Raw genomic sequence first — 94,656 nt, forward strand, 5'->3', positions numbered from 1 at the left:
CGGATTTTAGCCCTTAACTTTTATATGTGGAAAAGGTTTACCGGACAGCAATAATTTGTAATATTCTATCCTCTTTCATTCCGTTTCTCTGCTTTCTTATAACAAAGCAATTTCTACAAAATAAGTTTTCCTGTCATTCCTATCATCTAATTTAACCATGCAACCTACTGATTTACAACACATTTAAACAAAGTGTTAAAAGTGACAGCAAAACAAAAATAAAACTACTTTGTTGCATTTTCGTAAGATGGAAAAGATTCTACTTCTTACTTTACCTCTCATTTCCTAAAGAATAGAATAAGCCCTCACCTATCCACATGATAATATTCAGATTGGACAGATGAGGGCTTATGCTACTAAAATATAGTATTTTAAGAGTTAGCGATTAAAGCGGAGTGGTAAAAATATATGTACGCATAATCCAGTATGAAAGGATACCAGCAATATAACCTAAGAAAGCAATCCACGTAATACGCTTCATATACCAACCGAAGGTAATCTTCTCAAGACCCATAACAACAACACCTGCTGCAGAACCAACGATGAGCATTGAACCGCCCACACCAGCACAATAAGCAAGCAACTGCCAGAAGATACCATCCACTGCCATATCTGGCTCTATTCCGATAGGATACATACCCATACTACCAGCTACGAGTGGAACGTTGTCAACAATAGCTGAAAGTACACCGATAATACCGGTCACAGCATAATGATTGCCATTGAAGGTTGTGTTCAGACCACTACCTAACTCCTTCAACACACCTACTTCCTCCAAACAAGCCACAGCCATCAAGATACCAAGGAAGAAAAGGATAGTAGACATATCGATACGACTCAGCAAACTACTTACACGCTTTGAGAATTGAATCTCATCACCTCTTTTCTTATGAAGATTACGATAGAATACTTCTGTCACAGTCCATAAAATACCCAATACGAGCAAAATACCAGCAAAAGGAGGTAAATCAGTAAAGAAGTGGAACAAAGGAACAGAGCAAAGACCACCTACACCGATAGCAAAGACAATCTTACGCTGGAACCCATTAAACTCCAAGACTTCGCGATCACCCGACATATCACTTGACATATCATCATACTGGATATTACCTTTCAAAAGCATCTGAAGCAAGAATGCTGGTATCAACATTGAAACTAATGAAGGAATAAATATCTCACTGAGTACACCACCTGCAGTTATCATACCTGCATTCCACAACATAATCGTAGTTACGTCACCAATTGGAGAGAAAGCTCCACCTGAATTAGCAGCAATAATAACTAACGAAGCATAAATCATTCGGTCGTGCTTATCCTGTACAAGCTTACGCAAAATCATAACCATCACAATACTTGTCGTTAGGTTATCAAGGATAGCTGAAAGGAAGAAAGTCATAAAGGCAATCTTCCACAACAGACTACGCTTTGTCTTAGACCGCATTACATTCTTTACCCAGTTGAAACCACCGTTCTGATCAACGATTTCCACAATCGTCATAGCTCCCATAAGGAAGAAGAGTGTGGTAGCTGTATCGCCTAAATGCTCCGTTATCAAAGTATTTACAAACGACACAACCTTATCACCTGTTCCCGTAAAGTCTGGGTGCATCAGCTGTACAAACGGTGCTGGATCAAACATGTAAAGTGTCCAACAGAAAACAAACATCAATAAGGCAACTGCTGCCTTGTTAACCTTAGTAAGGCTCTCCATTGCAATGAGCGCATAGCCCAGCACGAAGACTACAATAATCGCAATTGTTAGTGTAGACATAAATGATTATAATTTCTAATATTTTATTAGTGTACAAAGATACGCAAAAGATATGAGTTGCCTATAAAGAATTGAAATTAATTCTAAGAAAGATAGACTTATTTGGCAAATTGTAGTATATTTGCAAATAAAGCAAGAAGTAAGAGGTCGAAAATAACCGAACGATAGATAAAATTATGGAAAAGAAGCATCTCAACGTTGTCTGCGCTGTTATTCATGACGGAGACAAGATTCTATGTACACAGCGATTGCGTAAAGGTCCTAATTACATTGCTGAACATTGGGAGTTTCCAGGTGGTAAAGTCAATGAAGGAGAAAGTGATTACGAGGCTTTGCGTCGTGAAATACTTGAGGAAATGGACTGGAACATCTATGTCGGAGCAAAACTTGGGAGTGTTGAATATAACTATCCAGACTTTACCATCACCCTTACTGCCTATGACTGTATGGCACATGACAATGATTTTAAGCTTCTCGAACATATCGATTCCTGCTGGTTGAAACCAGAAGAGTTCTCAAAACTCAACTGGACTGAAGCTGATGCGGCACTCATCAAACAGCTTTGGAAATAATAGTAAGAAGTTTGTCTTTGCCTATTTCTACTTTTATTCATTTAGTACGATTTACTATCGTCTATCAACAAACAAAACAATGAACAAAGAGATACAATCACTTGTTAATCAACTTAATGCTGCATCCGACGCTTATTACAATGGTCGTGACGAACTTATGACAGACTATGAATGGGATGCAGCCTTTGATAAGCTAAAAAAGTTAGAAGAAGAAACAGGTATTATACTCCCCGATTCTCCAACACAAAATGTATCTGCCGATAATGTTGCCGGTAAAAAAGAAGAACATGAGTTCCCTGCACTCTCCTTGGCAAAAACTAAGAAGGTAGAAGACCTTGCTAAATGGTCAGAGAATAGACCTATATGGCTCTCATGGAAGTTGGATGGATTGACACTTGTTGTTACATACGACAATGGTAAACTGACAAAGGTTGTCACACGTGGAAATGGTCATATTGGCACCAATATTACTCATCTTTCTACGGCTATTGATGGTATCTTGCAAACCATTCCCTATAAGGGACATCTTGTTATCCGTGGTGAAGCTGTCATCAGTTATCCTGACTTTGAGCAGTTTAACATGGAAGCAGAGGAAGAATATGCCAACCCTCGCAACCTCGCATCAGGCTCACTCACACTGAAAGACATCAATGAAGTAAAAGCCCGCCACTTGCGTTGGATTCCTTTTACACTCGTTTATACAGAGGAAGAAATAACTTCTTGGGGCAAAAGAATGGAGTGGCTTGAACAACAAGGATTCAAAGTTATAGACAGAGAGCTCATTGAACAGCCTACCATTGACAATATAGAAGCGGTCATTCATCATTGGACAGAAAGAGTTACTGGTGTGAGTTCATCACCATTCCCCTACCCTGTTGACGGCTTGGTAATCTCATACGACGACACCGTTTATGCTGCAACAGGTTCTGTTACAGGTCATCATGCCACACGTGCAGGCTATGCCTTTAAGTGGCAAGACGAGAGCGCTGAAACAGAATTAGACTATATAGAATGGTCATGTGCTGCTTCAACAATCTCGCCAGTAGCTGTTTTTCGTCCTGTAGACTTAGAAGGAACAACCGTTAAACGTGCTTCACTCTGTAATATCTCCGAGTGTGAGAGATTAGGGATTGGTGATAAAGGAACAAAGATAGCTGTTATAAAGGCAAATAAGATTATTCCAAAGGTTATTAACGTTATTGAAAGCGTTGGTACTTTCCATATTCCTGAGACTTGCCCAGTATGCCATTCTGCTACAGAAGTTAGCGAAAGCGAGGTTAGTGGAACACGCACACTACACTGTACCAATACACATTGTCCAGCTAAACAGCTGAAGAAGTTTGGTAGATTTGTATCAAAAGAAGGTGTAAACATTGACGGACTCTCTGAACAAACCGTGCAGAAATTTATTAACCTTGGCTGGATTCGTGAATATGCCGACCTTTTCCATCTTACAGAACATGCCACAGAACTGCGTACAATGGAAGGTTTCGGAAACAAGAGTGTCACTAAGTTATTGGCTGCTATTGAAAAAGCGCGTAATGTTGAAGCACGTCGTCTGCTCTTTGCTTTAAACATTCCCCTTGTTGGACAGGATGTTTGTAATCGTCTTTTATCAGCATATCCATTGGAAGAACTTATTAAAACGGCTACAGAAAGTGCTGCAGAAGATGTCTTCTCAACGATTGCTGGTATTGGACCAGAGAAGAGTGCAAGTTTTGTACGCTGGATGAAAGATACTGATAATCAGTCTATGCTACAGCATCTGTTAGTTGAGCTAAACGTTAGTCAACCTTCATCAGCACCAACTGGTGATAGTTGCCAGGGATTAACCTTCGTCGTTACAGGTGATGTTCATCATTATAAGAATCGTAACGAACTGAAAGCGTACATAGAAAGTCAAGGTGGTAAGGTAACTGGTTCTGTTTCTAAATCAACAAATTATCTTATTAATAATGACGTAGAAAGTACTTCTGGAAAGAATCAGAAAGCAAAGGAACTTTCCATTCCTATTATCTCTGAAGATGAATTCATAGCTCGCTTTACACAGGTTACAGCACCAGAAACACCTTCACAACCAACAGAAGGAAGTTTATTCTAACAACATCAGATTTTACTAAACATAGCAAAAGGAGACGACATACATATCGCCTCCTTTTCTTATCTTAAAATAATTCAGTTCTATTTATCTGCTTAGAATGTCCATTTAGCTGCCACTGTAGGGATAGCGTAGAAACGATTATTCTGACCTTTGTCATTCCAAACGAAGTTATTGCTAATCTCAACCTCAGTACCCAAAGAGAGGTTTACATCTTTCATTCCCTTTAGCGTATTGAGATTAAACCAGAACTGAGGCTCAGAGAGAAGAATCATTTTACCATTAACATTTGGATCATACCAAAGGTCACAGAATCCAGAGAATGTACAAAGACCCTTAGCGAAGGTTGTACCCCACACCTCTGTCAGCTGAAAACCACTGAAAGGATGTGCACCAGTGTGAGCATTCTTAAACTGATACTTATACATTAACTGAAGACTGAACGTTTTTGAAAAGTCTTTTGAAGCCCAGTTCCATGCTCCACCAAGAAGAACAGCATGCTGATAACGGTTACCATAATAGCTATCCATAGTTTTACCAGAACCTAAACCACCGTCATACTCAACGTGTGCAGCCCACTGCTTATTCTTCGTAAGATTAAACTCACGTGAAATCTCCCAATAAGCTCCCATTACTCCATCGCTCTTGTAATCAATATCAGTAAACATATAGGTAGAACCCCATGTGTCAGGTTTGAACATTTCTACTGTTGTTGTTACCGACGTACGAGAACTTAGGTTCTTGTAAAGACTATGACCTAAGTCATAATGCAACTGGACATCTTGTGCATTTGCACAACAAAAAGCTGCTACCATAATAGCGAGGGTAAAGAATCTCTTCATAACTGTTCTTAGTTTATATATTAGAATCTACGGCAAAGTTACAAAAAAATCCTAAACTATCAACGTAATAGCAAAAGATTAGTTAACTTTGTGCCTATATGAGAATAGATATCATCACCGTATTACCAGAGATGCTGGAAGGATTCGTACACGAGAGCATCCTTGCCAGAGCTGAAAAGAAAGGATTGGCAGAGATTCGTCTACATAATCTTCGTGACTACACTAAGGATAAATGGCGCCGTGTTGACGACTATCCTTTTGGTGGACAAGCTGGTATGGTCATGCAAATTGAGCCAATCGACCGCTGTATCGCTGCTTTGAAGGAAGAGCGGGAGTACGATGAAGTCATCTTTACATCTCCTGATGGCGAACAGTTCAATCAGAAGATTGCTAATGACCTCTCATTGGGAGGTAACTTCATTATTCTTGCAGGACATTATAAAGGTGTTGACCAACGTGTACGCGACCATCTTATTACACGTGAAATATCTGTTGGCGACTTTGTTTTAACAGGTGGCGAACTACCAGCAGCCATCATTGCTGATGCTGTTGTACGACTGGTTCCAGGTGTTATCAGTGACGAACAGAGTGCACTCTCCGACTGCTTTATGGACGATATGCTCTCAGCACCAATTTACACCCGCCCTCGTAGCTATAATGGTTGGGATGTTCCAGAGATTCTGCTAAGTGGAAACGAGGCGAAGATTAGACAATGGGAGTTTGATCAGGCAATGGAACGTACTAAACGACTACGCCCTGACCTCCTGAAAGAATAAGACAAATGAGCATTTAAGATTAACAAATAAAACTATACTAAATTATGTCACAGTACAAAGAATTACCACAAGTTGAGTTTGCTGTAGCAGCACAGAACGCATTCAAGAAATTCTTTCAGTTCAATGGACGCATCCGTCGTTCTGAGTATTGGTGGGGCTTTCTTACCCTCTTCATCGCAGCTTTTGTTATATCATTAGTTCCCTTTGTTGGACCTCTTGTAGCACTTGTTCTTAGTATTGCAGGTATTTCTATGCAGTTCCGTCGTTTACATGACACTGGAAGAAGCGGATGGTGGTGGGCTGCCCAAGCTTGTGTGGGAACAATTTCTTGTACACTTTTCTTTGTGTCTTTCAACTTCAGCGCATATTTAGAAGCCATACGATCACAAGATATTCAGGCCGCAATGAACGTTTTGATTAGTGCTATAACAAGCATAACAGGTATCTTAGCTATCGTTTTCTATCTAATAAACATCGCCTTAGGTATTACAATTCTGGTTTTCCTTCTACAAGATAGTCAGCCAGAAGCAAACAAGTATGGTGAGTCTCCGAAGTATGTTCTTCAGAATACAGAGGTGTAAAAAACATTATTGTTGGGTAACGTAGTTAAAAGAAAAGAGACGACTTACCGTCCGACTAATAACTTTCCAGCCGACGTTACACTAAGAAACAGAACGTAAGCTACTACTTTGCTCAACATCTTCATAGAAACGTAATGGGTAATCTTCCATGTTTCAAAAGAACCAGTAAAGTAATAAAAAATCATTACATAACATCGTACAAAACATCTTCACCGAAAGGATATAACATCTCCAACAACCAAGCTCATAACATACAACAAATCAGCATATTACAGATTGCATCATAGAAGACGTCCCTCTTGCAGCAAGAAGGGCGTCTTCTTCATATAAGAAGAGCATGTTCTTGAACGTAGTTAGGCCTCTTCTTCCCTCATATACAGCCTTTTCTCTGAATGAAGAGGGAGTAATTACAGAAATATCCTTACAATTTATACTTACCCGTTTAGCGTCCCCTCTTCAGCTAACAGCTTTTTCATAAGGGTAAACTAACATTCTATTTCTCGCTACATTTGGAAAGATACGGAAGTTAAACCATTCTTTCTAACTTTTACAAGTGCTCTCCCACAACACATAAGTAGGGACTTATTATTACATATTGTCACTCAATAACCTAACAGAAACTAATTTATACCAACTCTTAGGTATTGTGGTATTCATATTTTATATATACTTTTGCACCGCTTATAAATTATTTCAGGATCATTATATTTATCAATATGGTTAAAAGATTACACTCTTATCTTTTATTGACAGGCACCTTATTATATTCAGCAGCCCTGCCAATAAATGCACAAGGGAACACGGTGGGTAAAGTTCCAACAGACAGCCTTACACAAGACACATTGTTCTCAACTCCTTATCTGCACGACCAAGTGTTGCAGACGGTAGAAGTAATTGGACGTAACGAACGTTCATACAAGAATACCAACTCTTTCATCGGTACAAAGACAGAGACACCTTTGAAAGACATCCCACAATCTATCGGTTACGTAACAAAGGAGTTAGTGCGCGACCAAGGCGCAACCACAGTTAATGAGGTGGTAAAGAATATCAGTGGTGTAAACCAATATACCTTCTATAATGACTTCTCTATCCGTGGTTTCCGCACTACTGGTAACCGCAATTCAGGAAACCTTGTCAATGGTATGCGTGCACAGACAAGTCTTTGGAAACAGCAGTCATTGGCAAATATCGAGCGTGTTGAAGTCATCAAAGGTCCTGCTTCTGCTCTCTTCGGCAATGCTGCACCGGGTGGTGTTATTAATCGTGTAACTAAGAAACCACTACCTTATCAACGCAATACAGTATCAACAACTGTTGGTAGCTTTAACACACTGAACACCTACGGAGACTTTACTGGTCCATTAGACAAGAAGAACACCCTGCTATATCGCCTTAACATCGGTTACGAACATACTGATTCTTACCGTGACCTACAGGAAAATACAAACTATATCGTTGCACCATCTTTCTCGTTTCTCCCAACACAAAGGACACGCTTTAACGTCGACATCGTTTATCAGCGCACTGATGGTAAGGTTGACCGTGGTCAGCCTATCTTTGGAGATGGTGACCTCAATTCAGTACCAATTAGTCGTTCGCTCTCTGCAACAAATGACTATCTAAAGGAGAACCTCGTGAATATCACGCTTGGTGTAACTCATAAGTTCACGGATAACCTCTCTTTCAATGCTACCTATCTGAACTCTTCCTATGATGAAGACCTCCGTGAGCACAATCAGGCTAATGCGTATGTGAAGTTAGCCGATGGTACACAAAGTCCGTCACGCATCCTTATGCAGTGTCTTATACGCCAGCGTCACTTCCGAAACAATAGTTTCAACACCTATTTTAACTATAATGTAAGCACGGGGCCAGTCAATCATCGTATCCTCTTGGGCTATGACTATTTCCAAATGGCACAACAAGCAGGCTCATCAGCAATGACTGCTGGAGGCTACCTATTGAAGGACGGTACGACAACAACGGCTTTCAAGCCTGCAAACATTGCTAAATACGTACTCGACAAGGATGGTAATCCACGAACGAATGTGCCTTACTATGACTTGACAAGTAATAATAACAACATTGAGCGTGACTATTCAAAGTATATCTTTGTCTCAACAGCACTCTCTCCTTACCTGCAGTATTCTCATGGTATCTACCTTCAAGAGCAGATGGAAGTAGGACCAGTGAAGCTTCTCTTGGGTATTCGTCAGGAGATATTCACCGATGTACTAAATTATAAGACTAATAAGGAAAGCCGTACTACACAGCATGCGTTCATTCCACGTCTTGGTGCAGTCGTTGCTATCAACAAGAATCTGAATGTGTATGGTACATGGGTAAAAGGCTTTGAACCACAGAGTGCATCCGTACAGGGTAACCCTAACACCGGTGGACCATTCGACCCAGAATACAGCCAGTTGTTGGAGGCGGGCTTGAAAGGTGAATGGTTTGACAAACGACTCAGTACAACCCTTTCTTTCTTCCATCTTCAGAAACGCAATACACTCTATAATGCCAACGATGCAAACAACCCTGAGTTGTTAGAACAGGTGGGAGAAGAAACTTCAAAGGGTATTGAATTTGATGTAGTAGGTTTCATTCTTCCTAATTGGAGTATCGTTGCTAACTATGCCTACACCCATGCTGCTATCACAAAGACTGCAACCAACTCAGAGAAAGACTATGGTATGCAACGACCAAATACACCACGTAACTCTTTCAACATTTGGTCAAAGTATATCATTCAGACAGGTGCGCTACGCAACTTTGGTTTCGGTCTGGGTTTCAATGCAGTAACAAAGCGTTACGGACAGGTTGGAAGACGTGAGAATACCATTATCTATCCTGGCTATGGACTCCTCAATGCAGCACTTTACTATCGTCTCCGTAACCTGCAGGTACAACTAAATCTCGACAACGCAATGAACAAAGTTTATTGGGTGGGTGGATATGACAAGCTCCGTTCCTTCCCAGGTGCTCCACGCAGCATAAAAGCTACAGTGACTTACAAGTTCTAAAGAGTTAATAAAACATCCTAATTAAAAAGCCTTCATCCATCTACAGAGCTATAGCTTTTGTAAAAGGATGAGGGCTTTTTCTATAAGTAACACATGTTCATAAATAAATAGGCAAATCCCACTTAACTTAGAAGCCATTTATTACACATTACCATCTTAGATTTTTATTTTCAAGTTGCTGTCATTTTAACATTTAAAGAGAACTCTCTGTATAACAGCCTATTACCTCTTCACAAAGAATGACAGCAGTGACAGGAAAATTGATTTAAAGAATTGCCTATCGGGTTTAAGAAGAAATAGGTAAGCCTCCAAAAAGTACAAAACAAAGTAGCTGAAGGACATTAAAACAATGACAGCCAAGAAAAACTTTATTCGTATAATCACGATGCCGAATGGCTTGCACTGCTGAGCAGATATAAATAACAAGAATAGGTATTGAAATAAACCAACTTCCAACTACAAATATCATTAATAAAAAGCAACATTCGGCTGCATCATCACCTGCAAACGAAGCAAGTAACATTAAAAACAAAAAGGCAGTAACCAAAGCCAACGACACCACACGTAGGGACATCCAAAAAAAGGAGCGCCAGTTCTTTTTGTAAAGTGTTTCTATTTTTACCGACTCCCCACTCTTCGCACCATTATTCCAATGACTCACTAATAGTGATACACCAAGAACAAGAATACAAATTAGTATAATGATAGTAAATGTTAACATAATTAATTTATTGTGGCAAAAACCTACGTATAAATATCAAAAAGATATCTTGCAAAGATATCCTTTTATTCTCACATATACAAGTGAAGCGTCTATAAAAAAATGACTTCAACAACTTATAAGGCTGTTTTATGAAATATATCTTGTTACTCGTCACACATGGGGTTGAGCATTAACTCCTTACAACATACTATAGAAAGAGGGTGTATCAATCGCTTGACACACCCTCTAACATTATTTGTAATCTAATTGATTATACTTTATTCAGCATAAACTTACTTGATAGCTTCACCATTTGCCTGAACTGGCCAGTAGATATTCTGGTACAAATTAGAGTTCTCTGCAGTACCATCAGGTGAACAGAGCTGCATCTCCTGATAAGAGAATGGAGACAAGTAATGTGCCTGATAGAAGGTGTAACCATTATAGAGAATGTTGTTAGTCTTCTGAATCTGGTAAGGACGAACATACTTTGAAAGTGTCTTAGCTGACATCGTAGCATTAGACTCACCATCAGCAATAATCAGACTCACACCCTTATCATTTACGAAAGAAGGATTCTGATAAATCTGATCCCAGAAGTTAACACCCTCAATCTGATAGTTCTTCACCTGATCCAAAGATGCCCAACGAATCAAGTCATCATTACGAAGACCTTCACCTGCAAACTCGCTACGACGCTCACGACGGATAGAATAGAGTGTTGCATCCACTGGATGACCAGCAGAGAATGCTGCCCAGTCGTATGATGGACGATTCACATCAGCCTCCTTACTCATATCAGTTGCAGCAATAGTTGTTGAGATTGGAGCAGTGATACCAGCGCGTGCACGCAAAGCTGTCCAATAACCAGTTGCTGTTGCATCCAATGAACCTGTACGGAGGTAAGAAGCCTCAATATAGTTGAGCATAGCTTCCTCAACACGGATGATAATCTGACCATCAACATCTGAGAAAGTCTGACCTAACTGCATTGCAGGATCGTAGTTGTAGAACTTACGCTGGCGATAACCAGTTACGTCTCTACTTGCCTGGTCTGTTGCAAAAAGTGTTGCAGCATTGAACAAGATCTTAGTAAGTGGAGTTGCTCCTGCAGCCAATTTCTTGTTAGCCAAGTCAATACTCTTTTGGTCAATACCAAGAACGTCAGACTCACCAAACATAAAGAGCTGTAGACGCTCATCACGATCGGTCTTAGTCATATCAACAGTAGTATCACCATGATAGCCTGAACCAGATGCGTAGATAGGCAAACCATTCTTCATAAGGAATGACTCTACGAGTCCACGTGTCCAACCTGTAGACGCACCACCACGAAGCTTATTAGAAGTGAGGTGAGCAAGAGATGGTGTCAAATTTGAATTAAACTGACGCCACAACAACACCTCAGGGTACTTAGACAAGTCTGGACTTGCAAACATATCATAGTATGAATTCCAACCATTGTACTGACCAATAGAACTTGGATTCATCACATGGCTGTTTTGAGTCTTCAAAGGCACAGCATCACACACCTTCTTAGCAGCATCAATAGCTTGATCAAGGAAGAAGTTTACTTCATCATCCTGATTGATAGTGAAGTTCTTGTTCCATTCCTTGTTCTTACCTGGCCAGTTAGCATCACCTGGCACACGACCAGTTCCTCTGTGATACTTCTCGAAGGTAGCTTCATAGAGTGCCATTCTTGACTTCATAGCTAAAGCAGCATTCTTATTGATGCGAACCTTATTAGCAATTGTCACTTGCAACTTATCAATAGCCTTATCCATATCAGAAAGAATCTGACGTGCAACAAGGTTACGAGGCTGACGCTTACTTGCTTCTACGAGGTCGTTGTTAACGTTAAGTTCTTTCAACTCAATAGGGAAGTCTCCATAATCTTGGAGCTTACTATAATAGAGCATAGCTCTGATGAAGTAAGCCTCACCCATATACTGGTTAATCTGTTCAGGAGTGCCTGTCACCTTTCCAGCTGCAATCTTTGCTTCACTTTCATTGATGAACTTATTGACATTACGAATAGCGTTCATGCCAATACCACCAGATGTAGGTACCTTCCATTGATCTTGTAAGTACATTCCAGAGTTACCGCCTCTTGAAGCTTGGTTATCTGTTCCATCATCAAATGTCGCTACACCTGCAAACCATCCACTGTTGTTAGGGAAGATAGATGTATAGTAGTTGATAGTGAACGTACCCAGCTGATCAGCTGTTGTATAGTAAGAGTCAGGAGAAATCTGATCGAGTGGCGGTCTGTCAAGGAAATCGCTACATGACGTAACCGTCATGCCTAAGCAAAGAATTGGCAATCCTCCCCTCAATATATTTGAAATTATATTCTTCATAATTGCTACGAATTAAAAATTAAGATTTAAACCGAAAGAAATTGTTCTCTGGAGTGGGTAGAGCTTACCTGGTCCCCAATCACCGCCAGTAGCCTCTGGGTCAAAGATCTTGTTCATCTTTGTGAATGTTACGAGGTTCTCAGCAGAGAAGTATAAACGAACGCGGCTTGCACCAATCTTGCTTGCGATAGCAGCAGGGAGAGTATAACCAAGCTGAATATTCTTGATTCTCATATAAGCTGCATTCTGCAAGTAGCGGTCACTTGTCTGGAAGTTCTTAGAACCCTGACCAAAGAGAGGACGTGGGTAGTAAGCATTAGTGTTAGGACCGAAGTTAGTGTCTGTTGCTGGACGCCAGTAGTCAAGGTGATCCTTAAATGCTGCACTCTGCCACAAACCTGTATTAGCACCAACGCTATAAGGAGAAGCATCCCAGAAGTCACGCTTACCAACACCCTGCATAAAGATGAGGAAGTCAAAGCCTTTCCAGTTAGCATCCAAAGTAATACCGAAACGATAACGTGGCAAAGAGTTACCAATCTTGGTCAAGTCACCCATATCATCGTATGTGCTCTTGCCAGAGTTCACCTTCTTGTCACCATCAAGGTCCTTGTACATAACGTCGCCGGCAGCCCAGTTAGAACCCCATGATGGTTTGTTATTAACCAACCACTCGTCCATCTGCTGGTTAGTCTGAGCAATACCCTCTACCTGATATCCGTAGATGTCACCCATACGCTTGCCTTCGCACCACTGTGAGAGTAGACGGTTAGGGTTGTAGTAACGTGTAATAGTCTGGTAGTCATCAGAGAGAACAAGCTTGATACCATAGCCAACCTGACCAATTCTATCACGCCATCTAACTTCCAAGTCCCAACCATTAGAACGCATATCACTATTATTCTCAGCTGGCTGTGTTGCACCCAAGATAGAAGGCTTAACTGGAGCTGGACCTACCATATCCTTTGTTGTACGAACAAAGTAGTCAAAAGTACCCTGCAATCTGTTGTTGAACAAACCGAAGTCAAGACCAATGTTCCATGAACGAACACTTTCCCATGTCAAGTTAGGTGAAACCAAACCAGGAACATTAGAGATATTCACACGCTCGCCATTAACAAGCCATGAAGATGCAGATGCACTTGCAGGCTGTCCCAAGAACCAAGGATAGAGTGCTGTGATATTGGTGTTACCCAAAGCACCATAAGTAGCACGGAGTTTCAGCGTATTAACAGTCTTTGTCAAAGGCTTGAAGAACGCTTCGTTAGCAATGTTCCAACCCAATGCGAGTGAAGGGAATGTACCCCATGTCTTATCGCCAATAAAGCGTGAAGAACCATCGCGACGGATAGAGAATTCTACAAGGTAACGTGAATCGTATGCATAGTTGATACGACCGAAAGCACCCATTGTAGCCCACTGAGTATTTGAGAAGCCTGGCTTCACATCCTTGTTAGTAGCATTGTTAAGTGTAGGAACAGTTGGAGTAATCAAGTCTGCACGTGATACACCAAGATAAGTGTAAATGTTAGACTCCATATCCAAACCTGCCAAGAACTTAAAGTCATGCTTATCGTTCAATGTGAATGCGTACTCTGTAAAGAAACGACCATTATAATAGTTGTTCTTTGACATAGACTCACCTACGTTTGACTTACCAGCTGCGTAGTCACCACTCCATGCAGCAGCTACTGGATGCTGATCTGGATCATAATAGTAGATAGGCAATACATCCCAATGGTTGTGGTAGTTAACAGTATTGTAGTTACCCTCCAAACGAATCTTCCAACCCTTGATTGGACGGAATTCGAGAGCTAACTGCTGATAAAGCTTATCGTTCTGTGTAGCGTCAAGACCACCATTCTCCATCTGAAGAATCTCATTACCATGAACATAGTGTCCGTTTGGATCGAAAACAGGGTTAGTCGGCCAACGACGAGCAATGTTATGGAAGAAGAGACCTGTCATGTAAGAAGGACGACTATAGTCCTCACGTACCCACTTTGAGTTGTAAGAAACTGTTGCCCAATTAGTGAGATTTGCAGTAACCTTAGCAGAGAAGTTATATCTCTTGAGTTTATCCTTACCATGACGAATAAGTCCACGCTGGCTGAGGAGTGCTCCACTGAGATAATAGTTCACCTTATTACCACCACCACTTACAGAAATATTATGTTCTGTTGAAGGTACGCCAGACCTATACATCTCCTTGAACCAGTTGGTATTGTCCCAAGAACCTGTGTACATACTCCAAGGCTCATTAGCCTCAGTACCCTGCCATGTTGTAGTAACCTCTTCACCTGGTGCAGGTGTGCCATTGATATGGTTTTTAATCTTGTTCAGCATATCCTGGCTGAATGGAGCATTACCACCACTATTAGCAGCAGCATCATTCCAATAGCGTGCGAAGTCATATGAGTTAGGCATCTCAGGAATCTGAGTTGCTGTAGAGAAACGTACGTTACCATTATAAGAAACGTTTGTACGACCCTCTTTACCACTCTTGGTTGTAACAAGAATAACACCGAAGGCTGCACGTGAACCGTAGATAGCACTTGAAGAAGCATCCTTCAATACAGAGATACTCTCAATGTCATTTGGAGAGATTGAGTACAAATCACCCTCAGAACCGTCGATAAGAACGAGAGGGGCAGCATTTGAACCAGAGCCGATGGTACCAATACCACGGATGTTCATACTCATACGGCTGTTAAGTGAACCACCCGCATTACCTACGCTGAAGTTCAAACCAGGAACCTCACCCTGCAATGCCTGAGCAACACTCGTTACAGGACGAGACTCAAGTTGCTTAGAATTAACAACAGAGACAGCACCAGTAAGGTTAACCTTCTTCTGAGTACCGTAGCCGACAACAACAACGTTATCAAGCATCTCACTGTTCTCTTGGAGAGTAACCTTAAGGTCCTTACCACTCCAAGTTACCTGCTGGGTCTTGTAACCAACATAAGAAATAGTAAGTGATGAGCCAGAAGCAACGCCTGCAATCTCAAAATTACCATCAAGGTCAGTCACACTTCCCTTTTTCTGTCCATTACTTACGACAAAGACAGAGGCACCAACAACAGGGTCTCCATTATTGTCGACAACAGTTCCTTTACATACAGACTGCTGTTGAACAACAGCTGCATTCGCTTCGTACGTAATGTTGGCATGCAGTAAACTTGTACTGAACAAAGCCACCATCAATAAGCTCGTAGTCCTTTTTCTTTTTAGGTACATAGGCTTTAAGTATACTTTAGGTTAAAAAATGCTTTTAGGTTTATTAATCGCAAAGTTAAATCATTTTAAACGTCCGTTCTACAATTACACATATAAAAGATGTTAAATATGTGTTTTGTTTAGTTTATTGTAAAAAAAACAACCACAAAACAGGCCTTCTTTTACATTTTTCTACATTCATCAGTACTTAGAAAAGCTTTATCATATACTTTGAGTATTCATAAACACCTCCCTAAGCACAGAACAACAAGCATAAAGACCATAGCCATCTATGCCCTATTATTAAATAGGTGAGTTATACTTTTGCATATCATCTTCTTTATGCTCCTAATCTTTCTTAAGCTATAACTCTTTTATTTCTCCAGTTTTCGAATCACCCTACACGGATTACCAGCAGCTACGACACCACTTGGAATATCATGTGTAACGACAGAACCAGCACCAATCGTAGTATTATCGCCTATCGTCACACCCGGCACGACGACGACATTGCCACCTATCCACACATTATTCCCAACATGAATAGGTAGTGCATACTCTATCTTCTTATTACGCTGCTCAACATCAAGTGGATGACCAGCAGTATAGAAGGCGCAATTAGGTGCAATAAAAACATTATCACCAAATGTCACCTTAGCCTCATCAAGAATCACACAATTAGTATTGGCAAAGAAATTCTCACCGACTTCAATGTTATAACCATAGTCACAGAAGAACGGGGCAACAATAAACATTCCCTCGCCTGCCTTACCAAACAACTTTCTAAGGCGTTCCATGCGTTCCTCCCTACGTGAAGGAGGAATCTGATTAATTTCAAAACATTCATTCTCGCAGTAGTATAAGTCTTTTAAAACTTCTGGGTCGTTTGCTTGATAAAGCATCCCTTTCTGCTGTTTCTCCTTCTCTGTCATAATCTTGACTTTAGCGTTTATGCTCACAAAGATACAAATCAATTTCTAAGAAACAGAGAATTTCATTCATGAAAAAATAATTTTAGGGAAGAAAAGAGTGAGATGCGTGAAGTTTTTTGTATTTTTGCGACAACGATTTATTCATTACATAATAAAGAAAGAACATGAACATAATAACTTATGAATTTGTACTGAGACTATTCGTAGCTGCTATGTTAGGTGGTGTGATTGGCTTGGAGCGTGAGTATCGTGCAAAGGAGGCTGGTTTCCGAACCCACTTCCTTGTAGCATTAGGTAGTGGTTTGTTTATGATTCTATCACAGTTTGGCTTTGATGATGTACTCGGCCATTACGAGCAAGTGTCACTCGACCCCAGTCGTATAGCCTCACAAGTAGTAACGGGTATTGGTTTCATTGGTGCGGGAACAATTATCTTTCAAAAGCATGTGGTACGTGGACTGACAACTGCAGCAGGTCTATGGGTAACATCGGCTATTGGTATGACTGCAGGTGCAGGAATGTATGTACTCTCTATTGCTACAACTGTCCTCGTCTTGCTCTGTTTGGAAGCACTTTATTTTATACTCCAACACTTTGGAACACGCAATATAACCGTTACTTTTAGTACTCCAAAAGAAGAAAACATTCAACCTGTCTTGCAACGATTACGCGATAAGGAGATTATTATTGATTCCTACGAGATGACACGCAAAGACACTTCTTCAGGTCATTACTTCGTCGTAACGATGGAAATGAAGTTCAAACGGAAACGTTATAAGAATCATCTCCTTAACTTTATGGCTGAATTTGAAAACGTAACTGTTGAAACTATGGAGTAAATAGGAGCTGAAAAAATGGTTCTTCCGGAATATGGAGTGATAAACTAAAAGTCTTATATAATAGGCACACAGAGTCACGGAGGGGACGGAGGTAACGCAATGTCACGGAGGTGCCGATGGCACAAAGAGCGACGGAGATGTAGCGTACAAATTCTTAATAACTATTTTGGGATAAACGCTTTGCATATAAATTGCTAATAGAATTGGCAAACAAACTCCGTTGCTCTACGCACCAACGGTGCCTCCGTTACTTCCATTGCTTTGTTTTAATAATCCTCCGTCCTCTCCGTACCTCCGTGTGACATTTCCTAAGAAACCTAACCTTAAGTGGCAAACCTTATCACTCAAAAATCCTGAAGACCCCAAAAAAATGGTTCTTCTGTTAAACCCAAATCGATGTTTAACCTCTAATGACCGATTTTAGTTTAATACATAGATTGAAAATAGAATAAAGACTTGATACATTTGCATAGTAAGACTATCCTAAATAGATAGTCTTACATAGAAGACAAACTACAAGATAAAATGCAAATAGATACTATGTCTTTCTGTATTCTACAAATAGCTTATTCCCACATCATTGGTATTTGTAAACTATTTTCATGCAACTCAAAACCAATACATGCTCTTTTGGCTTCTTATAGACGCCCTTTAAGCTTGCAAAAGGTGCCCTTTAAGCCCCTTACTAACGCCCTTTTGAAGTCCAATTAAGCACCTTTTTTCAAACTACTTCATAAACAACTGATTTACTATTGGTTACAAACTTGCTTTTTACACATGATTTTGCCGTTATTTATAGATACTTTACCAGAAACTATGTAATGATTTTTCAAAGCTATATCTACAAAAATTTCTTCATGTAAATGATTTCTTCTTTTTACAAAATAGCTCAGCAGTAGGGCTTAGCTATCCCCCAAAGTTACTAAAATGAAGGAGTAAGATTTAGACGATCAAGGAGTAGATAACCACTAACAAAATACTAAAAAACGCGCTGAAAAGCTAATCTACTATCTCCATTCTCAACATAGATAATACCACAATAAACGAAACCTAAACGAATCAAAGAAGCCTGCATCGGGCGATTATCTGCATGGGTATCTATACGAATAGAAGAGGTAAATGCCGAACAATAGTTGACTATGTCAGCCATTACACCATGTACACCTTCCAAAGAAGCTACACGATGGATGACATAATAAGGTTGGTCATCAAGCCAACTACCATTATCAATACGGTGGTAATTAGGTTCTGGACCCGCCTTAGCTACAAAGGTTGCAATAGGCTTCCCACACTCATAAAGTAGACAACAATCACCTTGTGCAATGTCACGCCTTATAGTACTCTCCGCAGGATAATTTGCTGACCATTGATTAGGATTACCAGTTTTAATCATCTTTGCTTTCCCCTGCTCAATTAGGTTCGATACTATAGTAAAATCATCTGTTGATGCTTTACGGATAGTACGATTAGATGACAGATTTATTGTTTTCTCCTTTGTCATAAGATTTATACTTTTCTATTTCTAACGAGGCAAAAATACGAAGAAAAACTAACATCAAGTTCCTAATATAAAAGAAAGTTGTACAAAACGAAAAATAAAGAATACCACAGTGATAATAAATAGAGAAAAATAGTATGAAAAATAATTGCGAATAAAGAAATTAATATGTATTTTTGTCCTCATAATCAAATACTAATCTTATAAAAGCTACGACAATGGAGAATAACCTTTTTAAGTGTTCAGCAAATAGGCTGGAAGCACACTTGGGCAAAGACTCACATGAATTTACTAAAGATGATATCAAGCAAGTTGTCAGTGACTTGAACATCAGAATGGTCAACTTTATGTATCCTGCTGGTGACGGACGATTGAAGACACTAAACTTCATGCTTCACACACCCGACTACTTGGAGACAATACTTACAAGTGGCGAGCGCGTTGATGGTTCTTCACTCTTCAACTTTATTGCAGCTGGTAGTAGTGACCTCTATGTAATGCCACGCTTCTCTACAGCGTTCATCGATCCTTTCTCAGAGATTCCAACACTTTGCATGCTCTGTTCTTTCTTCGATCGAGATGGTAATCCATTAGCATCATCTCCAGAATATACACTCCGCAAGGCTATGAATGCCTTTAAGAAAGTAACTGGTATGGAGTTCCATGCTATGGGTGAGTTAGAATACTACGTTATCCGAGAGGATGAAGGTGTATTTCCTGCTGACGACCAACATGGTTATCACGAGAGTTCTCCTTTCTCAAAAGGCAATGACTTCCGTATGCGTTCTATGCAGCTGATTGCTGAATGTGGCGGTAAGATTAAGTATGGACATTCTGAGGTAGGTAATTTCATTGAGAATGGGCGCTGCTACGAACAGAATGAGATTGAGTTCTTGCCTGTCCCAGCAAATGAATGTGCTGAACAGTTACTCATTGCTAAATGGGTGATTCGTAGCTTAGGTTACGAAGAAGGACTTGATATTACCTTCGCTCCAAAGATTACTGTGGGTAAGGCTGGTTCTGGTATGCATATTCACATGCGTATAATGAAGGACGGAAAGAGCATGATGCTCGAAGGAGGAAAACTTTCTAAGGATGCTCGTCGTGCTATTGCTGGTATGATGGACTTAGCTGAGAGTATCACAGCCTTTGGCAATAAGAACCCAACATCATACTTCCGTCTCGTTCCACATCAGGAAGCTCCAACAAATGTATGTTGGGGTATGAGTAACCGTTCTGTACTTGTTCGCGTACCATTAGGTTGGACCTCTGGCGAGGATATGTGCCACAAAGCTAATGATATAGAACCACTTACAGCGCGTGACTACTCTATCAAGCAGACTGTTGAGATGCGTTCTCCAGATGCTTCAGCTGATATCTATCAGCTTTTAGCAGGTCTTTGTGTGGCTTGTCGTCATGGTTTTGAGATGGCAAACGCTGAGGCTGAAGCTGAGAGAACCTTTGCAGACGGTGATATCCACGACCCAAAGAATGCAGAACGCTATGCTACCTTGGCTCAGTTGCCTGATAGCTGTGCCGCTTCAGCAGACTGCTTGGAACGTCAGCGTAAGGTTTATGAAGAGTATGATGTATTCTCTCCTGCAATGATTGATGGTATTATCAAACAGCTTCGCTCATACAATGACCGTACACTACGTCAAGAGATAGAAGGCAAGGAGATGATGATGGAGAAACTTGTTCGTCAATACTTCCACTGCGGATAAAGCAAACATCATTCTAATATGTGACTACTATTAGTCCAAATATAAAATCCCAGGCAACGAAAAGGTTGTCTGGGATTTTTCAAACAGAAATGTTTTACTTAGTAATATATACATCTAATCTCTTGTTTAACATATTATTACAAGACTATCATACAAACCTATCAGAAGAGAAATAATGGCATACACTTTGCTCCTTTTACATCTATTAAAGATTAAGAAATTATGAGTTTACAAGAAATATTAGACCATAGAAGGGCTGTCAGACATTTCGACCCAAAGAAACCAGTCGATAGCACAGTTGTAAAGAAATGTATTGAACAAGCGACATTGGCTCCAACAAGTTCTAACTTACAACTTTGGGAGGCTTATCATGTAACTGACAAGAAGGTTTTGGAGAAGTTGGCGCCAGCATGCTTAAACCAGTTGACAGCACGTTCTGCACAACAGATTGTTGTATTTGTGACTCGACAGGACCTCTATAAGAAACATGCACAGGCGACACTTGCATTTGAAAAGGAGAACATCAACAAGTACAGTCCTACAGAGAAGAAGGAAAAACGCATTAAGAAATTAGAACTATATTATGCAAAAGCAATGCCATTTATCTATTCACGTTGCTTTGGATTGTGGGGACTTGTTCGTAAAGGCTTAGCACAAACGATTGGACTTTTCCGTCCAATCATTCGTCAAGTAAGTGAAGGCGACATGCGAGTTAGTGTACACAAGAGTTGTGCTTTGGCTGTTCAGACATTTATGTTGGCTATGAGTGAGGCTGGTTATGACACTTGTCCACTTGAAGGTTTCGATAGTCTGTTGGTAAAGAAGGCACTGAATCTACCTTACAATACAGAAATAAACATGGTTATAACCTGTGGCGTTCGTATGCCAGATGGCGTTTGGGGAGATCGTTATCGCCGCCCATTTGAGGAAACCTATCATTTGGTTTAGTACCCCTTCTGTAAATTATCATTGCTGTATGATACTCCTTCATTGCAAGAAGAAAACATACAGAATAGTTAACGGATAAACAAAAAGCAATAAGAAGGGATTTAGTAAGGATTTTATCCTTATCCATTGTCTTATTCGAATAGAAATACGTATCTTTGCAAACAATCTGAACAAGACAATGGATAAGGATATTAAAGACTTAAAAATAGCTGTAGCTGGAACGGGCTATGTAGGTCTCAGCATTGCAACACTGCTGAGTCAACACCATCATGTAACGGCTGTTGACGTAGTAAAAGAAAAGGTTGACCTCATAAACAACAGACGTTCGCCTATTCAAGATGATTATATTGAACAGTATTTGGCAGAGAAGGATTTAGAACTTACTGCCACATTGGATGCAGAGACTGCTTATAGGGATGCGGACTTTGTAGTCATCGCTACGCCAACTAATTATGATCCTGTGAAGAACTACTTTGACACACGACGTGTTGAGGAAGTTATCGAAATCGTAATGAAGGTGAATTCAGATGCTATCATGATTGTTAAGTCTACGATTCCGGTTGGTTACACTGAGCATATTAGAGCAAAATACAAGTGTAATAACATTCTCTTTGCTCCAGAATTCCTACGTGAAAGCAAGGCGCTTTATGACAATCTTTATCCAAGTCGCATTATCATTGGTCGTCCAGAAGGTGACAAACGCTTGGAACAAGCAGCACAGCTATTTGCCCAATTACTACAAGAAGGAGCAATAAAGGAGAATATCCCTACTCTATTTATGGGACTAACAGAGGCAGAAGCGGTGAAACTCTTTGCTAATACTTACCTTGCACTACGCGTAAGTTACTTCAATGAGTTAGACACCTACGCTGAGGTAAAAGGTCTTGATACATCTAACATCATTCAAGGTGTATGTCTTGACCCACGTATCGGCTCTTTCTATAACAATCCTTCTTTCGGTTATGGCGGCTATTGTCTGCCTAAGGACACTAAGCAGTTACTTGCTAACTATGCCGATGTGCCCGAAAATCTTATTCAAGCTATCGTTGAGAGTAACCGTACACGCAAGGACTTCATAGCTGACCAAGTATTGCATAAAGCTGGATATTACGACTATTACGACCGTGGTGACTATAGCCCAGAAGATGAGAAGGAGTGCGTCATTGGTGTCTATCGCCTTACTATGAAATCTAATAGTGACAACTTCCGCCAAAGTTCAATTCAAGGAGTAATGAAGCGTATTAAGGCAAAGGGTGCGCAAGTCATCATCTATGAGCCTACGCTTGAAGATGGCGCAACCTTCTTCGGTAGCCTTGTTGTCAACAACCTTGCTGACTTCAAACAGCGTTGCCATGCCATCATTGCCAACCGATACGACAAATGCCTTGATGATGTAAAGGAAAAAGTGTACACAAGGGATATATTTAGAAGGGATTAATATAATCCCAAATGCGGTCATTAGACACAAAAGCATAGCTCTTAGTACTATGGTATTGTTTCCTAACATCTTTTATTTCCTTATCGGCATATTGTTTGCCTTTGTAACTTGACGTAGATCGCTACGCCTGTGTTATAAAGCCAAACAATCTACTCGATAATAAAACAAAATATGTTTAGGCTCTAATGACGGATTTGGGATAATCCCATTCTCCACCCTCAGCCAATGTATTCATACTCATCACTCATGGTGCTAACAGTAAACACCATGAGTGCTAATGATATACACCCTCCGAGAAGTAGATAGGAAGACCTTTACCCATTTGTTAGTAAATAAGATTTACACCACCAAGAGAGAGTATTTATTACTTGGTTATATTGAGAAATACCCCTCCCAAGTAAACACAAAATTACCTATATAAAAGAGAGCCCTCAACGAATTATATACTAACTAAACACTGTTAATATTAGCCCTCGTCCTTTCATTTAGAGTCTTCTATTGCCCTCTATAAACTAAACATCACTATATCAACTTTTAGGTAAAACTATTTTTCCTGTCATATCTGTCACATCTTATATACTCATAACCCTTTTATCATCAATAAAATACGGCAACTGTTAAAAGTGACAGCAACGTACATTTAAACTAAATGTGGTGTTATTCACAAGATAAATACGCTTTATAAAAAGATTACCCAGACCTATAATTATATAAAGATAAAAAGGCTTGTCTCCCGACAAGCCTATTTATAATACAAAAACATTATGAAATAATTTATTTCGCGAACAAGATTATCATTTAATAATTCTGGCTTATGTCGCACATTTACAAGTGCGGCACTTGCGTTCACAGTACCGCTCGCACTGTACGCGAATGTCATATCCCAACATTGCACCGAGAATAAAATCCTCTTCTGGCGTTAGTTGGTTAAGAGGTTTGGTAATCATCAGCCGGATGGCATCAAGACACTCCTGACGACCAAAGAACAGGTTCATACGGTCACGACCCACCGGCTGGATGATATATGGGATATTCTGATGCTCGAGACGGAGCGTAGCGAATGACTCATACTTCTTATTACAAGTATACAAGACCATCTGTCGAACACCCTTCTTGTACTCATAGATGTGATTCATCAACACCTTCATATCGGCGGTCATCATATCTGTCATCATAGTTATCCCTTCGTGTGAATAGTTATAATGTAAGCACTAAGTTTATTTATCTTACAATGAAGGCTTAATATCTGCCAACCATGCATCAATACGACCTTCTGTCTGATCCTCTTCGTTTACATCATCCAAAGCAAGACCTATGAACTTACCATCAACAACAGCCTCGCTGTCATCAAAAGTATAGCCATCTGTTGATACACCAGGGAGGATATTTGCACCCTGTGCTGCATCATAAATCTCCTTCATTGCACTACAGAAAGTATCTGAATAGCTCTCGCTATCACCGCAACCGAAGATTGCAACAGTCTTACCAGAGAGGTCAGCACCCTTCAGTACGTTAATACCATCATACCAATCATCCTGCAACTCACCTGCGCCCCATGTTGAAGAGCCAAGGATAAGATTGTCATTCTCTGCTACTACTTCTGCAGAGAAATCTGACACGTTAATAGCTTCAACGCCGAGCTTCTCAGCGATGGTATTTGCAATGCTTTCGCATGTACCGGTTGATGAACCGTAAACAACAATAGTCTTCTTCATATTTTGTTACTGATTTAATTTCTGATATTATTAATCTTTACGGTTGCAAAGATACGATGAAAAAGTATTACCTGCAATACCTAAAAATGATGGTTTGTGCAAAATACCTACTTTTAGTGAGTACTTTCTTTTACTTTACAAACTTCTTTCCATTTCTTATATATATACCTTTAGGTAGATTCGCATCAGAAGTTCCTACATAACGACCATCTAAGAGGTAAATACGGTTATCATATAGCTCTGATACCTTCTTTTGACCAATCGTATTAATACCCAAAGCCTTTCTACGTAAAACTTCTCTCAGTCCTGCAGCAACGTCAATCTGCCCATATCCATAAAGATTATTAGGATAACTGAGTGACGTATCATAATGAGAACAAGTCTTAGCGAATATCTCCAGACAATCAGCTGGCGTCAACGTTGGATCAGCTTGTAACCAAAGTGCTATCGCACCCGTCACAACTGGTGCAGACATTGACGTTCCTGCATTAGCATTCCAAGCATAGGTACGATCATTATATTTAAAATGACGCACATCACTTTTTACAGAAGCATTTACATTCTTTGGATTATTGATAAAGAAGGTACTATAAGATGAGATGATATTCTGACCTGGTGCCATTACGTCTGGTTTTATACGCCCATCCAATGTTGGTCCCATAGCTGAGAACGGAGAACGGATGCCCTTCTGTCCACTATCATACACCTTCTTTTCACCTAAATAATTAACAAACTGTGTACGATAGCTTGTCGAACCAACACATATCACATCTGGCGCACTGGATGGTGAGAAGATTGTATATCTACAATTCCCTGCATCCAACACAGGGTCAAGTGAATGTGGAAACATATAGCCCGACATACGGTAAAGTTCTATATCGGCATCCCTACCCATAACTTGAAGTGAAACTTGCGGACTATCTCCAAGCTTCGACGGACTACTAATTTGAAAATCATAAGCCGTCTCACGTGTATCATAACTATTCGGATATGCCAACACACGCCATATATATTTCTTTCCACCAACTAATAAGGAATCAGTAAGTAGTGAGTCTTGAGCATTACAAACATTAACCGTTGAAATATCAACGATTTGCGGGGAAGCTACGTTATCATATACACTTACTCGAAAAGTAAACGTCTGCTTAGACTTTGCCGTACAACTAAAGCGTTTCTCATTACCCATGATAAAAGCTCCAGCTCGCTCTTTTCCTATATTCTTATGTATATACGAATTTCTTGCTCCATCGTTACCAGCAGAAGAAACAATGATTCGTCCTGGTCCTATTAGTTTAGCAAGTAGCTCATAATATAATTGGTCATAGCCATGAAAATCCTGCGAACTACCCTCACTAAAATTGATGACACACGGTTGATGCATACGTTCCGCATAATCGAATATATACTTAAAACCAAGTGCATCTGTGGCATAGGTAAACTTATAATAATCTTTTGGATCTATCAAAGATGCATTATCTGCAGCATTGTCAACCAATACCAAGTCGGCATCACAAGCCATACCACGATAAGGAGAAACGGCTCCATTCCCTTCTGCCCCACTACCGGCAGCAATCCCAGCTGTATGCGTTCCGTGTGTCTGTGTCTCACCATCAATGGGATGTTTCAGTTCTAACAAGGCTTCACGACCTACATAATCGCGACCTACATATAATGTTGAACCGATAGTATCGCGCGACAACTGGTCCCATAAAGCTTTGATACGATACTTGCTCATATCAGCTGAATAAAAATTAGGATGTGTCAAATCAAAACCAATATCTTGTACACCAACAACGACACCACTTCCAGTATAGCTCTGCGATAGTCCTTCACCCGTATAAACTTTCTCAGCATTAACAACTAATCGAGTAGTATCCATTTGTATGCTGCATCGTCTTCCTGTCTCAATTCGCTTCACTTGTCTGCCACACGACAATGCCCCGAGCTTACTAAGAGGAATGGCTGCTATACTAATATCCCCCACACGTGCCAACTCCTTACAGCCATACTGCCTTAGAACTTCTGCCGAATTACCATCAATACGTACAAAAGCTGTCAACAATCTATCATCACTCTGACTACGAGTAAGCTGCTTCGTTGCCAATGCCGATGCCATTGCTTCGCGAACAAATGGCGACATCTTCTCATAGCGAGGACGCTGAGCAATAATGCCAAGAGAGGTAAATATAAAGAGTAGAAAAACTATTAAACGATTCATTTCTTTATGGGCTAATTACAAATAATGTATTATATAAGTAATGTATTCTGCCACAAAGGAACAAAAAAAAACTGACATATGCAAGATGTATTAGAGCTCAGTACCATATGTACGAAGCATCAACATGGCTCTTCTACAAACAACTTATTCCCATGTTATTGATTTTTGTAAACTATTTTTGTGTAGCTCAAAACCAATACATGCTCTTTTGGCTTCTAAGAGATGCTTAATTGACTTACAAAAGACGCCCTTTAAGACCCTTACTAACGCCCTTTTGAAGTCCAATTAAGCACCTTTAAATTTACCACTTTATAACTAATTGATTTACTTATGGTTACAAACCTACTCCGTATATCTGTTTTTACCGTTAGTTATAGATATTTTCCTTGAACATATGTAATGTTTTTTCAAAGTCTTATCTATTGATTTTCGAAGTTTAAAAAGAAATGATTTTCAATGTCAGAGGATAATAATAGAATAGATAGACGACTGTTTTAGTCCTATTTTTGTTTAGTGAGTAACCTTGGTTGTTTCGTTAAAGCAATACGAAAAGCATCCACATATTTAACGGAAGAACCAAAAAAAAAGGCTATAAGTCAGAATCTGACTCATAGCCTTCCATTTACATATATGAAACCTTCTCTACATGAGAATATGTTGATTTCTTACTTGTTCAAGCCACGGTTGTTCAGCGTAACGTTGAGAAGCTTTACATACTCACGGTACTGACGGTCGCTCAAAACATAACGCATATAAGAAAGATCCTTCTTAATAGCACTCTGAACCTTAGCGTCACGCTCTGAATTATCAGCAACAGAAGCATTCATCATCTCTGTAGCAAAAGTGCGATTAATATCCTCAACAACATCAACCTGATCATAATTAAGATTCAACGCACGACTAAGAGCGTATGTGCTTACATTGAACTTATATGCGTTAGCATTTGTAGTTGTGTTGTTGTTATCGTTCTCACCTGCTGCAAAAGCCATTGTCATACTCATCACTGCTGCTACTGTCAATACAATCTTCTTCATATTCATTATCCTTTCTTAATTATTTAAAGTCTTATTAAAAGACTTATCATTATCTTTTATTCTGTAATTAATTTCCTTATTACGAATGCAAAGTTACAAGATTATTCGGACACAATATAACTATTCGTTACTTATCATTAATTTTTGCTTATATTTTTGACACACATCAATGCATTTGATTTATATCAGTTACAAAAAAAATAGATACGACCCTACCCTTCCTAATAAACCATATATAATAGTAGTACGAAAAAGAAAAAACAGTAACTAAGCAGATTTTATTCCGTTTTAAATCATTACCTTTGCAAATACGTATAATAAATATAGATTAATAAAAATAACAATGGAGAATAATAAACATCGACTCGTTGTAGTCAGCTACGAACTATATAGTATCGAAAATGGTGAGGAGCAATTCCTCGAAAAGACAGAAGATATGCAGCCAATGCAGCTCTATACAGGTTGCAACATGGCGTTACCAGCCTTTGAGCAGGAGATTGTTAAGTTTGAAAAAGACGCAGACTTCAAGTTCTCTCTCACTAAGGAGCAGGCTTATGGGGAGCATGACGATAACAGCGTATTAGCTCTCGACAAGGCTACTTTCTCACCTAACGGAGTTTTTGATGCTGAGAACATCTATAAAGATGCAGTCGTTCCTTTGCAGAACGAAAATGGTCAGCGTTTCTTAGGAAAGGTCTTGGACATATCAGATGATAAAGTAACCATCGACCTCAACCACCCTCTCGCAGGCAAGGACCTTGTTTTCTATGGTCATGTCTTCGAGAATCGTGAGGCAAGTGAAGAAGAAGTAAAAGACTTCTTTGAGCAAATGAATCAGCATCACTGTGGTGGTGGATGTGGCGGAGGCTGCGGTAGCGACAACGGAGGTGGCTGTGGTTGCGGAGGCCATGAAGATGGAGAAGGAGGCTGCTGCGGCTGTCATTAAGATAAATTCTCCCTCTCCCGTCCAGCTATTTACTATGGAACATATAAAGAGAAGGAGATGATAGGAAAGTCTACAACATATTTTTCTTTCCTATCAATCACGCATCACGATTATCATTCATAGGAACTTTGGCATGAATACATTCGGAAAGCTCTTCACACTTACCACCTTCGGCGAAAGCCATGGAGCTGCCGTGGGTGGTATAGTTGATGGTATGCCAGCTGGTGTAACCATTGACACAGACTTCATTCAGCGTGAATTGGCACGTCGCCGACCAGGTCAAAGCCATATCACAACGGATAGAAAGGAAGCAGACCAAGTAGAACTGCTGAGCGGTGTGTTTGAGGGAAAGTCAACAGGTGCGCCCATTGGTTTTCTTGTTCGCAATACCAATCAACATTCAAAGGACTATGATAATATCCGTGACATCTTCCGTCCGTCACATGCCGACTATACATATTACAGCAAATATGGTATTCGTGACTATCGTGGAGGCGGTCGGGCGTCTGCTCGCATTACACTTTCACGTGTCGTAGCAGGAGCCTTAGCCAAACTTGTGTTGCGCCAACAGGGTATCAGTATCTCTGCCTACACTTCACAAGTGGGCGACATTCTACTTGAGAAAGATTATTATAAATATGATTTAAATCTCATTGAGTCAAACCCAGTTCGCTGTCCCGACCCATTAAAAGCAAAGGAGATGGAGAACCTAATAGCACAGGTAAAGCGCGAAGGAGACACCATCGGTGGCGTTATTTCTTGCGTTATCAAAGGCTGTCCAGTGGGCTTAGGCGAACCAGAATTTGGAAAACTTCATGCACAATTAGGTGCTGCTATGCTTAGTATCAACGCTGTGAAGGGTTTTGAATATGGTGAAGGATTTGCTGGTTCTTCATGGAGAGGTAGCCAGCAAAACGACACTTTCCTACCAACTGGCGATGGTATGCAATACCCAAGATGCAATGTAGAAACGAACCATAGCGGTGGCATACAGGGTGGAATCAGTAACGGAGAGGATATTTACTTCCGTGTTGCATTCAAACCTGTTGCAACCCTACTTATGGAACAGCAGACAGTGAACATAGAGGGTGAGGCAACAACGATGGATGTACGTGGTCGACATGATCCTTGTGTCTTACCTCGCGCAGTCCCTATTGTTGAGGCTATGGCTGCAATGACCATACTTGACGCATTGCTAATAAGTAAGACTAACAGACTGTAGACAATTTCTTTCGTAAGGACTTACTTCCCACAGCAGTGATAAAACAACATATTAGAAGGAGTTAAATCTTATCTTCTCACGCTTACATTCTGTAGATAGTAGCGGAGACAGACATGGACTTAACTCCTTCTAATTTGTCTTAGCTCTATTTCATTTTAATAATACAGAGCTAACCAATCTTCTTCTCGTTTGTTATAGGCTTGCAATAAAAGCACTTAAAGCCGTTCCACCGTCCAAAGAAGGCGAATATGATTCAAGTACATTGAGCTTTGTACTACCAATAACGTCCTTTAAATCCTTTGCAGTATTCAGTACACAGATATCTCCAGCCAAGCCACAAACATCTATCTGTTCTATCTTCAAAGCCTTAATTAATTGATGGAGAACACCCGCAGAAGCTTCATTTTGCATAATAGAATACTCATCCTTCTCTATGCTATCGCCCTTATACAATAAGGTGAAGCCACCCTTTGATTCATTAAGAGCAACCAATAGTGATTGCCAAAGAGCTGCTCCAACAGAATGTTGTACACAATGGCGTGGCCACATTCCACCCTCATCAGCAAACGAACTATGATGATAAGGATGCCAATCTGCTGTAACAATCTTCACGGTATATTCATTACCTTTTTCCTTTACATACTTTGCCAGCGCATCCATTGCCTCGGCTGCGCCTCCTACAGGAAGTGTTCCTGTAATAAAGTCGATTTGTGGATCGACTATTAACAATAGCTTTTTCATATTTTATTGTCCCTTTAAACAATAAGACCTAATAGTTTCATTATCTATATTACAAAGCTAACAGAATATAAATCGTAGCTTTATAATATCAACGTTAATACGCTACAGATATTTTCTGAACACCCCAAACTTAATATAAAAATAGCGATACACAACCCATGTATCACTATTTTCCTCTTAAATTTCTATACTTGTGCGTTGTCTGGCTCAATCTCATGAGCATCTACTTCTATCACTCCACGCTTAACGTGACCATCGTAAGTAACAAAGTAAATACCCGTACCCGGTGTCCATTCCATACAGAAGAGTTCTCCTGGACCATTAAAACCATTCTTCTTGATAACGCGTAATGCCCATGCCTGTGAACGACCACTCTGCTTAAGACCACTCGCAACAAACTCACCATTGTTAACAAGCAAGAATGAATCTGATGTCTTGCCTGTTGGTAGAACTGTCACCGCACCATTTGCTTCAAACAAAACATCCTCAACTTCAAACATAGAGAAGATTCCCTTTTGTCTTAAAAGCAAACGGAATTGCTCCATTTCAAGGCTATTACGCTTAAAGTTCTTAAAGTTAATAACGCCATTCTTCACCAGGAAAACGCTCTCTCCCTTAATAATATGACGTAGACGGGCAGAACGCATAGCAAAACGAACGAGCATATTAAAGCCTGTCCATACTGCCAAAGCAAAGAGAAGATGCCACACAGACATATCTGGATTGTACAAGACACCACCGACTAAAGCACCAATTACAAAGGCACTTACAGTATCAAGTGGCGTAAGTTGTGCCATCTGAGCTTTTCCTGTAATACGTAGAAAAGCCAAAATACCTATCATACCCGTAACAAGTTTCAAGGTAATGCCTATATAAGGCTGAATAAACTCAATCATTTTTTGTTCTTAAAGCTGTTATTATAAATTGAATTTTTATTCTACAAAAATACGTCTTTTATACTTAACTCGCAAATAACATGACTAAAAAAAACTACGAAACAATTAATTCTATTTACAGAAAGCCTAAAAACAAGTCTTTTATAGCTATAAAGCCATCTGCAGAAATTAAAAAAGAAAGCAACTCCTTTGCCAGTTCAGAAATAATATATAACTTCGCACCGAACAAACTGGTAGAGTGATTAACAGATACCTAAATAATAGGGATTTCCACCTTTACCATAAAAGAAAGATAAAAATGGAATACTATATCAAGATTAATGAAGAAAAGAGAGGTCCTTATAGCCTCAACGAATTAGCCGAAAGAAAATTGGATGCTACAACGTTAGTAATGCCAACAGATGGTGTAGAATGGGTTCCTGCCAACCAGATAGAAGAACTTCGCACACTCTTTGAGAGTAAAGAATCTATCAATAAGACAGAGAAAACAGAAGAGATACCTTTTGTTGAGGCAAGACCTATCATACAAACAGCACAACAAGAAGCAGTTCAGCAGCCACAACCAGCACCTAAGAAGAAGAGTCACACTGGTTGTCTTATCGGTATTTTGCTCACATTGGTTGTCTTGGTTGCAGTGATGGTTGTCACTTGCCCAAAGACAGAACAACACAAGGAAGTACTCTCTACCGTTATCACTACTACTGTAAATGATGCTGTAAATGACAACGATAATCTTACAGGCAACACCTTCATCGACAACGCTTTCAAAACAGTCAGCAATGCCTTTGCAGGTAAGGTGATTGAGACTGCTGTTGATAACCTCGTCACTGTCGATAACTATGTTGTATGTTCATTAGGTAAGGTACACTATGATGGCAAAGATCATATCGTATCTTTAGGTATCTTCGGGCATATCTTTACTGTAGATGAAGATGACCTTCAAGAAGCTGCAGAACAGTATTACAAGAAAGAAGAAATCAACATGAAGGAACAACTTAAGAAAAAAGCACAGAAGATGTTGCAGGAAAACATCATTGCACCTGCAACCTCAGCCATCGAAGGACTCTTGGGAAGTGCTATGGATGGTCTTCTGGATGAAATCGGTTTAGACAATCAACCCTCAAAACAAAGTAAGAAAAAGACAGTGAAAGCTGATTCTATCTAAGTAAATATTAGGCTTTCAGATAGACTTATAGATGGATAATAACGCAAAAGATAGTTGTTAAAAAACAATATTTCTACATAAAAGGAAAGGTTTTACATATTATCTTTTGCATATAAACAATATTTTATATACATTTGCACAATTAATTTAAATAGAAAACAAGTATGAAGAAATTATTTTTTTTAGGGTTAATAACGTTGTTTTTTGTGTCTTGTGCCTCTTCTTTAAATAGTGAAAAGATTGACACTCTGAAAGAACAGCAGAAGGTGCTCAAGATGACTACAGAGTTAAACAAACTGCAGTTAGATTACGAAAAAGAGAAGGCAAACAATGCCGAACTCAGCAAGAAAGCAGCTGACATCAATGTTGAAGCAAATATAGCAACAACAGAATTCAGCACAACCAACGCATCAAGCACTGTTAAGGATGCAAAGACCACTATCAAGCGTCTGAAGGAAGCTAAGTCTATCAACAAGAAGTTGGCTAAGAGTCAGAAGACTTTAAGCAAGATGGAAAGAAAGATTGCTAAGCTTCAGGCAAAGATTGATGACTCTAACAAACGTATCAAGTTTGTTAACAATTAATATCGTCAAAAATATTATCGAAAATAAAGGACGCACATTTTGTGCGTCCTCTCTTATGTATAGTCCGTTTAACAGACAACTATACTTTTTTACCTCATAACTAATAGTCTCTACGAAAAACCATCATTTTACTCTCGTAAAAATATCATATAATGAAAAAGAAAATACTTCTATCACTATTGGTACTATTGGCTCATTTACCAATATACTCCCAAATGCTCTTTTCAGAGAATCTAACATTAGATATAGATAGTACAAAAACAATACAAGGAACTTTATTACCTGTACTGGATTTTAAGACAGAAAAGGAAAATGTTCTCACACTCAAGAATACCGCTAATCTCAACCTCTTAATAAAGCACAAGCGTGTTATTAACTTAATAAACAAGTTGGAGTTTTCAACTTACGGCAAGAAAGTAACAGTAAGTGGCGGATTTGTACACGTTGAATATCGTTATCTCCTCAGTCGTGCTTTTGAGGTTTATCCTTATGCTGAGTCACAATGGGCAGAAAGTCGTGGAATGGAATACAAGATTTCAACTGGCTTACTATCACGCTATAGGATTATAAACAAAGAAAAATATCTTATGTTTGCATCAGCGGGTATGTTCTATGAATTTGAGAAATGGGAAGATCCAACTCCTAATGCAGCCCCATCACATGTTTATAGTCGTAGCATAAAAAGTCACCTATCAGTAAGTTTCAAACAGCATTTAGGAGAACACTGGGAACTAACAACCACAGCTATTCATCAGGCGAAGCCAGATAGTTACTTTAAGGAAGCACGATTCGGTGGCGCAGCAGACTTAAAGTATAATATTACACCAAACATTGGCATAAATGGTGCCTACCGCGTTATCTACGACACAGCACCAATTGTACCAATTAGAAAGACTTATACAACCGTAGAGGCGGGGCTTAGTGTATCATTCTAAGTAGTACAACAGTGATAAATTAGCAAGAAGGCAATACTTTTCTGCATCTTTTTCTGCTATAAAATATGGTTCTTCCGTTAAATGTGCGGACGCTTTTCGTATTGCTTTAATGGAAGAAGCGAAGTTACTCACTAAACAAAATATGGCTAAGACTGTCATCTATCTATCCTATTATCATCCTCTGACATTAAAAAACTTTTTGTTTTAAGACTTTGAAAACAACAGATAATGATTTGAAAAATCATTACATAAATTCAAATAAGACATCCATAAATAACGACAAAAACACATATAAAAGCCAGGCTTGTAACCATAAGGAAATCAATTAGTTATAAAGCAGCAAAGTGAAAGGTGCTTAATTGGACTTCAAAAGGGCGTTAATAAGGGTCTTAAAGGGCACCTATTGCAAGTCAATTAGGCGTCTTTTAGAAGCCAAAAGAGCATATATTGGCTTCGAACAGCATAAAAACATTTTACAATAAAATGTGTATATTTTAATATTGGAGACGCAGAACAAGTGGTAGATGGTCGCTAAATCCATTATTAAAACGCATACCATTATAATTACGGCGGGGCTTTACTCCACCGTATTTTGTATCTTCTTCTAATAGAAACGGCGCATCATTGATACGGCAATCTGTTACCCAAGAACGCAGGTTTACACTTATGAGTATCTGGTCCAGACTTCCCCATTCTCCATGATAACGATAAGTTCCTTTCGCCCCATTACGTCCGTGCACTCCCGCAGATATATTAATCAATCCATATTCGTACGCACGTTGTAGCGAAGGGCTATCTGCATAATCATTAAAGTCGCCCATCACTAACAGTTTCGGGGCTGTATACGCACTACGAAGAGAGTCTATAGCACTACACAATCGCTCCATTACGTGCATTCTAAAAGGACGAGAATAAAGTTCACCACCCATTCGACTTGGTGCATGAAGTAGGAAAACGTGTAGCGTATCACCGCTTTCTATTTCACCTTCTACATGTAGAATATCTCGAGTTGGGCGCATTTCCTTCATAGGTATGACACAAATCGTATCGGCTTTTATCAATCGGAAGGAAAAAGGAGAATACAATAACGCCACATCTATACCACGAGTATCATTCGAAGCTGTCATCACATATTCATAACGAGCCTTACGCAACAAAGATCGACGAGTAAGGTCAAAGAGTACACTATCGTTCTCTACCTCGCATAAACCTACAATATCTGGCAGTGTCCAACCACTACTATCTTCACCACAAGCAATGATTGTCTGCCCTATCCTATTCAGTTTTTGCCAATACTTCGTACGTGTCCAATGTCGAGGAGAGTCTGGTAAGAATTCATAATCATTCTTCAAAGTATCGTGTCGAGTATCAAACAAATTCTCAGTATTGAGTTCAACAATCGTCAAACGAGTTTGAGCTTCAGATAAAAAAGAGCTCAACAAGAACAAAAAGATTGACAATATACGCATAAGTTTCAGGTTTATAGATAAGTAAGTTATTATTTCTTTATATCAATGTCTCGTGCCACATGATTACGTTTTTGGTCTGACACGTCTTCATATCAGCAGTATCCTTTTCATCAATATCTACATAAAACCATAATAACCTCCTTCTCGCTATTCATCTACACTCACCACCTATCACTCTACTTATTCACAACCTCCAACTGCTGACGTACACTCTCCTCATGTATTAATTCGAAGACCTGAGCAGCAAAGTTGGCATCCATACCGCATAGGCTCGCTTGTGCGCCACGCTTTTCGAGGATTTCACCATATCTACCAGTTTGAAGAATGGTCATATTATGCTCTTTTTTAAAGGCTCCTATCTCACGACAAATGCGGAAACGCTTGGCAAGAAGTCCCATTAAAGAGTTATCAAGCTCGTCTATTTGGGCACGAAGAAGTCTAAGTCCTTCGGTTGTAGAGGTATGATCGCGTACTACCAAAAGAGAAAGAATATAATCAAGAATATCAGGAGTTACCTGCTGTTCTGCATCGCTCCACGCCTTCTCAGGCGTACAATGACTCTCAATTATCAACCCATCAAAGCCTAAGTCCATAGCCTGCTGACATAGTGGTGCTATTAAATCGCGACGACCACCGATATGGCTTGGGTCACAGATTATAGGAAGTCCTGGTATTCTTCTACGCAACTCTATAGGAATCTGCCACATAGGGGCATTTCGATAAATTTTCTTTTCATAGCTTGAGAAACCTCGATGAATAACTCCTAAACGTTTCAAGCCGGCTTGATTAAGTCTTTGAAGTGCACCTATCCATAGTTCAAGGTCAGGATTGACAGGGTTCTTTACCAATACAGGGATATCTATTCCTTGCAAAGCATCAGCCAAAGCCTGCATAGCAAAAGGGTTAGCAGATGTTCTTGCACCTATCCAAAGAATATCCATACCATATTTCAGAGCCACTTCAACATGCTCAGGTGTCGCCACCTCGGTTGAAATCATCATACCAGTCTCTTCCTTTACACGCTGCATCCATGGTAAAGCCATCTCTCCATTACCCTCAAAACCACCCGGTTTCGTACGTGGTTTCCATACACCAGCACGGAAGATATGGCACCCTTTGGCAGCAAGATTACGTGCCGTAGACATCACTTGTTCTTCTGTTTCAGCCGAACAGGGACCTGCAATGACTAATGGACGTTCCTTGTCGCTCGGAAGTCGCAAAGGCTCTAACTCTAATTCCATAATCATATATCTTTTATTCCTTATTTACTTAATTGTTCCCCAAAGGTAATACAAATGATGCATAAAACCTTATTTTACCATTCTAAAGATGCAATTTGATTGTATGCTTTTATCATCAACTTGTCTTTTACACGTTGGAGAATACGCACATGACAACGATCATACGTCTCTCTACAACATACTTCAAGGCATTAAACGCTCATCATATCTTGTGCTTACCCTCAACACCATTGGTGCTTACCAACAACACGATATGTGCGGGGCATTAACACCATTATTGAAAATGGCAAAAAAGAATCAAAAAGAATATGAATTAAAGACAGAAAAACGCTAACAACTAACTCATAAGACGAATTCTATCACTAAAATACGTTATACTCTTCTATTAAAATAAAGAAATTCTGAGTCACATATCATCTTTTTTACTATCTTTGCATAAACATATAAAGAAACCTATGAAGCAGTTATATGCAATACTGACAGTAGCTATGCTTAGCGTTGTTCTCTGTTCACACGCACAAGAGCAGGTACAAATCCGACTTGTGAACGGAAACGGTATGGAGGCAGTTATCAGTAACTATGGTGCTCGCCTTGTCTCGCTTACTGCCCACAACTGGAATGGTAGGTTGGAGCCTGTCGTAAAAGGATATACTAATAAGGAGGAGTATCTGAAAGATAGAACCTTAGGTGCTACGCTTATATACTTTGGCAAGAATAACGAGGAGACACTATCAGGCAAGATGTGGGAACTTGTTAGTTCTGACAACCAATCAGTTACACTACGATATGTGACTTCACAAGGAGAGAATGGATTAGATGGAAAGTTAAACGCCACAGTTACTTACACCCTATCTGACCAAAACGCCCTTGATGTAGACTATCGTATTGCAACGACAGCTGAAACCAAGTTGGAAGTAACAAATGGTATTTGCTTCAACTTATCAGGAGAGATGCACCGCTCTATCCTCAAACAACATCTCTGGGTTGATGCTGTTCAGATAAACACCTACAACGCTAAAAGACAGTTGACTGGTGTACTTCAACGTATAAAGAACACCCCATTCGACTTTACAAAACCAAGAGAAATTGGTGAGCGTATCAAGAGTACGAGTAAGGGATACGACAATGCCTATCAGTTGCGACATCCTGATAACATGCAGAAGGCTGCAGCAATCCTCTTTGATGCACAGAGTGGACGTGCTATGACAGTCTACTCAAGTGAACCAACACTCAATATTAACACGTATGGTAAGGAGAGTTGCGGTATCTCATTACAGCCAGTCCATGCTGGATATAACAGTGGTATGGAGAAAGTAAGTAACGAATTGCATCCTGGTCAGGTATTCCATGGTGCTACAGTATTCTTCTTTACAACTGATCCTCCATTGATAATGCGCACCAAATAAAACTATAAGGGGTAAGAACTTTTAGATTACGCGGACGTTAATATCCCCAGTTTGAAAAAGCACTAATTATCTTTAAAATCCTTGGCAGTTGACTGCCAAATATTTATATTTGCAAGTAAATGAGGAAATATAGTTTCATAATAGCGGCTATTCTCTGTATACCATTGTATGCACAGAATACAAAAGGAGATCACAATGGAAGTACTTCCACTGTGGAACCTATAGAGTCTGCACGTCTGCAAGGACCACGCGAAGCCACAGAGGCTGAGAAGGAGTATGCCAGACGATTGGCTGAAGACCGTGCACAACAGGCACAGATAGACAACAATCTACCTCTCATTACAGAGAATGGACAAACCGTTACACCCAATGATTTCTATTATCCGGCTTGGGGTTATGGTGTTGGAGCATGGAGATTACATAAGGGGTTGAACATCAACCTTGGTGCATCAGCCTTTGCAAGCTTTGGACACGGAAACAATCATGGTGCAGGCTTCTCACAGGATGTGTCATTAATGTATGTAACAAACCTATCAAAGAAGGCTACATTGGCTGTGGGTGGATATGTAAACCATCTTACCTATCGTGGCGACAACTACTTCGTAGGTGGTATCAATGCTGTCTTTGGATATCAGTTCAATGAACATTGGAGTGCATACGCCTTCGTGCAGAAAGCTTTTACATCTAACAACTTCGGAGATGCCTTTGGCTACGGAGGTTATGGTTCACCTTATTGGGCAGGCTATGGTGGCTTCGGCTATTCACCTTTCGGCTATGGTTATGCTTCAATGGGATACGGATATGGACCAATGGCTTGGGCTTACGGTACCGGGGGTAGTCGCTACATGGATAGAATTGGTGGTGGTGTAACCTATCAATGGGGCTCAAACAATCAGAATTCAATTTCTGTTAGCGTAGAGTTTGACCGCCTCCCTTCTCAACGTAATGGTTTCTATAATAACAATCGATACGATTATCCTGTAAGATAAACAGTCAACAGGTTTACATAAGGAAATAGAGTTTACAATTACTACAGCTCATTGCTGAACGAGTAATTAGTAAACTCTATTTTTTATAATACTAAATTCATATTATTTCATCCACCGTAAGCGAAGACTGTTAAGTACAACACTAACACTGGAGAATGCCATCAGCGCACTTGCCAATGATGGAGTAATCTGCCAATCAATGCCAAAAGCATAAAGCAAACCTGCTGCTAATGGGATACATACGATGTTATAGATGAAAGCCCAGAAGAGATTCTCCCAAATCATACGTACTGTATTGCGACTCAACTGTATTGCTTCTGGGATAGCAGACAAATCATCTCCCATGAGTGTCACCTGTGCTACGTCCATAGCTACGTCCGTTCCCTTACCAATAGCAATACTTACATCTGCCAAAGCCAAGGCTTGTGTATCGTTAATACCGTCACCAACCATTGCTACTCGCTTCCCTTCGGCTTGCAACTGTCTAACAAGATTCTCCTTATCTTGTGGCAACACCTTACTATGATAGTGTTTTATACCAGCCTTTTCAGCCCAATAACGAGCCGCCTCGTCCTTATCTCCACTCATCATATAGACCTCAATCCCCTTCTTCTGTAGCTCATCCATAGCCTCACGAGCATTAGGTTTTAGTGTTTCACGCTCTTCAAAAGGAAGATTATCAGCCTTTGTAAAATCGATGTTCTTATTCGGAATGGTCAATGTACCAGTCTTATCGGTCACCAACACATCTACCTTACGCAGACTCTCTAAGGCTGCAGCATCCTTAATAAGGATTTGCTTCTGTGCAGCTTTACCAATACCAACCATCAGGGCAGTAGGTGTTGCTAATCCCATTGCACATGGACACGCAATGACTAAGACGGCTACAGCCGACATGATTGCCTGTGGTAAAGCACTATTCCCTCCTATCAACCACCATAAAAGGAAGGTAACAAGAGCAATACAAGCTACCACTGGCACAAATACTAAGGCTGCCTTATCAACGATTCGTTGGACTGGAGCCTTTGAACCTTGTGCTTCTTGCACCATTTTAATTATATGAGCTAAGGCTGTGTCCTCACCAACTTGACGAGCACGCATGCGAAACTTACCTTGACTTGGTATTGTTCCTGCCAACACCTTTGAGCCTTTTTTCTTCTCCGCAGGCGTTGGTTCACCCGTTATCATACTCTCATCAACGTAGGCTGCATCAGCTGTCATAAAGCTTTCTGCCCATATTACTTCACCATCCACAGGTACCTTTTCACCAGGGCGAACCTCCAAAACATCCCCAACCTCAATGGTTGAGAGTGGAACCTCCTCTATCTTGTCGCCATCAACAATATGTGCTGTCTTCGGAGCCATACCCATCATCTGACGAATAGAAGATGCCGTACCGTCTTTAGCCTTCTCTTCTAACAGTCTACCAGTCAAAACGAAGGTTATAATCATTACCGAAGCATCAAAGTAGGTGTGCCATACAACTCCCCTACTTGCCCATACGGCGTCTCCCCAAAACGTGTTAAACGCACTGAAAAGAAAGGCAATACCCGTAGACAAAGCCACCAATGTATCCATGTTTGCACTGCCATGACGCAACTGTCTAAACGAAGATACATAGAACTGGCGACCGCAATAAAGCATGTTTGCCAAGGCTATCAATAATGCAACCTGATTGGTAATATCACGAGAACCCAAGTCTATCCATCGCATAGACACACACATCACAGCTATTGAGAACAACCATGACAACACTGTCTTACGCTTTAGGAGTACATACTCACGCTTCTCTATTTCTTCTACCGACGTCTCCTTATCTATCACTAAGTCATATCCGAGTGCATTGATTTCAGCCTTCATTTTCTCAAGTGAGATTACCTGAGGATCGAAATCAATCAAGGCTGAACGACCAGGTAGCGAAACAGAAGCAGAATTAACACCCTTGAGTGTATTCAACTTCTTCTCTATATTGGCTGAACAGGAGGAACAAGCCATACCTATAACTGGAATTGTCTGTTTCATAATGATACTATTTTTATCTTCCCCTTACCAACGAAGGGGAAGGATTCTACAAATGAAAAGAGCATAAAATATGCTCTTTAGAGTATAAATAAGCTGTTACAAACTCAGCTCATAGCGTCCGCTGTTGTCTACAGCTCCCTTGATTTCAGAAGGATTAACCTTACTTTCGTCATATTCTACTGTGACATTAGCATCTTCAAGATTAGCTTCAGCAGACACTACACCATTGAGTGCTTTTAAGGCATTCTCAACATTTGCCTTACAATGTACACACTTCATACCACTTACTGCATAAACATTCTTTTTCATAAGTCTTTCCTTTCTATTAATATTATGTGATTACTATTCTATTTTCTTCTTATCGTTTGCAAAGTTACACATATATTATCTATCATGTCTTATAGAATTATGGATAAAGATTATAACTTCTCGCATCAGTTCTACAAGAAGTTCATTCATAACATGGTAAGAAAAGAGTCTGAAATATCATTATCCATATGTTGAAAAATTATTACATAATTTCGAACTAAAGCCTTAGAATAATGCTAAAAGATAGACATAAAAGTCGAGTTTATAACCAACAGCAAATCAATTAGTTACAAAATTGCATTTCAAAAGGTGCTTAACAAGGGTGCAAAAGGGCGTTAGTTCGCTTCCTAAAGGGCGTCTTTAAGAAGACAATTAAGGCTTAATTGAAACGCTATTAGTGCTCTATTAAAATATAACGAGTAAAATATTACAACAAAACATTCTTCTTTGCATCATTAAACATATGCTCACTCTCCTCCTAACATCTGTCTATTTTCCATCCCGAAAGTAAGAACAAAAATTATATTCCACCTATAAGCAGTAGACTTAACTTTGTAAATAGCAGCCTAAAGTTTATCTAAGGACGTTCGAAGATTATCTTTCATCCCCTTGAACTGACTGGGAGTCATGCCAGTTACAGACTTAAACTGGCTGGAAAGATAAGCCACAGAAGAGTAATTCATACGAAGCGCTATCTGCGTCAAAGTCAACTCATCATAACGAATGAACTCTTTCACGCGCTCTATACGCAACTCAATATAATATCTTTCGATAGTCTTTCCTTCGACCTCAGAGAAGAGTTTTGAAAGCGCACTATAGTCTTGACGAAGTTCAGATGACAGATAATCACTAAGATTAGTTGAACTTTGATTATCATGGTAATGTACAAGTCTGATTAAAGCAGACTTGATATGATCGATGGTTTGCTGACGACGGTCGTCAAGAAGTTCGAAACCAAGCTCTTTAAGGGCTGTCCGAAGGGTAGAAAGTTGGACAGAAGAAGGGTCTTCCTCAATACTAACCTCACCTAATTCAACCTTTTGGGGGTGTAGCCCAACCTGCTGCAAAGTTTGGCTAACAGCCATTTTACAGCGATCACAAACCATATTCTTAATATAAAGTGTACTCATACTATTGTTTTCTTTGCTGCTGCTTCACGTGAAAACTCACGGAAGGTATAAATAACAATAGGTACTGTAAGCGTGAAAGAGAGCACATCACTGACGGCTTGACACATCTCAACACCTAACAGCCCAAAATAAGATGGAAGAATAAATATCAGCGGAATAAAGAACAAACCTTGTCGGGCTGCTGCCAAAATGTTCGCACGCCACGGCTTGCGGCAGGTCTGAGCAAGCATATTGCTTGCCAAGATAAGAGCATTAACAGGAAAAACACAAAGCTGCCATCGCAAGGCTATAACACCAATAGCAATCACCTCGGGGTCATCACGGAAGACACCTATCAACGTTCTGCTTATCATCCAGCCAATAATAGCTAACACGATAAGAAAAATCGTACCAATAGTTACAGTAAACTTATAGGCTTCCTTCAACCTGTCGTATAAGCCTGCTCCATAACAAAAGCCACAGACGGGCTGAAATCCTTGTCCCAATCCGATGACAACAGCAAAGGAAAGCATTGCGATACGTCCAACGATACTCATCGCTGCAATAGCTGAGTCACCATAAACACCTGCTGCTAAGTTTAATGACATCGTTGCTATACAAGCCAATCCCTGCCTCATCATGGAAGGACTGCCACCATAGAATATCTCCTTATAACGCTGTAATGAGGGTGAGAAATTACGAAAATGAATGGCTATATTCTCTCCTCTGCGCGTCATTAAGAAAAGAATAACGAAGGACACAGCCTGTCCTATCACTGTTGCCCACGCAGCACCGCTAACACCCAAACCGCAAGTAAAGATGAGGATTGGGTCAAGAACCACGTTCAATATAGCACCTGTCACAATACCATACATCGCAAAATTGGCGTTTCCTTGCAATCGCATCTGGTTGTTTAAAGTAAGTGATGAGGTTAAGAAAGGTGCACCAAGTAGGATGACTTGCATATAGTCTTCCGTGTAAGGAAGAATGGTAGGTGTACTACCAAGCATCAAGGAGAGGGGAGTGAGGAATATCTCACCAAGAATAAGAACAATTACTCCAACAAGAAACGAACTAAAAAAGCCTGTTGATGCCATTTTCACAGCGTTCTCATGGCGACGTGCCCCCAACTCACGAGAGATATAATTGCCCGAACCATGCCCAAAGAAAAAGCCCATTGCCTGCACAAAGAACATCAGAGAAAACACAACACCTACTGCTGCTGTGGCTTGTGTATCAATCTTACCAACAAAGAACGTATCGGCAATATTGTATAATCCCGTCACAAGCATAGAGATGATAGTCGGTATCGCCATTGTGATAATGACACGATGAACTGGTGCTTGCGTCAGATAAGTATAGTTATCTATATGTTCGTGCATAAACTTTTGCTATTTAAAAACTTATGCAAAGGTACTAAATAATTCAGAATCCATAATTCAAAATTAGTAATTATGATATTTCTTTAATTCATAATTTATAATTCACAATTCATAATTATGAATACTGGAAAGGAGAGATTCTTGGATTAAGAAACACATCTGTCTGGCAAACAATTACAATATTAGACAAACATTAACGTCATACTATTTTCGTAATGATAACCATAACATCCCTATCCTCCCACATTCAGCCGACGTGTTAGTACTCCGCACATATCGTGCTGGTGGTAAACACCAATGGTGCTAAGCACTAATTACCGTGCAATCTCTTACTAACCTAATTACTTAATACAGCATACATAAAAGCAACATTTAGTCTTTTGCACTTTTATCCTATAGAAACAATAAGGACAGATATCCTCTATTGCCCGACTATTCTATAATAATAGCGAACAACAAGAATATCTGTCCCTACATTAAGAGCGTTAAAGCCCCTCTCAATATAAATGCAAATTAATGACGTTCGAGTAGGATTTGAACAACACGTTCAGCTGAACGGCCATCCCAACGCTCAGGTACACCACACTTCTTCCATGTTCCTGCAACCATATCACTCAATGAAGAACGGAGCAGTTCTGGGTCTTCACCAACCAAAACGTTAGAACCTACCTTTGCCGTTTCAATGTGTTCAGTATAGCTATTAAGCGTAATACATGGCACACCATTGAATGTTGCTTCCTCTGCAACATTACCTGAGTCAGTAATGATACCCTTAGCATGAGCTGTAAGATAAGCAAATTCAAGATAACCCAATGGTTTTACGATATGGAGGTTATGGAGTTTGATGTTCTTCTTCAAGCTAAGTGCCATGATAACCTGCACTGCTGAGTCGCGAAGAGGAGCAATGATAGGGGTATCACCTGCTGTTTCACTCAACACGTGTAACATTCGTTCAAGATTGTCTTGGTCAGCCAACAACGCCTTACGGTTCAATGTAAAGACAAGGTAGTTACCCTCTTTCAAAGGTAAGCCAGCCAACTCGTCAATATCCGAAAGCCTCATACCCTCAATACGCTCACGGTCATAGCGGATATTATCAATGAGAATATTACCCACCATATAAACCTTTGACAACTCTGCTCCTTCCTTGTTAGCAATGCTGTTGTTGCTAAATCCGGCTGTAAAAAGTATATCAGAAAGACCGTCAATTACCAAGCGATTGATTTCCTTAGGCATCGTTATATCAAATGAACGAGTACCAGCTGCAATATGCGCAAGAGTGATTGCCTGCTTCTTTGTCACAATAGCAGCCGCCATTGTAGAAGCAAGATCGTCCACAACGATAACCACATCAGATGGATTCTCTTGTAGATACTTCTCAAACTTAGACATCACCTGACCTGTAAGTTCATTCAAGTTCTCACATTCAACACCAAGATAAACATCTGGCCTGCGAATAGAGAGATTATCAAAGAGCTGATCTTCGAGTGTAGGATCATTCTCACTACCTGCATAAACCAATGAATAAGAAACCTTATGAGAACTATTCTCCTCAGAAAGTCTATTGATTACCCTGATGATTGGTGCTACCTTTATAAAGTTAGGACGTGCACCACAAAAGATACAAAGTTTTTTCATTTCTTCAAAGACCCACTCCGTAAGTCCCTTTATAGCAAGAGAAGCTTACGGAGTAGTCATCTATTTTAGTGTTTATATTTAATTATTCGCAGCAAAAGCGATGCTTAAAAGAAGCCTTACTTAAACATATCCTTAATCCCACCGATAGAACCCATGAGATTACTTGCCTCAAATGGGAGATAAACAGTCTTCTGATTGTTATTCTGTGCGAGTTCTGTAAGCATCTGAATGTACTTCTGTGCAATAAGATAGTTTGCTGGATTCGTACTCTGACCAACAGCATCTGTAATCTTCTGAATGGCAATAGCCTCAGCTTCAGCCTTACGAATGCGAGCTTGTGCCTCACCTTCTGCAATCAAAATCTGCTGCTGTTTGTTAGCTTCAGCTCGGTTGATAGCTGCTTGTTTCTCACCTTCAGACTGGAGAATAGCTGACTGCTTCTGTCCTTCACTGGTAAGAATAGTTGCTCGTTTGTTACGTTCAGCCTGCATCTGCTTCTCCATTGCCTCAGAAACACTTGCTGGAGGAGTAATATCCTGAAGCTCAACGCGATTCACCTTGATACCCCACTTATTTGTAGCATCATCAAGAACGGCACGCAATTTAGTATTAATCGTATCACGAGAGGTCAGTGTTTGGTCAAGTTCCATCTCACCAATGATATTACGAAGTGTAGTCTGTGTCAACTTCTCAATAGCATTTGGCAAGTTATTAATCTCATACACAGCCTTGAATGGATCGATGATTTGGAAATAAAGCAGTGCATTTATCTGCATCTGAATATTATCCTTTGTAATCACATTCTGGCGATCAAAGTCGTACACCTGCTCACGCAAGTCAATTGAGTTTGTATAAGTATAACGTCCTGCACGCAATGCCACAATATCCTTTGCATGGTCAATAAAAGGGATAATAATATTGATACCTGGTTGAAGGGTTGCATAATACTTACCAAGACGTTCGATAATCTTTGTCTCACTCTGTGAGATAATCACGATTGACATCTTAGCAAAAACGAGTGCTAACACAACAAATGCAATCAGCACATAAGCTATTATATCCATAAGCATTAAAGTTTTTAATTCCCCACCCCAAGTATTTTATTATCTTAATGAGGCAAGAAACCGAAGGTTATTATTTGTTATTTAATTATTTTCAGATTACTGTTTAACAACGTTCTACCGTTGCGATAATAGAATCAAGTCGTAAAATACGCACAGCAGCACCCGAATCTATTTCCATTCCATCAACAGACTGCGCCTTCCATGAGTCACCGTCTACCTTTACTCTGCCGTATCCACCAGCCTCAATCGTATCTGTTACCTTTCCCTCACGACCAATCAATGCTTCAGCATTACTTAATCTTTTATCCGCACCTTGATGAAGATATTTAAGCGCAATGGGTCGCACTAAGAATATACTCAATACCGAGAAAATGACAAAGACTATCACGTGAACAACTATGCTATCCGTAAATGCAGAAGCAAGTGAAGCACAGAAACTGCCTATTGCAAAACACATAATGTAGAAATCTCCGTTCATCATCTCTAAAATCAGACAAACAAGACCCACTAACAACCATGTTAACCACAGGTTTTGTATCAGATAATCCATCATAGCTATAAAGGTTTAAATTCGCTTGTAAAGATAATAAAAAAAGATGATTCTATCAAATCTTTCAATGAAAAAATAACACTATAACAGCTACTTACCACTATCAGAAAAGTATGTCTTTGCAAGATGACAATATAATACGAATCATAACGCCTAATAAACATATCGCATAAATTAGCCGTTAGTGGCTTCTGATATTCTTGAAGATGACCATTGTGCTCGTATCTACAGATATCCGACCAACGTATTTGTGCTTAGCACATGACGTGCTGATACTTAGCACATGTCGTGTTAGTGCTTAGCACCAATGGTGCGGAGTACTCATCAGCTTATAATATACCGTCAAAAGGGAGTTATTAAAGTATCAAACAGCATTGACTATATAAAAAATACGGCTATTTGCCTTCGTTCTTGAAAAGGCAAATAGCCGTAATAAGGTATCATAAAATGATGGTCGTTCAAATTATCAACGTCTGTTTGAACGTTTAGAAGACGAAGAACCACCTATATGCAATGTTCTTGATGACTGTGAATATCCCGTAGAAGAAACACGATTAGAGCCACGACCACGATAATATTTCTCTGCTTCTGGCAGCCACTTCTTGATATTCTCAATACGACGAGCATCTGAAGGGTGGTCGCTCAGAATCTCAGAACGGCTACTATTCGTTGCTGCAGCCATTCGTTGCCAGAATGTTACGGCATTCGCAGGGTCATATCCAGCCATCGCAGCAAAGATAAGTCCCATGTAGTCAGCTTCACTTTCATTATCGCGACTGTACTTCAAGTTACGGAAAGAGAAGTATCCTCCCGCTACCTGTGAAGCGATATCGCCTACTCCACTACCAACAGTAGAGTTCAAGACAGTACCCAATATATTGGTTCCCATCTGCTGATTCATCTGCTTTGTAATCTGCTCAGCACTATGCTTAGCCACAGCATGCGCAATCTCATGACCTAAAACGATTGCCAAACTTGCCTCATTCTGTGTGTAAGGCAATAATCCTTCGTAAACAACTATCTTACCTCCAGGCATACAAAAAGCGTTAGCCTGCTTGTCTTGAACAAGATTAAACTCCCACTTGAAGTTATTAATCTCATTAGCATAACCATTATTACGTAAGTAAGTCTCCACCGCATTGGCAAGGTTGCGACCTACACGCTGAACCATAGCAGTATTCTTTGCATCAGTAGAACGTTTTGCTGATGCCATAAACTTTGTATATTCTTGATTACTGAGGCTAAGAAGCTGCGCATCAGAAATACTGATACGATGTGTACGACCCGTCAATGGAACTTTAGAAGCCGTACCACAGGCTGTCATCAAAGCGACAACAGCTGCCATTAAGAAATACTTAATCTTCATTTTATTTACTGTTTTTTTTATAACTATCTATTTGCGAAAGTACAACATTTTTCGTGAGGTACAAATAAAATCATGACTTTTTTATAAAGGTTAACGGCTGAAAACAAAGCATCAGAACCATCGTTTTAAATGGATTTAAACCATCCTTTTTCGTTTTCCTATCTCCTTTGTTACAGGGAGAAAGTAGGTCACTATAAAACTGATAACACCCAACATTGCCACAAGAAGGAAGAATAGACGATAGCCCACATACTCCTGCAAGAAACCTGTAAACCATCCTGTCATCACCAACGAGAAGGCTGTTATTGCCGTACCTATTGAATAAGTAAATGTGGAGTGCTCCCCTTTTGTACAATGAGCGAGCCATACAACATAAAACGTTAATCCCAAACCAGCTCCAAACTGTTCGATAATCACACACAAATTGATAATTGATAAGGTGGAGACAAAGTAATAACTGAGATAAACAAAAACAAACTTTGGCAAGGTCAAGGCTATAACAAACAGCCACAACCAACGCTTCAAGCCGTCACGACGTACCAAATTAGCACCTAAGGCACTGCCTCCAATTAACGAGAACGTACCCACTGTCCCCAATACTAATCCTAACTCCTGTGGTGAAAGAGCCAACCCTGCATTACTTCCTGGGTCTATCAAGAAGAGTGGTGCTATTCTAAAAAACATCCCTTCGGGTATTAGAAAGGCAAAAAGGAAACACAAGTTTGCCACATAATGAGGACGGCGGACAAAGGCAGCCTTGACATCATGCCACCATTGACGTGTCACCCCTGTCCATATAGGGAGATTCGCATGAATATTATCTTTGGGAAGTATGATAGCATGAAGTAGCATCAAACAGGCCAATAAGACTGACAGAACTCCAAAAATAGTTGCCCACGAAGGCGCTACTGTCCTATAAATGACCTCTAAGTTTCCTGCTATCGTAACAGGGATAGCCATTCCCACGATGATAGAAAGCATATAAGAAATGGCTCGCGTACCCATAAAAGCAGGACGATTATGCAAGGCAGCTTCACGCTTATACAGTCTTTCGATAGCCACATCATGCAAGGCAGCCATCGTTGCGATTATCATTAAGAAGAAGACTGTCCACTCAAACCAATCAACAGATGATGCCATAAACGCCAATCCACCAAGGCTCAGTGCCATAACAAACTCTGTAAGAATTATCCATGCATACTTACTCCAATAGTCAACGACCAATCTACCTAACAAAGGTCGGAGGATAAAGGGCAGTATTAACCACGATGTCGTCAGCGTGATAGCACCATTCGACAAGCCCATTCTGTTGAAATAGACTAATGAAGTCATCAACAAGATAACATACGGTAGTCCACGTGTCAAATAGAGCGTAGGAAGCCAGAGCCAATAGCTACGCCACTGGTCTACAATAGGAATTCCATTGATTATCTTCTGCTCCTCGTGCATCTTCTTATGCGTTATTTGTATTGTGCTTCAATAGCTGCTGTCTGATAATAATGATGAAGGATTTCGTCATATCGATAGCCTTTCTCGCCCATTACAGCAGCACCAATCTGACACAAGCCAACACCATGTCCCCACCCTGCACCAATAAGACGGAAGTGCTGTGGGATGTCATTCACAATCTCACTACGTTCTACCACAAAAGCAGAACTGTAGAGATGGCTCTCACTTAACGTACGTCTTATCTCTAATTCCTTACCGATAATACGTGTGAACTTTGTTCCTACAATCTTCAAACGCGTGATACGACCACTCTTACCACGCTCTAAAGGTTGGAGGTCAATAATCTCTCCGAAATCAAGACCACTCTTACGAAGGATTAGCTCAGCAAGTTCTGACTGTGTGAAGTCTACTGTCCAGCGATAAAAGTCTTGTGTTTCTTGATCGTAGTTATTAAGCACCTGCCCCAAGACTGCCGCATCTTTTGTATTACAGAAAGCCTCTGGAGACGACAGAATCCACTCCTGTGCCGTCTTCTCATCAGTAAGATCAATCTCAGGGGCTGTTCCCAAAGGTGCATTATCTACTACAGAGAGCAGGTAGGGCTTATGAGTATTGTCCCAACAGTACTCATATTCCTCCGAAACACCTCCGCAACACTTACTGAAACGAGCATCGCAGATTTCCTTTCCATTCATCAACAACTGTCCACGGGTAGCCTTTATTGCCTCTTCAACATGTGGACTCGTTGCCTTCGTAATGCCCTGATAACGTTGACAATGGTCGTCTGCACAGACATCAAACAAAGTATGTGCATCACTATCATACCATACAACACCTTCTTCATCTGACACTTTTACTGGTGCAGATGCTGTCTGAACACCCATTTCAATGGCTTTTCGTCTTCTCATCTGTACCAAAAGCCAACTGCGAGAGATTACAGCATGTGCCTTCAAAAGCTCTAATGAAGAGGTAGCACTCATCTCACTTGAGATAACACTTGCTAAATAATGTTCTACAGGTAGTTCATTAATAGCCCAGAGCTTATCTCCATCGACAACAAAACGTAGCTTTCCGAGGAAGGTTTGTGCCTCTTTGCGCTCCCAATGGAAGTCTACTCCGATAGTAACATCTTCTAAAGTAAAGGATATATCATCATTTTGCGGGGTAAAGCAAAGTTCCTGATAGACTGCAGAATCCCACAGAATCTGTCCGCCTTTGAACTTTACAATCTGCTTACCTGTCACCTCTTTGTTTCCTATTGTATAAGTACCATTCAGCTGAAAACGAATTTCGTCGCCACGAACGATACCTACAGAAACTATAGGTTCGTGCTTCCAATCATCGAAAGCGAGGTCAACTGCCTTATTGCGAATCCGTTTCACGACTTCATTCATTGCCTCATCTGACAGTGAAACCTCACGTAAAATCGCCTTGGCAAGCTCTGCTGTCATCCCTTCGAAGTCGCTCTGGCGGGGCAATATCAGCAACCCTGCCATATCCAAGCTACCTGGACTGACCAGACACTGTGCCTCTCCATCTGTAGAATAACAATCAGGGCGATGCTTCTCACGTGGGAATACAACTGAAATAAACGCATCTCCATTACGCCATGCCACGATATTCATCATCGGCTCGGTCTCATCTTCCTTTAATGGAAGTGCTTCATATAAACGACTGAATAGCTCAATATCGTGTTTCTCAGTATGGCTCACGATGGCTAAAGCCGGGCAAATATAATCCTTTATCTCATAAATTCCCTCTGTACCATTCAGTTTTAAGAGCGGAAGAGAGGTTTCATAAAGCCGTTGCCAGTCACGTTGTAAAGGAAGAATACCGCTTGTTCCTGCCTGAAAGTGCAAGTGGTCAGGTGCACTGGCACCACACTTCGGTCCATTATAGAACACCATTAGCTGCGGATAAGCCCTCAATAAGCGATGTATCTGTACATAATTCTCTGCTATTGCCTGCAGTTGATGATGACGAGAAGGTATCGTGAAATGAACAGGGAGAATTGGGAAAGGGTTGACAAGGATATCAAAACCTTCTCCAAAAGGCAGAACAATCTGCTCTACTGGGCGATTCTTTTCACAAAGAAAGCAAGGTCGCTTAGCCAATGTAGCCTTATCAATCTTCGCCCCTGTACTCACCAAGCGTGCAGGATTGAATTGCGCAAGGGCTGAACCCACCTCACGCGTCTGCACACCCTTCAACTCTTCAAAACGTTTTGAAACGTCTTGCCATTGGTTCAGCTGGTTATGAAAAAAATCAGTTAGCCCTTTCTCTCTATCTTGATTCTGTTTCTGACGTGCTAAAATCTCAACTGTACGCAGCTGATCTTTATAATGATTGTTGGCATTTACCTTGTCAATGCTCAGTACGGCATCACTATTTCCACCCCAACGACGGCAAAGATAAAGTTCATCATAGATTCGTCCGATACGGAAACGACGACTGAAAGCCAATCCCATAGCATAGTCTTCGCCATAACTTGTGTTAGGGAATTGATGCTGACGGACCAAAGGAGTGAAGAAAGCACGTGGTGCACCGAGTCCATTAATACGTAAGGCGTTGTTGCAACCATTATCCTCTGTCCATTCATTATGGCTAATCAAGCCCGGTGGAAGGGTATTAAGATCGAAGTCGCACATACGATAAGAGCCTACTATCATCGCTGCCTTCTGTTCGTGGAAAGCATTGACAATAGTCTGCAAAGTATTCTCTGAAGAATAAAGGTCATCACTATCCAACTGAACAGCAAAGCGACCACAATGCGCATCATTGATAGCATAGTTCCAACAGCCACCTATACCGAGGTCTGTACGTGTAGGAATAAGATGCACAAGGCGTTCATCTGCAGCCAAAGAAGACAGTATCTCCGTCGTACCATCTGTAGAATGATTGTCGACAACGATAACGTTAAAAGAAAAATCTGTCTTCTGTGAGAGGGCCGAAACCACCGCATCGCGCACAGTCTTCTCACGATTAAAGACAGGAATTACCACCGATGCCTCTACCGGAAAAGCCTCACCAGAGAAGTCAGGCTGTACATATTGCGTTGTATCAACCAAGGCTTTGATAGCAGAGAGATGTGCCGTTGCTGCCTGTTCCATCTCAATCTGTACCTCACGATTGCGTGGATTCACATAATCAAACTGCTTCTCACCACTTGCACGTAGGTCATCTTCTTCCTCTGTATAGAGATATTCATTCAGATGAAAGAGTTCTCCCACACGACTTAAGAAAAGACGAAGGTCATACCAACCTGCAAACTGATAATCCTTTGCCACCTCTTTCGCTGCGTACTCCTTTAGACACTCTGTCTTGAGAAGTACAACAGAACCAAAATCGAAGTCATCACGGATACTACCCAACTGATAGTCTGTAACAGGATGCTTCACAGTCTTGCCAGCTTCCACAGAGTAATGGTCAGCATAAACCATTGCTGCACCAGTCTCCTCAGCTACCTGCAGCATACGCTCAAGCGCATGATAACCTAACGTGATAGGACCTTGCTTCAAATAAAGCAGGGCATAATCGGCTGTTGCTGTTGTCGCAATAAGGCGCATAGTAGCAAGGGAAAGCAAGCTGCCTGCCTGCAGGTGATGGGTGTACTGAGGCAGTGCCTCAGTAGGTGGGACATCGGCTGATAATGTGTATATACTCTTCACCACACCTGACTCGTGTAATTGCGCAGCAAGTGACTGCATCATTGCAGTTGTGCTATACGGTAGAAAGCAATCTATCTGTTTCTTCTTTTCCATCTAAAATGTATTCTTTTATCTACTTGCAAAGATACTATAAAATCCCGTCTTACGTACGAAGATTCGAAAGAAAACAACTAACTGCGAATTATTTTCATGAAAAGAAATTATTGCTGTCCGGTAAAAATAAGCTGAAAGCTCTATATCCCTTTATCCATCGGTGTTGCAGCCGTTTTACTTATTCATGGGCTTGGTTTTCAGTTTTAAATTATAAGCATTATAAAATGTGCTTATTTTGACAAGGGAAGCCCTATAATAACCAAATAAATTAATGAAATCATAAGTTTAAGCCTATTTTATCTAACACAGATAACTCCAAAAAAGTTTTATCGGACACCAATAAAAAGAAATATTTATTTACGTGAAGAAAAATATTTTTTTTCATGAAAAGAAAATCTTTTCTTCGTGAAAATAATTTGGAAGCGGTGGTCATACTGAACTTTTTCTGTAACTTTGTACACATAAAAAAGACATTAAAAGATAGCCAAAAGATGGAAAAAGAAAATCATATAGACCGTGCATTAGCATTTATGGAGAATCTTGAAAAGCTTGGTGCACAGCTTCAGAAGGCTGACGAACAGCAGAAACTAATGCTGCAACAGATGCTGACAAAAAGCCAGAACAACGAAACAAACACGGATGAATACCGCGAACTGGAACAAAGAAGCAAGGACCTTCAAGCAATGATTAACAAGTGGCGTCCCATCTATGAGGAACGTCTGAAGATGGTGAAAGAGGCACAGAAGGCTGCAAAGAAGTAAGGCTGACTGTAGAAGAACAAGACTTAAAGAAGTTCGTTTCCCCTCTGAAAAGGAAATATGTGTCCCTTACTGCTACCCACTATCTCATATTCAAGATTGCAGAACTCCGCATATACAAACAAACTCCTTTAACTATCAAGAACAAATGAAGAAAGACTTATACAAAGACATCAGACTGTTCTTATTAGCTATCATAGCTGTTAGCTTGTTTTTCTCATGTTCGTCTGTTCCTCCTGGAATAGCCGAAGAGATAAACTATCACGGAGAACAACTGCATCGTTATCTGACGATTATCAAAGACGTAACAACGAAAGCGGAGAAGAGTAAGGATACTATCACCTATTATTGCAACAAAAAAGGACAGCTCATCATAGAGCGTGTGGGTACAGACAGCTTGGATGATTACACCTACTCCTACGTCGGTGACACGATTTTCATTCATAAGAAACATAATCAGAACCCGATAGAAAGACTCTTCAAGAGCTATTACATAGTAAAAAACGGACTTATCGTAGAAGCAAATGACATTCCTCAGTTCTACACATACACCTACGATAACAAACGAAGACTTGTATGTCGTGACACACCTAATGTTATCTGTGGCAGAACAACCTACAACCTCCAATGGAAGGGAGAGAAGATGTTCCCTTATAAACCATTTAATATCAGCTACAGAGAGACTGGGCAGAAGGCAACCTGCCACAACTTCTATTTCTTGTGGATGCATGGCAGTGGCATAAGAATACCCATCCCCTTCATCAGCTTGGGCTATATGGGTGTTATTCCGAAAGGAGATATTAGCAGCTATAGCTTCAGTTCAATAAAGAAAGAGTATGATTTCAAGTCGCAACTGACAACGGAGTATGATAAGAAAGGACGTCCCACACGCATTGAAGAAACGGTGACAACACTAAATAAAAATAACAAAGAGGAAAATAGTAAGTACGTTACAGAATACATCTGGTAAACATATACCAATATCAAAAAACTTAAAACAGGATATGGAAAAGGAAAAGAAAAGTGGAGGAATGATGAGTGTTATCGCTGCCTTAGGTGCAAACATCTTGGTAGCGATATCAAAGTTTGTTGGTTTTGCTGTGTCTGGCTCAGCCGCTATGTTGAATGAGTCAATCCATAGTATCGTAGATTGTGGCAATGAAATACTACTGTTAGTAGGCAACCGACAGTCAACAGCGAAGATATCAGATAAACATCCGTTCGGACAGGCACGTGCTAAGTATTTCTATAGCTTAGTTGTTGCAATGATGTTGTTCTTCGCCGGTGGTGCATTAGGTATCATGGAAGCTGCTGAGAAGCTATTTCACCCAGAACACAGCTTGGAGAACACATGGCTCGTCATTGGTATTCTGGCCTTCGGACTCTTAGTAGAAACTGTCAGTCTAAGGGTTGCCTTCAAGGAGATTAAGGAACTGAACAAGGACAATCTGTCACTTTATCGTTTCCTACGAGAGAGCCGTCACAGTGAAATTCTCATTATCTTTGCAGAAGATAGTTGTGCTGTCATTGGTCTGCTAATAGCCTTAGGAGGTACACTTCTGACCCACTTTACAGGTAATCCATTCTATGATGCCCTTTCAGGTGTACTGATTGGCGTGCTCCTCTGTGCAGCAGCTCTTTTCCTCGCACGTGAGTTCTACAGTCTGCTTATTGGTGAGAGTGTCACGCAGAAGGATTTAACTCGCATCAAAGAGACATTCCACAGAACAGAAATCAACCGCCTCATCAATGTTAAGACCATTCACCTCGGTCCTAATGACATCCTTGTCACTGCAAAGATTGATGTTAAAAGCGAATACGAAGCGCAAGCACCTCAGTTGGTTAACGACATCGAAAAGAATATGCGTGCAGCTTTCCCTGAGTACAAGATTTATATCTATATTGAGACGGATAAATATAAAGAGGATTATTAAAGACCTCTCCCCCAACCCCTCTCCGAGAGAGAGGGGAGTGCTGGACACAAGAGAAAATAATTTCTGTTACTATGTCTATTCGTCGTCCACAAACAATTTATCCCCTTACAAAGCGACATTTGTAAACCATTTTCATGTGATTCAAACCCAAAACATGCTCTTTTGGCTTCTAAAAGACGCCTAATTGACTTGCAATAGGTGCCCTTTTGAGGGCTAACTAACGCCCTTTTGAAGTCCAATTAGGCACATCTTTCTATGTTACTTTACAACTAACTGACTACCTGTAAGTTACAAACCCACCTTTTAGACGTCTTTTTGCCGTTATTTATAGAGCCTTTACTTGGAAATGTGTAATGATTTTTCAAACACATATTTTTGCTTGTTAGTATGAAAAGAAAAAGGTTTTCTGTGTCATAGGATAATAATAGAATAGACTATTAACGGTCTCAGTACATCATGTACAAAGTCAAAAAAACAGAGGTGCACTCTTGGTACACCTCTGTTTTATTAAATTTACTTACCATTAATTACTTAAAAGTATGCTTACCTTCTTGCGCAGCAGGCTTGACAATAATCTCACGCTGCTTAGCATTTGTCATCACTTTCATAGCTACAGCAGTGATATCTTGTGGTGTGAGGGTCTTGAATACTGGTGCGGAAGCGGCATTATCATTTGGAGATAGCTCGTTGCCAGTCTCAGCATAGATGTTCAATAAAGCCATCCAAACTGATGGGTCACTGTTTGACTGTGATGCTGCACCTGATTGTTCCTCATCAACAGCCAAAGGTACCATTGCAGCCTTGAACTCATCAGCAGTGAAACGGCCAGCCTTCACATCATCAAGAATACTATAAACAAGGCTAACAGCTTTGTCAGCATTCTCTTTCGCAGTAGAAAGATGAATGTTAAGGTTCTCGCCAGCTACTGGCTGTGAAGTATAGTTGCTCTGTACACCTACGGTATAAGTTAGGTGCTCTTTCTCACGCAATACATCAAAATAACGACGCTCCAAGAGTCCACGCATCACTTCCAAAGCAGCTTGCTCACGCTCAGACAGTTTCTGCTTATTGGCAAATGAAATCTCAATCTCTGCCATACCACCTTCTGTCTCAGTCTCGAAAGTGCGCTTGATAACAGGCGTAGATGACGAGAAATCCATTGGCTGGATAGCAGTCTTCACAGGCTTACCTTCACCCTTGAGAGAACCGATATAGCGAAGCACCAACTCTTTTGCCTTTGCTTCTGGAATGTCACCAATAAGACAATAGGTGAAACGTGATGCATCTCCAAGGTGTGCCTGGAACTGTTCCTGTAACTTATCAAACTGAACTGACTTAAAGAAAGCCTCATCCTGACGTGGATTCATCGCACTAACTGGATAGAGCAACTGCTGGATAGAATCCTGTACGGCAGCCATACCTGTTGTTGCACGATTCTCATAAACATAGAGGTTACGCTGGACATACTTATCAAAGGCAGACTTTGAGAAGTTCTGACGTGACAGAATCAAATACAGATAGCTGAAGAAATCGTCAGCCTTGTCAACAGGTGCATTACCACCGATACCATCACTGTAGTCTTCCAATGAGAGGGAGAGATTGATATTCTTACCCTGTAGCCACTGCGCCAACTGATTTCGGTTGTAATTATATACACCTGACTGCATCAAGAGTGAACGCATTGCATTATAGTTGGCAAGTTCTTGTGCAGGAACAATAGACTTTCCACCTTCTGCAGAACCAGCAAAGAGGAACTTACCACTCAGTTCTGGAACGTAACGATAAAGAACTTTCGCACCATTAGAGAGTGTCCACTCCTTTGCCTGCAAAGTCTTCAACTGCTTTTCAGAAACAATCTTTCCTCCTGTCAGAGGGAAGTCAATCAACTGACTGATAGGCTTCATACCATCAGCATGAGCCATATCGCTGAATGAACTCTTTTCCTTCAATGCAGCCATAAGGTCATTCTCGGTAATATTCATCTCACTCTGTGACTTAGAATAAGTGACAAAAGCAAGGTTATTATCATTAAGCAATGACTTCATCCAAGCATTCATATCCTCAACCTCTAACTCAACCAAAGTCTCAAGGTTACGGTTAATCTGTCCGCGGAAGTCTTGTACAGGAATATCATAGAGGAAGTTCTGACGGAAAAGCATTAAAGCATTGTCTGGTGTACCTAATCCCTTTGCTTCGAGAACATCCTTCATTCCATTGTACATCTTCTCCTTCTCAGTATTGAACTCAGCAGCAGTAAAGCCTTGGTCGCGCAAGTTATCACGTACAGCTAACATCTGCTGAAGCGCCTTCTGTTCATTACCCTGATAGGGAACCATATCCCATGCCATCTGATAATAGTTTCTTACCAAAGGAGATAGACTCACCTCAGCGGCAATATAACTCTCCTTATCAGCATTCTTCAACATCACAAAGCGCTTTGGAGCCAATGTGTTGAAGAACTTAGTGAAGATAAACTGACGTACTCGGTCCTCTTCTGGAGCGTTGCCCTTCACCTCATAACGTTGATAAAGACCAAAAGAAGCACTCTTGTTCTCTGGATCAATGAAACGCATATAGAGCGGTGTGGTATTGTCAGGAATCTGTCTTGTCTGTGGATTTACAGCAGGGGCTTGCTTAGCTGGCAATGTCTTGAAAACTGTCTGGATATTCTTTTCAATCTGGTCGACATCAACATCACCGATAACAGCAATAAACTGCATATTAGGACGGTACCACTTATCATAGAACTGCTTTACCTGCTTCTGCTGGAAGGTCTCCAATATCTTCTGTGAACCAATCACATTATGAGTAGCATAACCGGCATGATTATAAACAACAGGGGCAATGGCATCTGTCAGACGACGGTCTACTCCCGAACGATGACGCCATTCCTCAAGGATAATACCACGTTCCTTTTCAATGTCTTTAGGAGTCATCTTGACGCCATGGCACCAGTCACGGAGCACCCAAAGCATATTCTCATTTAGCTTCGCATCATTGGTTGGTACGTTATGAACGGCATAACGCGTATCATCAACACCTGTGAAAGCCTCAAAGTCATTGAGGTTGTTACTGCGAAGGAAGTTCATCACACCATTAGGGAAGTGGTCTGTCGTATTAAAAGCCAAATGCTCCAACACGTGCGCCAATCCCATTTCCTCATCATTCTCCAAAATAGCACCTACATTCTGGTAGAGGTAGTATTGTGCCTCACCAGTAGCAGAACCATCATTATAGATATAATAAGTAAGCCCATTTGCCAGTTTTCCCTTTCGCAATCCATTCATCTGTGCATTGACAGGACTAAAGGGAAAAAACAAAAAGCCTATGAGCAGTGCCACTGGCACGCTCGATAGGCATTTAGTGATATTCTTGAACATAGTCATTGTTTACTTTTCAAGGAGTTCGAGCGTAGAGAGCTTCTGCTTGATTGCACCCTGCAACATAGCCTGTGGCATCTCCATATTCTCTAAACGGAGTGTCTCAGCAAATGCCTGGTTATAGTATTCACGTGCCTTGGTATAGTTCTTCAATTCACGATAAGAGTCACCTATCATTACCATATAGTTGACACGGTCCATCACAGCATCTTCCTGTGACAAAGCCTTCTCAGCCCACTTGATAGCTACCTCATGATCCTTAGCCTTCAGACTCTTGCCTGCTGCCATGTAGAGGTTCTGTGCTGCCTTACCATAGTCGGCTGAACGGAGGTTGTTCTCCATCTTGCCAAAATAGGTTTCCATAGCTTTCACATAGCCATTTACATCCTTATTCTTATACAAGTTGTAGAGAGCATCAAAGTAGAGCTTTGCTTTCTCGTATGGAGTAATACCTGTCAAGCCTACAACCTCGTATGCCTTTGCATACTGGTTCTTAACTTTCTCTACATAGTCTTTATACTTTACGTTGCCATCTTTTGCCATATCCTCGGCAAAGATGTCGTTAGCCTCAACAATGTAGTAGGCAGGTGCCTTACCAAGTTTCTTCATCCAGTCATCAAGGTGGTCGTTCATAAGGTCAATCATATACTGCTTGTGCTCCTTATCTTCATCACCCTCCAATGTTAGAATGATACGATAGTCATTCTCATTGATAAGCTTCAATGGTGCCTTAGCAGCTACATAGTTCTTATAAAGTTTCTGTAGACGGGTTACCCACTTATCTGCATCCATACCCTCCTGCGCCTGCAAAAATGATGGTGCCTTGAGAAGAAGTTGTTGCTGAACGTCAAGGTCGTTGTTATCAGCCTTGTACTTATTGTAAAGTTCCTCAAAACTTACACTCTCACCTGCTGCAATCTTAGCAGCCTCCATGAGTTCATCCTTATCCATCGCACCTGTATTCACAGACAAGGCCTTACCATCTGGTGCAATGAAAGCTACTGTTGGATATGCTGCTACCTTATAGTTCTTAGCGATATCAACATTCTCACCCTTCTCTGCATCTAACTGCAGACTGATAAAGTGTTCATTGAAATACTTTCCAACTTCCTCTTGTGTGAAAACTGTCTTTGCCATCTTCTTACAAGGAACACACCACACTGCGTAGAAGTCAATAAACAGAATTTTATTCTCTTGCTTAGCTTTTACCAAAGCTTCACTGAAAGTTCCCTTAAAGAACTTAATACCATTTGCGGCTTCTGTACCCTGCTGTGCACGAAGCTGTACTGCCATCATCAAAAGAGATACAAGCAGTAAGATATATCTTCTTCTTTTCATATTTAATCTGTTTTTAATGGATTATTTTATTCAATCTATTCATTAAATTGTATCCTACTTACAGCATTGATATTATTCATATCTATCTTTTTAATACATGAGAGGAATACGCCTAAAGTCAATGCTGAACGTAGTATATACATCTACAATATACCTTTATCGAAATTACTCGACAGGCAGCTCATCATCTGTTACTACCACCTTAAAGATGTTTTCCAAGACTACCTCATGGTCTTGATTATACACCTTAAGAGAAAGACGATATCTGCCGTTTGCCAACTGTTGCGTAGCTTCTTGTGTGACAACAATCAGACCACCAGTAACAGAAATCTTGCCCTCCTTATAGAGTTTCATAAACAACTGTGCTTGTTCCTGATTGTCAGCCTTAACCCCAAACAACTCATAATTGATAGGGTTGGTTCCTGCAACACCTTGGATACGTGTTGAAACGAATGGTAACTTATTGATACCACGCTCACTCGTTGCATCAACGTTATGGAAGGCATTAAGAGAATCGGGAGTAAAAGATGCTCCAGTTGTTCTCAGATAGCCTACATCCATTTTGCTACATGATACCATAAAACCTATTGTAAGGGCCATAAGGCATAGCAATGCGATTCCTTTCTTCATCTTTTTCATTTTTAAAAGTCGGTTAAGTTGAAGTCATAAACAAGTGAGTGAACCACTCCTGTGTTTGTTTCAATATTACATGAAGCAACGTCAGAAGTCTTAGTTGTCGTAGGAGAGACCAAGTGGATACGCAAAGGTCCAGCAGCTGGCACACCGTTGTAAGCCTCACGGAACGTGTAAATCCACAACTGATTGCCTGAAGCCATCTCTACAGTCTCACCACCCTTACCAATTGGTGTTGATGCATCAGAAGATTTAACACCTTCCTTAAAATCATCAAGCATCACTCGCTTGTTAGGTAAAACACAATTTAAGATAAACTTCTTACAGTCAGCAACAGGAATATCAGACACTCTCGTCATTCCATTATCATAGAGATAACGATTGATACTATGATTGGTAGGACCAAAGAACGTGAAGTTCTTGCCATACTGACTTGTACCTTGGAAAAGAGAAACTAAACCTGCACGCTCAGTCATCACGCAAAGAGAATCCCAGTTATAGCTATCGCCTTTGAAGTATTCCCACATCGTCATATCGTGCTTACCATTAGCAAGACCTGTGTCATCAAAGTTATACTTGGTACAACTGGAGAGTACTCCCATTGTCAGACACACAGCTATTATATATATAATCTTTTTCATATATCAAACAATATATTTATTGTAACGTTCCTAACCCGTTATTAGTTATAAGCCTGCCAATATGGCTTCTGGCGCAACTGGGTATTAATAACGTGTCCATCTTTATCCTGCCATGCATCCTTTGGAAGTGGAAGGAAGAGTGCACCGCCTTGAATGTCTTGATTGGTCAGCAAAAGGAACTTACCTTGCAGTTCTTCTTTCACATATCCATTACGAATGACATCAGCATAACGTGCATCATTTTCACCGATAAACTCTTTCTCTCTTTCAAGGAAGATAGCCTTCTTCAGTCCCTCTGTATCGTAGGTTGATGGATAAGAAAGTGCACCAGCACGTGAACGAATCACATTAAGGTCAGCGATAGCCTTTGCATCGTTGCCTAACTTCTGATAGCACTCTGCTCTCAACAGATAGAAATCAGCAAGACGCCAGTAAACATAGTCAGCATCTACCGTACGGTAAGTCTTACCACTTGCAGAATACTGATCGGCATCCATAATTGCTTTTCTGAACTTATACATAATAGCGTAATCAGTTCCATCTACCTCATGTGAGGTACCCCACTGATAGAAAAATGACTGTAGACGCTGGTCAGAAGCATCAGGAAACAAGCTTTCTATTGTTGAAGTATAAAGCTGATAGGTACTACTTGATGGTAAATCAGCTAATGTCTGGTCCTCTCTTACAGGCCAGCTCACAAAGTTCTGTGCCACTTCATTAGGAGAAACAACATTCTCTGAGCGCGTCTTATCAAAGTACAAACTGAAGATTGCCTCTGGATTAGGAGACTTCTCATTAGACAGATACGTACAGAGTTCCTCTGGTGAAGAGCAAAGCTGATAGTTACCTACCTGACCATCGATAAGCTGTGTTGAGTAATCGATAGACTTCTGATAATCTTCTTGCGCATTACCCTGCAACTTATAAAGTTCTGTCACACTACCCTTCCACGCATAAATCTGTGCAAGTAAGGCTGCAGCAGTACCCTTTGAAGCAGTCTGACGATTAGTGATAGAAACACCATTCAAGTCTGTCAACTTATCCCATGTAGGCAGAATATCCAATGCTTTCTTTGCATGTTCTATTGCAGCATTAAGCACATCACTCTGTGAAGAGAGAGAGTAAGGCTTTATCTCTGAAGAATTATCAGTGATGATTGCCTCACCATAACGTTGTGCCAAAAGGAAATAAGACAATCCAAGAGCGAATTCAGCTTGTCCTACATGATACTTCCGACGATCTTCAGCCAAGTCTTTTGTCTTATCTATATTATCAAGCAATAGATTTGATTCAAAGATAATGTCGTAAAGACCCTTCCATGAATACTCACTTGTTATTACTGTTCGTGGATTCCACTGGCGTAACTGCTTGCCATCAAGAATCTCGTCAGCCTTCATACCTGCTGTTGAAAGAACATAGTTATTGCCAACAACGGTGTTGATATAGTATTGAATAGAAGTGGTTGTCGCATTCAACTCTTTCTCTGTATTGAACGAGTTGCTGTAAGTCAATCCGTTCTCAGGCTGCAAGTCAAGGCTGCAAGAGGACAGAAGACAACCACATATTGAGAGCATTATAATCTTCTTCATTTCTGTTAGAATTTTAAGTTGAGACCCAAAGTAACCTTTCTATTCAATGGATACTGTGTTCCATCGTCCTTACCAGAATAAGGATTAATAATTTCTGGGTCTACTCCTGAGTAATTGGTAAGCAAGAACAAATTCTCTCCGCTGAGGTAAACATTAGCATCTTTGATGAATGAACCCTTCAGCCAGTTCTTAGGTATCTGATAACCAATAACCAACTGCTTGAGTCGTAGGAAACTAATATTCTCAATGTTAGAATCGACGTTACCATCAAACTGACCTACATAATCCTTATCAGCAAACTCAAGTGATGGATACTTCGCATCTCTATTGCTTGTTGTCCAGAAGTCACCAGCATGGAAGTAATTCATGATTACACCGAAGTCCTTTGTAAAGGTGAAGGCACTGTTCTTATACATATTCATAACCTTACGGCTAATGGTATAGCTGAAGAGTACATCAAAGCTCAATCCCTTCCACTCCAAGTGGCTATTCAAACCACCATAAACTGCAGGAAGTGTGCTACCAGCATAATAGAGGTCCTTATCATCGATCACACCATCATAGTTCTGGTCCTTAATCTTTCTTCCGCCCACACGCAATGGATTATTGATTGATTGGAAGTAAAGTGGAATCTGCTTACCTGATGCATTAAGATACATTGGGATATCTTCTTCCTTCTGAACGATTCCCTCATCCTTGAAAGTATAGATACCATAGACTGGACGACCTAAGACTTTATCATTAAGGTCTTCGCCATTGTATGTCTTACGCAGCATGTTCTTATTATGAGAAAGGTTGAAGCCTACGCTCCAGTTCCAATTCTTCTTGCGGATAACATCATACTGAGCCTCGAACTCGATACCTTCGTTAGAGATAGCAGATGCATTATCCCACATATTTGTAGCAAGGAAGACATTACCTGGAAGATAAGATTGCATCAACAGCTTGCTTGAATACTTATAGTAATAATCGAGCTTGAGTTTCAAACGATAATCCAGCATCTGCAAGTCAAGACCGAGGTCATACTGGTCACTCTCCTCCCAAGTCAACTTCTTATTAGCCATAGATTGCGGGATAAGACCTAACGACCCGTTAAAGATGTTACTCTCCTCCATCACACCCAATGCCAAATAAGGCTCCTGGAACTTCTGTCCAGACTTACCCCAAGAAGCACGAAGTTTACCGAAGCTTAACCACCAGAACTTCTTCATGAAGTGCTCTTCACTGAATGCCCAACCAAGACCAACAGAAGGGAAGGTTCCCCAACGTACATCCTTACCGAACACACTTGATCCATCTGCACGGATAGAAAGTTCAGCCATGTAACGCTTCTTATAGCTATAAGCAGCACGACCTAAGAAACTAAGCAATGACTGTTCCTGCTGGTTAGTAAGGAAGCTCTGTGCTGCTCTTACTGTTCCACCATCATTGAAGAGTGAAGGCCATCCCTCACCTGCATACTTAATAGAGTTGGTAGGACCGCCCTTTGCAGTACCGCTTAAGTTCTGCAACAAGTCATAGTTATATGTCATACCAGCCATCAACTCCAACTTATGCTCACTTGGTAATGCCAAGTTGTAAGTAAGAATATTCTCTGTCTGAATATTCGTCATTGCAATATTGGAAGCCTGAACCTCAGACTTCTTATCATACTTCAAATAGTCAGGTGTGAACGTGTACACACGTGTGAAGTAATGGTCAAGCGAATAAGTAGAAGAGAACTTCAGACCCTTCAAGATGTTATAGTTCAAACCGACACTCAAACGAACATTATAATTTGAGTTGTTCCTATCAATATCCCTCAATTGCCTCAATGCCACTTGCTCAGCAGTACTACCCTTACCAGGCAAGAGAGTTGATGTACGCTTCGGATCGAATGTCAATCCCTGCACACGACCTCCACCTGCTCCAGATTTCTGCGTAGCATATGTAAGATTAATACGTGTGAAAGCACTCAACTTTGTTGACAGATTGAAATCAAGATTACTCAACAAACTAAAACGACGGAAGTTAGAACTAATCATAATACCAGTCTCATTATAGACACCAGCATTAACCATATATCGAATATTGTCAGTACCACCAGCCAACAACATATCAGCCTTGGTCACCTTACCGACACGGAAGGCATACTTCCACCAGTTTGTTCTGTTATTATAGAAGGTGTTAAGTGAATCTTGTGCAATACCTGGCAGTCGACGTTCTGAGTCTAACACCCTACCATTACGCCACAAATAGTCGTAAGCACCATCATTATCAGCATCCCAACCATAGGAATCCTTATAAGAACCTGGATAAATCAACTTATCTGTGATATAATCATAATGTGCACCTCTCTGACTCTTTGCAAGAAGAAGCGCAATATCGCGTTCACCCTTACCAAGGGTTTGCATTGGTGTACTTGGCAACCAAGAAAGAGACTGTGAGAAATTAAAGCTCACTTCAGAACGTCCAGACTTACCCTTCTTCGTTGTAATAAGGATAACACCATTACCAGCACGTGAACCATAGAGGGACGCTGATGCAGCATCCTTAAGTACCTGTACAGACTCAATACTTGAAGGATCGAGTCCTGACAATGGGTTGATACCACTTGTTTCATCTCCTGCAGTACTTGACACAGGAATACCATCAATCACATAGAGAGGGGATCCATCATTGATACCCTTCTGATTAAGAGAGCTAAAACCACGAATAGTAATACGAGAACCACCACCACCAGGTGAACCTGAGAGGTTAGTTACATCTACACCAGCCATACGACCCTGCAAGAGGTTCTCAATACTTGCCGTTGGTGCCTTCTGCAAATCCTCAACTTTTACAGAAGCTACAGCACCCACTTGCTCACGTGTATTACGCTTACCATAGGCAACAACCGTAACCTCACCCATTGCGATAGCTGAAGAAGTCAGGATAACGTTCATAGCTTTACCAGCATGATACTTTAGCGTTTTAGCATCATAGCCCACGCTGGAGATAGTAATCGTCCCCTCCTCTTTCTCTACAGGCATTGAGAAGTTACCGTCAATATCAGCGGTAACACCTTGCGACGTACCCTTAATTTGCACAATAGCAAAAGGCACTCCCAATCCGTCTTTGTCTTTTACTGTGCCACGAATCGTGTATTGTCCTTGTGTTGCGTTCTTCATCTTGAACACATCAATCACCTTGCCATCAATATTATAGACGAAAGATGAGTGAGACAATAGATTTTCCACAGCACTCAGTTCGTCTACATCCTCAAACGATATCGTAAGAAGCAACGTGTCGTTCTTAACATCGTCAGAGTAATTAATCTTGTAGTCTCCCTTTGTAGAAATGAAATCCAAAATCTGAGCAACACTCTTATCCTTAAACGAAATCGAGAATTTCTTACCCGCTACTTGTGCAGAAGCAGGAGAACTCCACGAAAGCATCAAGATAAAAGTTGTCAGAAACACCAAAGAAGGTAACCTTCTTAAAGTTCTAAACATGCGTTGATGATACTTCATTGATTAGTCTTTATTGTTATTATTTTTGATATTAACTTATTAAAAGAATTAGATTCCTTCACAAATGTGCGCTCAATAAAATCTACATAAAAACGGTATTAATATTGATTACGATGCAAATGTACATAAAAATCTTGAATCACAAAGTCTATTGATTATAAAAAAAGTAAAAGAAATGCAGTTATAATAACACAAACTATCCCCCTCTCTGTACGAGAAGGGGATGGTTAGTATTTACGTTTCAAGTTTTAGATACTCCGCTACGTTCATCTTCCTCTACGTTTAAGGTTATATTGATGATAGAACCCACGAAACTGCCTCTATACCTTTTAACTTGCATCATTCAATTAGAAACTATACTGGAAGCCTATAGAAGCAAACTCCTTCAACTGCCAAAAGGCATAATGGTCATCACGACTTACACCATCATCAAAACGAGGATAGATAAACACACGACTTGATATATAGCGATTAAAGCGGAAGGTAAAGGTATTCTCCCATTCTAACTCCGTACGCTTATAAGTCGAATAGCCATAAAGGCGTGTCTTCCAAGTAAGCGATTCCATCAACTGCCATTCTAAATCAACCGTAAACTCAGAACCGAAGTCATGTAGGAAATGATTACCATCCTTGATACCCAAACGACGCGTCAACTCTAACATACGAGTATACTTCATATTATAAGCTAATGGTGCCAAGTGGAAGTTACCCTTCAAACGATGGTTCATCCAGTCTACCGAGTAATCCATACCGATAGAAAGGTTTATGTTCAACGGAGCTGCAAAAGCTGAATAAATCTTTGGATCATTTGAACGGTAAGAATGGCTAAATTGCGTATTGCCAATAAACTGAACCGTATAATACCAACGCTTTGTTGCCTGCAAACCGAGTTTAGAGGTGAGACGAATCAGGTCCTCTGTACTCTTAAAACTGTGTAGGGAGTCGGAGCGACTGCTCTGCATACCATATTTTAATTCCAAACGGTTCTCCCACTTCACTTTCTGCTTATTATTATAATTAGCTTGCATGACCAATGAAACCAAAGCAGAATAATTGCTTTCGCCACCTTTATACCAGTTTCCAGATACGTAATTCTGCAGGAACTGTAGAGCATAATCACCACTAAACGTCCAGAAATTAGGACGCTTTACCAAAACATCTACAGGTACATTTGTTGGCTCAACAGGACGATCAGCCACTTTCTCTACCAATGTAGGATCATGATGTATTGGTGCTTTAATATCATCTAATTTCGTCTGCTGTTGCTGTACCATACGATCAGTACCCTCCACAAGGTCAGGACGTGTCAAGTAAAGGTGCATCAACTCTGAGAGAATTGGACTTTCCTTTCTATCACGTGTAAACAGTCTTTCTGCCACATTACCATAATAGGTCAGTGGTAAAAACAATCGCATATCATTCCGACGAAGCCTCTGCCCGCGTTGAACTTTCGGCATCTTACGTGTAAACACACTATCCTTCAGCGATTTTAGTGAATCAATATACGCTTGAATCTTATCCATTGACGGCCGTTCATCACTACGAACAGAGATAGGATGATTCACTTGAGCAATAGCACCCAACCTCACTATTAGAAATAATGTGATTAAAAAATTCCGTTTCATCATATTTATTATAATGTGCAAACTTACGGTATTTTTTTTAAATTACAGCCCTATTTACTGAAAATCTTAACCACTATAAGCAATTTACCTATATAATTAGTTGTCTTCCACTTCTTCCTGAAATGAAAGACAACGAACAACGATATTACATGGTTATCCTATTTCTTTAATAAACAAGAAAAGCCTTAGCCTTGTCTTAAAGATTTAATTTATAACCTACAGACACCTCAAACACGCTGCTACGAGAAGAGTCACCTTCCTTGTAAATCTTAAAGACTCCCACATGATATAATGCCCCTAACACAACGTTTTCGTACTCATAGCTTACACCAACTGGTATAGAAAGACCAAACTTACGCATACCATTCTTTATATCGATAGTAAACTCATCTTCGTGGAAGTTAGACTTCCTACTCTCCTTGTCCACATCAAACCACTGTTGTATTTCATGACTTCTTGCACCAAGCAACCAAGTTGGCTCTACACCTGCCTTTACTGAGAATCCTGGTAATAAATAACTATGGATTAGAATCGGCATAGCAACATAATCCATTCGCAAATTACGATTATATACTACAGAGTTCTTTCCTTCACCATCTTTAAACTTACAACCTGCTTGAACAAAAGATAAACCAGCTGAAACGCCAACAACATCTGATGCTTGATACATCACATCTGCTCCGCCAATAAAGCCTAATGACGCATAGGGTTTAACCTCAACAACCTCATTGTCAGCAACTTCGTAAATACCAGACCCTCCTAACAAAGAAGAAATTGACACTCCAACATGCGGTATCACTGACCATGTACCAGGTTTATTCTGTGCCATTGATACCAAAGTTGATGTAACTAATACGATTAGAATAGCTATTCGTTTCATAGGTTTTGCAATTTATTTTGTTAAAACTATATATGTTAAACGTATTTTGCATGATTTTATTGCAAAGCATATACTTTTATGAATATTTTATGCAGAAACACAACAGCATTCCCACCGTATTAAGAGCCGCGAAAATTATTTACATTATTTCTTAAAATATTCATCTAAAAAGGTAAAAAACATCCTTTTTAAGCATCTTTGTAACTTAATACAAATCAGATAGTTACAAAACCACATTGTAAAAGGTGCTTAATTGGACTTCAAAAGGGCGTTAATAAGACCTCAAAAGGGCACCTTTTAGAAGCCAATTAGGCGTCTTTAAGAGCCTTAAAGAGCATCTTTTTATTTTCAAACATGAGTTTTTTATTACAAAACAGAAAAATGATCACCTTTGAACTTTGCCTACTTAATATGCATAAAATAAAGACATTAAATGCCTATATGGCGGTTGAAGGAAAAACACAACGTAATTGTTTTAAACCCAATTCGGTCATTAGAGCCTAAACATATTTTGTTTTATTATCGATCAGATTGTTTGCCTTTGGAACGCAGGCGTAGCGGGCTACGTCAAGTTACAAAGACTAACAAGATGCCGATAAGAAAAGAAAAAATGTTAGGAAACAACACCATAGTATCGTAAGAATGTACATTTTGTGGTCTAATGACCGATTTGGGTTAAACTTTCGAGCATAACTCCCCTACCTTCCCTTCCATAGTAATATGCTCACAAGTTTCATCTTTTATCTCTAAATAAAGCATAATTTCCTTTGTCGTTACCTTATTTTGCAGTATCTTTGCAACAACTTTGGTGTATTATACCTTATTAAAGAAATGGCAAAAAAAAGAAACAAAGCCCGCAGTCGTCATAGTCTGCAGGTTGTCACACTATGTATCAGTACAGCTATGGTACTGATGCTGATTGGTATAGTTGTACTTACAGGCTTTACCAGTCGCAATCTTAGTTCTTATGTAAAGGAGAATCTGACTATCACAATGATTCTCCAACCCGATATGAATACGGAAGAGAGTACTGCTCTCTGCGAGCGTATTCGCACCTTGCATTATATCAATAGCTTGAACTTTATCAGTAAAGAGCAGGCGTTGAAGGATGGAACTAAAGAATTAGGTGCCAACCCTGCCGAATTTGCAGGTGAGAATCCGTTTACGGGTGAGATAGAAGTACAGTTGAAGGCTAACTATGCTAACAATGACTCTATCCGCAATATTGTTCAGCAATTGCGTACCTATCGTGGTGTGAGTGACATCACTTATCCACAGAGTTTGGTAGAAAGTGTAAACCAAACATTGGGTAAGATTAGTTTGGTGTTATTGGTTATTGCTGTATTGCTCACCATCATCTCATTCTCTCTGATTAACAATACTATCCGATTGAGTATCTATGCACATCGTTTCTCAATCCACACGATGAAACTTGTTGGTGGTTCATGGAGTTTTATCCGTGCGCCATTCTTGCGCCGTGCAGTATTAGAAGGATTAGTTTCTGCCCTATTGGCTATTGCAGTCTTGGGTATAGGAATATGCCTCCTGTACGAAAAGGAACCAGAGATTACGAAATTATTGTCATGGGATGCATTGATTATCACAGCAATCGTAATGTTAGCTTTTGGTGTGATTATTGCAACCTTCTGCGCATGGTTGTCAGTAAACAAGTTCCTGCGTATGAAGGCAGGTGACTTATATAAGATTTAAAAGGAACCGTAAAAAGGGGAAAAGATAAGAGAGTAAAAGATTCTTATAGATGGAAAAGAGAAAAACTCATTATTCCAACTCATCTTTTTAACTTCTCAATCTCAGCCCCCTGAACTCCTCAAAAAATAGAATATGGACAAAAGAAATTTAGCTTTTGGTAAGACCAACTTTATTTTGTTGGCTATAGGTGTAGCCGTTGTTATTCTCGGCTTTATCCTTATGAGTGGTGGAACATCTACTGAAACCGTATTTGATCCAGACATCTTCAGCGCCCGTCACATCAAGGTAGCGCCTATTGTTACCTTCATTGGTTTTATCTCTATCATTGGTGCTATCCTCTATCAGCCGAAAGAAACTAAAGAAGTGGAGGAATAATGACACTTTTACAAACGATTATTATCTCCATTATCGAAGGACTGACGGAGTTCCTTCCTGTGTCATCTACGGGTCACATGATTATTACACAAAATCTTTTAGGTGTACCATCAGGTGACGAGTTTGTACATGCCTTTACCTTTATCATCCAGTTTGGTGCTATCCTCTCTGTCGTATGCTTATATTGGAAGCGCTTTTTCCATATCGACCATACACCTGTACCTGCTGATGAAACTTGTACTTTCAAGAAGATTATTCATCCAATCCGCTTCTACTGGTTATTGTTCATTGGTGTCCTACCAGCTGTTATCATTGGCTTAGCAGCTAAGAAAAGTGGTTTACTTGACTGGCTGCTCGACTCAGTTTGGGTTGTAGCAATAATGCTCGTTGTGGGTGGTATCTTCATGCTTTATTGTGATAAATTGTTCAATAAGGGAAAAGAAGAGAATCAAGTAACAGAAAAGCGTGCCTTTAGCATTGGTCTTTTCCAGTGCCTATCGGTTATCCCTGGCACAAGCCGTTCTATGGCTACTATCGTTGGCGGTATGGCAAACGGATTGACACGTAAGCGTGCAGCAGAGTTCTCATTCTTCCTTGCAGTACCTACTATGGCTGGTGCAACACTGCTCGACCTACTTGATTTATTAAAAGGTGACAGCGCATGGGCGTCTGCTCATAACCTTATAATGCTCGCTGTAGGCTGTGTTGTATCATTCATCGTTGCGCTATTGGCAATGAAGTGGTTTGTAAGTTTCCTTGCAAAATATGGTTTCAAGTGGTTCGGTTGGTATCGTATCATCGTTGGTGTTATCATTATTATAATGCTGCTCTGTGATATTCCACTGAATATGGTTGACTAATCTTATATACTTATTGCCCTAATGAACTTCAAAGAAGGAGTAATCATCCCTATCGACAAGCCCTACGGAATCACCAGTTTCAAGGCATTAGCGCACGTACGCTACCTTTGTACACAGGCGAATGACGGAAAAGTAAAGATTGGTCATGCAGGTACTTTAGACCCTTTGGCTACAGGAGTACTCATCCTTGCTACGGGTAAGATGACAAAACAGATTGAAACCTTGCAGACGCATACAAAGGAATATACAGCGACCCTACAGTTGGGAGCAACCACACCAAGCTACGATATGGAGCATGAGGTGAATGAATCGTTCCCAACAGAACACATAACAAGGGAACTGATAAACGCTACACTTCCTCAGTTTGTGGGTGATATCGAGCAGATTCCACCAACTTACAGTGCTGTAAAGGTGGATGGTAAGCGTGCTTTCGACTATCGTAGAAAAGGTAAGGATGTCACGTTAAAACCTAAGAACATTCGCATTGATGAGATAGATGTATTAGACTTCGATGCAGAGAAGATGCAATTATCAATCCGTGTCGTCTGCGGTAAAGGTACTTATATCCGCGCATTGGCACGCGACCTTGGACGAGCAGTGAATAGCGGAGCCTATCTTACAGCATTGCGCCGCACACGTGTTGGAGACGTAAGAGTGGAAGACTGCGTCAATTATGACCAGTTTGAAGCATGGCTTCAGCAACAAACAATAGAAAAATAATAAACTCCCCAATAAATAAATATGAAGCTTTCACAGTTTAAATTCAACCTACCAAAAGAGCAGGTAGCCTTATATCCACATTCATCTGAACGTGTACTGACTCGTACTGACGGCAGTACACAGACCTTTACTGTTACACGTCGTGACGAAGGTAGACTGATGGTGTTACACCGTAAGTCAGGAAAGATTGACATGTTTAAGGGTGAGATCAATGGTGAACCTAAGGAAGAAGACTACATCCGCTTCAAAGATGTGTTCAATTACTTCGATGAGGGCGATGCTTTTATCTTCAATGACACTAAGGTTTTCCCAGCTCGTCTGTATGGAACAAAGGAGAAGACTGATGCTAAGATTGAGGTATTCCTCCTTCGTGAGTTGAATCAGGAGATGCGCCTTTGGGACGTATTGGTTGAGCCTGCACGTAAGATTCGTATCGGAAACAAACTTTTCTTTGATGAATCTGGTACGATGGTGGCTGAGGTTATTGACAATACGACTTCTCGTGGTCGCACACTTCGTTTCCTTTACGACTGTCCTCACGATGAATTTAAGCGTGAGTTGTTTGCATTGGGTGAAGCTCCATTACCACGTTACATCATTGACAATCGTCCAAAAGAGGACGGAGAAGAGTTTGCACACGCAACAGCTGACGACATGGAACACTTCCAGTCAGTCTTTGCAAAGAACGAAGGCGCAGTCTCTGCACCAGGTACAAACATCCACTTCTCTGAACACATGATGAAGATGATGGATATTAAGGGAATCAAGAAAGCATTCATCACCTTGCACTGTGGCTTAGGTAACTTCCATGACATTGAAGTAGAAGACCTTACAAAGCACAAGATGGATTCTGAAGAGATGCACATCAATGCTGATGCTTGTCGTATTGCCAATGGTGCTAAACAGGCAGGACATCGCCTGTGCGCTGTCGGTGCAAGTGTTGTTAAGGCTACAGAGACAGCCGTTGGTACAGATGGTATGTTGAAAGAGTACGATGGCTGGACCAATGAATTTATCTTTCCTCCATACAACTTTGGCTTTGCTGACTCTATGTTGGTTAATTTCTATCACCCATATTCAACCTTATTGATGGAAACAGCAGCCTTCGGAGGTTATGATCTTGTGATGGAAGCATATGACAAAGCGGTAAAGAATGGTTATATGTTTGGTTGCTTCGGCGACTCATTGTTGATTCTCAACGATTAATATGCACATAGTTTATTTATCCCTCGGCACAAATCTTGGCAATAGAAAGGCTATTATGCACGAGGCGATAGCATTGATAGAAAAAAAGATTGGCACAGTTTTGCGCCAATCTTCTTTTCATGAAACGGAGCCTTGGGGGTTTGAGAGTCCTAATCTCTTCCTCAATGCCTGTGTATGTGTCTCCACATCGCTTGCTCCCCGACAGTTATTAGAGACTACTCAAGCCATAGAAATAGAGATGGGACGAGTAAAAAAGTCTATCAATGCACAATATACAGACCGCATCATAGATATTGACATCCTGCTTTACGACAAGCTAAATATCAATGAACCAGACCTTATCATTCCCCACCCTCTTATGGAAGAGCGTGAATTTGTTATGCTTCCACTAAAGGAGATATGGGAGGATTAAACTGTCTCAAGTCATAAAACAAACTAAATCTATTTGTTTTAAGTGTTCTCAAACTTACACAACCCTGACATAAAATATAACAAACCAATATTTTGACTAATAAGATAAACAAATGAAAAGAACTTTATTATTAGTGCTAACTGTGTTTACTAACATTCTACTTGCTAACGCAGAACCCATCACCAAAGCACGAGCTTTGAGTATAGCGACCAAATACATTAGCAATCCAAAGCTATCGAACGATACTCCAAAAACCCGCTCATCACAAGCGAATGAGCAACCTGCTTATTACATTTTTACTAATCCAAACAACAAGAAATTCGTTATTATCTCTGGAGAAAGTAAACTCAACGAGCTCGTGGGTTATGGAGATAAGATGACAGAAAATCCCAACGATCAGCCTCCATACTTCAAACTGTTCTTAAAGGAATATGAACGTGTTGTAAAAGAAGTGCGTTCTAAAGCTACAGCTACTACCCCACAGCGTCCTATCAAACGAAAAGTAGAACCCTTGCTTACTTGTAAGTGGAGCCAGTATGACCCTTTCAATAAGTACACCCCACTAAGTAATGGACAGCATACACCTACGGGCTGTGTTGCAACAGCCACAGCACAGGTGATGTTCTACAACAAATGGCCTAAGAATCGACCACAAGATTATATAGCATCAACAGGTGATGATGCTAAGAAAAGCGCTACTTATTGGTGGGATGAGATGAAGAACACGACTAATGATATGAGAACGGAACAATCTCGACAAGCCGTTGGCATATTGATGTATGATATTGGTAAGGCTGTCCATATGAGATACTACATTAAAGGAAGTGACTCAAATTTACAGCGTGCCTGCAATGCACTTCGAGACAAGTTCGACTATACCGTACGTTATCTTGACAAAAACTTCCTTCCTGCCAATGACTTCCTCAATGAGGTGATGCAAGAAATCTCAGATGGGTATCCAGTCTTAGTAGTAGGTGGACCTCATGCCTTTGTTTATGATGGATATGATGAGCAGGGGCTCATTCACACCAACTGGGGCTGGGGAGGCGAAAACGACGGATACTTCGACATCAACATAGTAACCCTTAATGTTTCAGGCTTTGCCCTCAATAGTGGAACATTCTGGGACGATATCTCAGTTGTCTTTGCCCATCCTAACGATGGTAAGGCAGTACCTTTTAAGGATATCGAGCGTGGATTGGACGCAAGAACCACCACTTCATTCACTATGGACAAGACAGAGGCAAGCCGTTCTGAAAGCTTCAGTGCAAAGATTGAGAGGTTAGGCTCATATAGTTCAGTTAAAGGTGAACTTGGCGTATTCTCAGGAAAGGTAGCACTTGCCCTTTATAATGATAAGAACGAACGAGTAAAAATCTTTGATTCAACTGCTGGCGACCAAACATGGGCATCCATCTTTACTGCCATGTCATTTGATGTTGCTGATATTAACTTTAAGGGTATTGCTGACGGAAACTACCGTTTGGTACCAGTATTCTCTGAGATGCTCGATATCAAGACGAAGGAACACGGTGACTGGAAGCCAATCAATCATGCTAATGAAATAGAGGTAAAACTCACAGCCGATGCTGTTCACATCAACACAAATAATCCTAAGGATATTGTTGTAATTGAGAAGGCTCCAAGTCTACTTGCACCCTACTATGAAGGTTCTGGATTTAAAGGTGCATTCAGTTTCACGATGTACAACCCTGGACGTGAAGAGGTGCGTGGTGAGCTTGTGATGACACTTACAAATCAAGAGACAAAGAAAGAATATAATGGTTATCTACTTACTCCAAACGTTGTTGCACAACGTCTTGGACGAACTACCTTTGTCATTAATATGCTTCCACTATATTACAACAAACCAAGTTTAGGGAATCTTCCAAGAGGTAAATATGACGTCAAACTATCAATAAAAGCCAATAGAAAAGGAACTGAAGTAGAGATACCTATTGACATGAAAGAGCCTTTCGAAATCGAAGTAATACCTTATGTCAATAATGGAAATATTGAATTAACTTTCCTCGACTACTATGCGGATGGTGAATACGCCAATTACAGCACCTTCCAACTTAATAAGATAAAGAATATCAGTCTGCAAGTACATTCTAAAGTATCTGGTTATCAGATTAAGAATGGCTACCGTGGTCCAATCCATTATCGTCTACTCGATTTGACAAGTAACAAGTGGATTGAATTAGGAACAGCTCATAATGTTTATCTTCCTTGTGATGCAGACAACAATGCAGCCCAAACACGTATCACATTCTCTGCTTCACTGTTAGAGCCTAACCATTCATACGAAATACATTTAGAGCTTGAGCGAGACGGACAACGACAAGATACATGGAACCCACTTGTACTACGCAATGTCTTCAACACCATCAATGAGTTAAATCCTACAGGAATCAATTCGATTAATTACAACAAAAATACCGCAAAAAATATCTTTACACTACAAGGTATTCGCCTGTCAAAAACTTGGGAAGAGCTCCCTGCAGGCATCTATATCATTGATGGTAAGAAAGTGATTAAGAAATAGGAAAGAGACTATCTGTATAACAAATACGGATATTATTGAGTTTTCAAACTCCAACAAAAAGATTAAAAGCCAAGTCGGTCATTGTGTATTATCTCATAATATGCGATGACCGATTTTCTGTTAAGGCAAATCATACCGTAATTACCAATCTCTTTGTAAATATTTTTCAGCGCATCGATTTTTATTAAGGCTTAATTGGACTCGAATTAACGCCCTTTTAGCTTCTAAAAGGTGCCCTTTTGAAGTCTTATTAACGCCCTTTTGTAAGCCTATTAAGCACCTTTTGCAAACCATCCCTGTAACATTCTCAATATAAAAGAGTTACAAAGGTGCATAAAAAGACTGTTTTTTACTATTATGCTACTATGCCATCGGGAGGTAATGTAAAGAAAATTCAAGTCTCCTAAAATCTATTAGAAAACCCTCTTACACGGACGTACTAATACTTAGAATATTGAGATAAAATAGAAAAAGAAACAATACTATCTCTTAAGAACAAATAGAATAGTAGCAGGAGACAAAGAAAAAAGGTAAGAAAGTAAAGCATGGATAAACCAACTTTAACTTTCTTACCTTTTATTTTTTTGCTTTCAGAAATCTTACTTACGGAGACCCAAAGCCTTGATGATAGCACGGTAGCGCTCGATATCGCGATCGTAGAGGTAATCGAGCAATGCACGACGCTTACCAACGAGCTGTGTCAATGAACGAGTTGTAACGTAGTCCTTGCGATTCTTCTTTACATGCTCGGTCAAGTGCTTGATACGATAAGAGAAAAGAGCAATCTGGCTCTCAGCTGAACCTGTATCAGTTGTGCTCTGTGCCTTACCATACTGTGCGAAGATTTCTGCCTTCTTTGTCTTGTCTAAATACATAATTTTGTTTTGATTAATGTGATTTGCAATTACATCTTTCCGTCGTTAGCCGCCTTAATCACAACGGGTTACGACATCAAATGCATCGGACGTTCCGAAAATGCTGTGCAAAGTTACAACTTTTTATTGGAACCACAAACGTTTTCCATTTTTTATTCGTAATTTTGCAGCATAAATTTAGCGTAAGCTTTTTAAGGTATTTAAATGCAAGATATTCGTAACATCGCAGTTATTGCGCACGTAGACCACGGTAAGACAACCTTGGTTGACAAGATGATGCTCGCTGGAAAACTTTTCCGTGACGGACAAGACAACAGCGGAGAAGTTCTCGACTCTAATGACTTGGAGCGCGAACGAGGGATAACAATTCTGAGTAAGAATGTAAGTATTAATTGGAAAGGAGTAAAAATCAACATCCTCGACACGCCTGGTCACTCTGACTTCGGTGGTGAGGTTGAGCGTGTATTGAACATGGCAGACGGCTGTCTGTTGCTCGTAGACGCTTTTGAAGGTCCTATGCCACAGACACGTTTTGTGCTACAAAAGGCCCTTCAGCTTGGTTTGAAACCAGTTGTTGTTATCAACAAGGTAGACAAACCTAACTGTCGTCCTGAAGAAGTATATGAGATGGTATTCGATCTCATGTGCGACCTTAACGCTACAGAAGATCAGTTGAACTTCCCTGTTGTCTATGGTTCAGCTAAGAATGGCTGGATGAGTGAGGATTGGAAGAAGCCAACAGATAATATTGAATATCTGCTCGACCTCATTATTGAGGCAATCCCTGCTCCTAAGCAGATTGAAGGAACACCACAGATGCTGATTACATCTTTGGACTATTCAAGCTACACCGGACGTATCGCCGTTGGTCGTGTACACCGTGGAACATTGAAGGATGGACAGAATATTACAATCTGTCACCGCGACGGAACACAGGAACGCACTAAGATTAAAGAGCTTCATACCTTCGAGGGTATGGGACATAAGAAGACTGATGCCGTAGATTCAGGCGACATATGTGCCGTAATTGGTTTGGAGAAGTTTGAGATTGGTGATACTATTGCTGATTTTGAGAATCCAGAACCACTGCCACCAATCGCTGTTGATGAGCCAACTATGAGTATGCTCTTCACCATCAACGACTCTCCTTTCTTCGGAAAAGAAGGTAAGTTCTGTACCTCTCGTCACATTAGCGATCGTCTGAACAAGGAACTTGAGAAGAACCTTGCACTTCGTGTGCGTCCGATGGAGGACTCTATGGATAAGTGGATTGTTAGTGGTCGTGGTGTACTTCACCTCTCTGTCCTCATTGAGACAATGCGTCGCGAGGGCTATGAGTTGCAGGTTGGTCAGCCACAGGTTATCTATAAGGAGATTGATGGCCAGAAGTGTGAGCCTATTGAGGAGTTGACAATTAACGTACCAACAGATTTCTCAAGTAAGATGATTGATATGGTGACTCGTCGTAAGGGTGACCTTCTCGGTATGGATGCTGAGGGTGAGCGTGTGAACATCACCTTTGAAATACCATCACGTGGTATCATTGGTCTGCGTACCAACGTCTTAACAGCCAGCCAGGGTGAAGCTATCATGGCACACCGTTTCAAAGATTATCAACCATTCAAGGGCGAAATCGTACGTCGTACAAATGGTTCAATGATTGCATTGGAAGCTGGTACTGCCTACGCATACGCTATCGATAAGTTGCAGGATCGTGGTAAGTTCTTCATCGATTCAGGTGAGGAAGTTTATGGCGGACAGGTTGTTGGCGAGCATGTTCACGACAATGACCTCGTTATCAACGTTACGAAGGCAAAGCAGTTGACCAACGTCCGTGCATCTGGTTCTGACGAGAAGGCACGCGTTATCCCTAAAACCGAGATGAGTCTTGAGGAATGTCTTGAGTACATCAAGGGCAACGAGTATGTTGAGGTAACTCCAAAGAACATTCGTATGCGTAAGATTACGCTCGATCATAATGATCGTAAGCGTGAGAGTAAAGAATAGACATCTTACTAATAATAAGTTAGAAAGGCGGCTGTCCACAACGGATAGCCGTCTTTTTTCGCTTAAAACAGGAATAACTTTTATTATAATTCATATTGGTTACTTACTATGCAACTTTTTGTTTATCTTTGTATCTAACAAGTAGATTTGACAATAAAAAGCCCAAGTATAAATAAGAGTAGTGTCTAAAGAAAGCAGAAGAGAAGTTAAGTCGATTGCTTCTGCCACAAAACACTAAGCAAATAAAGGTTTTAACTATGTTAGGAGCAATCATTGGAGATATCATCGGCTCAGTATATGAGTTCAACAACAAGAAGCAGAAAGACTTTCATCTGTTTACACCGATGAGTCGGTTTACAGATGACACCGTGATGACTTTGGCTGTTGCAGAATGGCTAACAGAAGACAAGGAACACAGTGAAGAAGGACTTGTACTGCGAATGCAAGACTTAGGTAGACGCTATCCTTACGTTGGTTATGGTGGTGGTTTTAGGCGGTGGCTATACAATCAGCAACCAAAACCTTATAACAGCTATGGAAATGGGTCGGCTATGAGAGTAAGTCCTATTGCTTTCTATGCACAGAACTTAGAGGAAACCTTAAGACTTGCTACTATCTCTGCAAAGGTTACTCATAATCATCCAGAAGGTATAAAAGGTGCCAAAGCAATTGCCTCCGCAACCTATCTTGCACGCACTGGAGCAACAAAAACAGAGATAAAAGCTTATGTGGAGGCAAATTTCAAATATAATTTAAACCTGCAGTTAGACCATCTCCGCTCCATTGTCTGCGATGCTATGAGTTGTCAGAAAACTGTTCCAGCAGCTATTTGGGCATTTTTAGAAGGTGAGGACTTTGAGGACGTAATACGAATTGCAGTATCCTTGGGCGGTGATTCAGACACAATAGCAGCGATGACCGGAAGTATTGCACAAGCTTTTTATGGTCTTCCTCTAAAGCTTGCCACCTATTGTTACGCACTGCTAACACCATACTTACGCACTATTCTCAATAAGTTCGAAGAAAGTATAGGAGTACTTGCTCCCGACCCTTTCGACATTGAAAGATTTATCAAGGCTCAGAATGCTGACAACACCTACCAACGAGCGTTGGAAGAAATGCAGCGAGGGCATAAAACCTCACACTGGATATGGTTTATCTTCCCACAACTGAAAGGACTTGGACATAGTCCCTATTCACAATATTACGGCTTAGCAGATACAGACGAGGCTCGTACATTCCTTGCAAACACATGCTTGAATGAACGACTGCGTGAGATAACATGCACCCTACTGACACATAAAGACAGAAACATAGAACAACTTATGGGCAGTTATGTTGATGCTTTAAAGCTAAAATCTTCAATGACATTATTTGATGCTATTAGTCCAAATGATATCTTTTCAGAAGTTCTAAAAACATTTTACAATGGTGAGAAGGACCACAATACGATAAAAAAGATAGGCTAAAACGTGGAGAAACTTTATCAAAACATCCCTCTTACATTAAGATTTCATTCTCTTTTTCTTCTTTTCTTTTATAAGAAACAACAGAACATTCAACAAAAATACTTACCTTTGTTGTTATAAAATAAATATTCAATGAGCACGATTATCTATCCATCCCCTATATTTGGACCAGTTCACAGCCGCCGCTTAGGTATTTCCTTAGGCATTAACTTGATGCCAGCAGACGGTAAGATATGCACATTCGACTGCATATATTGTGAATGTGGCTTCAACAAAGACCACCGCACAAAGACGCCCCACCCTACTCGTGAACATGTTGCGGAAGCTTTGGAAGCCAAGTTAAAGGAGATGCAACAAGAGAATATTCACCCTGATGTATTGACTTTTGCAGGTAATGGCGAGCCTACCTCCCACCCACATTTTGATGAAATCATTGACGACACAATCCGTCTACGTAACAAATATTGCCCACAAGCAAAGATTTCTGTCCTCAGTAACTCTACGTTCATCCATCGTCCGAAGATTCATGAGGCGCTGGCAAAGGTAGACAACAACATTCTGAAACTCGATACCATCAATGCTGAATATATCAATAAGGTAGACCGCCCTACGCAGCCTTCCTATGATGTAAACCGAATCATTGCAGATATCAAGTCTTTCAACGGACAAGCAATTATCCAGACAATGTTTATGAAGGGGACTACTGAAGGCGGATATGATGTTGACAACACAACTGAAGCCTTTGTTGCACCGTGGCTTGAAACAATCAAAGAGATTGCTCCACGTGAGGTAATGATTTACACTATCGATCGTGAAACACCCGACCTACACCTACAAAAGGCTACACACGAAGAATTAGATGCTATCCGTGATCGTGTCATTGCATTGGGAATCCCTTGCACAGCATCGTATTAACATTTCTATATTCTTAATATTACCATCAAAGAAAAACTCATATTTATAGAAAAACTACCCAATACGAAAATATAAATCAATCATAATGGACGTACTTTTGATGCGTCCATTTCATTTTGACGAATGTATAAACCTTCCGCCTTCTTACTTATAAAGCAAATTACTTTAAGTTCAGTTGAGAGTTACATGCATTACCAGAAGCCTACAGAGCCTACTGAAATGTCATAACTTTTCTTGGTCTTACAATCTCAATACATGCTCTTTTGGCTTCTAAAAGATGCCTAACTGACCTGCAAGAGGTGCCCTCTTGAGGTCTAACTAACGCCCTTTTGAAGTCCAATTAAGCACCTTTTACTTTACAACTTTACAACTAATTGATTCTCTGTTGATTGCAAACTTGATTTTTACACGTCTTTTTACCTTTGTTTTTAGATATTTTATTCGAATTTGTGTCATGATTTTTCAATACCTCATCTACAAAAATTAAAGCACAAGTCAGGCACCAGTCTAACCCAAATCAATAAATGAATAAAATAAGAAAGGAGAGTCAACCTCACGGCTGGCTCTCCCATCATCAAAATTTATAGGTATGAAAATTATAATTTACTGATGATTCCTTCTTCTGTACCTCGCACGAATTCGAGGATGCTACGGATAGCAGGTGAGTCTGGTACCTGCTGTTCAATCTGGATACAAGCATCAAAAACTGATGTCTGACCATGGAACAACAAACGATAAGCATTCGCAATATGCTTAATTACCTTATCATCAAGCCCGGCAGTCTTACTTACAGTTGTATTTACACCATTAAAACCAATAGGTGAGCCACCAGCTATAATATAAGGAGGGACGTCCTTAGAGAAGGTTGTACCAGCTTGTACCACAGCATATTCACCAACACGAGTATTGGCTTTCTCAATAACATTAGATGAGATAAGAGCACCGGTACCAATGTTACAATCACCAGCCACCTTTGCGCCATAACCAAAGACACAACGGTCACCAACAACAGTGTCATGACTGATATGTGCACCTTCCATCAAGAAGTTGTTTGAACCAAGAACTGTCTTACAACCACGATGTGTAGCACGATTGATGACAACGTTCTCTCGAATAATATTATTATCACCTATAATCAGTTCGCTCTTCTCGCCCACGAACTCAAAGTCCTGTGGCAAGGCAGCAAGTACTGAACCTTGGTGAATCTTATTTCCGTTACCCATACGAGTACCATTCAAGATACTCACAAAGGGAAAGATAATACAGTTATCACCAATGACAACATCATCCTCTATATATACGAATGGGAATATCTTACAGCCGTCTCCAATCTTTGCCTTTGGAGAGATATCAGCTTTTGGACTAATTTCGCTACTCATAATCTTAAATATTTAATTTTTCAGTATCTACCAACAATCACCTTCAAGGACAGCCTTATCAGTTATGTCGGTAATCATAATTATGACATACTAATGAGAATTTTGCTCAGAATGATTCTGAATTGTAAATTAGAAGTAATCATAATTATACATTATGAATTGTGAATTATAAATTAACATTAGTAATCATAATTATGAATTATGAATTGTGAATTATGAATTACTTCGCACCTCCACCTAAGGCCTTGTACAGATTAACAATCGACTGAAGCTTTGTGAACTGCTCCTGTACCTGTGAGATTTCAGCATTAAGCAGACTCTGCTGTGCGGTAATAACCTCAAGATAAGTGCTTGAACTCTGAGTATAAAGCATCTGTGTATGCTCAACATTCGTCTTCAAGACATCAATCTGCTGCTTACGCAACTGCTCCTTTTCATTAGCAGCATTGTAGGCTACAAGTGCATTACTCACCTCTGAGCCAGCCTTAAGAATACTATTCTGCCAGGTGTTGTATGCCTGCTTGTACTTATCTTCGGCAACACGCAAACCTGCAGTCAGCTGACCACGCATAAAGATAGGCTGTGTAAGACTACCCACAACACTCAAAAGGAGTTTACCTGGATTCACCATACCACCACCATTCGTCCATGCTCCAGTAGGAGAAATGGTCAATGATGGATAGAAACGGCTGCGAGCAGTTTGAACATTATAGAAGCACTGTGCCAAAGCCATTTCGTTTGCATGAACATCCGCACGATTGCTCAACAACTGTACACCAATACCACCTGCGAAGTTAGCTGGCAGACTCTGATTATCAAGACTACCACGTGCTATGGTCTGAGCAGGCTCACCAAGGAGTAAGCTAAGCGTATTCTCTGTCTCACGAATCTGACGACGGATATCTGCAGCCTGTGTCTGAACACTATAGAAAGCAGCCTCAGCACTCTGTACACTCGTTGAACGAGCACGACCAAACTCCATCTGCAGTTTCATCACATCCCAAGTATTCTTGGTCAGACCTAACATATCATCGACAATCTGCTTTTGACGGTCGAGCATTAAAAGGGTATAATAAAGATTAGCGACACTACTAATAAGCGTAGTCTGCGCATAAACCTTATAGTCTTGTGCCTGAATCATCGTCATCTGAGCAGCCTTCTTTGAAGAACGCAACTTACCAAAGAGGTCTATTTCCCAACTTGCTGAGACAGGAAGTGAGTAAGACTGTGTAGATGATGTATGTGTACCGAAATGAGAAATAGTTCCTGTCGGTGCAAAGACGACTGATGGTAAAAAAGACAACTTAGCCGCTTTAACCTGCTGCTCAGCAATATCAACATTCAATGCAGCATTGAGCAAGTCAGGATTATTATTAAGTGCCTTCTCAATAAGAGTCTGCAGATGTGGGTCAGTAAAGACACTGCGCCATGGCAGATTACCAAAGTCGTTAGCACCCTCAAGCACAGCCTTATCATCAACAGGGTCGCGCACAATGCCGTTCGTCTTCACATCTGGACGTTCGTAATTGCCATAGAGACTCTTACAGCCTGTCAGTGACAGGGCTGCAAGAGCTATGATGATTATATTTAATTTCTTCATTGTTATTCCTTTATTAGTGTCTACTCTTCAATCTTATAATCCGTTGCAGGTCCCTTTGAGAACTGCTCGAGTTCCTTGATTACATCACGGCTTGCCTCATCCTCAAATACGAGAGGCTTAACACGCTCCTGTAAGTACTGGAAGAAGGCGAACAGAGCTGGTACAACGAATACCTGACAGAGCGTACCGATAAGCATACCACCGACAGCAGCAGCACCCAACGTCTGGTTACCATTACGACCTACACCACTTGCAAACATCAATGGTAACAAACCGATAATCATTGCAAGAGAGGTCATAAGGATAGGACGCAGACGAGCACCAGCACCTAAGATTGCTGCATACTTAATAGCCATACCTGTACGACGACGCTCAAGAGCGAACTCTACAATAAGAATAGCATTCTTTGCCAACAGACCAATCAACATAATCAGCGAAATCTGCATATAGATATCATTGTTATGTCCGAAGATTAACGTAAAGATAAATGCACCAGACAAACCGATAGGAATAGAAAGAATTACAGCCAAAGGAAGGATGTAGCTCTCATACTGAGCACTCAAAATCAAGTAAACGAATACGATACAAAGAACAAAAATCATTGCGGTAGAGTTAGATGCCTCCTTCTCTGAACGAGTCAGACCAGAGAACTCATAACCATAACCCTGTGGCAATACTTGTTTTGCAACCTCCTCTGCAGCCTGAATAGCCTGACCAGAAGAGTAACCATCAGCTGGTGTAGCATTGATTGCGATAGAGGTAAAGAGGTTGAAACGAGTGATATTTGATGGACCATAGACACGCTTCAAAGTACAGAACTCGCTTACAGGTGCCATTCCACCAGCCGTTCTTACATAGATATTCGTCAGTCCACTCTCACTCATACGACTCTCAACCGTACCTTGAATCATAACACGGAAGAGCTTACCATAAGCGTTGAAGTTTGAAGCATACATACCACCATAATATCCCTGCAATACTGAGAGAATTGCAGCTGGTGATGTACCTGCCTGTTTTGCCTTTGCCACATCAACATCAACCATATACTGTGGATAGTTAGGGTTGTAGGTGGTAAGTGCTCGGCTAAACTCTGGTCGCTTGTTCAATGCAGCCAAATAGTCCTGTGCTACCTTATAGAACTTATTAAGGTCGCCACCCGTCTTATCCTGCAACACGAAAGACACACCATTTGTGAGTCCATAACCAGGAATCATTGGTGATCCAAAAGCAATAATCTGTGCACCCTTGATACTTGCTGTCTGCTTGTAAATCATACCCAAAATCATATTAGATGATGTAGGGTCGATGAACAAACCGGCTATACCTGCGCCATCAAAGACAGACTTAATGCGATCTATCATTCCATACTTACGCTCGGCAAATGGTTTTAACTTGATAATAAAGGTTGACTGGTTAGAACCCTGTCCTGCCATGAAGTTGTAACCAACAATTTGCTCACGACGTTCGATATATGGGTTACTTGCCAACATCTTATCAACTTGATCAGTTACCTTTTGGGTCTCTACCTGTGATGTACCCGGTGGCAAACTAATCATTGCAAACAACGTACCTGTATCCTCATTTGGAACAAGACCAGTCTGCGTGAATTTCATTGTTACAACAAGTGCAACAATACCTAATATAACCGCAAGACTGGAAATCCAACGATGGTTGATGATCTTCTCAACAACCTTCTGATACTTTGTGTTTATCTTGTCATACTGCGTATTGAAAGCCATGTGGAAACGGTCAACACGTGACAACTTCTTATGCTCGTCCTTACTATGTGGCTTCAAGAAGATAGCACAAAGCGCAGGAGACAATGTCAAAGCGTTCAAAGCAGAGATAACGATAGACACAGCCATCGTCACACCGAACTCACGATAGAATGTACCAGAGGTTCCACCAATAAAGGATACAGGAACAAACACAGCTGACATCACCAAAGTAATAGAGATAATAGCACCAGAGATTTCGTTCATTGCATCAATAGCTGCTGTCATAGCGCTCTTATAACCTAAGTCGAGTTTTGCATGTACAGCCTCAACGACCACGATGGCATCATCGACTACAATCGCAATCGCCAACAACAACGCCGAAAGGGTTAGCAAGTTGATAGAGAAACCAAATACCCAAAGGAAGAAGAAGGTACCTATCAATGCCACTGGTACTGCTATCATTGGAATTAACGTTGAACGAATGTCCTGCAAGAAGATATACACAACGAAAAATACCAATAAAAGAGTTATAAACAATGTAAAGACAACCTCTTCGATTGAAGCAAAGAGGAACTCTGTTACATCCTGCTCAATTGTAACTTTCATGCCCGGCGGCATCTGCTTCTGAGCATCAGCCAAGGCAGTCTTCACATCATCTGCAATCTGTGTAGCATTTGAACCAGCGACCTGGTTTACCATACCAATAACAGCAGGACGGCTGTTGTTCTTCATCATAACTGAATACATCAGACCACCCAACTCAACCTTTGCTACATCACGCAAGTGAACAGTTTGACCATTGGTATTGCTTGAAATAATGATATTGCCATACTCCTCTGGAGTCTTTAGACGTCCCTTATAACGCATGGTATACTCAAACTTCTGATTGCTCTGCTCACCAAATGAACCCGGCGCAGCCTCAATATTCTGCTCTGCCAAAGCCATAGATACATCTGATGGGACAAGTTTATGCTGCTTCATCTTATCTGGATACAGCCAGATACGCATAGAGTAGGTCTTCATACCCGGTATGTGTACGTCACCGACACCATTGATACGCTTCAACATTGGCACGATATTGATATTGTTATAGTTCGTCAAGAACTCATCATCATATCGTCCGTCATCTGTTGTCAATGAATACATAACAACATTTGAGCTCTGACGCTTTGACACCGTCACACCCGCACGTGTTACCTCAGCAGGCAACAACGCCTGTGCTTGTGACACACGGTTCTGTACATTGACTGCTGCCATGTTAGGATCAGCACCCTGCTTGAAGTAAACAGTAATCATTGCCATACCAGCATTGGTTGCTGTTGACTCCATATAAGTCATGTTCTCAACACCATTGATACTCTCCTCCAATGGTGTAATAACTGAATTTAATACGGTCTGTGCATCAGCTCCTTGATAAAATGTCTGAATAGAAATCGTAGGAGGTGCAATATTCGGATATTGTTCAATAGGCAGTGATATCAATCCAATGATACCCAAGAGTACAAAGAAGATTGATATAACCGTTGACAATACCGGTCGTTTGATAAAATTCGTAAATGTCATAATACCTAATTCTTTATTTAGGGTTTATAAATGTCGAATGAGTTAAGCAATTCATCATCACCCATCATTCAACACCTATCACCCATCACTTACTTATCTTCTCCCTTCATAGCTTTGAGGAAGCCTGATGCTGAACCTTGGTTCTCGCCCAGTTTCTCTGATTTCTCAATGGCTTTATCATACTCTGCAGGTGTAAGTGCTGTTATCTTTGCGCCATCCTCAAGACTTGAAAGGCCCTTGCTCACAATACGGTCGCCCATTTTAAGACCACTTGTAACAATATAATTGATGCCATCATTCTGTGGGTCGACAGTTATCTCTGTATAATGTACCTTACTATCACCATCAACCTTATATACAAAGATCTTATCTTGAACCTGTACAGTAGCTTCCTGTGGTACCAACAAAGCACGGTTATTATTCTTTGCAATAACAATCTGACCGCTACCACCGCTCTTCAACAAGTGTTCTGGATTAGGAAAACGTGCAATAACACTTACTGTACCAGTTGTTGCATCTATAATACCACTGGTTTTAACAACTACACCTTCATGGTTATAAATTGTACCATCAGCTAACATCAAACTTACACTTGGGAAAGACTTGATAGCATTATTCAAACCATTATTAGTACGGCTGAGCTTTAAGACATCTGACTCTGTCATTGAGAAGTAGACTTCTATAGAAGAAGTGTTGCTCACTGTGGTAACAGGCTGTGCTGAAGATGCGCTAACCAAAGCACCCTCCTTATAAGGAAGACTACCAACATAACCCGATGCTGGACTCTTCACATAGCAGAAACCGAGGTTATCTTTAGCTGTTGCGAGCATTGCCTGAGCCTGACGAACAGCAGCATGTGCCTGAGTTACTGCTGCATTAGCAGATGCTACGCCACTCTGTGCTTGGCTAACAGCAGCCTGGGCAGTCTCATACGCATTCTTTGCTGATTCCAACTCGTACTCACCTATTACCTTATTATTATAAAGGTTCTTACTGTTACTATAAGTCAATCGTGAAGTTGCAGCCTGCGCATTGGCTGAATTCAGACTTGCATTAGCCTGAACAACACGAGCCTGAGCGCCTGCAACACCACTCTGTGCTGATACGACTTGTGCTTCAGCCTGACGAACAGCAGCCTGATAAGTAGAGTTATCTACCACGAAGAGCACCTGTCCTGCACGAACATACTCACCTTCATGTACATAAAGTTTTGTGATAAAACCACTAACTTTTGGACGTACCTCAACATCCTGCACACCCTTAATGGTTGCTGGGAATGTCGTCTTCAACTGTGCATTGGCTGCACCAATTGTAATTACTGGATACTCATCGCTTGTTGGAAGGCTTTGTTTTCCTCCACCACAACTGGTAAGTAACAAGACCATTGCTGCTATAGCAGACAATAAGATACTTTTTTTCTTCATACTTATTTAATATATATTCTTTGTTTATCTTAATTCAACAGGACAAACTAAAGTTTAACCTGCATACAGTAAGTTAATTTACTATGAAAGCAAAGCACACTGAAAACTATGTTATATCATTATAGTTTTCAGTGTGCAAATTTACATATTATTATTTAATCCAACTCTGTTTATGGCCTCTTTTTTAACAATAATTGGCTATATCAAACCGAGTTCCTCTGCCTTTTCTCTCAATAAAGCTAAAAGTGGTTCACGTTCATTAGGAACTCTATTGTCAAGGACGGCATCTTTCAGTGTTTGTTTTAATAAACCGACCTCCCTACTTGGTTTCAAATTAAACATCTCCATAATCTCGTTTCCATCAACACAAGGTTGTAAAAGACGCTTATAATCACGATCTTTTAAGTCCTTTAGTTTCTCACGAACAATACGGAAATTATCCAAGAAGCGTTGTTTTCGAACTGCATTCTTACTTGTTATATCAGCCTCACAGAGTGTCATCAAGTCATCTATGTCATCACCTGCATCATTCATCAAGCGACGTACAGCAGAATCAGTTACCTCCTCATCAGCAATAGCAATCGGACGCATGTGTAAATCAACTTGTTTCTGCACATACTTCATCTTGCTATCCATCGGGAGTTTAAGACGACGGAAGATAGTTGGGACCATCTTTGCACCCACAAAGTTGTGGTTATGAAAGGTCCATCCTACTGTTGCATCCCAACGTTTACACTTAGCCTTACCGACATCATGCAACAATGCCGACCACCGCAACCATAGATTATCCGTATGCTTGCAAATATTATCCAACACCTCTAAGGTGTGATAGAAGTTATTCTTATGTGCACGTCCATTTCTTGTGTCTACAACGTCAAGTGCTACAAGCTCTGGCAGTATAAGCTGTAAGAGTCCACAACGATACAACTCTATAAAGCCCTTGCTTGGTGTTGCCGTCATCATTATCTTATTTAACTCTTCCTCAATACGCTCTCCACTAATAATCTTGATTCGTTCTGCATTACGCTCCAAAGCTTCGAAGGTCTCGTCTTCTATGAAGAAGTTAAGCTGTGTAGCAAAACGTACACAACGCATCATACGCAATGGATCATCTGAGAAGGTTACATCTGGATCAAGTGGTGTACGGATAATACCATCCCAAAGGTCATCAATGCCTCCAAATGGGTCTACCAATTCTCCGAAACGCGCTTTATTCAAACACACCGCCATCGCATTAATCGTAAAGTCACGACGGTTCTGATCATCTTCTAATGTACCGTCTTCAACTATTGGTTTCCTACTGTCGTGGCTATAACTTTCCTTTCGTGCACCAACAAATTCCACCTCTATATTCTTATACTTTACCTGTGCAGTTCCAAAATTACGGAAAACAGACAAATGAGCCTTCTTTCCTAAGATGGCTTTCAATTCACTTGCAACCTGAATACCACTCCCAACAACAACGACATCAATGTCATTTGACGGACGTTCCAAAAACAAATCACGAACGTAACCACCTACGACATAGCATTCTAATCCAAGTTTATCAGCTGCTGTTGAAATATGAAGAAATATATCTTTGTCTATAAGCTGTGCCAATTCGGCATCTGAAAGATCTCGCATAAAATAATGTTATCTTTTATAATAAGAGTCATGCAAAGATACATATTTTCCTCAACTCTCACAAGTTCAAAACTAAATGGATGTGCATTTTGTGCACAACACTTTGTTCTATGACAATCGAATCAACATGATTTAAGTCAAGTATTTAGGTAAAAAAGATTATACAGCATATTCGAGTCATTCATATAATAAAAGCCATATTAGAGGACAATAAACCATCATTAAACTGTTAACAAAAGCAAACTACTACAACTCTATCACGATTTATATGTTAATTATGTTTTTGTTTTAAAAACTTTCCAAGCTGACTATCTGCTATTTACAGAAGAATTGCTAACTTTGCACTCCGTTAAAAAATAGATAAAGAGCTTGACAACAAGTTTTTAAGATCAGGTAAAAGAAGTATAACAACCGAATACACATTTGTGATGTCATAACCCTACGGTGTTATTTGACAGAAGTATTTAGAATGAGAACTAAGTACGACTATTTTAACAAAGTTCTTTAAGGATAACAAAGAATCCAAAGGGTTTACGACATCTATAAGCGTAATTAGGATAATAAAACAAGACAAAAATGAAGAAAGAATATCAAAGACCATCCACTCTTCTGGTGAAAATGGAGACTGAAGGTGATTTCTTAATGGATAGTGCACATGGTACTCAACACGAGGGCTTTACTAATAGTAACAACCCTACTCCTGTAGTTGATGATGGTACTGATGACGACTCACCATTCTAATCAAAAAAGATTAAACTTATCACAAAAACGAATAAAATCAAAAAGAACAATATGAAAAATTTTAAGACATACTTGCTGTGTTTAGGACTTGCTCTCACCACAGCATCATGCTCACAAGACGACTTTGATAGCACTGAGGCAACCAGCGAGAAACTGGTTGAGATGAGCTTTATTGCAGGATCTTCACAGCCTGTTACACGTACAGTACTTGGCACAGACGGCTCAACCGTAACTTGGCAAACAAACGACCAGATTGGTATTGGTTACTATAGTGCACCAGGTAATAAGAGTCTACCATTTAAGACATCATCAACAGGTAGTAACGTCATCTTTTGGGGACAAGCAGCTGATCAACAAAACCCCTACTTCATGATGTATCCTTATCAGGAAGATGCTAAAATTCTTCAAAAGAACAACGTAACAGCTGAATACCAATATACTTTCCCAAAGAATCAGCAGGCGGTAGCAGGAACATTTGATCCAAAGGCAAATGTATCTGTTGGTATCATTCCACAGCGTGGAAAACCATTCATTGCATACAATGTTGGTGGTTTGCTCCGTTTTACCATCAAAGGAACTTCAAACGTAAAGCAGGTAAAGTTACTTTCTATTGGGCAGGAGAACCTTGCTGGTAATTTAAAGTCAACCATCACTTTTGCTAATGATGGAAAGATTAGTGCGGCTAAAAACGAGTTCACTAC

70 protein-coding genes are annotated in these 94,656 nt (G+C 40.4%); 31 read left to right on the forward strand and 39 right to left on the reverse strand.

All coding sequences use genetic code 11. The features are described from left to right. Window positions 1–385: 385 nt before the first annotated feature. Window positions 386–1,771: a sodium:proton antiporter NhaD gene (nhaD, locus tag HMPREF1505_RS03130; RefSeq protein WP_013264208.1), complete on the reverse strand. Its 1,386-nt coding sequence runs from the start codon at window positions 1,769–1,771 to the stop codon at window positions 386–388. Between the two features lie 176 nt (window positions 1,772–1,947). On the opposite strand from nhaD, the gene HMPREF1505_RS03135 reads away from it, so the two are divergent. Beyond that, window positions 1,948–2,343: a (deoxy)nucleoside triphosphate pyrophosphohydrolase gene (locus HMPREF1505_RS03135; protein ID WP_036922385.1), complete on the forward strand. Its 396-nt coding sequence runs from the start codon at window positions 1,948–1,950 to the stop codon at window positions 2,341–2,343. Window positions 2,344–2,422: 79 nt separating this feature from the next. Continuing rightward, complete coding sequence (gene ligA / locus HMPREF1505_RS03140; protein ID WP_036922388.1) at window positions 2,423–4,444, forward strand: NAD-dependent DNA ligase LigA; 2,022 nt, start codon at window positions 2,423–2,425, stop codon at window positions 4,442–4,444. 92 nt (window positions 4,445–4,536) lie between these two features. On the opposite strand, the gene HMPREF1505_RS03145 is transcribed toward ligA, so the two are convergent. Then, entirely contained in the window at window positions 4,537–5,283 is a 747-nt protein-coding gene (locus tag HMPREF1505_RS03145; protein ID WP_036922390.1) for a DUF5020 family protein, read from the reverse strand. A gap of 98 nt (window positions 5,284–5,381) precedes the next feature. Between HMPREF1505_RS03145 and trmD the strand changes: the two genes are divergently transcribed. From trmD to HMPREF1505_RS03160, 3 genes are all read left to right on the forward strand, one after another. Continuing rightward, on the forward strand, window positions 5,382–6,059 hold the full coding sequence (gene trmD, locus HMPREF1505_RS03150) for a tRNA (guanosine(37)-N1)-methyltransferase TrmD (RefSeq protein ID WP_036922392.1): 678 nt from the start codon (window positions 5,382–5,384) through the stop codon (window positions 6,057–6,059). Between the two features lie 44 nt (window positions 6,060–6,103). Next, window positions 6,104–6,640 carry a DUF805 domain-containing protein gene (locus tag HMPREF1505_RS03155; RefSeq protein ID WP_013264644.1) on the forward strand — a complete coding sequence of 179 codons (537 nt, stop codon included), beginning with the start codon at window positions 6,104–6,106 and terminating at the stop codon, window positions 6,638–6,640. 716 nt (window positions 6,641–7,356) lie between these two features. Continuing rightward, window positions 7,357–9,666 carry a TonB-dependent siderophore receptor gene (locus tag HMPREF1505_RS03160; RefSeq protein ID WP_036922395.1) on the forward strand — a complete coding sequence of 770 codons (2,310 nt, stop codon included), beginning with the start codon at window positions 7,357–7,359 and terminating at the stop codon, window positions 9,664–9,666. Between the two features lie 286 nt (window positions 9,667–9,952). On the opposite strand, the gene HMPREF1505_RS03165 is transcribed toward HMPREF1505_RS03160, so the two are convergent. The 4 genes from HMPREF1505_RS03165 to HMPREF1505_RS03180 form a co-directional block, all read right to left on the reverse strand. Continuing rightward, complete coding sequence (locus HMPREF1505_RS03165; RefSeq protein WP_051412302.1) at window positions 9,953–10,387, reverse strand: hypothetical protein; 435 nt, start codon at window positions 10,385–10,387, stop codon at window positions 9,953–9,955. A 275-nt stretch (window positions 10,388–10,662) separates the two neighbouring features. Further along, window positions 10,663–12,732, reverse strand: coding sequence for a RagB/SusD family nutrient uptake outer membrane protein (locus HMPREF1505_RS03170; protein WP_036922397.1), 2,070 nt, complete (start codon window positions 12,730–12,732; stop codon window positions 10,663–10,665). A 12-nt stretch (window positions 12,733–12,744) separates the two neighbouring features. After that, window positions 12,745–15,972: a TonB-dependent receptor gene (locus tag HMPREF1505_RS03175; protein WP_036922399.1), complete on the reverse strand. Its 3,228-nt coding sequence runs from the start codon at window positions 15,970–15,972 to the stop codon at window positions 12,745–12,747. A gap of 353 nt (window positions 15,973–16,325) precedes the next feature. Continuing rightward, the gene (locus tag HMPREF1505_RS03180; RefSeq protein ID WP_036922401.1) at window positions 16,326–16,883 is read right to left on the reverse strand and encodes a sugar O-acetyltransferase; all 558 of its coding nucleotides are present in this window, start codon (window positions 16,881–16,883) and stop codon (window positions 16,326–16,328) included. A gap of 164 nt (window positions 16,884–17,047) precedes the next feature. On the opposite strand from HMPREF1505_RS03180, the gene HMPREF1505_RS03185 reads away from it, so the two are divergent. Further along, window positions 17,048–17,722 (forward strand): MgtC/SapB family protein, encoded by a 675-nt coding sequence (locus HMPREF1505_RS03185; protein ID WP_036922403.1) that lies wholly within the window; start codon window positions 17,048–17,050, stop codon window positions 17,720–17,722. Between the two features lie 979 nt (window positions 17,723–18,701). Here HMPREF1505_RS03185 and HMPREF1505_RS03190 read toward each other — a convergent pair. Further along, entirely contained in the window at window positions 18,702–19,223 is a 522-nt protein-coding gene (locus HMPREF1505_RS03190; protein ID WP_036922414.1) for a GNAT family acetyltransferase, read from the reverse strand. Window positions 19,224–19,438: 215 nt separating this feature from the next. On the opposite strand from HMPREF1505_RS03190, the gene HMPREF1505_RS03195 reads away from it, so the two are divergent. The 3 genes from HMPREF1505_RS03195 (at window position 19,439) to HMPREF1505_RS03205 (ending at window position 23,330) form a co-directional block, all read left to right on the forward strand. Next, on the forward strand, window positions 19,439–20,944 hold the full coding sequence (locus tag HMPREF1505_RS03195; RefSeq protein ID WP_036922417.1) for a glutamine synthetase family protein: 1,506 nt from the start codon (window positions 19,439–19,441) through the stop codon (window positions 20,942–20,944). A 222-nt stretch (window positions 20,945–21,166) separates the two neighbouring features. Continuing rightward, window positions 21,167–21,892: a nitroreductase family protein gene (locus tag HMPREF1505_RS03200; RefSeq protein WP_036922420.1), complete on the forward strand. Its 726-nt coding sequence runs from the start codon at window positions 21,167–21,169 to the stop codon at window positions 21,890–21,892. A 178-nt stretch (window positions 21,893–22,070) separates the two neighbouring features. Further along, window positions 22,071–23,330, forward strand: coding sequence for a nucleotide sugar dehydrogenase (locus HMPREF1505_RS03205; RefSeq protein WP_036922423.1), 1,260 nt, complete (start codon window positions 22,071–22,073; stop codon window positions 23,328–23,330). 812 nt (window positions 23,331–24,142) lie between these two features. On the opposite strand, the gene HMPREF1505_RS03210 is transcribed toward HMPREF1505_RS03205, so the two are convergent. The 4 genes from HMPREF1505_RS03210 to HMPREF1505_RS03225 form a co-directional block, all read right to left on the reverse strand. Next, the gene (locus HMPREF1505_RS03210; protein WP_004360179.1) at window positions 24,143–24,502 is read right to left on the reverse strand and encodes a DUF2023 family protein; all 360 of its coding nucleotides are present in this window, start codon (window positions 24,500–24,502) and stop codon (window positions 24,143–24,145) included. 54 nt (window positions 24,503–24,556) lie between these two features. After that, a complete protein-coding gene (fldA, locus tag HMPREF1505_RS03215) occupies window positions 24,557–25,045 on the reverse strand; it encodes a flavodoxin FldA (protein WP_036922427.1) in 489 nt (162 codons plus the stop codon). Between the two features lie 130 nt (window positions 25,046–25,175). Next, window positions 25,176–27,263, reverse strand: a complete 2,088-nt coding sequence (locus HMPREF1505_RS03220) for a S8 family serine peptidase (RefSeq protein WP_036922429.1) — start codon at window positions 27,261–27,263, stop codon at window positions 25,176–25,178. A gap of 665 nt (window positions 27,264–27,928) precedes the next feature. Continuing rightward, window positions 27,929–28,303, reverse strand: coding sequence for a hypothetical protein (locus tag HMPREF1505_RS03225; RefSeq protein ID WP_036922433.1), 375 nt, complete (start codon window positions 28,301–28,303; stop codon window positions 27,929–27,931). 337 nt (window positions 28,304–28,640) lie between these two features. On the opposite strand from HMPREF1505_RS03225, the gene HMPREF1505_RS03230 reads away from it, so the two are divergent. Further along, complete coding sequence (locus HMPREF1505_RS03230; RefSeq protein WP_036922436.1) at window positions 28,641–29,243, forward strand: peptidylprolyl isomerase; 603 nt, start codon at window positions 28,641–28,643, stop codon at window positions 29,241–29,243. Window positions 29,244–29,376: 133 nt separating this feature from the next. After that, window positions 29,377–30,465, forward strand: a complete 1,089-nt coding sequence (gene aroC, locus HMPREF1505_RS03235) for a chorismate synthase (protein ID WP_036922438.1) — start codon at window positions 29,377–29,379, stop codon at window positions 30,463–30,465. A 192-nt stretch (window positions 30,466–30,657) separates the two neighbouring features. On the opposite strand, the gene HMPREF1505_RS03240 is transcribed toward aroC, so the two are convergent. After that, window positions 30,658–31,206, reverse strand: a complete 549-nt coding sequence (locus HMPREF1505_RS03240) for an isochorismatase family protein (RefSeq protein WP_036922441.1) — start codon at window positions 31,204–31,206, stop codon at window positions 30,658–30,660. A 185-nt stretch (window positions 31,207–31,391) separates the two neighbouring features. After that, window positions 31,392–32,102, reverse strand: coding sequence for a DUF421 domain-containing protein (locus tag HMPREF1505_RS03245; RefSeq protein WP_036922444.1), 711 nt, complete (start codon window positions 32,100–32,102; stop codon window positions 31,392–31,394). Between the two features lie 298 nt (window positions 32,103–32,400). On the opposite strand from HMPREF1505_RS03245, the gene HMPREF1505_RS03250 reads away from it, so the two are divergent. The 3 genes from HMPREF1505_RS03250 to HMPREF1505_RS03260 all read left to right on the forward strand — a co-directional run bounded on the left by HMPREF1505_RS03250 (window position 32,401) and on the right by HMPREF1505_RS03260 (window position 34,786). Beyond that, window positions 32,401–33,267: a GYF domain-containing protein gene (locus HMPREF1505_RS03250; RefSeq protein ID WP_036922447.1), complete on the forward strand. Its 867-nt coding sequence runs from the start codon at window positions 32,401–32,403 to the stop codon at window positions 33,265–33,267. 164 nt (window positions 33,268–33,431) lie between these two features. Next, on the forward strand, window positions 33,432–33,851 hold the full coding sequence (locus tag HMPREF1505_RS03255; protein WP_013263826.1) for a hypothetical protein: 420 nt from the start codon (window positions 33,432–33,434) through the stop codon (window positions 33,849–33,851). 152 nt (window positions 33,852–34,003) lie between these two features. Further along, window positions 34,004–34,786 (forward strand): DUF481 domain-containing protein, encoded by a 783-nt coding sequence (locus HMPREF1505_RS03260; RefSeq protein WP_036922453.1) that lies wholly within the window; start codon window positions 34,004–34,006, stop codon window positions 34,784–34,786. 494 nt (window positions 34,787–35,280) lie between these two features. Here the strand turns inward: HMPREF1505_RS03260 and HMPREF1505_RS03265 are convergent, their stop codons facing one another. Beyond that, window positions 35,281–36,255 (reverse strand): endonuclease/exonuclease/phosphatase family protein, encoded by a 975-nt coding sequence (locus tag HMPREF1505_RS03265; protein WP_036922456.1) that lies wholly within the window; start codon window positions 36,253–36,255, stop codon window positions 35,281–35,283. A 176-nt stretch (window positions 36,256–36,431) separates the two neighbouring features. Then, a complete protein-coding gene (locus HMPREF1505_RS03270) occupies window positions 36,432–37,496 on the reverse strand; it encodes a bifunctional 3-deoxy-7-phosphoheptulonate synthase/chorismate mutase type II (RefSeq protein ID WP_036922569.1) in 1,065 nt (354 codons plus the stop codon). 455 nt (window positions 37,497–37,951) lie between these two features. Between HMPREF1505_RS03270 and HMPREF1505_RS03280 the strand changes: the two genes are divergently transcribed. After that, window positions 37,952–38,902 (forward strand): aldose epimerase, encoded by a 951-nt coding sequence (locus HMPREF1505_RS03280; protein ID WP_036922462.1) that lies wholly within the window; start codon window positions 37,952–37,954, stop codon window positions 38,900–38,902. A 119-nt stretch (window positions 38,903–39,021) separates the two neighbouring features. Further along, complete coding sequence (locus HMPREF1505_RS03285; RefSeq protein WP_036922466.1) at window positions 39,022–39,891, forward strand: hypothetical protein; 870 nt, start codon at window positions 39,022–39,024, stop codon at window positions 39,889–39,891. A 102-nt stretch (window positions 39,892–39,993) separates the two neighbouring features. Here HMPREF1505_RS03285 and HMPREF1505_RS03290 read toward each other — a convergent pair whose 3' ends face one another. From HMPREF1505_RS03290 to HMPREF1505_RS12770, 10 genes are all read right to left on the reverse strand, one after another. Continuing rightward, window positions 39,994–41,913: a cation-translocating P-type ATPase gene (locus tag HMPREF1505_RS03290; RefSeq protein WP_036922469.1), complete on the reverse strand. Its 1,920-nt coding sequence runs from the start codon at window positions 41,911–41,913 to the stop codon at window positions 39,994–39,996. 96 nt (window positions 41,914–42,009) lie between these two features. Continuing rightward, window positions 42,010–42,222 (reverse strand): heavy-metal-associated domain-containing protein, encoded by a 213-nt coding sequence (locus HMPREF1505_RS03295; RefSeq protein ID WP_036922471.1) that lies wholly within the window; start codon window positions 42,220–42,222, stop codon window positions 42,010–42,012. A 566-nt stretch (window positions 42,223–42,788) separates the two neighbouring features. After that, on the reverse strand, window positions 42,789–43,352 hold the full coding sequence (locus HMPREF1505_RS03300; RefSeq protein WP_036922474.1) for an AraC family transcriptional regulator: 564 nt from the start codon (window positions 43,350–43,352) through the stop codon (window positions 42,789–42,791). Then, entirely contained in the window at window positions 43,349–44,713 is a 1,365-nt protein-coding gene (locus tag HMPREF1505_RS03305; RefSeq protein ID WP_036922476.1) for an MATE family efflux transporter, read from the reverse strand. The genes HMPREF1505_RS03300 and HMPREF1505_RS03305 overlap by 4 nt, the downstream gene beginning before the upstream one ends. Window positions 44,714–45,226: 513 nt before the next feature. After that, a complete protein-coding gene (locus HMPREF1505_RS03310) occupies window positions 45,227–46,351 on the reverse strand; it encodes a UDP-N-acetyl glucosamine 2-epimerase (RefSeq protein ID WP_004360530.1) in 1,125 nt (374 codons plus the stop codon). Window positions 46,352–46,467: 116 nt separating this feature from the next. After that, a complete protein-coding gene (locus tag HMPREF1505_RS03315) occupies window positions 46,468–47,415 on the reverse strand; it encodes an SPFH domain-containing protein (protein ID WP_013263822.1) in 948 nt (315 codons plus the stop codon). Window positions 47,416–47,518: 103 nt separating this feature from the next. After that, on the reverse strand, window positions 47,519–47,968 hold the full coding sequence (locus HMPREF1505_RS03320; protein ID WP_009012952.1) for an NfeD family protein: 450 nt from the start codon (window positions 47,966–47,968) through the stop codon (window positions 47,519–47,521). Window positions 47,969–48,431: 463 nt separating this feature from the next. Further along, window positions 48,432–49,331: a M48 family metallopeptidase gene (locus HMPREF1505_RS03325; RefSeq protein ID WP_013264088.1), complete on the reverse strand. Its 900-nt coding sequence runs from the start codon at window positions 49,329–49,331 to the stop codon at window positions 48,432–48,434. 135 nt (window positions 49,332–49,466) lie between these two features. Beyond that, the gene (locus HMPREF1505_RS03330; RefSeq protein ID WP_036922487.1) at window positions 49,467–50,780 is read right to left on the reverse strand and encodes a permease; all 1,314 of its coding nucleotides are present in this window, start codon (window positions 50,778–50,780) and stop codon (window positions 49,467–49,469) included. An 11-nt stretch (window positions 50,781–50,791) separates the two neighbouring features. After that, window positions 50,792–54,541, reverse strand: a complete 3,750-nt coding sequence (locus HMPREF1505_RS12770; protein WP_081722918.1) for a DUF4922 domain-containing protein — start codon at window positions 54,539–54,541, stop codon at window positions 50,792–50,794. A 491-nt stretch (window positions 54,542–55,032) separates the two neighbouring features. Here HMPREF1505_RS12770 and HMPREF1505_RS03345 point away from each other — a divergent pair, with 491 nt between their 5' ends. The 3 genes from HMPREF1505_RS03345 to HMPREF1505_RS03355 all read left to right on the forward strand — a co-directional run bounded on the left by HMPREF1505_RS03345 (window position 55,033) and on the right by HMPREF1505_RS03355 (window position 57,233). After that, the gene (locus tag HMPREF1505_RS03345; protein ID WP_036922490.1) at window positions 55,033–55,302 is read left to right on the forward strand and encodes a hypothetical protein; all 270 of its coding nucleotides are present in this window, start codon (window positions 55,033–55,035) and stop codon (window positions 55,300–55,302) included. A 145-nt stretch (window positions 55,303–55,447) separates the two neighbouring features. Continuing rightward, on the forward strand, window positions 55,448–56,269 hold the full coding sequence (locus tag HMPREF1505_RS03350; protein WP_036922493.1) for a hypothetical protein: 822 nt from the start codon (window positions 55,448–55,450) through the stop codon (window positions 56,267–56,269). Between the two features lie 34 nt (window positions 56,270–56,303). Continuing rightward, window positions 56,304–57,233 (forward strand): cation diffusion facilitator family transporter, encoded by a 930-nt coding sequence (locus tag HMPREF1505_RS03355; protein WP_036922496.1) that lies wholly within the window; start codon window positions 56,304–56,306, stop codon window positions 57,231–57,233. A 527-nt stretch (window positions 57,234–57,760) separates the two neighbouring features. On the opposite strand, the gene HMPREF1505_RS03360 is transcribed toward HMPREF1505_RS03355, so the two are convergent. The 8 genes from HMPREF1505_RS03360 to HMPREF1505_RS03395 form a co-directional block, all read right to left on the reverse strand. Then, window positions 57,761–60,613, reverse strand: coding sequence for a pitrilysin family protein (locus HMPREF1505_RS03360; protein WP_036922499.1), 2,853 nt, complete (start codon window positions 60,611–60,613; stop codon window positions 57,761–57,763). Between the two features lie 9 nt (window positions 60,614–60,622). Next, the gene (locus tag HMPREF1505_RS03365; RefSeq protein WP_036922502.1) at window positions 60,623–61,951 is read right to left on the reverse strand and encodes a thioredoxin family protein; all 1,329 of its coding nucleotides are present in this window, start codon (window positions 61,949–61,951) and stop codon (window positions 60,623–60,625) included. Window positions 61,952–62,116: 165 nt separating this feature from the next. After that, entirely contained in the window at window positions 62,117–62,590 is a 474-nt protein-coding gene (locus HMPREF1505_RS03370; RefSeq protein WP_036922505.1) for a hypothetical protein, read from the reverse strand. Window positions 62,591–62,592: 2 nt separating this feature from the next. Next, complete coding sequence (locus tag HMPREF1505_RS03375; RefSeq protein WP_036922508.1) at window positions 62,593–63,225, reverse strand: fasciclin domain-containing protein; 633 nt, start codon at window positions 63,223–63,225, stop codon at window positions 62,593–62,595. Between the two features lie 41 nt (window positions 63,226–63,266). Then, window positions 63,267–64,814 carry a RagB/SusD family nutrient uptake outer membrane protein gene (locus HMPREF1505_RS03380; RefSeq protein WP_036922511.1) on the reverse strand — a complete coding sequence of 516 codons (1,548 nt, stop codon included), beginning with the start codon at window positions 64,812–64,814 and terminating at the stop codon, window positions 63,267–63,269. Window positions 64,815–64,819: 5 nt separating this feature from the next. Continuing rightward, window positions 64,820–68,305 (reverse strand): SusC/RagA family TonB-linked outer membrane protein, encoded by a 3,486-nt coding sequence (locus HMPREF1505_RS03385; RefSeq protein ID WP_036922515.1) that lies wholly within the window; start codon window positions 68,303–68,305, stop codon window positions 64,820–64,822. A gap of 347 nt (window positions 68,306–68,652) precedes the next feature. Then, window positions 68,653–69,930 carry a DUF3078 domain-containing protein gene (locus tag HMPREF1505_RS03390; protein ID WP_036922582.1) on the reverse strand — a complete coding sequence of 426 codons (1,278 nt, stop codon included), beginning with the start codon at window positions 69,928–69,930 and terminating at the stop codon, window positions 68,653–68,655. Window positions 69,931–70,126: 196 nt separating this feature from the next. Beyond that, window positions 70,127–70,810, reverse strand: coding sequence for a porin family protein (locus HMPREF1505_RS03395; RefSeq protein ID WP_036922517.1), 684 nt, complete (start codon window positions 70,808–70,810; stop codon window positions 70,127–70,129). Window positions 70,811–71,641: 831 nt separating this feature from the next. Here HMPREF1505_RS03395 and HMPREF1505_RS03400 point away from each other — a divergent pair. The 7 genes from HMPREF1505_RS03400 to HMPREF1505_RS03430 all read left to right on the forward strand — a co-directional run bounded on the left by HMPREF1505_RS03400 (window position 71,642) and on the right by HMPREF1505_RS03430 (window position 78,641). Then, entirely contained in the window at window positions 71,642–72,520 is an 879-nt protein-coding gene (locus HMPREF1505_RS03400) for an ABC transporter permease (RefSeq protein WP_021672882.1), read from the forward strand. Between the two features lie 132 nt (window positions 72,521–72,652). Then, on the forward strand, window positions 72,653–72,895 hold the full coding sequence (locus tag HMPREF1505_RS03405) for a DUF3098 domain-containing protein (RefSeq protein ID WP_004360512.1): 243 nt from the start codon (window positions 72,653–72,655) through the stop codon (window positions 72,893–72,895). Beyond that, the gene (locus HMPREF1505_RS03410; RefSeq protein WP_036922519.1) at window positions 72,895–73,755 is read left to right on the forward strand and encodes an undecaprenyl-diphosphate phosphatase; all 861 of its coding nucleotides are present in this window, start codon (window positions 72,895–72,897) and stop codon (window positions 73,753–73,755) included. Before HMPREF1505_RS03405 ends, HMPREF1505_RS03410 begins: the two co-directional genes overlap by 1 nt. Before the next feature lie 21 nt (window positions 73,756–73,776). Further along, window positions 73,777–74,475 carry a tRNA pseudouridine(55) synthase TruB gene (gene truB, locus HMPREF1505_RS03415; protein ID WP_036922522.1) on the forward strand — a complete coding sequence of 233 codons (699 nt, stop codon included), beginning with the start codon at window positions 73,777–73,779 and terminating at the stop codon, window positions 74,473–74,475. Between the two features lie 21 nt (window positions 74,476–74,496). After that, window positions 74,497–75,681, forward strand: a complete 1,185-nt coding sequence (locus HMPREF1505_RS03420; protein WP_013264503.1) for an S-adenosylmethionine:tRNA ribosyltransferase-isomerase — start codon at window positions 74,497–74,499, stop codon at window positions 75,679–75,681. Window position 75,682: 1 nt separating this feature from the next. Next, window positions 75,683–76,093: a 2-amino-4-hydroxy-6-hydroxymethyldihydropteridine diphosphokinase gene (gene folK, locus HMPREF1505_RS03425; protein WP_013264624.1), complete on the forward strand. Its 411-nt coding sequence runs from the start codon at window positions 75,683–75,685 to the stop codon at window positions 76,091–76,093. Between the two features lie 112 nt (window positions 76,094–76,205). Continuing rightward, a complete protein-coding gene (locus HMPREF1505_RS03430) occupies window positions 76,206–78,641 on the forward strand; it encodes a C10 family peptidase (protein ID WP_036922525.1) in 2,436 nt (811 codons plus the stop codon). A gap of 599 nt (window positions 78,642–79,240) precedes the next feature. On the opposite strand, the gene rpsO is transcribed toward HMPREF1505_RS03430, so the two are convergent. Next, window positions 79,241–79,516: a 30S ribosomal protein S15 gene (gene rpsO, locus HMPREF1505_RS03435; protein ID WP_004360506.1), complete on the reverse strand. Its 276-nt coding sequence runs from the start codon at window positions 79,514–79,516 to the stop codon at window positions 79,241–79,243. 204 nt (window positions 79,517–79,720) lie between these two features. Here rpsO and typA point away from each other — a divergent pair, with 204 nt between their 5' ends. The 3 genes from typA to HMPREF1505_RS03450 all read left to right on the forward strand — a co-directional run bounded on the left by typA (window position 79,721) and on the right by HMPREF1505_RS03450 (window position 83,907). Then, window positions 79,721–81,523, forward strand: a complete 1,803-nt coding sequence (gene typA, locus HMPREF1505_RS03440; protein ID WP_004360505.1) for a translational GTPase TypA — start codon at window positions 79,721–79,723, stop codon at window positions 81,521–81,523. 257 nt (window positions 81,524–81,780) lie between these two features. Beyond that, window positions 81,781–82,992 carry a DUF1810 family protein gene (locus tag HMPREF1505_RS03445; RefSeq protein ID WP_036922530.1) on the forward strand — a complete coding sequence of 404 codons (1,212 nt, stop codon included), beginning with the start codon at window positions 81,781–81,783 and terminating at the stop codon, window positions 82,990–82,992. Window positions 82,993–83,124: 132 nt separating this feature from the next. Next, the gene (locus HMPREF1505_RS03450) at window positions 83,125–83,907 is read left to right on the forward strand and encodes a radical SAM protein (protein ID WP_036922533.1); all 783 of its coding nucleotides are present in this window, start codon (window positions 83,125–83,127) and stop codon (window positions 83,905–83,907) included. A gap of 596 nt (window positions 83,908–84,503) precedes the next feature. On the opposite strand, the gene lpxA is transcribed toward HMPREF1505_RS03450, so the two are convergent. From lpxA to HMPREF1505_RS03475, 5 genes are all read right to left on the reverse strand, one after another. Then, window positions 84,504–85,286 carry an acyl-ACP--UDP-N-acetylglucosamine O-acyltransferase gene (lpxA, locus tag HMPREF1505_RS03455; RefSeq protein WP_036922536.1) on the reverse strand — a complete coding sequence of 261 codons (783 nt, stop codon included), beginning with the start codon at window positions 85,284–85,286 and terminating at the stop codon, window positions 84,504–84,506. A 220-nt stretch (window positions 85,287–85,506) separates the two neighbouring features. Then, a complete protein-coding gene (locus HMPREF1505_RS03460) occupies window positions 85,507–86,886 on the reverse strand; it encodes an efflux transporter outer membrane subunit (protein WP_036922538.1) in 1,380 nt (459 codons plus the stop codon). Window positions 86,887–86,906: 20 nt separating this feature from the next. Then, window positions 86,907–90,167, reverse strand: a complete 3,261-nt coding sequence (locus HMPREF1505_RS03465; RefSeq protein ID WP_036922541.1) for an efflux RND transporter permease subunit — start codon at window positions 90,165–90,167, stop codon at window positions 86,907–86,909. A gap of 89 nt (window positions 90,168–90,256) precedes the next feature. Beyond that, window positions 90,257–91,591 carry an efflux RND transporter periplasmic adaptor subunit gene (locus HMPREF1505_RS03470; protein ID WP_036922544.1) on the reverse strand — a complete coding sequence of 445 codons (1,335 nt, stop codon included), beginning with the start codon at window positions 91,589–91,591 and terminating at the stop codon, window positions 90,257–90,259. Window positions 91,592–91,789: 198 nt separating this feature from the next. Further along, window positions 91,790–93,214 (reverse strand): CCA tRNA nucleotidyltransferase, encoded by a 1,425-nt coding sequence (locus tag HMPREF1505_RS03475; RefSeq protein WP_036922547.1) that lies wholly within the window; start codon window positions 93,212–93,214, stop codon window positions 91,790–91,792. Between the two features lie 612 nt (window positions 93,215–93,826). Here HMPREF1505_RS03475 and HMPREF1505_RS03480 point away from each other — a divergent pair. Then, a complete protein-coding gene (locus HMPREF1505_RS03480; protein WP_231480329.1) occupies window positions 93,827–93,955 on the forward strand; it encodes a single-stranded DNA-binding protein in 129 nt (42 codons plus the stop codon). Between the two features lie 51 nt (window positions 93,956–94,006). Beyond that, window positions 94,007–94,656 (forward strand): fimbrillin family protein (locus HMPREF1505_RS03485; RefSeq protein ID WP_036922553.1); only part of this gene is annotated, 650 nt, incomplete at its 3' end.

It is taken from the genome of Prevotella sp. ICM33 (assembly GCF_000517825.1).
Taxonomy (GTDB): domain Bacteria; phylum Bacteroidota; class Bacteroidia; order Bacteroidales; family Bacteroidaceae; genus Prevotella; species Prevotella melaninogenica.

Bases quoted from the DNA above. Each gene is read 5' to 3' on its own strand.
- HMPREF1505_RS03365 (WP_036922502.1), bottom strand. From the start codon at position 61,951: ATGAAAAGAAGAAGATATATCTTACTGCTTGTATCTCTTTTGATGATG.
- HMPREF1505_RS03430 (WP_036922525.1), top strand. From the start codon at position 76,206: ATGAAAAGAACTTTATTATTAGTGCTAACTGTGTTTACTAACATTCTA.
- HMPREF1505_RS03395 (WP_036922517.1), bottom strand. From the start codon at position 70,810: ATGAAACGAATAGCTATTCTAATCGTATTAGTTACATCAACTTTGGTA.
- HMPREF1505_RS03410 (WP_036922519.1), top strand. From the start codon at position 72,895: ATGACACTTTTACAAACGATTATTATCTCCATTATCGAAGGACTGACG.
- HMPREF1505_RS03370 (WP_036922505.1), bottom strand. From the start codon at position 62,590: ATGAAAAAGATGAAGAAAGGAATCGCATTGCTATGCCTTATGGCCCTT.
- truB (WP_036922522.1), top strand. From the start codon at position 73,777: ATGAACTTCAAAGAAGGAGTAATCATCCCTATCGACAAGCCCTACGGA.
- HMPREF1505_RS03470 (WP_036922544.1), bottom strand. From the start codon at position 91,591: ATGAAGAAAAAAAGTATCTTATTGTCTGCTATAGCAGCAATGGTCTTG.
- HMPREF1505_RS03195 (WP_036922417.1), top strand. From the start codon at position 19,439: ATGGAGAATAACCTTTTTAAGTGTTCAGCAAATAGGCTGGAAGCACAC.
- HMPREF1505_RS03465 (WP_036922541.1), bottom strand. From the start codon at position 90,167: ATGACATTTACGAATTTTATCAAACGACCGGTATTGTCAACGGTTATA.
- HMPREF1505_RS03135 (WP_036922385.1), top strand. From the start codon at position 1,948: ATGGAAAAGAAGCATCTCAACGTTGTCTGCGCTGTTATTCATGACGGA.
- HMPREF1505_RS03345 (WP_036922490.1), top strand. From the start codon at position 55,033: ATGGAAAAAGAAAATCATATAGACCGTGCATTAGCATTTATGGAGAAT.
- HMPREF1505_RS03250 (WP_036922447.1), top strand. From the start codon at position 32,401: ATGGAATACTATATCAAGATTAATGAAGAAAAGAGAGGTCCTTATAGC.
- HMPREF1505_RS03165 (WP_051412302.1), bottom strand. From the start codon at position 10,387: ATGTTAACATTTACTATCATTATACTAATTTGTATTCTTGTTCTTGGT.
- HMPREF1505_RS12770 (WP_081722918.1), bottom strand. From the start codon at position 54,541: ATGGAAAAGAAGAAACAGATAGATTGCTTTCTACCGTATAGCACAACT.
- HMPREF1505_RS03450 (WP_036922533.1), top strand. From the start codon at position 83,125: ATGAGCACGATTATCTATCCATCCCCTATATTTGGACCAGTTCACAGC.
- HMPREF1505_RS03300 (WP_036922474.1), bottom strand. From the start codon at position 43,352: ATGAGTACACTTTATATTAAGAATATGGTTTGTGATCGCTGTAAAATG.
- HMPREF1505_RS03375 (WP_036922508.1), bottom strand. From the start codon at position 63,225: ATGAAAAAGATTATATATATAATAGCTGTGTGTCTGACAATGGGAGTA.
- HMPREF1505_RS03205 (WP_036922423.1), top strand. From the start codon at position 22,071: ATGGATAAGGATATTAAAGACTTAAAAATAGCTGTAGCTGGAACGGGC.
- trmD (WP_036922392.1), top strand. From the start codon at position 5,382: ATGAGAATAGATATCATCACCGTATTACCAGAGATGCTGGAAGGATTC.
- HMPREF1505_RS03380 (WP_036922511.1), bottom strand. From the start codon at position 64,814: ATGAAGAAGATTATAATGCTCTCAATATGTGGTTGTCTTCTGTCCTCT.
- HMPREF1505_RS03305 (WP_036922476.1), bottom strand. From the start codon at position 44,713: ATGCACGAACATATAGATAACTATACTTATCTGACGCAAGCACCAGTT.
- HMPREF1505_RS03360 (WP_036922499.1), bottom strand. From the start codon at position 60,613: ATGTTCAAGAATATCACTAAATGCCTATCGAGCGTGCCAGTGGCACTG.
- HMPREF1505_RS03310 (WP_004360530.1), bottom strand. From the start codon at position 46,351: ATGAAAAAACTTTGTATCTTTTGTGGTGCACGTCCTAACTTTATAAAG.
- ligA (WP_036922388.1), top strand. From the start codon at position 2,423: ATGAACAAAGAGATACAATCACTTGTTAATCAACTTAATGCTGCATCC.
- HMPREF1505_RS03200 (WP_036922420.1), top strand. From the start codon at position 21,167: ATGAGTTTACAAGAAATATTAGACCATAGAAGGGCTGTCAGACATTTC.
- HMPREF1505_RS03245 (WP_036922444.1), bottom strand. From the start codon at position 32,102: ATGATTGAGTTTATTCAGCCTTATATAGGCATTACCTTGAAACTTGTT.
- HMPREF1505_RS03240 (WP_036922441.1), bottom strand. From the start codon at position 31,206: ATGAAAAAGCTATTGTTAATAGTCGATCCACAAATCGACTTTATTACA.
- HMPREF1505_RS03405 (WP_004360512.1), top strand. From the start codon at position 72,653: ATGGACAAAAGAAATTTAGCTTTTGGTAAGACCAACTTTATTTTGTTG.
- HMPREF1505_RS03320 (WP_009012952.1), bottom strand. From the start codon at position 47,968: ATGATGGATTATCTGATACAAAACCTGTGGTTAACATGGTTGTTAGTG.
- HMPREF1505_RS03285 (WP_036922466.1), top strand. From the start codon at position 39,022: ATGAGGAAATATAGTTTCATAATAGCGGCTATTCTCTGTATACCATTG.
- HMPREF1505_RS03290 (WP_036922469.1), bottom strand. From the start codon at position 41,913: ATGAAACAGACAATTCCAGTTATAGGTATGGCTTGTTCCTCCTGTTCA.
- HMPREF1505_RS03400 (WP_021672882.1), top strand. From the start codon at position 71,642: ATGGCAAAAAAAAGAAACAAAGCCCGCAGTCGTCATAGTCTGCAGGTT.
- HMPREF1505_RS03385 (WP_036922515.1), bottom strand. From the start codon at position 68,305: ATGAAGTATCATCAACGCATGTTTAGAACTTTAAGAAGGTTACCTTCT.
- nhaD (WP_013264208.1), bottom strand. From the start codon at position 1,771: ATGTCTACACTAACAATTGCGATTATTGTAGTCTTCGTGCTGGGCTAT.
- HMPREF1505_RS03255 (WP_013263826.1), top strand. From the start codon at position 33,432: ATGAAGAAATTATTTTTTTTAGGGTTAATAACGTTGTTTTTTGTGTCT.
- HMPREF1505_RS03230 (WP_036922436.1), top strand. From the start codon at position 28,641: ATGGAGAATAATAAACATCGACTCGTTGTAGTCAGCTACGAACTATAT.
- HMPREF1505_RS03460 (WP_036922538.1), bottom strand. From the start codon at position 86,886: ATGAAGAAATTAAATATAATCATCATAGCTCTTGCAGCCCTGTCACTG.
- fldA (WP_036922427.1), bottom strand. From the start codon at position 25,045: ATGAAGAAGACTATTGTTGTTTACGGTTCATCAACCGGTACATGCGAA.
- HMPREF1505_RS03315 (WP_013263822.1), bottom strand. From the start codon at position 47,415: ATGGATATAATAGCTTATGTGCTGATTGCATTTGTTGTGTTAGCACTC.
- HMPREF1505_RS03280 (WP_036922462.1), top strand. From the start codon at position 37,952: ATGAAGCAGTTATATGCAATACTGACAGTAGCTATGCTTAGCGTTGTT.
- HMPREF1505_RS03210 (WP_004360179.1), bottom strand. From the start codon at position 24,502: ATGACAGATATGATGACCGCCGATATGAAGGTGTTGATGAATCACATC.
- HMPREF1505_RS03420 (WP_013264503.1), top strand. From the start codon at position 74,497: ATGAAGCTTTCACAGTTTAAATTCAACCTACCAAAAGAGCAGGTAGCC.
- HMPREF1505_RS03160 (WP_036922395.1), top strand. From the start codon at position 7,357: ATGGTTAAAAGATTACACTCTTATCTTTTATTGACAGGCACCTTATTA.
- HMPREF1505_RS03475 (WP_036922547.1), bottom strand. From the start codon at position 93,214: ATGCGAGATCTTTCAGATGCCGAATTGGCACAGCTTATAGACAAAGAT.
- typA (WP_004360505.1), top strand. From the start codon at position 79,721: ATGCAAGATATTCGTAACATCGCAGTTATTGCGCACGTAGACCACGGT.
- HMPREF1505_RS03185 (WP_036922403.1), top strand. From the start codon at position 17,048: ATGAACATAATAACTTATGAATTTGTACTGAGACTATTCGTAGCTGCT.
- folK (WP_013264624.1), top strand. From the start codon at position 75,683: ATGCACATAGTTTATTTATCCCTCGGCACAAATCTTGGCAATAGAAAG.
- aroC (WP_036922438.1), top strand. From the start codon at position 29,377: ATGAATACATTCGGAAAGCTCTTCACACTTACCACCTTCGGCGAAAGC.
- HMPREF1505_RS03330 (WP_036922487.1), bottom strand. From the start codon at position 50,780: ATGCACGAGGAGCAGAAGATAATCAATGGAATTCCTATTGTAGACCAG.
- HMPREF1505_RS03145 (WP_036922390.1), bottom strand. From the start codon at position 5,283: ATGAAGAGATTCTTTACCCTCGCTATTATGGTAGCAGCTTTTTGTTGT.
- HMPREF1505_RS03220 (WP_036922429.1), bottom strand. From the start codon at position 27,263: ATGAATCGTTTAATAGTTTTTCTACTCTTTATATTTACCTCTCTTGGC.
- HMPREF1505_RS03155 (WP_013264644.1), top strand. From the start codon at position 6,104: ATGTCACAGTACAAAGAATTACCACAAGTTGAGTTTGCTGTAGCAGCA.
- HMPREF1505_RS03175 (WP_036922399.1), bottom strand. From the start codon at position 15,972: ATGTACCTAAAAAGAAAAAGGACTACGAGCTTATTGATGGTGGCTTTG.
- HMPREF1505_RS03270 (WP_036922569.1), bottom strand. From the start codon at position 37,496: ATGGAATTAGAGTTAGAGCCTTTGCGACTTCCGAGCGACAAGGAACGT.
- HMPREF1505_RS03295 (WP_036922471.1), bottom strand. From the start codon at position 42,222: ATGAAAAAGAATGTTTATGCAGTAAGTGGTATGAAGTGTGTACATTGT.
- HMPREF1505_RS03265 (WP_036922456.1), bottom strand. From the start codon at position 36,255: ATGCGTATATTGTCAATCTTTTTGTTCTTGTTGAGCTCTTTTTTATCT.
- HMPREF1505_RS03170 (WP_036922397.1), bottom strand. From the start codon at position 12,732: ATGAAGAATATAATTTCAAATATATTGAGGGGAGGATTGCCAATTCTT.
- lpxA (WP_036922536.1), bottom strand. From the start codon at position 85,286: ATGAGTAGCGAAATTAGTCCAAAAGCTGATATCTCTCCAAAGGCAAAG.
- HMPREF1505_RS03180 (WP_036922401.1), bottom strand. From the start codon at position 16,883: ATGACAGAGAAGGAGAAACAGCAGAAAGGGATGCTTTATCAAGCAAAC.
- HMPREF1505_RS03325 (WP_013264088.1), bottom strand. From the start codon at position 49,331: ATGAAGATTAAGTATTTCTTAATGGCAGCTGTTGTCGCTTTGATGACA.
- HMPREF1505_RS03390 (WP_036922582.1), bottom strand. From the start codon at position 69,930: ATGAAACGGAATTTTTTAATCACATTATTTCTAATAGTGAGGTTGGGT.
- HMPREF1505_RS03190 (WP_036922414.1), bottom strand. From the start codon at position 19,223: ATGACAAAGGAGAAAACAATAAATCTGTCATCTAATCGTACTATCCGT.
- HMPREF1505_RS03445 (WP_036922530.1), top strand. From the start codon at position 81,781: ATGTTAGGAGCAATCATTGGAGATATCATCGGCTCAGTATATGAGTTC.
- HMPREF1505_RS03225 (WP_036922433.1), bottom strand. From the start codon at position 28,303: ATGAATATGAAGAAGATTGTATTGACAGTAGCAGCAGTGATGAGTATG.
- rpsO (WP_004360506.1), bottom strand. From the start codon at position 79,516: ATGTATTTAGACAAGACAAAGAAGGCAGAAATCTTCGCACAGTATGGT.
- HMPREF1505_RS03350 (WP_036922493.1), top strand. From the start codon at position 55,448: ATGAAGAAAGACTTATACAAAGACATCAGACTGTTCTTATTAGCTATC.
- HMPREF1505_RS03355 (WP_036922496.1), top strand. From the start codon at position 56,304: ATGGAAAAGGAAAAGAAAAGTGGAGGAATGATGAGTGTTATCGCTGCC.
- HMPREF1505_RS03260 (WP_036922453.1), top strand. From the start codon at position 34,004: ATGAAAAAGAAAATACTTCTATCACTATTGGTACTATTGGCTCATTTA.